Origin of the sequence: Clostridium beijerinckii HUN142, from assembly GCF_000621745.1 — a bacterium.
GTDB lineage: Bacteria > Bacillota > Clostridia > Clostridiales > Clostridiaceae > Clostridium > Clostridium beijerinckii_A.
In genome coordinates, this window is the sequence record NZ_JHXK01000025.1 from 1 (window position 1) to 96,207 (window position 96,207).

Sequence of the window (96,207 nt, forward strand, 5' to 3'; positions counted from 1 at the left end):
AAAAGGAGTTCTATATGGTAAAATAAAGCCGACAACAACATAGTTGGAGGGATAATAAGTGGAAGAGATGATACCATATAAATGCTTAAAATGTGGGATAACAGAAAATATACCTAGGGAGGTTGTAGAATACTTTGATGAGATGGATCAAAGTAATATAGATGAACCGCCTTGTTTTTCATGCGAAAAATGCGGTGGCACTATGAGACCTAAAGAATACAAAGGGGTATACGGAAAAAAATATAAGCTATAATAAGAAAACCATAGGGAAATTAATCTCTATGGTTTTTAACTTAAAATATAATAAATTTCTCCGAAGGAGCGTGGCGCAGCCACTTTGTTCTATATAAAGTATGTACAAGCTATACAAAAGGGGTGATTAAATGTTGAAGAGTTGTTACAGGTGTGGGAGAGTACACGAGCATAGTTTTAAATGTCAGGCTATGAAAGTGCAAAGGATCAAGCCCAACACCATAGCAAATAAGTTCAGAAATACACAGGCATGGAAGAAGAAAAGGAAGATAGTATTTGATAGGGATAAAGGATTATGTCAGTTATGTATTAGAAACTTGTATGATACATATGGACGTATATATAATAACTCTATTGAAGTACATCACATAGAGCCGATTAATGAAAATTACGATTTAAGGTTGGAAGATTCCAACCTCATTTCTTTATGTACATATCATCATAAAAGAGCAGATCGGGGAGAGATATCAAGGGAAGTATTAAAAGATATAATTAAAAATAGGATTTATAAATAATAGTCTTTAAAATTTACATATTAATTGACACAAGTCAATAGAATTGTCTTAAAACGTATATTTATAGGCGTAAAAAGAATTATGCGTATAATATTTGCGCTTAATACCTGATTTTATACGTTTGGAGTAATATGTATTTACTTTGCATACATATAATGGCAATATAAGTATGTAATTAACTTAGTAATTAATATGTAGTAAAAATGGTAGAAAAGAGGAAAAAATATGAAACTTAAAAAAATTACAACAATCATGGCAATCGCATTAACGATTGCTGCAACAAGCACTACTTTTGGACAAGCAGTATACGCAGCAGAAAATTCAAACATTTCAGCTAGTACAAGTGTCTCGAAAAGTAATAAAATTGATTCCAACACAGTAATTACAGAAGATAATATATATGATGTTCTTGCATATTTAGGTGTAGACTCAAACAAGCTTATAAAAAATGATGTACCAAAAGGAAACAGTAATACAACTGTAGGCGAGGTACAAAAGGTAATTGAAAAATCAAAAAAAATGCCACATACAATTACACTTAAACCTGTAACTCATAAATCAAACAATACTAAAACCACATCAAATAATGTTAAGTTAGCTCTTGATGATGACGACGATACTCCTGTTGATTCTGTATACGTACATCGTAACCATAATCTTGGTGATGGTTATTCTGTGACATATTCATGCTCTGGACAATATAGACATGGACAATGGTGTGGTGCAACTGATGGAGATGCTAGTATAACTTCAATTGCTCCCCTTATGTCATATTCAATAACTGATAAAGACCTTTCTCTAAGTTATGATTCAGATACAATAACAATGGTACATTCTGTTACTATACAGGGTTCTTATGGTGTTGGTAAATTTTCAATCCCAGTAATTAGCGGTCTAGTAGTTACAGGAACAGATAATTTTAAAATAGAGGATTTCGTTTAATATAAATAAAAATTTAAATATAAAAATCACACACATATAAGGGGGGAAACTCCCTTATTTTTATATAATAAAAGTAATATATACAATTATTTTTTAAATTTGTAAAGTTAAACAAGACCACTTATAATAAAATACATGAACACTTTTCGTTTATTTTTATTAGTAATTTATTTAGGAGGGAGGAGTAAGTATGAACGAAAAAAGACCTTATATGGTAACATTCATTGGAGATGGGTACATTATTAGTGCTTTTTTGCTAACATTATCACTTTTTACAGACTATGTTGAACCATTACCTAATTATTTAAGGGTTCCTTTATCAGATATGATATTAAATGCATTAATTATTATAATTCTTTTAATAGCATGTTATGGATACTTAAAGCTAAAAAGATGGGGTTATTGGTTAATAGTAAGTGTTGAATTATATTATTTATTAGGATGGATTATTTCTTATAAACAAGTACCTATAATCACTATTATAGGCTTAATATTCATTTTACCAACAATAAAGTATTTTGGTGAAAAAACGGTTAAGTCACATTGTTCTAAATAAATTTGTGATATGTTTATATCCCCCCTATTTTGGGGGATTTTTTATTAAGGAGGCTGACACCACTAGCCCTCATTTAAACGCAAATTTTTCCCTAAATGAAATTTTAAGATAAGGATATCATTTTGACATAAAGTAAATTAACTAAATTATATATATACTAATGCTTTAGAATGGGGGATGATATTGATGAAATTAAAACCAGTAACGATGATAATAAACAAACTTATATTTATTGCTGGCATAATTGGGGTTATAACTATACTTTTTAATGTGAGATTATCTGCAAAAATGGAAACAATACTTTTAATATTTTTAATTATTGGTAGTATGTCCGAGTTTATAGAGACTCGAAAATTTAAAAAGTTAATTTATCCGTTAATTATAATTTACTTTCTAATATAAAAACCTATTATAAATAATTTTATTTATAATAGGTTTTTATATATTGGAGTAGATGTACTAAGTATTATTAGTGCTTTGATGATTTTATGTGATGAAGTTATAAATACTATCAAAGAAAAAAATACTAAGCTAAATAATAAATGATAAATTTCAAACGAATTTTCAAGAAAGGAGGGCGGATCATTTGGCAAGATCAAGCAAAAGCGTTGTGGTTAAGAGTAAGAATCTTATAAAAGTAATTTCTAAAATTTCATTTTACAGATTTTTTGCATATAGTTGAGGGCTGTGTGGTGTAGCAATTTATTAAGGGTTTTAACATGAAATAGGGGGGCTTAAAATAATGACAGTACATTAAGTACACTAATAGTACAGAAAGAATTTTGTGTACTATTGCTTTGAAGTAGCTCTATATCTAGGTTTATCTATTATAGTACATTAAGTACACTAAAAATGAATATTTAAAAAAATAAGAAATAATATATTTATAAATAAAAAAGAAAATTTTATGCTGAAATAAGTTTTACACCGTTTTTTACACCGTATAGAAAGGGAAAAGATAAAAGGAAAAGTACTCAAATAAAAAGGAAATGACAGTATAAAAGGCTTTAACAACAATATAAAAACATACGGGTGTAATTCTCTTATTTCCAGAAGTCGTGAGTTTAAATCTCATAAAGTGATATTTGTAATAAGAGTCGTAATTAACTTACACTAGTACTTTATTGGTAGAATATGCTACAATAAGGAAATAGATGTAGAAGAAATGCTCAAAGTAAATTATTATTTAGATATTAATATATATTATTTTATTGAGGCAGGTGAAATAAATGGAGATGAATCCAGGTCATATAGTAAAGTTTATAAGACAAAAAGAGTACACATATCAAAGGAAAGTTGGACGAGGTGGCACTGGGAAAGCTATTCTAGTAAAAGATGAAATTACAGGAATGAATTTTGTATGTAAAAAATATTCTCCCTATAATGCTGACAGGCAAAATGAGTATTTTCCTAGATTTATAGATGAGATAAAAATAATGTATTTATTATCGCACAAAAATATTGTGAGGATATATAATTATTTTTTATATCCCGAACATACTACTGGATATATTCTTATGGAAAATATTGAAGGAGAAGCCATCAATAACTATCTACTTTTTCAAAGTAATGAAGTTTTTGAAAGTATATTTATTCAGTTAATCGAAGGGTTTGAATATCTAGAACAGAATAAAGTATTGCATAGAGATATTAGAAATGAAAATATACTTATAACCAATGATGGAGTTGTTAAAATAATAGATTTTGGATTTGGAAAAAAGATTGAAATTGAATCTGAGAAAGAAGCAAGTATATTACTTAATTGGCCAGTGAGCGATTTTCCAGAAGAAATACATGACAGAAAGTATAATCATCAAACCGAAATATATTTTCTTGGAAAGTTATTTAACAAGTTGTTAGAGGATTATGATGTCTCTGGTTTTAAATATCAACATATAATTGACAAAATGATACTATCTAATCCAAAGAAACGAATTGAATCATTTTATGAAATTATGCAATGTCTTTCTGAAGATACATTTGTAGAAATAGATTTTACTGATTATGAAAAAGCTATTTATATAACTTTTGTAGAACAACTAATTTCTCATATAAAACTTATAAAGAATGAACTTAGTACTGTAAATGAACCTAAAGAAATAATTAATTCGTTGGAATCGGTAATTAAAAATTCTTTACTGGAACAAGTACTTCAAAATAATAATGATTTAATATCCTGTTTCATTGATTGTGGTTATACATATAGTACTAAAAAAGATATTAAGATTGAAACAATTAGAGATTTTTATGCATTTTTTAAAAAGTTAAGCAATACTAGACAAAACATATTAATTAGTAATATAGCAACGAGATTGAAGACAATAAAAACAGAATATGAAGAAGATGATGATATGCCATTTTAAATGAATAAAGTTTTCTGCTTTTATGTTCTATAATAATAAATGTTATGATAATTTAAATTAAAAGATACTTTTAAAAGACCAAGATGCTTATTTAATTCTTGGTCTTTTAAAGTTATGATAAACAAGAGGAAAGATTGTTTATTTTAAAATATAATAAATAGTTTCCCTTATCTTTCCCTTATGACTACAAAATATATATAAATATGATAAGTTACAAACAAATATAAAAGTACTTTTAACATTAGTATTTTAAAAGCACGGAAGGTATTCTGAGATACACATAGATATTAAAAAATACGGGCATATCATAATACAGAACTCGGCTATCACAAACAGTAAAATTCAACAACTATGCTGATAATAATATTAATGAATTTGATATTATTATCAGTTTTTTTGTGTTGGCAAATAAATTCATAAAATTAATCTAGGTTAATAATTCTTAAGGAATGTAGTAAAAATGATGTGTTGATGCAAAAATTGAAAATAAAATCTCGTTGTTGCAAAACAATAAAAAGGTTGTACTATAAAGCATCTTAATTTAATAGTACAGCAATTCAAAAAAATAAGTGGTGCAATTGATTTGAAAAGAATATGTAGCTATGTTGATATTTACTGATATTTTAATTTTATTTATATATCAGTAAATGCGCAAAGATACATAATTTTATAATTATTTTGTTACTTAATGAGTAAAATATGTTGCGTATTAAGTAAAAAATAAGTATAATATATTTGATTTGTAGATGTTTTACAAATATAAAATCACTGATGATTGGATAAGCATACAGGGGGTATAAGAAGTTTATATAGTGGATCTATTGTTGTAGTATGAATAAATGATTTATTTAATTTATATTTGCTTTGAATTATAATAATGTAACGATTTAAATTTAATAAAAATTGAAGTGTTGATGGTGCTTTTGGTAGTTTTTATCATGAGTTTTAGAATATATTACTCAAATATATGAGAAAATATATATGCGTAGGATAAATTAAATAATTAATAATGTACCATAAAAGACAACCGTATTAATAAACATTTAAATATTTCATATTACAAGATTATTCTCTGTGCTGAGTTCAAAAATTTATATCCAGTGAATATGTAGAATTTATTTTGAGCAATAGGATATTATTGAGAATATTTAAAAGGGATGTGATTAATATGGCAGTAAAAACTAACTGTAATAAAAATGGTACTAACTATTTTAGAGTAAGTGCTGTTTTAGGAACAGATAGCAAGGGAAAAAGAATACTTAAAGAGTTTTATGGCAAAAGCAAATCTGAGGCTGAGGAGAAGAAGAGAGAGTATCTGGAAGGTATAAAAAATGGATTAAATATAGATACGAAGCGAGTTCTTCTAGGAGAGTTAATACACACTTGGCTATTTGAGACTATTAGGGTTTCAGATAGAATAAAGCCTACTACGTTTGAAAAGTATGAGGGGTTATACAGGAATTATGTAAAAGACAGTCCTTTATATTCAATTAAATTATCAGAATTAAAAGCACTTCAAGTTCAAAGATATTATAACGGTTTATCAGACCTTGGAAAAAGCAGAAACCTTATTGAAAACATAAATAAACTCTTGAAACAATTTTTTAATTATGCAGTAGATGAGGGGTATTTAAGCAAGAATCCGTGCCTTGGTAAAAAGATAGTTATTCCAGGAGAAAAAAAGCCAAGAAAAGAAGTTCAGCATTTTAGTGATGAAGAAATAGAGATTTTATTATCCAACTTAAAGGATAATAGGTATAGGGAGTTAATACTATTATCACTTGGAACAGGATTAAGACGTGGAGAGCTTCTGGCATTAACTTGGGAAGATATTGATTTGAAGAATAAAATCGTAAAGGTTAATAAATCTTTAGCTAAGGTGTATATAATAGCAGGTGATGGTTCAAAGGAAAGAAAGCAAATAATTCAAGTACCAAAAACTCGAGGGTCAATAAGAGAAGTATCTTTTCCAGATAATCTAACATCAATATTTAAGGATATAAAGATGAAACAAAGAAGAGATAGATTAAAATGTGGAGAATCATATGAGGTATCTGATTATGTCTTTACAACCTCTTCTGGAAGCTTAATAGATGTAACAAATCTATCTCATGCATGGGAACATTTATTAAAGAAATGTAAATTACCACATAAAAAGTTTCATGCATTAAGACATACTTTTGCAACAAAGTTATTTGAAAACGAAGTAGCTCTAAAAACTGTTTCAGAACTTCTGGGGCATAGCTCTATAGATATGACTGCAAATACTTATACTCATGTTATTCCAAAACAAAAAAGTGATGCAGTTGAAAAATTAAATTATATATTTAATTTATAAAATATTTGCAGGTAATTTAAAAAAATAATAGTAAAACATAATAAAAAACTTAGTCGGGAAAATAGAAAAAACACCAACAATTTAGAACTCTAAATGCTGATGTTTTCTATAATGGTGACCCATAGGAGAATCGAACTCCTGATTTCACCGTGAGAGGGTGGCGTCTTAACCGCTTGACCAATGGGCCTCACAACAAATATTATTCTACACCCATTTATTTATTATGTCAACAACTTTTTTTCAATATATCCGTAAAAGAGGAAAGACTTAGAGAAGAGTGCTTAAAAATGTAAAAATAATTTGTTGCATTTTATACAAATCATAATTTTCTAAATATTTAAAAAACATACTTGTTTTTCGGTGAAAATCTGTTAAACTATTATATAGTTAGTAATTTAAATAGAGGTGTATATTTAAAATATACTCATCGCTCCTCTTGTATGATTTATTGATCATACGAAATTACGACTCCTTTTTAATATTTTGTGGGATATCCATTGAGATTTTATTGTTTATAAACAGTTTAATTTTGATGGGTATTATTTTTTATGATAAATGACTATATTTTATAATAAATTTACATTTAAAGTTCCAGTAAACCCAATGCTTAATTAAGACTAGACTGCAGAAAATTAATTGCAATATATGTTAACTAATAAGTTTAAAAGTAAGAAGAGGATTGTCAAAATAAAATTTGATAATCCTCTTTTTTAATTCATACTACTTGTTTAAGTTGCATTCCTTGAAACTATTATTTTGAAAGCCAATCCAATACAGCAGGATTTGCGCATGCTGAAGTTTCAGCGTCAATCTTAGTTACAAAGATAATATCTCCTCCATTAGCAACAGCGCTTACTTCATCAAATATTTCTTGTGCAGATAATGTATCTGTTTTTACAAAGAATCCTTCAGGCATAAATTGAGCCCATGAACCTAAAGATTTTATTTTTCCAGATATATTAGCGCCGCTGTTTGCGTGTTCATGAGAATGATCTTCTCCGCATCCACAGCCATCACCATGTTCATGAGAATGATCTTCTCCACATCCACAGTCATCACCATGTTCGTGATGATGGCCATGAGTATCACTTAAAAAATATGTAATCATATATGCTGACATTATTATATCAATCCCTTCTAGCTTTTCTATTTATATTAGGTTAACACGTTACATTTAAATTATACAGTAATATTGATAGTTGTAAATTATTTCTTTGAAAATGTTAAATGTGGTGAGTATTTCAGTAAGTGGAATAGTTAACTTTTATTTAAATATAATTATTAGTGGGGTGCTTGCAAAAAACAGATATTAATTCTATTTTTATGGCAATTAGAGAAGTGAAAATTTGATGTCAATTTTATTAATATAGAAACAAAACTTAACATAACGCATATAACATAATAAAGCAGAATATTATATCATATTTAAAATTATTTTAAGTTAGAGAAATCTTGTAGTTAAAGGAGGGACAAGTATATGGATTTTGCACAGTATATAACACAAAATGCTCTGATTTTGATTCCTGCTCTATATATTGTTGGCATGGTAATAAAAAATACAGAGAAAATTAACGATAAATATATTCCTATGATATTATTATTTCTAGGAATATTAGGGGCCGTGGGAATCATGGGCCCTAGTGTAGAATCAGTAATTCAAGGCATACTGGTAACTGGTGCTACAGTATATACTAATCAACTAATAAAACAAAGCTGCAAGAAAGAATGAAAATTTTAATTTACTATTAAAGATTTAATTACTACAATTTTGTGGCTGCCATATTATATTAAAATTATTTTGAGGTTTACTGCTGACAAGTAAATACTGTCAACAATAAACCTCATTTTAGTTGAATAAAATACAATAGTCCTATATAATTTAAAATACAATAAGAAATGATTTTTAGGTTCATATAAGGTTAAGTGTATATGATTAAAAGGGAAAGTGGTTAAAATCCACTACAGCCCCCGCTACTGTGATGGAAGACTAATCTCTAATGTATATATAAAAGTGCTAATTAATTCAAAGTGCGTGCTTTTAAATTATATACTGAAAAATCCACTGAGAAACTTTCTTGGGAAGGAAGAGAATTAGGATGAGGCCAAAGTCAGGAGACCTGCCTAGGAGTTTATAAAAATGCTATTCTTCGGAGGGAAGAAAACTTGCAAATAGCGGGATGTAGTGCAGTAAATCCTACATTCTTAATTTGTTATGTATTTCCTCCTTATCTAGCGATAAAGAGGATTTTTATATATTCCAAATTATAAATCTTATGAAATATTTATAAATTTATTAAATTGAGGTCTTTTTTAAGACAATTTTAGGAGGCAAATACATGAGGAAAGCTATTTTAGTAGTTAGTTTCGGAACAAGCCATTTAGAGGCGCTTAAGAATTCAATTGAAAAGATTGAAAATAAAATCAAAGAGGAATTCAAAGATTATGAAGTTTTTAGAGCTTTTACAGCTCATTTTATAATAAAGAAATTAAAGGCAAAGGATAATTTGGATATATTAACACCAGAAGAAGCCTTAGAAGATTTGAAATCTAGAGGATTTGAAGAAGTTATAGTGCAGCCGCTTCATCTAATTCCAGGAGAAGAATTTGATTACATCAAAGGCGTCGTAGAGCAAAGAAAAAATGATTTTAAAGATCTTAAGCTTGGAAGACCGATATTCTTTTATCAAGGAATGAATGGATTGCCAGAAGATTATTCTTTATTTATTGAGAGTATTAAAGATGTTTTTAAAGATGAGGAAAGCATAATATTGTTTGGCCACGGTACAGAACATCCATCTAATGCAGTCTATGGAATGCTGCAAACTGTTTTAGTAGATGAAGATTATGAGAATGTTTTTGTGGCAACTGTAGAAGGATATCCAACAGTTGAAAATGTAATAAAGAAGTTAAAGAAAAAAGGAATAAATAAGACAAAACTTGTTCCTCTATTACTTGTGGCAGGTGATCATGTAAAGAATGATATGGCATCAGATGAAGATGATTCTTTAAAGACTAGGCTTCAAAAAGAAGGAATTGAAGTTAAGTTACATATGCACGGTCTTGGAGAGCTTGATAAATTTGATGGACTTTATATAAATAGAATTTATGACTCAATTGAGAATAAATATATAAACGCTGGAAGGACTAAAAAACTTAGATAATCTAATTTTTACAGTCGCAAAATTCTTTGCATGTTAGTTAGGCAGAGTTTAAAAGTTTTGCGAATACAGAAAGGAAAATAATATGAGGTCTATAATTATATCTTCGAATTGCAGCGGAGGCGGAAAAACTACTTTTACTCTTGGTCTTATGAAAGTACTTAAAAGTAGAAATTTTCATGTACAAGGTTATAAGGTAGGGCCGGATTATATAGATACAGCATTTCATAAAGCAGTCACAGGAATAGCTTCAAGAAATCTTGATACTTTCTTAATGGGTGAAGAAGGTGTGAAAAAAAGTTTTCAAAAAGGTTCTGGAAATATTGGTATAATAGAAGGTGTTATGGGATTATATGACGGAATTGGAGCAAGTGAAAAAGCTTCCACTTATCATGTTTCAAAACTTTTAGGAAATATGCCGATAGTGCTAGTGTTGTCTCCTAAGGGGCAAAGTGCAAGCATATGCGCTGAAATTAGTGGTTTTAAAAATTATAAGGATGCTAATATTGTTGGGGTCGTATTAAATTCTGTAAGTGAAAAATATTATAATTTATTAAAGTACGCAATAGAAAAGAATTGCAATATAAAAGTTTTTGGATATATTCCTAAAACGCCAGAAATAGCATTAAGCACCAGGCATTTAGGGCTTGTTCAGAGTATGGAAATTCTTGATCTTGAAGAAAAATTAAATATATGTGAAAATTTAATGGAAAAGTATGTAGATATAGATGGAATTATAAATGCAACTCAAGAGTATAAAATAAGTATAGATGGTGATCTTAATAATTCTTTTAAAGCAGATGATAAACAAAAAAGTTTTGAAAGTTTAAAAGAAGAATCTAAAAATAGAAATTTTAAAATAGGAGTGGCTTTAGATAAGGCGTTCAGTTTCTATTATAAAGATAATTTGGAAGCTTTAGAAAACTTGGGTGAGGTAGTTTATTTTAGTCCAATCAATGATAAAGAATTGCCACAAAACTTAGATTTTTTATATATAGGTGGAGGATATCCAGAAGTATTTAAAAAGCAATTGGAAAACAATTATTTTATGCGAAAAAGCATTAAAGAAGCCTTAGATAGCGGCTTGAGATGTTATGCAGAATGCGGTGGACTCATGTATCTTACAGAATCAATAGATGGATCAGAAATGGTTGGTTTTTTCCATGGCAATAGCACAATGACTAATAAGCTTCAGAATTTTGGTTACTGTAAGGTTAAGATAGATAACAAATGCTTTGATAATAGGAATTTAGAAGATAATGAATTTGAAGTTAATGCCCATGAATTTCATAAGTCAAAGGTAGAGTTAGATGAGGACAACGTATATGATGTAGAAAAAACTTTATATAATGGGGAAGTATTAAAGTGGCAATGCGGATACTTTAAAAATAATACATTAGGAGGATATGCCCATATAAACTTTCTTGGAAATGAAGAATTGTTAAAAGCGTTGGTTAACTTTCTATAGAAGATGTAATATAAATAAGAAAATATGGTAGATTTGTGGGGGGAGCGTAATGAAAAAACATAGTATACTTCTCAGTATAAGCATTATAATTATTATTGTTTTAGCTTTTGGTGGTTGTATTTATATGAATATAAATGGCTTGCCTTGGAAGATCAAGGAAACAGAAGTGTTTACACAGACGTATTTAAGCAAAAAGTACCCAGATTTAAAATGTAAAATTAATAGAGCTTACTATAATTCAAAATCTGGGAAGTATTTATGTAATGTTAGTACTGAAGAAGATACCCCAGTAACATTTCGAGTGACAATGCTTAATAAAGACAGTGGTGAAGATAATTATCTTGAAAGCAAGGTTAATCTTGAGGCGAAAAATATGGTTACAAGCTTAATTGAAGAAAATGAACCTAGCATAAAGATAAAACAAATTTCAGTATTAGAAGATGCTGGAGCCAATGCAGATAGTAAGAGTTATGATAAGTACACAAGTTTTATACCAGGAGATTCATATCCTCTAAAAATAGATATAAGATGGGAAAGCGATGAAGTTTCTTTAGAAGCTTTTGTAGATAAAGTATTGAGAATTAGAGAAAATTTAAAAAATAGAGATATAGCAGTATGCGGTCTTGATGTTATTGATGATACAAATAACTATGGTATTGATTTATCAGGAAGAGAAGTGAATGGGAAAAAAGAAGGCAACTATAATTTTACAAAGGATCAGATTATAGACGATAAAATAGCTTATGAAATGGAAAAGTAAATTATTAATGGATTTATTAAACTTGGAAAGAGGTGAGTTTGGTGAGGTGTTTGTTAAACCCCTCGCTAAAAATATATGGAATATTTAAAAAATCCTATGGGAATTGAAGAAAAAAGTTTTGAGATTATTGGTAACGAAATGGGATCACATTCATTTAGTGAAGAAGAACTGCTTATAGTTAAAAGAACTATTCACACTACTGCAGACTTTGAATATAAAGATTTGGTAGAAATAAGTGAAACAGCAATTGAAACTGCAAAAGGTATTTTTAAACAAGGTGCAAAGATCTATACGGATACTAATATGGCCTTAAACGGGATTAATAAAATGGCGCTAGCTAAAACTAATAGTGAAGTCATCTGCTATGTGAATGAAGAAATAGTTCATAAAGAAGCAAAGGAAAAAAATATTACTAGAAGCATGGCAGCGGTTGAAAAAGCTTGCATGGATAATGTGGATATATTCGTTTTTGGTAATGCACCAACAGCACTTTTTAGGCTTAAAGAGTTAATAAAAGAAGGAAAGGCAAAACCAAAGCTTATAATAGCGGCGCCAGTAGGGTTTGTTGGAGCTGCAGAAAGTAAGGAAAATATGGATGAGCTTAATATACCTTACATAAGAATTAGAGGAAGAAAAGGTGGAAGCACTGTTGCAGCAGCAATAGTGAATGCGCTTATGTACATGGTGGTTTCAAGATAATTTAATTTGTTAGATTAAAGATAGTTAAAAAGTTAATGATGTCAGGAGGTGATTTTTATGTTTGAAATGTACGTTGATGTAGATGGAAAAAGGTTAAGGTGTGGATATACGACAGGTTCTTGTAGTGCTGGGGCAGCAAAAGCAGCAACAATTATCTTATTTAATAAAGAGAAAAATCTTAATGAAATAGAGATTGCAACTCCTAAAGGAATTGATGTAACGATGCCTATAGAATCAATAGAAAAATTTGATGATTATGTTGAGTGTACTATTTTAAAAGATGGCGGAGATGATCCTGATAACACTCATGGAATAGAAATAAAGGCTAGGGTTAAAAAGATCAAGCCAATAGATAATAAAATATTTCAAGATGAAGACTTGCAAAAGTTTGATAGTGTTTTAGTTGAAGATAGCAGAGCAGAAAAAGAAGATGAGTTAGAAAGAGTAGTGCTTAAAGGCGGAACAGGAGTTGGAATTGTCACTAAGGATGGGCTTTTTATTCCTAAAGGACAAGCGGCTATTAACCCTGTTCCTAGAAAGATGATAAAAGAAGAAGTATTAAAAGTGTTACCGCCTGGAGAAAGAGTTGAAGTTATAATTTCAGTGCCTCAAGGAGAAAAAGTAGCAAAAAAGACTTTTAATCCTAGGCTTGGGATTGAAGGTGGGATTTCTATTCTTGGGACAACTGGAATTGTATATCCTATGTCAGAAGATGCACTTAAAGCTTCCATAAAGATAGAAATTACCCAAAAAGCAATAAATAATGAAAGATTAGTTTTAACTTTCGGAAATTTAGGCGATAATTATTGTAAGGAACTTGGGTTTAAACAGGAAGAAGTGGTAACATGTTCAAATTTTATAGGATTTGCATTAGAGACTTGTGTTTCATGTAAAGTTAAGTCTATTATAATAGTTGGACATATAGGAAAGATGAGTAAAATAGCTTATGGATGTTTCAATACTCATAGTAAGGTCAATGGAGTGAGGCTTGAAGTTATTGCATTAGAACTTGCGCTTCTTGGATATGATATGTCACTTGTAAAAAGAGTGCTTGAGGAAAAGACATGTGAAGGTGCAGTTAAAATGCTTGGAGATGGATATGACAAACTCTATGAAAATATTGGAAATAAAGTAGTTCAAAAAATTAAAGAGCATGTTTATGGAGAGCTAGAAGTTGACGCTGTAATGTATTATGGGGCATCAAATCCGATTTTATTATGGAAGTCCATTAAGGATAATTAGTAATAAAATTCAATATAAATTTTAGGATAATTCATTAGATTATGGATTGTGTAAAATATTTTAGGGATTAATATTAAAAAATTAATTAAGCTTTCATAGGGGGACACAAAAATGATTTATATTGTAGGGCTTGGTCCAGGACACAAGGATTACATTATGCCTAAGGCCTTGGAAATATTAAAAAAATCTAATATAATAATAGGCTTTAAAAGAGCATTGGATTCCTTAGAGTTTGTAGATAATAAAAAATTATATATAAATAAGCTAAGTGATATTAACGAATATATATGTGATGAGAAAAATAGAAGTATGATTATTTCAATTGTTGCATCTGGTGATCCAACTTTTTATGGGATAACAAATTATATAAAAAGTAAAGCAACTTTAGAATTTCAAGTAATACCAGGAATAAGTTCTTTTCAATATCTGACATGTAAATTAAATATGTCATGGAATAATGCGTACATAGGAAGTTTACATGGAAGGAAAGAAGACTTTTTGAATGTGGTTAATAATCATGACTTAAGTATTTGGCTTACAGATAAAGAGAATAATCCTGCTATGTTATGTGGAATTTTACATGAAGAAAAAGTTAGGTGCAAAGTTGTGATAGGGGAAAATTTATCCTATGAAGATGAAGTTATAACTAATGGAAAGCCAGAGGAATTTATGAATAAAGCATATGATTCATTAAGTGTTTTTATAGTAGATAAAGCCAATCAAAAGAATATATAGTAATTTTTGTGTACTGTTAAAGTTTGATTAATACCTGAAATAGAGGAGGAAATTTTCATGGTTTTTATAAAAGATGAAGAATTTATCAGAGGAAACTGCCCAATGACAAAAGAAGACATAAGAATACTTTCAATTGCAAAAATGAATTTAGAAGATAAGTCTTTAGTTTTAGATGTGGGAAGTGGTACAGGAAGTATTACAGTTCAAGCTGCTAAAATTGCAAAAGAAGGTAAGGTACTTGCAATAGAAAAAAATTATGAAGCATATGAAATCACAGAAACTAATGTGCAAAAGTTTGAATGTGATAATGTAAAGATTTTAAATAAAGAAGCAAGTAGAGTGTTGGATACTTTGATTTTTCAAGGTTTAAAATTTGATTCTATATTCATTGGAGGAAGCAGTGGGCATTTAGAAGAAATATTGCTTAAGGTAAATGCGATTGTAGTAAAAAAAGGAACAATAGTTATGAATTTTATTACCTTAGACAATGCATACAGAGCAATTGAGGTTATGAAGAAACTAGATTATAAAATAGAAATTTCACTAGTTAATATAAGTAAAAACCGTGAAGATACTTTAATGATGATAGCTAATAATCCAATATATATAATTCAATGTATAAGAAATTAATTAGAAATTAATTAGAAATAATTGAATATAAGTTTTAAAGATAAAATAATACATAATTGTTATAATGAAAATATGTAAATAAAGATAATATGATATTGGTAACTAGAATTAAAATAATAAGAAGATATACATATATGTAGTTACTTAGGAAGAGAGGAATTATAAAATGGCAACATTATACGGAATAGGGGTAGGACCTGGAGATACTGAGCTTTTAACTGTAAAGGCAGTAAGAACAATAGAGAGGTGTCAAGTTGTAGTTGCACCATCTGCTACTGAAGGAGGAGAAAGCATTGCACTTGAGACAGCTAAGGAATATATAAAACCAGGTACTGAAGTCATTGTGAAGCATTTTCCGATGGGAAAGAAAGACAGAGTAATAAAAGCATTGGAAGCTTATGAATTTATAGAAGCAAGGCTTAAGGAAGGAAAGGATGTTGCGTTTTTAACCATTGGAGATCCGTATATTTACAGTACATACAGTCATATGTTAAAGCACGTTAGAGATTGTGGATTTGATGTTCAAACAATTCCTGGAATAACATCTTTTTGTGCGGCTGCGAGCTTAGTTAATAGAACTTTAGTTGTAGGTGACGAGAAGCTAGTGGTTATGCCGGTTACTAAAGTCAAAGAAATAACAGATGAGAAGTTTATTGTAATAATGAAAGTATACAAGCACGAAGAGGAAGTTATAGATATATTAGAGGAAAAAGGCTTTGATTATGTTTACGCAAGTAGAGTTGGCAGAGAAGGGGAAACAGTTTTAACTGAGAGAGAAGAAATATTAAAACTTAGAGATTATATGTCTTTAATAATAGCAAGCAGGGAATAAATATAATAAAAAGTTAATTAACTTAATATTAAAAAAGGAGTGTTTTAAGTATGGTTTATTTTATAGGAGCAGGTCCTGGAGCAGCGGATTTAATAACTGTTAGAGGTCGTGATTTATTAGAGAGAGCAGATGTTGTAATATATGCAGGTTCTTTAGTTTCAAAAGAGCACTTAGAATATTGCAGACCAGATGTTCAAATTTATAATTCTGCTAATATGACTTTAGAGGATGTAATGGAAATAATGACGATGGAAGAACAAATGGGCAAGTTGGTTGTAAGGTTGCATACAGGTGATCCATCAATTTATGGAGCTATAAGAGAACAAATGGTTGAACTTGACAGGGTTAGTGTACCTTATGAAGTTGTTCCTGGTGTAAGTTCATTTACAGGCGCAGCAGCAGCTATAAATAGAGAATTTACATTACCAGGGGTATCACAAACTGTCATTTTAACAAGGATTGAGGGAAGAACTCCTGTTCCAGCAAATGAGGATCTTGAAACATTGGCATCTATTGGAGCATCAATGGCTATATTTTTATCTATTTCAATGATAGACAAAGTTGTTGAAAAACTTAGAAAAGGGTATAAAAAGAATGTTCCAATAGCTGTAGTCGAAAGAGCTACATGGCCTGATCAAAGAGTAATCATGGGAACTCTTGATGATATAGCAGAAAAAGTTAAGGAAAATAATATTACTAAATGTGCTCAAATATTAGTTGGAGATTTTATTGATAGCGATTTTGAAAAAAGCTTGTTATATGATAAGAGCTTTTCGCATATGTTCAGAGACGCTGAGGATACAAGTAATGAATCCAAATAATAAAGGTATATCTACAAAGTCTTCAAATGAGGAGATAAATTCATTTAGCAAAAATATAAGTATAATTTGTCCGTCTCCTAAAGGGAAAGAAATAGCTTTGAAGCTTCAAGAAAGCTTGAATGTAAGAATATATATAAAAGAAAATAATCCATCACACGATCATATTAATAGCGGAAAGTCAGAAATAAGCACTTTCATATATGGTGAAGACTTCAGTTTAAATACTATTACAAAAGAAGCTATGAATAATTCAGAAGGTATTATATTTATATCTTCAACAGGAATTGCAGTAAGAGCAATAGCTCCATTTCTTAAAGGTAAGGATAAAGATCCGGGAGTTGTAGTAGTTGATCTATCGTCTAAATATGCAATAAATATATTAAGCGGACATTTAGGTGGAGGCAATGAGCTTACTTTTAAAGTATCGGAAATTTTACATTCTATGCCGATTATAACTACAGCAAGTGATAATTTAGGATTGATTGCCCCAGATATTTTTGCTAAAGAAAATAATCTAATTATTGAAGATTTAAAAAAGGCCAAATATATTGCAGCGCTTTTAATTGATAAAAAAGTAATTGGAATTAAAGATGATTATAATACAATTGAAATTAGCAATGGATACGAAAAAATACAGTGCTTAAGAGAGGACTGTATTTGGATAACTCATTGCTTAAAAAACGGCAATAATGAAGAGGATGAAAAAATTGATTATTCTAGGATACTTAGACTTATAAAAAAAGATATAGTTTTAGGTATTGGTTGTAGAAAAGATACAACTTATGAAAAATTATATGACTTTGTAAATACAAATTTAATAAAATATAATTTAGATATAAGAGCGGTGTCAGGCATTGTTTCTGTAGATATTAAAGCTAATGAAGAAGGTATTATCAAATTAGCGGAAAAAATTAATTGTCCATTCAAAACTTTTAGTAAAGAAGAAATAAAAATCGTTCAAGATAAATATGATAAAAGTGAATTTGTATTTAAGACACTCGGAGTAACTGGAGTTTGTGAGCCTTGTGTTGATCTTGCCGGTGCAGAGGTTATTATAAGTAAAATAAAGCATGAAGGTATGACTCTGGCTATAGGAGTACTTAAAAACAGATTGGAATAAATTCTAAAATCCAGCCCTAAGGTTTATATATTGGAAAAGTATGCTATAATATAGCTGATAAAGCATTTATTTTAAAAAGTAGGGGAGAGAAAATATGACGATTTTGGACATGCTAAATAAAATGAATGAGAATAATAAATTAATGGCTAAATCATTAGAAATTATTAAAGATAACTATACAAGTTTAGTAAATGATAACTATGAATTGACTCTTGATGAAAATAGGGAATTAACTGTAAAGATTCCTAGCCTTGAAAGAAGAAATGAATATGTATATAAAAGCGTGGCTGAGTATTCTTATCCCTTAATTATGTGCATGAGAATCATAGAAAGTAGTAATGTTGAAAGATATAACTATATGTTGTCTAAATTCATGGATTTATATAGAGATAAATTGGATTTATTATTTAAGGATGTACATATCGTTGATACATTAAAGGCGAAAATAGTAAAAACCAAAGATAGGATAGATTATGTAACATATTATTCTATTGCTACAGGTGCTATTGGTGCAGTATTATTGATTATATTTAACTTTACTAATAATGTAAAGAATGTGATTACAATAGGAATTATAGTTTTTTTTATTCTTGCACTAGTTATGCAGATTACAAAAGAAAGCCAAGTGAAAAAAATAGTTGATGCATATATAAGTTTAATAAAAACAGAATGGTATCAAAAAGAATTAACTAAACAATATACATATCTTTGCAATTTTATAGAATAATATAAATTCATTTTCATTAACTAAATGTTGTATACTAAAAAACTTACTAAAAATTTATTTAGTAAGTTTTTTGCTTTAAGTTTTGATCCTAATTTATATTAATGATTCTAAGAAGAAAAAATATTACTCAGCATGATTAAACATTTTTTCTTAGAGATGATGATTCAACAAATACGAATTTATCTGGTCTATGACGAGATTCGGTATATTCAAAAAGTTTACCGGAATCAGTATAAGCATATGTTTTTACGACAGCAACACAATCATATGTACCTAAATCTAAAAATCTTTTATCTAATTCTGTTGCATGTTCAACAACAATAATTTTTTTTGAAGCAAGAATCTTTGTATTTAAATCTTTTTCAATATATTCATACACGGAATTTTGAGCAATTTCTATAGTTAAATCTTTTGCTACATCTGCACTAAAATAATTTACATCAAGGATAATAGGTTCATTATCATAAAATCTTATTCTATGAAGATGATATACTTCTGTATCTAATTTTAAAGCTGTTATTCTTGATAAGGATTCATCTATAGTTATTTTTGAGAAATGCACAACACTAGTAGTGAATTTCTTTCTTGTATGTAATTCCTGTAATCCAAGTAGATTTCCAATAGGAAGTTCTATTGATTCTCTGCTTTCTAATATGATTACGCCCTTACCTTTAACGCTTTTAACATATCCGTCTTTGCTCAATTCATTAATTGCTCTTCTAACAGTATTTCTACTACATTTAAACTTATCAACTAGTTCCATTTCAGTAGGAAGCATCATAGAACTATCATACTTACCATTATCTATATTACTTTTTAATATGTGATATATATCTTTAAATTTTACATTAGGCAAAGTTAACACTCCCTTAAGTTATCTTGAGGTATATATGTGACAGTCGAATTTCGACATTGATATAGGTTTCAATGAATATATTATACTTTATTTCTTTTAATAAGTTAACTAAATAATTGAAGTGGAGTAATGAATTACTTAGTGTAACTTAAAGATGTAGATAATGTTTATTTAATTTATATCAACATAATTTGGATTTTACATACATAAGACTACATAGAATTTATAAAATTGAACTTGATTTGATAAATTAGCAGAAGGATAAAAATTCTGAAATTTGAATAGGTTATTTGAACAAATTTAAAATGTGTTTAAACATATTTTAAATTTGATTTATATGATGTATTGGCTTAAATACTATGTATTAAACATTTTCAAAAAATTTGTTTAAACAAATTTTTAAAATATTATTGACTATATGTTTAAAATAGATTATGATGATATTGTAAACATTTAAATGTTAGGTTTAATATAAAATTTATTAATTAATTGTTCAATTGGACTAATACAAAACAAAATTGTATTAATATTCATGAACTTATTCTTTAAAGTAATAAAAATCAAATTGGAGGTTTTAATAATGGGGAAATTTCAAAATGATGCAAAAGAACTATTAAAGCTAGTTGGTGGAAAAGAAAACATCTCAGCAGTTACACATTGTGTTACTAGAATGAGATTTGTATTAAACGATCCAAGTAAAGCTGGCGTAAGTGAAATTGAGAAATTAAAAAGTGTAAAAGGAACATTTACACAAGCAGGACAGTTCCAAGTTATAATTGGTAATGAAGTATCAACATTTTATAATGACTTTATAGCAGTTTCAGGAATAGATGGAGTAAGTAAAGATGCAGTAAAAGATGTTGCTAAAAACAATATGACTTTTATACAAAAACTTATGGCAAATATAGCAGAAATATTTTCGCCACTTATTCCAGCAATCATCGTTGGAGGTTTGATTTTAGGATTTAGAAATGTTATAGGAGATATGAAATTATTAGAAGGCGGAACAAAATCTTTAGTTGAAGTATCTCAGTTCTGGGCTGGGACAAACAGTTTCTTATGGTTAATTGGAGAAGCTATATTCCACTTCCTACCAGTAGGTATTACATGGTCAATTACAAAGAAAATGGGGACAACCCAAATTCTTGGTATAGTTTTAGGTATTACATTAGTTTCACCACAACTTTTAAATGCATATGCAGTGGCAGGTACACCAGCTGATAAAATTCCATTCTGGGATTTTGGATTTGCACATGTAAACATGATTGGATATCAAGCACAAGTTATACCAGCTATACTTGCAGGTTTTGCATTAGTATTTCTTGAAAGAGGTGCAAGAAAGATAAGTCCAGCATCAATATCAATGATAGTTGTACCATTCTTTGCTTTAGTACCAGCTGTTTTAATAGCTCATATTGTTATAGGGCCTATAGGCTGGGCAATTGGTGCAGCTATTTCAAAAGTAGTATATGGTGGACTTACATCTTCATTTGGTATGATTTTTGCAGCGATCTTTGGATTCCTTTATGCACCACTTGTTATTACAGGACTTCACCACATGACAAATGCAATAGATCTTCAATTAATGGCACAATTTGGAGGAACATCACTTTGGCCAATGATAGCTTTATCTAATATCGCACAAGGTTCAGCAGTTTTAGCTATGATATATTTACAAAGAAAGAATCAAGAAGCTCAAGAAGTTAATGTACCAGCTTGTATTTCAGCTTACCTTGGAGTTACTGAACCAGCAATGTTTGGTGTTAACTTAAAGCATGGATTCCCATTCTTCTGTGGAATGGCAGGATCAGCAATAGCAGCAATAATTTCAGTTGGAAGTGGCGTAATGGCAAACTCAATCGGTGTTGGAGGACTTCCAGGTATATTATCAATAAAACCAGCGTTCATGATGATATTTGCATTAGCAATGCTTGTAGCAGTAGTAGTACCATTTGTTCTTACAGTAATTGTAGGGAAAAAGAAAGCAATAAGCTAGGATAGGAAGGAAGAAATTATGAAGGATTTTAAGAAAAGTACTATTTATCAAATATATCCTAAATCATTTTATGATACAAACGGCGATGGAATTGGAGATTTAAACGGAGTAATAGAAAAATTAGATTATTTGAAAAATTTGGGTATAGATTATATATGGCTTACTCCTTTTTATCCTTCTCCTCAAGTAGATAACGGATATGATATCTCTGATTACTATAATATTGACCCAAGCTTTGGGACATTAGAAGATTTTGAAACCTTAGTACAAGAAGCAGAAAAAAGGGATATATATGTAATGCTTGATATGGTACTTAATCATACATCAACAGAACATGAATGGTTCAAAAAAGCTATAAGCGGAGATAGAAAATATAAAGATTTCTATATATTTAAAGAATCGGAAAAAGATAAACCGCCTACAAATTGGGAATCTAAATTTGGTGGAAATGCATGGGAATATGTAGAAAAGTTTGATGAGTATTACCTACATCTTTTTGATAGAACTCAGGCAGATTTGAATTGGGATAATGAAGAAGTTAGAAATGAGATTTATGATGTTGTTAACTTTTGGCTTAAAAAAGGTGTCAAAGGATTAAGATTTGACGTTATAAATTTAATTTCAAAACCAGAAAAGTTTGAAAGCGATACAGAAGGGGATGGAAGAAGATTCTATACAGATGGTCCTAAGATTCATGACTATCTCCACGAGCTTAATGAAAATACCTATGGAAAATATGAAGATATTATAACTGTGGGAGAAATGTCATCAACTTCTCTTGAGAATTGTATAAGATATTCTAATCCAGAAGAAAAAGAATTATCAATGGTATTTAATTTTCACCATTTAAAAGTTGATTACTATAAAGGCGATAAATGGACTGTTATGGATTTTGACTTTATGAAGTTGAAGGCGTTATTTAAAACTTGGCAAGAAGAAATTCAAAATGGGTGGAATGCTCTGTTTTGGTGTAATCATGATCAGCCTAGAATAGTTTCTAGGTTTGGAAATGATAAAGAATATTTAAAAGAAAGTGCTAAAATGCTGGCAACCACAATTCACATGATTAGAGGGACCCCATATGTATATCAAGGTGAAGAGATTGGAATGACAAACCCATATTTCGATAGCATAGAGAAGTATAGAGATGTAGAATCTATAAATTATTATAATATTTTAAAAGAGCAAGGAAAATCTGAAGAAGAGATATTGAAGATTTTAAAGGTAAAGTCTCGTGACAATTCTAGAACTCCAGTACAATGGGATGATAGTGAAAATGCCGGATTTACTAAAGGTGAACCATGGATACCTGTTAGTAGTGAATATAAAAGAATAAATGTTGAACAAGCATTAAAGGATGAAGATTCGATTTTCTATCATTATCAAAAGCTAATAAGGTTGAGAAAAGATTATGAAGTGATTTCAAATGGAAGTATAAAGTTCATTCTTGAAGAAGATAATAAGGTACTTTCATATGTAAGAACTTTAGGTGACGCTACAGTACTTGTCATAAATAATTTTTATGGAGAAAGCACAAAAGTAGAGATTCCAGATGAATATGCAAATAAAAGTGCTAAGAGTAAAATATTAATATCAAATTATAAAGATAGTAGTGTATTAAATAAAGAGTTAAATTTAAGGCCATTTGAATCAATTGTATATCATATATAGATATCCCAATTTATAATTAGACTTATGTGATAACTTACCGAAATCATAAATATTTTGATTCCGAAAAGCTATGAAAATATCGCTGAAGGTTCTAAGCAGCAGGTTGTATCCACTTTAGCATGCTCCAACTTTCAGTTTGACAAGCTAAAATGGAACAATCTACGGCTAAAAACCTTTAACAGCTCATTTTCAAATGTTTTCTTCATATTATGACCCTTGTGGTTACAAATATATTTATGATTTCTAGTGAAGATATTAAATTAAAGTTTTAGGAACTTTGTGAATATGTTCATCTAATAAGTCTAATTCTTAAAATGTTCATCTATAGAAAATCAGGAACTTTAAAAGTATACGATATATAGAAATAACAGTAGCAACTGCTCAGCAAATGGGCGGTTGTTACTTTTTTGTACAGAAATTTATTGGAGCTTCCAGTGTTAATACGTGAGTTTATAATCTTTTATGTGCGTAGTTTATATATAGGTAGAGAAAATATGAAGTTAAAGTTAGTTATATTAATATTTAATGAAGAGGCTGGTGGTTTTAGAAGATAAGTCTTGTAAGAATAGGAATTAATATAAAAGCTATATTAATATATCTTATGAATTAGTATAATAATTAAATAAGATATATTATTAAGAAGGAAGGTGGATTAGCTCTGGGTATACTATTAAAGTTATTAAAGTATGCTGCAGACTAAAATGAAATTATGAATGAGAAGATTAGTACTATAATAAATGAAATGATAAAATACTATGCAAAAGATCCAAGAAGGGTTAATCACTTTTTAAAAGTGTTTTCTTTTGCAAAATCTATAGGGGAACTTGAAAATATAGATAAGAAGACTCAGGAAATTTTAGAAGTAGCTGCAGTAATGCATGATATAGGGATAAAAATTAGTGAAGAAAAATATAATTCTTCTGCTGGAAATTATCAGGAACTCGAAGGACCTCCGGTTGCAAAGGAAATGCTTTCAAAATTTAATTTTAGTGAAGAATTTATTGAAAGAGTATGCTATTTAATTGGGCATCATCATACATATAGCAAAATCGATGGTATTGATTATCAAATATTAATAGAAGCTGATTTTTTAGTTAACATTTATGAGGATGAAATAAAAACTCCCCAAATTGAAATTATTAAAGAAAAGTATTTTAAGACAAAAACGGGAAAGGATTTCTTAGTTAATTTGTATTTGTAATAATTGATAAGATAAGATCATTTAAGAAATATTTACAAAATATGATGCAATAAATGATTGACATATTCATATTATGTAGTAAATTTGTTAATAAAACAATTAAGGGAATGATAATTGTGAATCTTTGCTATATAATAAAAAGTTTTAGTCAAATAGATTTACTAAGAAAATTCGCAAAGAGTAATATTAATATAATTGGTATTAACTCTATTTCTGAGTTGAAAGATGATTATTTATTAGTAATATCTAATAAAGATAGTGAGTTTAATGAAGTGATGAAAAAGTCAACAAATGCTTTTGTGTGGGAAGAATTATATAATGATTTCTATAATTATTCTTTAGAGAGATATATGGCCAATTATGATTTTTATCACTTAAAGTATTCCTTAAAAAGAGCAATAAAACCTGATAATGAAGCGATTGTAGTAGGGTCATCATATGCCTTATTTGGAATTGAAGAGAGTGTATTAAATTTTCCGTGTGTTAACTTGGCATTAGCATCCCAAGACATTTATTACGCGTCTGTAATTGGAAAGTATGTGATTAGTCAAAATAATAATATAAAAAGGATATTTATTGGAACTGGTTATTATTCATTTTATAATGATTTATCACTTAGCCAAGGTGGCGAGTTGATGCGTTTAACGGACGTATATTATCCGATTTTTAAGGACAAGCATAATTGCAAGGAATTACCCAATAATAATGTGCAGAGTTTATTTAAATATGAAATTTTTGATGTGGAACAAGTATTAGACTTCTTTTCTAATAAATTTTTTGAAGAATCTAATGGTAAGTATTTTACAGAGACAAGAGATAGGTTCAAATCAAGAATAGTTTTTAGAGAAACAAAGGATGGTAAATGGTTTGAACTCAATGATAGTTTAAAGGAAAAATCAGCATATGAAAGAGCTGATTCGCACAATAAGGCTATTATGTATATGGATTCATATAAAGAGAATATTGATATTATGAATTCGTTTGTGTCTTTTTGCAATGAGAGAAACGTTAAAATCTATCTAATTGCATTTCCAGGTACGAAATTTTATGAAAAGTATCTTTTGAAAGAGTACAAGGAATCTTATGCATCAGCTTTAAGTTTAATTAATGGAGAAATAAGATTTATTGATTTTGACGAGTTTTGTGCATTTGATGATAAAGATTTTGTAGACATGGATCATTTAGACGAAGGCGGTGCAGTCAAAGTTTCATGGATTATAAATAATCTTACCTGACAGATAAAATATTAATTAGAGAATTTTAGGATCATATTCTGAAGAATAGATATTTAAATATTCTTCAGAATATTTATTGTAAAGAATATTAGAATATAGGATACTTAATCATATAATCTATTTATTCTCTAGAATCGTAACTAGCACATTTAGTTTCGGTATATAATTGGGCTCCATTACCGGCTACTTGTATAGAATCTAAGCTACAAAGTTTGTTATAGTTATGATTACATGTTTCAACGTTGCAAGTTAGAGCATCGCATCTTCCTTGAGAATTAGTATTATTAGTTAAATCGCTATAATGAGATTCTTCTAAAAATGAACCGCAGCAAGTTCCTCTTTCACTACTTGCAGACATTCCACCAATATCAACTCTATTTGAATAGCAAACTCCACTATTGTTATGTGAACAATTAGTTACTTCACAATTAATTTTTTCCACAAAAAACACACTCCTTTAGTTAAATCTTAATTTAGTTATAATATTATTTGCTAAAGTATCTATCAAGTAAGCCTTTGAATGCTTTACCATGTCTTGCTTCATCTTTGCACATTTCATGAACAGTATCATGTATAGCATCTAAATTGTGTTCTTTAGCTAAGGTTGCAAGTTTCTTTTTACCTTCGCAAGCACCATATTCAGCTTCAACTCTAGCGCTTAAATTAGATTTAGTATCAGGAACAACAACTTCCCCTAGAATTTCTGCAAATCTAGCAGCATGATCTGCTTCTTCATAAGCGATTCTTTTGTAAGCTTCACCTACTTCAGGATATCCTTCGCGGTCAGCTTGACGAGACATTGCTAAATACATTCCGACTTCAGTACATTCACCTATGAAATTAGCTCTTAAACCTTCTAATAATTCATCATTAAGACCACCTGCAATACCGATTCTATGTTCATCAGCAAAATTCAATGAGTCAGTCATTTCCTTGAATTTGTCAGCACCTGCTTTACAGATAGGACAAAAGTCTGGTGGTGTGTCACCTTCATGGATATAACCACAAATAGTACAAACAAATCTTTTCATTTAAAATTCCTCCATAAACTATTATTGTATTTTTTAGGCATTATACAACCTTAAAAATAGTATTACCAATTAAAACAAAATTATTAATATATAATTTTTATTAATTAAATTATTCAAGTGTCGTATAATTTTCTAAATATGTTATAATTTATTGGAATGATTTAAGAGTCAATAAACAAGGAGGAATTTTTACTTGAATAACAATTTTGAATATATATTATTTGATTTAGATGGAACACTTACTGATTCTGGCGAAGGAATAACCAAATCAGTTCAATATGCTTTAAAGTCTTTTGGAATTTTAGTTGATGATCTTAAAGAGCTAAACAAATTTATTGGACCACCTTTAAAGGATTCATTTAAAAAATATTATAACTTCGATGAGGAAAAAGCACAGCTTGGATTGGTAAGATATAGAGAATATTTTGCTGATAAAGGCATCTATGAAAATAAGCTATATGATGGAATAATAGAGCTTTTAGATGTGCTTAAGAAAAATAATAAAAAAATTGTACTTGCTACATCAAAACCAGAAGTATATGCAAGACAAATTTTACAATACTTTAAAATTGATAAATATTTTGATTTTGCAGCTGGAGCAGATTTTGAAGAAACAAGAGTAAATAAAGCGGATGTAATAAGATATGCTTTGGAAGAGGCTAATATTACAGACTTATCAAAGGTTATCATGGTAGGGGACAGAGAACATGATATTATCGGCGCAAAAGAAAATAACATAAAATCGGTGGGAGTTCTTTATGGTTTTGGAGATGTTGTTGAACTGACGCAAGCCAGAGCAGAATATATAGTTAAGAATACAGAAGAACTATTGAATATCCTTCTTTAAAAAATATAAATAAGCTATATAAGAATAATTATGTTGATGCCTTCAATACTTAATAAAGAAATATAAAAATTAATTTTATCGTAACATTAGTTACGGAATTAGTGTGGAATAAACATTATAATAAGATTAAAGATAAACAATAAAAAATTAAAAGATAATTTGTTAAGATATATGAGAGGAGAATGTCATTATGATAACTAAGGATTTAACAATAGGAGAAATAATTCGTATAAAGGAAAATGCACCACAAATTTTAATGAGCTTCGGAATGGGATGTGTTGGATGCCCATCTGCACAAGCTGAAACAATTGAAGATGCAGTTAAAGTTCACGGAATAAATTTAGAAGAATTATTAGAAGAATTAAATAAGTAATATACTTAATAGAAAGGCTGCTTAAAACTAGGCGGTCTTTTTTTGTGCAGAAAACTATAGCCATTTCTAATGATAAATACATTATTATATAAGGCGTTAAGCACGTTATTGTATGGACGTGTAGAAATATGGAATTGGAAAGATAAATTCAAGGGGGTCGTACCACAGCTACTTTATTCCTCTTTAAAAATTATATTTAAGTCAAATCTGTAAATGAAATTTGGAAGTTCCAGAAACGATAATCTGTGAAGTAGATTTTTTAGTATTTTATTAAATCGATAGTGTGAACGCTATTAGAATAATATTTATCTGTTAGATTATACTATTACCTATAATAAAAAAATCGAAGGAAACTGTGGTTAAGTTTCGTATTGTGGCTACGCACTTTTTCATATTTGCAGATTTTTTTGCGAATTTGCCTTTTCAAGCGAATGAGAGGAAAATTTACCAGGCAAATAGATTTGCTTTTTATTCTTTTTAAACCTAATTAAATAGCCTGTTATATAATTTACGACCTCAAGGAGTACTTAGTCCATAGATTTAACTGAGATATTAATTAAAATTTAAATAATTGAGAGGATTTTATATGGAAATTGGGGAAAAAGAGTTTGTTGTTATCGCAGAGGGAAAATCATCTGAAACATTTCTGCAAGAATTTAATAGAGCAGATATTAATTTGACTCAGCTAAGAAAAAATGTTGATACATTAAGAAACAGCTTAAAACCAGGAGTGAAATTTATGGCTGTTGTAAAAGGAGATGCATATGGACATGGATTAGTGCCTATAGCTCAGGAACTGGAAAGATGTAAATGCGATGCAATTGGAGTAGTAAGGCTGACTGAAGCAGTAGCTTTAAGAGAAGGAAAAATTAAAATTCCGGTAGTAATATTAGCACCTTTAATGCAATCTCAATGTCAATGGGTTGTAGAGCATAATATTAGCATAATGGTAGATAATGAGAAGATAGTTTCGGCATTAGATAAAGAAGCCGCCTTTAAAGATAGGGCAGTTGATGTACATATAAAAGTTAATACAGGGTTGAATCGGTATGGAATTGAAACAGATGAAGTCGTAAGGTTTATTCATATGGTCAATGAAAAATATCCTCATATAAATATAGAAGGTATATATACTCACTTCAAGGATCCAGAATATAATGAACAGTTTACGTACGATCAAATGATGAAATTTAATAAGGTTTTGAAGAAACTTGAAGAAGTGAACCTAAGACCTCCAATTGCACATGCAGCTGGATCAGCAGGAATACTTATGTATCCAGAATCTCATTATGATATGGTAAGATGTGGGTTGATATTATATGGACTTGAGCATAAGCCAGATGAAAAAATGCTGCCAGAAGGAGTGAGCCCTATTATGTCTGTAAAAAGTAGAATCATAAAATTGGATAAGGTGAAAGCATATGCATCTGGAGGATATGGTGATAACTTCATAGCTAAAAGAGATAGTGTTGTTGCTGTTGTTGGAATAGGTTATGGAGATGGCATATCTAGAGGCTGGAAAGAAGTTTTAATTGCTGGACATAGAGTTCCAGTAGTAAATTACTTTATGGATGGTATACTTGTTGATGTTACAGATATAAAGGAAGAAGTAAAAGAATTTGATGAAGTAGTTATAATAGGAAAGCAAAGAGATGAATCAATCAGTTGGGAAGATGCTTGCCAGAGTATGAATTCACATATGGATGAACAATTTCAAAGAATTACTGAAAGAGTACCAAAACATTATTTTTATGAATAGCACAAAATTTTTAAAATATTTTTCTATTAAAAATAGAAATTTGTAAGCTCTTACATAAAGGCAATTAAATATTTTTGCATACTATAATTGCCTTTATTCTAAATTTAAATCTTAATTGAGCAAGTTTTATTTATTAAAACTTTGAATGTAGATTTATTATTAGAGTATACATCCGTAAAAATTGCACTTTTAAATATAGTTTCAAAGGTTTTTGGAGACGTTAAAATTAAAAAATAGATTTAAATATATGGACAAACCAATTAGTTGGCTATAAGCTGTTTCAAATGTGCTAGTTCAAAGCTTGTTCTATGAGGCCAGCACTTTGGATGCAACTTATTGCTTAGAATCACCGGAAAAATTACCTAGAAGCTGGAACAAAAGTATGTTACTTATTTCGGCGAGTTATATGCACATTTTAAGCATCTATACTTATAATATTAGTTTTAATATTTATAAAGTATAACATCTAGATTATAATATGAAATAAAGGATTTTAGCTGAAAGGGGGAAAAACATTGACGTTGCAACAGTTAAAATATGCTCTTGAAATTGCAAGGTATGGGTCAATAAACGAGGCAGCTAAAAAATTATTTATATCTCAACCAAGCCTTTCTAATTCAATAAGAGAACTTGAAAGTGAATTAGGAATTGTAATATTTGAGAGGACAAATAGAGGAATTAGCATTTCTTCAGATGGAATTGAATTCCTTGGGTATGCCCGTCAAATAAGTGAACAAGCTGAATTTATTGAGGATCGCTATCATGGAAGAAAAGAAAAGATTATGCATTTTTCTGTGTCAACTCAGCATTATGCTTTTGTTGTGAATGCATTTACAAGTCTTTTAAAAGAAATTGAAACCACTCAGTATGAGTTCAATTTAAGGGAAACAAAAACCTATGAAATAATAGATGATGTAAGAACTCTTCGTAGTGATGTTGGAATCTTATATATTAACGAAGTGAACTCTAAGGTAATGAATAGAATTTTTAGTGATAGTAATTTGAAATTTACTCCACTTTTTAATGCAAACCCACATATAATCATTAGTAATAATCATCCTCTTTCTAATAAAGAGAGTGTGACTACTAATGAGATGTTAGAATTTACTTATATAACATTTGAACAAGGAATTAATAATTCATTTAATTTTTCAGAAGAAATGATGAATCTGCCTAATGTATCTAAAAGTATTAAAGTTATTGATAGAGCAACGCTTTCAAATTTATTAACTAGTACAGATAGTTATACAATTGGAACTGGATTTATAGACTCTGATTTTGACGAAAGTAAACTTAAAGCAATACCAATAGAATGTGATGAAATCTTTACAGTCGGATGGATAGCACATAAGGATATTAAGCTTAATAAAATAACAACACGCTATATTGATATTTTAAATGAGATTATTTCAACAAATTATTTAGATTTAAATTATTATCTGTTATAGCAGTTTAAATGGAGGAAAATATGAGTAATGAGATTATAGGCAGAAAAAGAAATGGCCCGCCTTTTCGATATGATATAGTTGGAAGTTTTCTTAGAACTGATGAAATTAAAATTGCACGAAAACAATATAATAGTGGAGAGATAAATGCTGAAGAGCTGAGAAATATTGAAGATATAGAAATAAGGAAGCTTATAGAAAAGGAAAAAGAAATAGGATTAATAGCTGTTACTGATGGAGAGTTTAGGAGATCTTGGTGGCATCTTGATTTTTTTGTTGGAATAGAAGGTACAAAGAAAATAACATTAAATCAAGGAGGTAGTGTTCAAGGATCTAGAACAAAGGCTGAAAGCTTTCAAATTGTTGATAAGATAAGATTTAATAAGCATCCAATGTTAGAGCATTTTAAGTATTTAAATAGCATTGTTAAAGATCAAAATATTGCTAAATTTACTATTCCATCACCATCTCTCTTTCATTTTGTTCAAAGTCACAACAAAAATAATGTATATAGTAGTGAGGAAGAGCTGATGGAAGACATTATAGCGGTTTATAAGTCTGCAATAAAGGAGTTTTACGATGCAGGCTGTCGTTATTTGCAGTTAGATGATACTGCATGGGGTACGCTATGTAGTGAAAGACATAGAAGTTATTTTAGGAGTCAGGGAATTGATCCAGATGATCTTTCGAAAAATTATGTAAGATTGATAAATGAGAGTATTAAAGAAAAACCAGAAGATATGATAATCACTCTACATGTTTGTCGTGGAAACTTGCATTCAATAGGATTTGCATCAGGTGGATATGAACCTATTGCAGAAGAATTATTTTCCAATGCTAATGTGGATGGATTTTTCCTTGAATATGACAGTGAAAGATGCGGAGATTTTAGGCCACTAAGATATATAAACGATCAGTTTGTTGTATTAGGACTTATCACAACAAAGCATGGAGGTCTTGAAAGTAAAGAGCAATTAAAAAATCGCATTGCAGAAGCTTCTGAATATGTAGATATTAATAAACTTTGTTTAAGTCCACAGTGTGGTTTTGCATCAACGGAGGAAGGAAATATAATTACTGAAGAAGAACAATGGGAGAAAATTAAACTTGTTATTGAAACAGCTAATGAAATTTGGAAGTTATAGATTATCATAAGGGTAACTCCGTATATTACTAAGATATCTTAGTAATATACGGAGTTGTTTTTTATTCTCTAGGAATTTATATTTAAGTTAAATCTGTGGGCATTGTGTGCACTTTGTCAGCATAAATTATGAGAAGGGCTAATTTAGAAGTTTGCCTTTTAAAAGAGCATTTGCTTGTTATAGGAAAATATTATAGCTAGTAATAGTTTTTTGAAGTTACCTTACCCGAAGTTAAACATGCTATACTGATTTCAAGAATAAAGCAAGGCAATTAAGGGGGATTAAAAATGAGTATAGAATTTAAAAATGCAAAGCAAAGAAGTGTCGCACCGTTTAGGGCAGATATTGTAGGAAGTTTTTTACGACCAGAGGTTATTAAAGAGGGGCGTACCAAATTTCAAAATAAGGAAATTTCAAGTGATGAATTAAGAAGAATAGAAGATGAAGAAATACTAAAATTAGTTGGAAAACAAAAAGAACTTGGAATTAAAGCAGTAACAGATGGAGAATTTAGGCGCTCATGGTGGCATCTTGATTTTATGTGGGGATTAGATGGGGTAGAGAAACGTGTACTAGAAACAGGCTATAAATTTAATGGGTTAGAAACTAGAGCAGAAACAGCCACATTAACAGGAAAAATAGATTTCAGTAATCATCCTATGGTTGAACATTATAAATTTTTAAAGAGCATTTCTGGAGATGATGTAATTGCCAGACAGACTATTCCAGCGCCTGCACAGTTTCTTGCAGAGCTTCAACGTGGTGAAAATAAGGAAATTACAGAATCTATTTATAAAAACATAGATGAATTAATTTTAGACATTGCTAATGCATATAAAAAAGCCATCAAAGCATTTTATGAGGAAGGCTGCCGAAATCTTCAACTTGACGATTGTACGTGGGGGATGTTTTGTGATAAAAAATATTGGGAAGCTAGGCAGCAAGAAGGTGTAAATACAAATGATATTGCTAAGCTATATGCAAAAGTAAACAACTTAGCAATTAAGGGTCATCCTGAAGATTTAGTTATTACAATGCATGTTTGTCGTGGAAATTATAATTCAACATGGGCAGGATCTGGTGGCTATGAACCAGTAGCGGAAATTCTTTTTGGAACTGTAAATGTAGATGGATTTTATCTTGAGTATGATACAGATCGTGCAGGAGATTTTGCACCATTAAGGTTTATTAAAAATCAACAAGTAGTTTTAGGATTAATAAGTTCTAAAACAGGAATACTAGAAAATAAAGAAGAAGTTAAAGAAAGAATTAGAGAAGCAACAAAATACTTAGATATCAATCAAATTTGCTTAAGTCCTCAATGCGGGTTTGCCTCTACTGAGGAGGGAAATATTCTAACGGAAGAAGAACAATGGAATAAGATAAGGTTAGTAAGAGAAATTTCAGAAGAAATTTGGAAATAAGAATATATGATTTCCTTCTTAAGTGAGTATAATATATAAGTTCTAATTGATTTGTTACACTAAATTAATAGACATTAGCTAATATTATATGTGGTTTATTTATTGGAATATATATATATAATTATACCTATGGGCTAATTTGAAAAACAAAAAGCAAATTGGAAGGAGGATTTAAATGAGAGTAATGACTTTTAACTTAAGACGCGATGTTCCTATAGATTTTAATGATAGATGGAATAGTAGAAGGAGTTTGATTTATAACGTAATAAATGAGTATAAATGCGATATAATAGGAGTCCAGGAAATCAAAGATAATATGCTTAATGATATTAAAGAAAATGTTGAAGGATATAATATTATTGGGGCACCAAGAGGAAAAAAAGTTTCTTCGGAAAGAAACAGTTTATTAATCTCTAGAAATTATTTAATTGAAGACTATAAGACTTTTTGGCTATCTGAAACTCCAGATAAGATAGGAAGTCGCGTATGGTACTCATATCTTCCAAGAATCTGCACAACAGCTATTTTACAAATGGATAATGGAAGAAGAATTAGGGTTTGTAATACTCATTTAGATAATCTTCTTCCAAAGGCAAGAATGTATGGCTTAAAAAAGATTCTGGAATTTATAGAAGATGAAAAACTTCCGGTCATACTAATGGGAGATTTTAATGATAGACCTAATAGTAACTTGATTAAAAGCCTTAAAGAGGGGAAAATATCAAGTAAAAAATTATTACCAGTACAAGATGTAAATATAAATTTATATAATGAATCTACAAGAGGAAATTTCAAAAGATCAGGAAAAGGGCTTCATATAGATTATATATTTGTATCAGAAGAGATAGATGTAGTTAATGCTGAAATCATAAAATATAATGCTAAGGGTAAGTATCCATCTGATCATTATCCTTTAATGGCAGATATATTAATAAAGTAGATTATCTAAATAATTATAGGAAAGTTGTATGTTTAGTATAGTTATATAAAAAATTCAACTAAAACATTAGTAAAAAAGCTTGGAATTCTAAGATATGAATCCAAGTTTTTTTTATTCTTTAGGAAATTATATTCCAATAAAATCTGTAGACGAGGTACTCCTTGAGGGTATAACTTAAAAAAGGTTAATTGACTAGTTTTTATATTTTAAAAAGAATAAAAAAGACTGATTCTGAAGGCTGAGTTTTTATAGATAATAAAAAATATATTAGACTGACAGATTTATCTACATACGTTTAAAAAAGAAGGTGTGTAAAAAATCCCAGTCCCACAGTCGCCTGGATTTTGTTCTTATATCATTTTTAGTAAATCAAGAAATTAGGGTTATATTTTATATTGATTTTACTGGATATAAATTCATAAAAAACCAATTGACTTTAAAATGAAGAAAAAATACTATATAATAGTACATATTGTAAATAAATTAAAAATAAAGTGAAAAAATATACTATTAATATTAAAGGAGAATCAATTTATTGTCGAAATTGGAGAAATGTGTGTGTGTAACATACATATGTTTAGCAATTGTCTTAGGCGGGCTTGCAGCTTATTACAAAGCAACATTTGGTGAAATAAATTGCAGTAGCTTAATAGCTAAAAGAGATAAAGATACATCTGATGTAAATGCAAATACAAAGAGCAATGAAAACATAGAAAAAGTATTAACTGCTGCACCTAAAGTGCCAATAAAAGCAGAATTGACAGCTTATTGTAATTGCACTATATGCTCAGAAGCATGGGGATCAGAAACTGCAATGCAGACTCATACTAGAGTTGGAACTATAGCTGTACCTAAAAATATTGCTTTAGGAAGTAAAATATATATCCCAGATTTAAAAGATTACAAAGAGGATGGTATTTTTGATGCAGAAGATAGGGGAGGTGCAGTTAAGGTTAAAAGTGATGGTACTTATATAATAGATGTATGGCTTCCAACTCATGAACAAGTTAAGGAATTTGGAAGAAAAAAGACTACGGTTTATTTAATAAAGTAATAGTGGCTTGAAGTTTTTCTGATATTCAATTAAAATTATGTTAGTATGAGGAAATAAAGCGAGAAAAAATAGAATTTTACATATAGTTTGTTAAGAAAAGTCTTTTTTTAGACTAAGGGGGACAATAGGCTTATGGGTCAATCAAAAGAAAATGATCGAATATTTTGGGACAGCAGAGAAAACATTATATCACCAGAATTAGTTGAAGAAAGAATAGAAGAGATGAATGAAACGTTACTTATTTATAGATCAGCGATAAAAGAAGTTAAGACTAAATTAGATATTTTAGATGATGAACTTAAGATAAAGAGAAAGAGGAATCCAATTGAATACATGAAATCTAGAGTTAAGACCCCAAGTAGTATTATGGAGAAACTTAAACGCAAAGGGTTCGAAATGAGCATTGAATCTGCTAAAAAGAATTTAAATGATATTGCAGGAATTAGAGTTATCTGTTCTTTTGTAGGTGATATATACGATATTGCTAATATGCTGATAAGACAAGATGACATTACACTAATTGAGGAAAAAGATTATATAAATAGACCTAAGCCTAATGGATATAGGAGTCTTCATTTAGTTATAGAGGTTCCAATATTTTTTTCAGACCATGTGGAACCGGTCAGAGTTGAAGTTCAAATTAGAACAATTGCTATGGACTTTTGGGCTAGTCTTGAGCATAAATTATATTATAAGACATCTGGAGATGGACCAGTGCATATTACGCAGGACTTAAAGGAATGCGCAGAGCTTATAGCATCTACAGATATGAGGATGCAAGATATACAAAGAGAAGTAGAAAAACTAAGATAGGTGGGTTGTTAGGATGGTAAAAGAGCTTGTATTGAAGAATAGGTCATATAGAAGGTTTTATCAAGATAAGAATATTGATATGAATACTTTAAGAGAATTGGTAGATTTAGCGAGGTTATCACCATCAGGAGCTAATAAACAAGTATTAAGATACATTTTATCAAACGAAAAAGAACAAAATGAAAAAATAAGTAAATGCATATTTTGGGCAGGTTATTATAAGGATTGGGATGGTCCTAAAGAAGGCGAAAAACCAAGTGCTTATATAGTAGTATTGAAAGATACAAGTCTTGGCCAAGGTGCATCACAAGATGATGGCATAGCAGTACAAAGTATGTTACTTGGTGCTGTTGAAAATAATTTGGGTGGATGCATTATAGGAAATATAGATAGGAAGAATTTAAGAGAAGAACTAAATTTAGATGAGAAATTTGAAATCGCTTTGGTAGTAGCGCTGGGATATACTAAGGAAGAAGTAGTTATAGAAAATATAAATGAATCTGGGGATATAAAGTATTGGAGAGACGACAAACAAGTACATCATGTCCCAAAAAGAACATTAGATGATTTAATTTTATAAGTAGATGCCTCAAATCTATGATTTGATGATGGCCGCTTACTCTGTGAGTCGAGTTTCCTTACAAAATATTAATATAATAGTGTGATTTTGAGCATACTATACTTGTTACTTTGTAGAAAAAGGAGAGTAGTATATATGGAAAGAACACACTATAATGTTGATGGACTAGCAAATGAAAATATGAAAACACAAGTTAAAAATGCACTGGAAAAAATAGAAGGTGTAGACAAAGTTTGTGTGGATCTTGCACGAGGAAGCGTTGAAGTAATATATAATGCTCCGGCAACAGAAGAAGAAATTAAAAGCTGTATAGAAAATACAGGACATGATGCTAGATAAAAAACTATATTTTTAGATTTATTGCTAAAGAGGAATGTTATTAAAATTTACATTCCTCTTTAGCTTTTATAAATTTCGATAAAAGGATTATTGAGATTAGAATAAAAACTTTTAAATTAAATATAAAGTTTAATTTAGATTAGCCTTCTAGTATTTTTACATAAAACAGTCTATCTCTTGGACCATCAAACTCGCAGAAATATACGTTTTGCCATCTTCCTAAAATTAGATTGCCTTTATTCAAGATGAGGGTTTGTGAAGCTCCTACTGTTGAAGATTTTAGATGGGAATGTGAATTCCCTTCAAAATGCTTATAATTAGAATCAGTTGTTGGATAAATTTTCTCAAAACCATATATTAAATCGCTAACTACATCTGGATCTGCATTTTCATTTATAGTTATTCCAGCTGTAGTGTGAGGACAATAAACTACTATGATTCCATTTTTAATATTGCTGTTTTTAATATCTTCTTTTATATAAGAAGTTATATCAACCATAGTTTGTCTAGGACTAATTTCGATGGAATGTTTAAATAAATTTGACATGATAAAGCCTCCTTAACATTATTTTTATATAATATTATAATATAACAGTTATGTAAATATATAAACAGTTTTATAGAGTTGATAGCAGCAATATATTGCAAGAATAAGATTAAGATACTAGCAAACTAGATGATTAATTTAGAGCAGAATATGGAGACTTAATTGCACATTTTTTTTATTTTAAAATCCTAAGTCTATTTTATAAATTATGTTAATAAAAATAATAGTAAATATAGATTTTTTGATTTAGAGAGGATAAGAAAATGATAAGAATTAGCAGCCTAAAATATATATTAATATCTGGAACTTTATTAGGAATAATATTTACATTTCAATTAATTAACGATATAAATGCAAATGCAGAATCCAATGGATGGGTATATGTTAATAATAGCTGGAGATATTATAGTGGTCCTGAGATGAATACTGGTTGGTATGAATACAAAAGTAATTGGTATTATTTAGATGAAAATGGTATGGCAAAAACTGGGTGGCTTAAAAGTGAAGGCAAGTGGTATTATCTGGATATAGTTACAGGGAAAATGCTGACTGGATGGATTCAGGATCGAGGGAATTGGTATTATTTAAATAATTCTGGAGAAATGATTACAGGCTGGCTTAGATATAATGGGAATTTATATTATTTAAATTCCTCTGGAGTAATGGTCAAGGACATCTATATTGGAGCGTACTATTTAGGACCAGATGGGGCATGGGAAGAAGGATAAAGATATAAAATAAATAATTTTATAAATGCAAAATAAAATTATTAACCTATAAGTATTGGAGAAGATTAAGTAATAAAAAATACTATTTCAAAATGTTATTAGTAAAGAAACATTGTGAAATAGTATCTTTTGTATAATAAAATTATATTTAAAAAGTAATAAAGGCTTGTCTTAGAAAATGTTAAGTTGTAAGTTTTATTTCCCTATCAGCTTATCATTTTCAAAGATATGTTCAATTAGCCAATCATTTAGAAGCTGCAATAAGGTAGAAATTGATTCGTTTTGATTTTCATCAATACTTCTAAAATCTACTTCATTGATTCTTTTAATAAAAGCTTCATGCTCTATCTTTTGAGTGAACATTCTTTTGTAGTTGATCTTATTCATATATTCTTCTTCTGCTTTAAAATGAAATGATGTATAAGCACGTAATTCATCTACCAACTCTAATATGCTATCATATTTATCAGTTGTAAAATCATTTTTTAATAGATTATAAGCTTTGTCTGCTATTTCGAAGAGAACTTTGTGCTGTTCGTCAATAAAATCAATTCCAGTTTTAAATTCTTCTTTAAATTCATACATTAATGTTACCTTCTTTCTTATAATTATATTATTATTGTATAATTACATATAAATCAATTATATATTATTTTTGTAAAATTTTCTATATAACAGATAAAGATAATTCTTATCAACAGAGGTAATCAACATTATCATATATAAGAAATTCTATAAATAATACTTAATTAATGATAAAGTAGTATTAGATAATTTTTCGATGATTATTAATATAAACGATATATTGCAATTAAGTTCTTACATTCAAGTCTTAATTGAGCGTTTAGCTTACTGGGGCTTTAAATGTAAGCTTATTATTGCCGCATATAACTACATAAGTTGCGTTAAAGATTTTAGAATATCCATCTGGAATTTAGGTCTATACAAATTGCTGTAATATAACTTTATCATCGCAACTTATATATAAAATAGATGAGAAAGGGAATTGTGATTTATGGAAATAATTCAGAATATAGATAATAATATTTTAGAATTTATACAAATATACATGAGGAATTCTGTTTTAGATAAACTAATGCCAGTAATAACTACTCTTGGCAGCAAATTGACTATATGGACGTTGATTGCTTTAATATTTATAATAGGAAAAAAATATAGAAAGTATGGTGTTATGATTATATGCTCTTTGATATTGTGTTTTATTGTAGGAAATTTAGGATTAAAACCTCTAGTGGCTAGAACCCGTCCTTTTAATGCTGAACCAATATTAAATATGCTTCTTATAAAGCTACCAACAGATTTTTCTTTTCCTTCAGGTCATACTATGTGTTCATTTGCACCAGCAATTATAATTAATTACATGAATAAAAGAGCTGGAATATTTGCATTGACTCTAAGCGCATTAATTGGATTTTCAAGACTATATTTGTATGTCCATTATCCATCAGATGTTTTTGTAGGAATGGTTATTGGAATTTTAATAGGTAATTTAGTTATTGTAGTATTTAATAATATTGAAACTATAAAGCTAAAATTACTTAATAGAGATTGATTAAAAAAATTTATGCGGTTTTACTCTATTTAATAATTTTTAAAATAATCTCTCATATTAATAAATTATTATTTTGAAAATTAGAGATATACATTATAATAATTATGTGGAAGATTATTATAAAATCCAATTAGTGAAAAGGATATTTTGGCTTATTACAAAGGGGGAAGAATGTGAGTTGGGATTGTGCGGTATGGCACTGCAATAGTGTTAAAAGCAAAGAGGATGCAGCAAATTTATATAAAAGATTATGCGAAGGAGATACTTCATTAATTGGCCCTACACAAAAAATACAAGATTTCTATGAAGAATTAACAGCTAATCATCCTGAAGTTGATGATATAAGTGAAGAAGAAATTGGCGATTTAGATTTATGTCCATGGAGTGTAACTTTTGATAAATCAGAAGGACATATTATCATGTCTTGTGTACTTGATAAGGCTGATTATGTAAGCGATTTAGTGAGAGAATTAGCTCAAAAGCATGAACTATCTTTTTATGAACCTCAAAATACAATTTTTATTTATAAATAAGAGTACATAAAATAATAATCTTTGCTGTTTGTGGTTAAATGTGGTAATATAGAAAGGTGGTTTTTAATTATATTTAAATTTCACATTTAAATATAATGGGAGATGAGAAAAATAAATAGGGGAGGACATTAAATATTATATGGTCAAGGTAAAATATTCTGCTGTATATACTGATAATTTTGGGTGCGAGCAGGCAGAACTATACTTTCTAAAAGGAGGACTTCAATTTAGAGTAAGAGATTGCGTCTTTTATGATGATCATTTTGATTTCGATTTTTATACTAAGAATCCTAATGAGTATGGAAGACTTTTTCATTTAAAGGATGATGAATTAATAGAATATGTTATGGATGTAAGAATTCCATTGATACTGACATATGATAATGAGGAATGTGTGAGAGAATCTATATTATGTATTAAGAGGCAGAGAAATTCTTATAATAATATGCTTTCACTTAATTTAGGCGGAAAATCTTATACGGTTGAAGGACTTAATTTACAAGAATTATTATATAAAATGAAGAGAAAATTGCCTAAAGAATATGCTATGGAATGTGATTTTTCATGTATGCTTGGGGCGTATTCTATTGAAAACAATAAAGAAAATGATTTTTATTATTTTAGAAATCTTGAAGAAAAAAGTGAAAGTGCTTCTAGCAAAGGGGTTTGCCTAGAATCATCTGATTTTAGAAATAAAGATGCTTTTGATGGACTTAAAAAGTATCCAATCACTTATATATTCAATGAATATTGCTTGAGTAAAATTTAATCATTTATATTTATATATAATAATATAAAAAAAGAGATGGCGCATACAAAATGTGCGATCTCTTTTTGGTTAATACCACGATTTATAAGATCATGTTCATTAATAGTATAATCAGAATTTAAAAAAATATTCCAAGAGTTAAAAATTTATATTGCTTGATTTATTTTCTCTTTTGACTCTAGCGTTATTGAGGAATTCAATTGTGTCATTAAATTTGGGTCTAGAATTTGTTCTAATTCTTCAGAAGTTAATATTCCTTTAGCAAGAACAAGTTCCTTTATAGAAATTCCGGATTTCAATGATTCTTTTGCAATATCAGCAGAATTTTGGTATCCAATGTAAGGGCAAAGAGCTGTTACAATTCCAACACTATTGTCTAAAAGTTCTTTGCATCTTATTTCATTAGCAGTAATACCTAAAATACAATTATCAACTAAAGTAGCAGTAGCATTTTGAAGAGTTTCTAGTGATTCGAATAGTTTATAGAATAGAACAGGTTCAAAAGCATTAAGTTCTAATTGACCGGCTTCGGCTGACATTGTTATTGTTAAATCATTACCTATAATGTTAAAGGCAACTTGTGAGACTACTTCTAAAATAACAGGGTTTACTTTGCCTGGCATTATAGAAGAACCATTCTGCATTGAAGGTAAGTTGATTTCGGCGAAACCTGTTTTGGGGCCACTTGATAGTAATCTTAAATCATTTGCCATTTTAGACAAATTTACCGCACATGTTTTTAAAAGTCCTGAGATACTTACAAAACAGTCGAGATTTTGAGTTGCATCAATTAAATCATTTGATTGAGCAACATTAAGACCACAAACTTTTCTTAAATTAGGAGTTATATTATGAAAATATTCAGGGCTTACATTTATTGAAGTACCAATAGCTGTGCCCCCTATATTTAGAGTAAGCATATCTTTTTCTGCTTCTTTTAAGCGATCTATATCACGTTTTATCATTGATGCAAAAGCATTAAATGATTGACCAAGTCTAATTGGAACTGCATCTTGAAGCTGAGTACGTCCCATCTTAATTATATTATTAAATTCCAGAGATTTTAATTTAAGAGTATTATATAAACGTTGGAGTTCTGCAATAGTTTTTGGAAGTATTTTTAGAATTGTGAGTTTTCCTGCTGTAGGAAATACATCATTAGTAGATTGAGCCATATTTACGTGATCATTTGGGTGTACAACATTATAGCTGCCTTTAATTTCTCCAAGTAATTCAATTGCGCGATTGGCTATAACTTCATTGGCGTTCATGTTAGCAGAAGTACCAGCACCGCCCTGAATTGGATCTACTATAAATTCTTCATGTAATTTTCCGCAGATAATTTCATCACAAGCATTTATTATAGCATTGGCAATAGTTGAAGTTAAGAAATTTGCATCTCTATTTGTAATAGCAGCAGCTTTTTTTATTTCAGCAAGACTTATTATAAATTCCTTATTTAATTTTCTTTGGGTGATAGGAAAATTGTTTTTTGCTCTTAATGATTGAATACCGTAATAAGCGCTGGCTGGTACCTCCATATTTCCTATTGAGTCAGATTCCATACGTGTTTTCATTTTAAAATTCCCCGCTTTCATAATTTAAATCATTTAAAATATTTAGACTAATACATTACTTAAAATAATTTCTAATAACAAAAGATAAATTTATAATTAAGATATATTTATCATTATTTTTTATTAATCTCTATGACTGAAGATTATCACGCTTTAAAATCAATGTAAATATTAGAAGCGAAATTGTGAATAAAAGCTAAAAATGAGTATAATATACTTAAATAAAATTATATGATATATAAAAATGCTTAATTTTATTAAGTTTGAAATTTTGAACAAAATACGAATATAAGTCTTGAATTATATATGAAAATTCGTAATGCTATCAAAGTTTGAGATAATATTTCACTTAATGATAAGAAATAATGTATAGAAACAATGAAATATTATAAAGGGTTAGTATAAATAAGGAAAAAATTGAAGTATATGAGTGAAGTGACAATCGATATTATAAGATAAAGTTAATTTTTTAAATCAAAAACTCAAAAAGTACTTGTAAATTTCTGATAACCACTTTAAAATATAAATAGAACAAATAGGCAATTTAAATAAGTATGCACTAAGGACAGAGTGTTGGAAATTTAATAAGAGAGCGCAAAGGGGCGTATCAATAATCGGAAATTATTAGGATTATTTGATATGTTTTTTTATTCTTTAAGAAATTATAATTAAGTTAAATCTGTGGACAGTTTATATAACAGGTTATTTAAGTAGGACTAAAAAGAATCGAAAGAATAAAAATAAATCTATTCGCCTGCCAAGTTTTTCTCACATTCGTTCGAAAAGGCAGATGCGTGAAAAAATCTCCGGCTCCACAGTCGCCTGAGATTTTGTTCTTCTCTAATTTTGCTATTATAATTAATTCATAAGGAGATAGAGGTATAATATATGGACAAGATTGATTTTAAAATTATTGAACTTTTACAAAAAAATGCAAGGTATCCACTAAAGCATTTAGCAGAGGAAGTATTTTTATCAACCCCAGCAGTATCAGCACGTATTGAAAAATTGGAACAAGCAGGTGTAATTACAGGATATTCTGCACATGTTGCCCCATTAAAGTTAGGATATAATATTAAGGCATTTATTAATTTGGAAATGACTCCTAAACAAAAAACTGAATTTTATCCTTTCATATCAAATTGCCCAAATGTACTTGAGTGTAATTGTGTAACGGGTAAGTATTCGATGTTAATAAAGGTTGCTTATCACACAACTTTAGAATTGGATGCTTTTATTGGAGAATTACAAAAGTTTGGAAATACAGAAACTCAAATAGTTTTCTCTACAGCAGTTGAACATAGGGGAATAGATGTAACATCAGAAATTGGTGATAAATAGACTTAAGAAGGCAAGAAAACTGTTCTAAATATAAACGCAATTTATATTTAGAACAGTTTTTATAATTACAACATAAAATATAGAATAATCTGGAGAGTTATATCATAGAAATATAATAGTATAAATATATGTCAAGGAAAGTTTCAATAAGAGATTAATTTGGAGTTATATATATGTATAGTTGGAGGGGAATATTGTGAGTGAATATGAAGAAAAGTTAAACGAAAATAAGAATATAATATTGAGAAACATTGAGCAAGGTAAAAAATCGGGTGTTAATAAAATCTCAGCCGTCTTTGCCATAAGTAAGCGAGATGAGCTGAGAAAAAACATGGTTACAGATTTGGCTACATGGCTGATTACTGATGGATATAAAGTTTCTCTTAAAGAAGGAGAGCTTGAGATATTAACTATTGAGTGGGAATAGAAACAAAAGTGCATACTAACCCTCCCAATAAGAGGGTTTACATATATGCTGTATGAAAAATATATTATAAACGCATTAACATAAATCATCAAGTCCATTCATAACAAATAAATTTAAAAGACACTAAGATATCAGCAATATTTTAAATATCTAGAACAGTAAAAAAATAAATTAATATGGTATTTTCCATTACTTAATATCAAGTAATTAAGCACCTAGAGGTTTAGGTGCTTTTTGTTATTCTCTAGGAAATTATAAAGATTTAATGCAAAAATATTGTTGTTTTATAGTCATATTTGTACGTTTAGAGTAAAAGGTATTTTTAAAGTTTGAATATTATGATAACATTTACAATATAAGGAATGAAATGTTTATAAAATTAAATACTTAATTTAAATTTTTTCTTTAGAATTTGCTACACAAATTTTAACAACTTAATTGTATTCTATAAAATATTAAAGGGGATGAGGTGCATGGGGAATATAATTAAAATAAACATATATTATGCAGAATTTACAAGAAAAAATAAGGACAAATTAAGATTAGAAACAGTGGAAAAGTCCATTTTAAAGTATGATAAATGGATAAAGGATACAAATAGAAAAGATAATATAGAAACTTATGAGGAATTTTTACGAGTTCAATAAGAATGCTAGAGGAGAGTAAGTTATATGAATAGTGCTTGCCATCCTCTAGCATTTTTGGTGTTAATTTGTTTATTATATTCAGTTAATACGCATAGAAAACAAAATAGAATTAGTTTTGTTATATAAAGTAACTAGTTGAGCTATAGAGACTATATTCATTACTAGTGCTTAGTTAATTGGACAATTTTCTACAGATGTAGATACTTTAAATATAAGAAAGATATCTAAAGTACGAAAAGAAAAATGAAAGTATTAGAATGGCAAATAAAAGATATAGACATAAGTATTAGAAATTTTCATAAATATATTAATGTGGATACATATAAACATAGGGTAGGATATCCGAAATAATTTACAAGTTCAATAATCATAGTCGTGTTGAAGTTGAGATGAAAAGATGGGTTATAAAACTAGAAAAAAGGAAATTTAATATAACCTTTATAAAATTAATAATCTAAAATAAGGGAGAGGTTTGAAATGGTTAAAGATGAGCTTAAAGATTTAGTAAAAGAGTATAATGATGAAAGTTGTTCATGGTGCAAGAACGAATCGAACTGTTTTTATAAGAGAAAGGCAATGGAAGCTACTAGAGAAGCCATAAAAGAAATTATGATCTGCACATCTGCTTATTGTAGTGGAAAAGTTAATTGTGATTATTATAAAAAGGACGATGAGAAATACAATCTGTATAATGTTGAAGGCTGTTAGAAATAACGGATAATTTGATGTAAGGTGCTACGTTTTATTGTAGTACCTTTTTAATTAAATAGAAGTAAAGCGATGGAGTTATTTGATGCCAATATTAAATAAATTAGAAGAAAATATATACTAGTTAGGAATATAATTAAATGTTGGTCATATACATTTATATTGTCTGATAATATTATAGGACTAATATATGGATGCGTTATGGAGGGCAATATGAAATTTGACTATAATTTACTAATTTTACTACTAATTAATTTCTTTTTGTTATTCATAGTTATAGGTGTAGCTCTTAAGGTAGTTAGAGGTTATAAAGCACATATAGACAGGAATAAAAAAATTGAACAGAAATTTGATGAAATATTGAATGAGTTTATAATAAAAACATTAAGTAATAAATGAAATATTAATAAGAATGTCGCTGTTTTAAGAAAAAATATATCAATGAATAACATATAAGTAAAGCTACTAAGAGACATGTACTAATATTAGCTAATACAAGCTATCAATACTACTTTTGTTAATATTTTTATAGATTATATTTTGTGCTATTGGTTAATATATTACTGCCAAACAAAATTAAAATAAAAGGAGGTAGATTCAAATGGCATCAAATAATAGTGGAAGAAACAGAACATTAGTACCTGAAGCAAAGCAAGGTTTAAACAGATTAAAAACTGAGGTTGCATCAGAAATTGGGCTACAAAACTACGAGAGCATCGATAAAGGGAACCTATCTTCAAGACAAAATGGTAGCGTTGGTGGAGAAATGGTAAAAAGAATGATAGAAAGCTACGAACAAGGGTTATAAAAAATAACTATATAAAAAGGCATTCATAGAAATATGAATGCCTTTTTTAATATAAAGTATATTTTCTGTTAACTCTTAAAAAATAATTTCCTCTTTTTTATATAACTGGTTATATATTTTGTTTGATTATATATATTTAATTATATATAGAGGAGGGAGATTTATGTTAGATGGTAAAAAAGAGATATTAACAATGTTTAAAAATAAAAATGATGGTTTGACGTTTGAAGAAATACACACTAATAAGAAATTTCAACCAGAGGTATATTTCAAAAATGGAAGCCTAACTAAAATAAATATTTTTTTAGTTGGAGCACTAAATCAAATGGTGAATAGCGGCATAATAGTTTGGAGACAAGGAAAGTATTACTTAAAAGAAAACGATATAGTTTAATTTTATAATGAAAAATAAGCGAAGAAAATTAGATAATATTACATTTTCTTTGCTTATTTACTGTTTATGATCAAGATCAAGCATCTTCTAAAACTTTATATAAAAATTTTATAATATCTTGAACATTTAATCCATCATGTCCTTTTTCTGGCTCATAGCGTAAAATTATTTTAATATTATTAAAGTCGCTAATATCCTTCATACGTTCCATTCTTTCTAACAGTGGTACAATTTGGGTTGAATTATCTGCATGAGAGCATAAATTAGCATGGATATATAATTTAGGCACATAATTGTTCCTTTCAAAGGCATCTACTACATTAAATCGCTCTTTGTATTTTATGAAAGGTTTATCATCATCAAAGCAAAGTGATACAACAGTTTCAAATGCTTCCTTAACAATCCAATTGGAAATGTCAAATTGTGAGTTATCGACAACTACTGATGATCCTCTAAGATATATTCCCATAATTACTGAAAGATAACCACCTGCTGATGTGCCATAAATAACTGTATTTTTGAGTTGAATCTTCATTTTTTCAATAAGTTGTTTTAATATTAAGCTGCTGTTTTCGAGATAATAATTTTTGTTTTTTCCAACGCCCCAAGCAACTTGTAAATATCCATTTACGTAAAGTGTGGGATCCATACAAAAGATGGAAGATGTTTTTAACATGTGTGACCAACTATGCCTTTGGAAAATTGGTACATCAACATTACCACCAGCGACAGCACCATTGTTAAAAACAATAAGTTTATCATTTCCGCTTTTTCTGTTTATTAGATATTCATAAGGAATGCCATTTTTGATAATTCTGAGTACATATATATAATCAGTTGGTATTTTAAGTTCATTTAGCTCAGAATAATCTATTGTGATCTCTGGATATGGAAGTTTTATATACTTTGTATTACTTGTTTTTTGTATGGTGTTATCGATTATTAATTCAGTTTTCTTAACTTCTGTCATAAGATCATACTCATCGCCAATATTAAAGACACCATTGTATCTGTAGGGATTGTCCAAATACCAAAATAAAATTCCAAATAGTTCTTTTTCATCAAAGTTAATTATATTACCACAGTTGTATTTTTCTATTAGTTCTTTTGCTACACCAACATCCGTTGAAATAATAGGAGTATTTAATAGTACGCTTTCAACTAAAGCAAGAGAAAAACCTTCACTAAGAGAAGTTAATATTGTTGCTGTTGAGTTTTTTATATAAGGATATGGATTTTCCACATATCCCAAAATTTTAACATTCGTTGTGAGTTCATTGTCTTCTATATATTTTTGGAGAACTGATTTGTAATTACCATCGCCCAAAAGATAAATCATAAAGTCATCGCGATACAGTTTAAGCTCTTTGGCAGCTTTTAGCAGCAACATTTGATTTTTGTTGAAGTCAAGTCTAGCAACAGATGTAAAGAGCATTTTATCAGGTATATTAATCTTTTCATTACTTAAAATCTGGATTTTTTCTTGATTAACAGAGTTTGAAATTTTGACAACATTTTCTGTTATTCCAAAAAGCTCAGACAAAGATTTCTCTACTACATCTGAAATTACTACTATAGAATCAAATCGCTTTAAAACTGAAGCTTGCATTTCATGCTCTTGTTTTATTTGTAAATATTCTTTTGAATCTTTGTTAAGCCAACTATAGTCAAGCTCACGCATATCACCTCTAATCCAAATTATTTTTGTTGTACAATTTAAATATGAGGCAAAGTAAGAGGGAGCACTGTGATTACAAGCAATGACACAATCATATTTTTCATTAATTAGTTTATTGAAAAGTAATGGAGACACAAGTAACTTATAATAGTAATCAAGGGACTCTTTTTCATTATAGCCCTCCTTTGTAGAATCAATAAGCGCATCTAGTATTTTAATATTACTATTGTAGACATGGACGTCGGAGGTTTTAAATAATGGTAAGATGCTTATATCATATTTATATTTATCTAATAGATTTAAAACATCTGCTAAAGATTTTTCTGTTCCGTAGCCAGAAGTTATATTCCAAGTTATAAACAATAATTTTTTCATTAGTTCACCTTCTTATTAGATTATATGTCAAGGCAACAGAATTTCACTTTCCTACTAATATATGAAAAGTAACATAGTTTTGTGAATTACGTAATTAAGTTAACTTATGGATTGAGTGGAGGAAAAATACTTAGGTGTAATACTAATTCCTTCTTTTGATTTTTTGAAGAAAATAAAGTATAATTAAATACATATAAAAAAGGAGGGCGAATTTTGTGGAATTATTTGAGGTAGGGAAACCATTTAAGAATGGTATAACAAGATATCCAGAGGGAATAAATTTTGATATAAACCAAAATGGATGTAATTTATTAATTTATACTACAAAATTTACAGAAGAATCTAGACAAGCTATTATAAAAGGTGATTTGAAATACGGATATTTCAAAGAAGATAATGTGATTATTATGCTATTTAAGTTCGGCAATCACCAATGGATAGAAGTTCCGTATTCTATACATATGTGTAAAAATTCTGTTCAATTGAAAGAAGTTACAGAAACTGAAGGATTTTCGCTTAATATATATATCATTGATTCGGGAACAGGCGTTTTAGAAGATGCTAGACAAGTTGAACTTGATATTAGATTATCTAAAATGTTAAGAGATGACGTTTTAGAGCAGAAGAGTATGCCATATAGTGGATTTAATATTAGAGTGAGTGAGTTTAATAGAAAGTATTCAACTAAAGCTTTAGTTAGTATGTCTAGAGCATTAGTTTAAAATCATTTTGGCTGCACAACTGATATTTTAAATTAAGATGTTTCATTGAGATTTTTAGAATATATATAAATATTAATTTATAGAATGTATAAGGGAGCATAATATTATTTTTATAAGCTAATTGTTATTTATAAGTTTAATCACTAGATTTTAGATATTGAAATAACGATTCTTAATTTATATAATTTTAGTAACAGAAAGGGGTGGAAGCTATGAAAGTTGAGTTTTGTCTTGTAGAAAGTGATGATATTGTATTTACAAAAGATTCTAATGATTTGAAAGATATAATAAATGTCATTACCAAAGTAGGAACAGAGATCAATTTGTTTTTTAGCAAAGATGATTTCATCCATGGTTATGTACAAAATGTAGCATATCAAGTTAACGCAGAAAGTAACGATGAGAGTTTAGTAATATATTTTTCAAATGACTATAAAAAATCTAAGAATACAGAACGAATATCAGCTGAACATTTAAGTACTACGAAATTAAATGCTAAAAATAATGACAAGTAAGAATTAAGGTGAGATAGTAAATTTTTATAATTATATTTACTGTTTCACCTTGATTTTTTGTTGTGTTATATAAAGAATTAAATATATGTCGCAATTGAATCTCTTCAGGTCATTCTCAAGTGAATGATCTGCTTACTAGAATATTAGGTGTAAATTTATTATTGCAACATATATTTTTAGATTACTATGGCTAGATTTAAATTATCAAATAATAATATATTTCAGGGTTTAATATATACATATTTTATAAATGTTGCCTTGTGTGTTATAATTTATATGAATTTTTATCGATGAATTGTAATTTCTGTGAGATATATTGAAAATATAGGGGGTTGCAAGTAGATAGTGGGTGAACTTTGTGATACATATAGGATAAATATGAAAAAAATTATATATATGAGTAAAATTAAATTTGTAACTATAAAAAATAAAGTTTAAGATAAATTTATGCTTTATACTATAAGGAGATATATTATGAAAGAAAAAAAGAATAGGAAAAGATTTAATAATAGCGGGAGAAGTAATTTTATAAAATTAGTTAAAATAGTATCACTTTTAGTGGTGATTGGGATAATTGCTTTTATTGGGATTAATAAAGGAATAAATTCTTTTGCTAATATGGCTACTAGTCAAAATAGTGATAAAAAAGATGTTATCGAAAACCCTTCAGAGGATGAGAAAAAAGAGTTTGGGGAAGTTCCGCTAATAAATGATAATAGAGGCGTGCCGGTAATTTGTTTTCATTCTATAAATGACGATCCTTCAGTAAAAAGCCCTATTATTATTTCAAAGGATAAATTTAGAGTACAACTTCAAGCTATTAAAGATAATGGATATACGACATTAACAATGACTCAGCTTAACGACTATCTTTCTAAGGGGAAGGCTATTCCGGAAAAAAGTGTTGTTCTAACCTTTGATGATGGATATAGAGATAATTATACTAATGTATTTCCAGTCTTAAAAGAGTTTAATATGAATGCAACAATTTTTGTTATACAAAGTTATTTAGATAGAGATGGATATTTAACTACTGACCAAGTTAAAGAGTTGAGTAGTAGTGGAATAATTGATATAGAATCTCACACAGTTTCTCATATTGATCTTCCGACTATGTCATATGAAGATCAATTAAAAGAACTAAAAAATTCTAAGGAAAAATTAGAAAGTTTAATTAATAAGCCTATAATTTCGATTGCTTATCCAGAAGGAAAATATAATGATGATACTAAGAAAGCTTTTAGTGAAGTTGGTTATTCAATGGGATTTACCACTGAAAGGGGATACGCTGACAGAGATGATAATTCTGCAGAGCTAAATAGAATATGTGTAGATTATACATATAAGCCTAAAGACATTCTAAAGGTATTAAAAAACTTGAAAAAGTAAGATGAGATTTTCTTTTGAATAAGATTAATTAAAATCCGAACGAAAAGAAAAAATATTTACAAAACGTTCTCTTAAAATTGACAAAATATAATATAAATTATAGAATAAAGAGAGCAATAAAGATGCTTATTAGATATTATCCAATTCGATTAGAATTGGATAATATTTTTAATAAGGATCTTAAAAATAACTTATGAATGGAGTAGATAAGCATGAAAGCAATATTAACAGTAATTGGGCAGGACAAAGTTGGTATTATAGCAGGGGTTAGTCAGAAAATGTTAGAATATAGTATCAATATATTAGATGTTAATCAAACTATAATGCAAGGTTTTTTTACTATGATAATGGTATTAGACTGCAAAGATATGAATGCGACTTTTGAGGAAGTTCGTGCAGGACTTACAGCAGAGGGTGAAAGACTTGGGGTAGAAGTAAAGATTCAAAGAGAAGAAATATTTAAGTCAATGCATTCACTATAATAGGAGGGGCTTATGAATACTAATAATATACTTGAAACGATAAAAATGATTGAGGAAGAAAAACTTGACGTTAGAACTATAACAATGGGAATATCCTTGCTTGATTGTATAGATCCAGATGGAGATAAAGCTAGAATTAAGATATATGATAAAATTACAAAATCTGCAGAGCATTTAGTAGAGGTTGGAAGGCAAATAGAAACAGAGTTTGGTATTCCAATAGTAAATAAAAGAGTTTCAATAACTCCTATGTCAATAATTGCTGGAGCTACTAATGAAACTAGCTATGTTGAATTTGCAAGAACTTTAGATAGAGCAGCAGAGACACTTGGAATAGATTTCTTAGGTGGATTTTCAGCATTAGTTCAAAAAGGCTGTACAAAAGGTGATAAGATTTTAATAAGTTCAATTCCAGAAGCTTTAGCAGTAACAAAAAAAGTTTGTGCGTCAGTTAATGTAGGATGTACAAAATCAGGAATAAACATGAACGCTGTAAGAGATATGGCAGATGTTATAAAGAGAACTGCAGAACTTACAAAAGATCAAAAAGGTTTTGGTTGCGCTAAGTTAGTTGTATTTGCAAATGCAGTAGAAGATAATCCTTTTATGGCAGGAGCTTTCCACGGAGTTGGAGAAGCTGAGAGAATTATAAATGTTGGTGTAAGCGGACCAGGAGTTGTTAAGAGAGCACTTGAGAAAGTAAGAGGAGCATCTTTTGATGTTGTTGCTGAAACAATTAAGCAAACTGCATTTAAAGTTACAAGGATGGGAGAACTAGTTGCTAACGAAGCGTCTAGAAGATTAGATGTACCTTTTGGTATAGTTGACTTATCTTTAGCACCAACACCAGCCGTTGGTGATTCGGTTGCAGAAATTCTAGAAGAAATAGGACTAGAACAAGTTGGAACTCATGGTACAATTGCAGCACTTGCTATGCTTAACGATGCAGTTAAAAAAGGTGGAGTTATGGCATGTAGCCATGTTGGAGGCCTAAGTGGAGCTTTTATTCCAGTATCTGAAGATGCGGGTATGATTGATGCAGTTATAAGTGGATCATTAAATTTAGAAAAATTAGAAGGAATGACATGTGTATGTTCAGTTGGTCTTGATATGATTGCAATTCCTGGAGATACTCCAGCATCTACTATTGCAGGAATGATAGCTGATGAAGCTGCAATTGGAGTGATAAATAATAAGACTACAGCTGTTAGAATTATACCAGCACCAGGATGTAAAGTAGGGGACATGGTAGAATTCGGTGGATTGTTAGGTAGGGCACCTGTAATGAGGGTAAATGGTAAATCATCAGAATTATTTGCTCAAAGAGGTGGAAGGATTCCAGCACCTATACATTCATTTAAAAATTAATAAACATAAAAATAAGACCTATAAGATAGTTAATATATCTTTAGGTCTTATTTCATATTCCATATTATTTCTAAAATAAGCAATTATAGAAATCTTTTCTTTTGTGATATCGAGGTGTAAAATAGCCTTACAGAATAAAATTAGTTAGTTGTTTTATAATAAGAATAATAGTGGCCATAATGCCCATGCATTATTAAAACCATATCCACCATATCCGCCATAACCACCGTATCCACAAAAGTTTCCGTAATTGTATCCACAGCAATTATTGCAACATCTGTTATAACAGCATCTGCTCATAGTTCATTTCTCCTTTGTTAATCTATATCATTTGTTATATTAATAATATATTAAACATAATTAAAAATTGTTACATATTAAAATTAAAAATAAAATTATCTATAAGAATATTACTTGTTATATTTTTGATATTAAAAATTTATGTAAATTAGATTTAGAAGGGTGTATATACTGGTTTGGGGCCATTTTAATAAAGTATTTTAATATTAGAATAATTAAAAATAATGTTAAAAGAGACATTAAATTAATAAATAACATAATACAGATTTAGAATTTGATATCTTTATGTTATAATAGGCAAAGAGAAAATAAGGTGTGTATGATTTTTTTTGATTTAAACTATAAGAAGAATAAGTAGGTGAAGATATGACAAATGAAAGGAAATTTTTGCCCATAAGCAAAAAAGATATGAGAGAAAGAGATTGGGAACAATTAGATTTTATAATTGTTACGGCTGATGCGTATATTGACCATCATAGTTTTGGTACTGCAATTATTTCAAGAGTACTTGAAGCAAATGGATATAAAGTTGGGATAATACCACAACCAGATTGGAACAATCTTTATGATTTTCAGAGATTTGGGAAGCCTAAATATGCTTTTCTGGTTAATGGTGGAAACATGGATCCTATGGTTAATCATTATACTGTAAGCAAAAGAATGAGAGAAAAAGATCTTTATTCTCCAGGTGGACAAATGGGACTTAGGCCTGATAGAGCAACAATTGTTTATTGTAATAAGATAAGAGAAGCTTATAAGGATATAAATATTGTAATAGGAGGAATAGAAGCAAGTCTTAGAAGATTTGCTCATTATGATTATTGGAGTGATAAAGTTAGAAAATCAATATTAATTGATAGCACAGCTGACTTGCTGATTTATGGTATGGGAGAAAAGCAAATAGCAGCAGTTGCAGAAAGTTTGAAGAATAATGTGCGAGCAAAAGATATAACTTATCTTAGAGGCACCTCTTATGCTACCGAAAGTCTAGAGGATATACAAGATTATATTGAAATTCCTTCATATAAAGAAGTATCTACAGATAGATATAAATATGCAGAAGCAAGCAAAGTAGAATATGAAGAACAAGATTCGGTCCGAGGTCATATTATTGTGCAAAAGCATGGAAGTAAATATGTAGTACAAAATGTTCCAGAAGCGCCTTTAACTAGACAGGAATTAGATGAAGTATATGGACTTCCATATATGAGAGAATATCATCCTGTTTATGAAGGAAAAGGCGGTATAGCTGCAATTGAAGAAGTTAAATTTAGTACAGTAAGTTCAAGAGGATGTTTTGGAGATTGCAAATTTTGTGCTATAACTTTTCATCAAGGAAGAGTTGTTCAAAGTAGAAGTAAAGAATCAATACTGCAAGAAGTTGAAGATATTACAAAACTTCCCGATTTCAAAGGATATATTCATGATGTAGGAGGGCCGACTGCAAACTTTAGAAAGCCAGCTTGTTCTAAGCAGTTAGCTTTTGGAGCGTGCAAAAGTAAAGAGTGCTTATCACCAGGTGTATGTAAGAATATGGATGTAGATCATACTGAATATTTAGACTTATTAAGATCTATAAGGAAAGTACCAAAGGTTAAAAAGGCATTTGTACGCTCGGGCCTTAGATATGATTATATTATGGCTGATAAAGATGATACTTTTTTCAAAGAATTAGTAGAGCATCATGTAAGTGGAAAATTGAAAGTTGCACCTGAACATGTTTCAAAAGATGTATTAAAATATATGGGTAAACCTGCCGGAGAAACTTATAATAAATTCGTAGATAAGTTTGAAAAAATAACAAAAAAGCTTGGTAAAAAACAATATATAATTCCATATTTAATGTCATCACACCCAGGAAGCACGTTGGCATCTGCAATTGAACTTGCTGAGTACCTAAGAGATATTAATTACCAACCAGAGCAAGTACAAGATTTTTATCCAACACCAGGTACATTAGCTACAACTATGTATTACACAGGTTTAGATCCTATGACAATGAAAGAAGTTTACGTGCCAAAAACTAAGCATGAAAAAGCTATGCAAAGGGCTTTGCTTCAATATAAGAATCCAAAGTACTATACATTGGTCTATGAAGCATTAACACAAGCAGGGAGAACGGATTTAATTGGAAATGGTCCAAAGTGCCTTATAAAAGACAAAAACAAAAGTGTAAAATCATATAATTCAAGCATTTATAGAGGTAATGAAAGCCAAGGAACTAATAAGAGAAAGACTTCAGATAGATTGAAGAGTAATAAAGTTTCTGATAGAAGGGAAAATGGTAAGAAAACAAAAGAAAAGAATTCGCTAAATGGCAAAAAGAAAACTACTAAGAAAAGATAAAATAGTAAATAGTTTTGTAAAATTGCTGCAATGAAAGAAGGACATATTTTTGCGAGATCTGATATTTAGTTCATGAGTTGTAGCAATTTGTTAATTTTATCGATAATATATATTAAAATTAAGGATATACTATTAATTTTTTTAGTATGTATTTACATATATACTAAAGTTGATTTTCTACATTTTGGTACTAATTCGGTAGTTAACGTATTAGAATGCTAGATGTAGATTTTTATTATCTAGCACAATTAAGAGAAAGGGGTAAAAATGGGGGATATTTTAATAAAAGCATTTAGCTTTATACTGATTATTGCAATAGGATATAGTTTTAAAAGGATAGGGGTTTTTGGACCTAAAGACTATAAAATTATAACCAAAATTATAATGAATATTACTTTACCGTGCGCACTTATTACTGGATTTGCAAATTTTAAAATGGATACATCAATGCTTTTTATTATTCTGCTTGGATTTTTAGGAAACATTATAATGTCTCTTATTGGCTTTGCTTTGGCAAGGAATAAGGATAATAAAGAAAAAGCTTTTAATATGTTAAATTTAGCTGGATACAATATAGGATGTTTTACCCTTCCATATGTGCAGAGCTTTATGGGACCATATGCTGTCGGGATAACAAGTCTCTTTGATATAGGTAATTCAATTATGTGTACAGGAGGTACATACGCACTTGCATCAGGCGTTGTTGGTGAAGGAAATGACCAAAGTATTAGAGCCTTTCTTAGAAAAATTTTCTCATCTGTACCTTTTGATACTTATATGCTTATGTTTATCGTGACAATTACAGGTATTAAGTTGCCGCAGATGATATATACAATAACATCAAATTTAAGTGCAGGAAATGCTTTTTTGTCCATGCTTATGATTGGAATGGTTTTTGAATGCAAATTTCGCAAAGAACAGTTGATTAAAGTTGCTTCAATTATAAGTATACGTTATTTGTTTGCATCAATATTTGCAGTTGTTATTTATTTTTTTGTGCCGTTTTCTATGGAAATTAAGCATGTACTAGTTATTTTGTATTTGGTCCGATTCCTGTTCTTGCACCAGTCTTTACGGCTAGGTGTAAATGTGATGAAGGGTTATCTGGTGTAGTAAATTCTTTATGTATACCCATAAGTATAGTTATAATAACTTTATTATTATTTATTATTAATTAGTATGATCAAAAAAGAGTATTTTTCTGATAAGAAAATTAAACCACTAAACTTTAAAAAGTGCGTGGTTTTTTTGTTATATAGTAATTTGTTCACTAACATAATGCACATGATCCAATAATAAATCCACATTTAAAACTCTATAGTCCCAAGTATTCAAATAAGTCTAATAGAATCTGGAAACATAATTGCAATATATATAGATAATATTTCTAAAATATTATATAATAATAATTATCATTTAAGAGTTTAAGGAGGAGATGGAATTGAAAAAACTAATCTCATGGAATGTAAATGGGTTAAGAGCCTGTGTAAAAAAAGGCTTTTTACAATATTTTGAGGAAATAGATGCTGATATATTTTGCATACAAGAAAGTAAACTTCAAGAAGGTCAAATAGATTTAGAATTAGATGGATATACAAGTTACTGGAATTATGCTGAAAAAAAAGGTTATTCAGGCACAGCTGTATTTACAAAAGAGGAGCCATTAACTGTAAAAAGAGGTATTGGAATAGAAGAACATGATAACGAGGGTAGAGTACTTACTTTAGAATATAATAATTTCTATTTAGTAAATGTTTATACTCCTAATTCTAAGCAGGCACTAGAAAGACTTGACTATAGAATGGTATGGGAAGATGTATTTAGAAGTTACTTAAAGGAACTTGAAAAAAATAAGCCTGTAATAATTTGCGGAGATTTAAATGTTGCTCATAAAGAGATAGATCTTAAAAATCCCAAATCTAACAGAAAAAATGCTGGATTTACAGATGAAGAAAGATCTAAGATTGCTGAACTATTAGACGCTGGATTTATAGATACATATAGATATTTTTATCCTGACAAAGAAGAGATGTATTCATGGTGGTCATATAGATTTAATGCTAGAGCTAATAATGCCGGATGGAGAATAGATTATTTTTTAGTTTCAGAAAGTTTAAAGGATAAATTAGAAAATGCAAAAATTCATATGGAAGTAATGGGATCGGACCATTGTCCTGTTGAACTGACAATTAATCTATAATAAATAAAAAACAAAGCATAATTACTATATTTGAGTAGGTGATTATGCTTTGTTTTTTATTATTGTACAATAAATCTTTTTATGCCTATCCAGGCAGTAAAACTAGAAATGAAAGATAACATTCCAAATGTCAATATTAAGAAAAGCGGAAATGATATAGGGAAAAAGAAAATATGAAGCCCTAATATTAGAACACAAGCTAGCTCGCAAAGCAAAGTGTTTTTTATACATACAATGCAGAGTAATATAGAATTTTTAAAAACATCTTTTAGAGTAAGAGAAATAGTAGTAAGCAATGGATAAATATACATAGATGCTAGTCCAAGTAAAATCGTAATAAAAAGGCATAGGTAGAAGATTAAATAAAAAATAGGTTTCTCTTGAGCTAATTTTAAATAAAAGAATAGCGAAATACCTAAAAATGAAAATGTGATTAATATTATTAATCCACCAACTAATGATTGTTTCCAATTGTTTTTAAAGGCTTCATGGAAATCTGAAAAAATATAAGTATGCTTTCTTTGAATTATGGCCATTAAAATTGAAGTCATAGCACCAAGAGCAGGACCAATCGTAATAATAGGAAGAGAATATAAAACGAAGATACAATTCAACTTAATTATATCCCAAAATCTCATGGTAAATAATTCGAAAAATAAGTGAATACCTTCTTTTTCAGGCTCGTCCTTTTCCACACTAGGGCCTTCTCTATCAAAATTTGGGGTTAATAGTTTCATAATAATCAATCTCCTTATATAAAGTTTTATCTTAAATATTATAGCTACATTTATTTTAGATAAGTTTAAAGATAGTATATCATTTGAAAATTTAAAGTTCAAGATTATAAAAACATTTACATAGTATTAAAAACTAGCTTATTATAATATGTGTTTAAAAAAATGTATAAAAAAGTCTATTTATAATTTAAATAATTCTAAAATAATTCAATGAAATATAATATAAAACTATTGACTTTGATATAGATAAGTATATAATAAATGTATAAGAATAAATAAAGATTTGAAATAATAGAAATGAAAAGGGTTACTCAAGTCGATTTTATCAAGTATTTAACAAAGAAAGAAAAAATAAATAATAAATATATATTTAGCAAGCATAAATGAATGTTTTTTGTTTTAATATTATTTAAAATAAAAATGCGAGATGTTATATATGAAATATATTTAAAGATATATTCATAAAAGAGGACGAGTATTTTGATCATTATTCTTTTTAGAAATATATTAAATTAACTAAAGAGAAATGATGTTCACTAAATATATTAACTTCATTTGGAAAAAATAGGAGGTAAAAAAATGAAAAGTGTAAAAATATTAAAGAAACTTGCAACAGTTGTAGTCACAACATCACTTGCAGCAACAATGTTAATTGGGTGTGGTGGAAATACTGCAAGTAGTAGTTCGAACGGAGGTGGAAATGAATCTGCATCTTCTGGTGATCAATTGGAAATGTGGACATTTGTTGATATGCATGCACAATTCTTTCAAAAAATGCTAGACAAATGGAATGAAAAGAATCCTGAAAAGAAACTTAATATTAAATTTACGGTTCTTCCTTACGACGATATGCATAACAAATTACAATCTGCTCTCTTGTCCGGACAAGGTGCTCCGGATGCGTGTGATATAGAATTAGGTAAATTCCCTAATTTCTTAAAAGGAGATCCACAATTAGAGCCACTTGACGATGTTTTTGCCCCTTATAAGGACAAAGTGGTTCAATCGCGTGTTGCACTTTATAGTAAAGATAATCATGTATATGGATTTGATTATCATGTTGGTGCAACTGTTGCATATTACAACACTGAGCTTTTAGAAAAAGCAGGTATTGATTATAAATCTATAGTAACTTGGGATGATTTCAAAAAAGCAGGGGAAAAATATTATGCTGCAACTGGTAAAAATTTTGGTACAGCTGATACAAGTGCTACTTGGCAAACAAGTCTTATGTTAGCAGAACAAAAATCTGATTATACTGATGAAAATGGAAAGCCACAATTAAACAGTCCTCAAATGGTTAAAGCTCTTACTACTTTGAGAGATATGCAAGATTCTCATGCTATAGCCACCATTCCTGGTGGACAACCTGACCAAACAGATGCTGAAGCTGCAATAAACAATGGAGACTATGCAGTTGTAGTTAAAGCTATGTGGTATATGTCAAGATTCTTACAATATATGCCTGACCAAGCAGGTAAATGGGCAATTGCTCCAGCTCCAGTATTTGAAAAAGGTCAACCACGTTCTGTAGGTCTAGGTGGTACAGGTACAGTTGTAACTAAAAATGCTAAAAACAAACAAAATCTTAAAGAATTCATAGCGTATGCTAAACTTTCTGAAGATGGAGAAAAGGCTATATGGGATGACTTGGGATTTGATCCAATAAACACAGATTTATGGAGCAATAAAGAACTTACTCAAAACAAAGATAACAAGTTTATAAAATACTTCAAAACTAATCCTTTTGATACATTAAATGAAATTAAGAATGAAATTTCATTAATTAAATCAAATGAAGCTATGCCTAACATAAACAATGTTTTATGTACAGTTACATTAAATAGCATATTTGAAGATAAAAAAGATATAAAACAATCGTTAGATGAAGCACAACAACAAGTAGAGAATGAATTAAAATAATTAGATAACTATACAGAGAGGCTATTTTGTGAAAATATGAAGCTAGAAAATGGCTTCTCTGTATTACTTAAGTGTGTAATAGGAGGAAGTTAAGCAATGTTTAAGGGATTTATATATAACAAAAAAGCAGCACCGTATGTATTTATATTGCCATTTATTCTTGTATTTTTAATATTTTTTGTTTCTCCAATGATAAATACAATTATAATGAGTTTTCAAAATGTATTACCTGGGTCAAGAAAATTTGTTGGATTAGATAATTATACGAAGTTACTAGGAGATAAGGTTTTTCTAGTTGCATTATGGAATAGTGTTAAGTATATGGTATGGACACTAATATTACTTATTCCAATTCCAATGATACTTGCATGTATAATAAATAGTAAATTAATGGTAGGTAGGGAGTTCTTTAAAGCGTCATTATATTTACCGGCTTTAACATCTGTTGCTGTTGCAGGTATAGTATTTAGATTTAGTTTTGGAGAACAAGCTACTTCTTTAATGAATCAGTTAGTTGCGGTATTCGGAATGGATCCATATAAATGGCTTAAAAACGGAACTACAGGCTTTATTGTATTGTTAGTTTTAGCATGTTGGAGATGGACAGGAGTTAACATGTTATATTTCTTATCAGGATTGAAAAATATTCCAGAAGAATTATATGAATCAGCAGATATTGATGGAGCAAGTACTTGGCAAAAGTTTAGATATGTTACAATACCTCAACTTAAACCAACAACTATTTATGTACTTACTATATCTATATACGCAGGTCTTGCAATGTTTATAGAAAGTTACATGGTGTTTAATGGAAATAATTCACCAAACAATATAGGCCTTACAATTGTTGGATACTTATATAGACAAGGTATTGAAAAGAATGCGATGGGTTATGCATCGGCTGTAGGTTTAGTATTATTTGTTATAGGAATGGCTATTAACATGGTGCAATTAAAGTTAAATGGGACATTTAAGAAGGAGGATTAGTATGCAAAGCAATATGAGTTTAAATAATAGAAAAAGTACTATAAAGAATACTCGAAATATAGCAGGACAAGGAAAAAATATACCCACAAGAATATCGATATTTATATTATTTGCTGTAATAGCAATAGTAATACTATTTCCTTTTTATACGCTTTTAATATCAACTTTTAAAGATGGTGCAGTAGTAGTTGCAAATGGTATGGACGCATCAATTGATATTGCAAAAATGTCTCTTAAAAACTATACAATTTTATTTACAGAAAAGAATAGTTTCTTTACTTGGTTTTTTAACAGTTTGTTTTTAACAATAGGGCAAGTAGCACTTCAATTATTTATCAGTGCATTTGTTGCATATGGATTTGCAATGTATGATTTTAAAGGCAAGAATTTCTTATTTGTTTGTGTATTGTTTGTTATGATGGTACCTTTTGAAATATTAATGTTACCTCTTTATAGTCAAGTAAGTGCTATGCATTTAACAAATAGCTATGCAGGTATTATTTTGCCTGATATAGCAAAGGCCGGAACAATATTTTTCTTCAGACAATACTTAACTGGAATACCTAAGGATCTTGTTGAAGCGGGAAGAATAGATGGAGCATCAGAGTATGGGATTTTCTTTAGATTAATATTACCAATCATGAAACCATCCTTTGCAGCAATGGCAATTTTAAATGCTATGGGTAGCTGGAACAACTTGTTGTGGCCAATGTTAGTGTTGAAGGATGCTTCAAAATTCACTTTACCGATAGGTTTAAATACACTATTGACTCCTTATGGAAATAACTTTAACTTATTATTCGTTGGTTCTTTCTTATCAATCTTACCAATATTCATATTATTTATGTGCTTCCAAAAATACTTTGTTGATGGTATGACAGCAGGAGCGGTAAAAGGGTAATGTTAGTTTTACAAAGGACTAAAAAAGTTCAACCTAAATATTTAAGGAGATGAGTTCTAATGGCAAAAAAAGCAAAAATGGTAGTAGATAAAGATTTTAAAATATCCGAAATAGATAAAAGAATTTATGGTTCTTTCATAGAACATTTAGGAAGAGCTGTGTATGGAGGGATTTATCAGCCGGATCATATGTCGGCTGATGAAAACGGATTCCGTAAAGATGTAATGGAGTTAGTAAAGGAATTAGATGTTCCAATTATAAGATATCCAGGTGGAAATTTTGTATCAAATTTCTTTTGGGAAGATAGCGTAGGGCCTATAGAAGATAGACCTAAAAGGTTGGAACTAGCTTGGAGAAGTCTAGAGACTAATGAAATAGGATTAAATGAATTTTCTAAATGGACTAATGCTGTTGGGTCAGAAGTAATGATGGCTGTTAACCTTGGAACAAGAGGAATTGCAGATGCATGTAACCTTTTAGAATATTGTAATCATACTAGCGGAACAAAATATAGTGATTTAAGAATAAAACATGGTGTTAAAGAACCACATAAGATTAAAACATGGTGTTTAGGAAACGAAATGGACGGACCATGGCAAATTGGTCATAAAACTCCTACTGAATATGGAAGATTAGCTTTAGAAACAGGTAAAGCTATGAAGTTAATTGATCCAGAAATTGAGTTGGTTTCATGTGGGAGTTCAAATACAGCAATGCCAACATTTCCAGAGTGGGAGGCAACAACTTTAGATCATACTTATGAAGTCGCAGATTTTGTATCTCTTCATCAATACTACGGAAATAGATTTAATGATACTTCCAACTTCTTAGCACAAAGTGTTGATATGGAACATTTTATTAAAACAGTTACTGCAACTTGCGATTATATAAAAGCTAAAAAGCGTAGTAAAAAAACTATGAATTTAAGCTTTGATGAGTGGAATGTATGGTTCCATTCTAATCAAGATGATGATGATATAATGAAAAATCATCCATGGCAAAAAGCACCTGCACTTTTAGAAGATATGTATAATTTTGAAGATGCTCTTTTAGTTGGATTGATGTTAATTGTCTTAATGAAACATTCTGATAGAGTTAAAATGGCATGTTTAGCACAGTTGGTTAATGTAATTGCACCAATTATGACGGAAGAAAATGGACCAGCATGGAAGCAAACTATCTATTATCCATATTTACATGCTTCAAAATACGGTAGAGGTGTTGCTCTACAACCAGTACTTTCTTCGCCAAAACATGATACTATAGATTTTACAGATGTAACTGATGTTGAATCGATAGCAGTGTACAATGAAGAAAAAGAGGAAGTTACCATATTTGCGGTTAATCGTAATCTAAAAGAAGATATTGAATTAACTTGCGATGTAAGAAGCTTTGGCGATTTTAAAATAATTGAACATATTGTACTAGAGCATGATAACATGAAAATAGTAAACTCAGCAAAAGGTGAGGCTGTGACTCCAAAAACTGTAGATAGAAGTGAGTTAGTGGATGGAATTGTAACTTCAGCTTTAGAAAAAGCATCTTGGAATGTAATTCGCTTAGGAAAGAACAAATAATTTATTATATTTAAATTCCATATAAATAACATTGCTTAAAGTATTATGTTATATAACCCAAATAGATTATATTTGTTGAATTCACTTGGTTTATAGAACTTAGGATTTAGTACATAATTTTAGTGTGCTAAATCCTATTTTATTATTAGAAATGGGAGTGAAAAGATGAAAAAGCATATTTTAGTTGTAACTGCATTATTGTCTGTAATTGGAATTATAGGATGTTCATCAAAGCAAAATAATGAAAACATCCTAGCAAAAATTAATTTTCCAGAGAACCCTAAAATAGAGGAATTAAGAGATTCGAGTATAGTTCTAGATAAAAGTAATTGGGGAACTTTAGGAGCTCATGATCCATCTATATATAAAGATAAAGATACATATTATGTATTTTCTACTGATGCAAGAGTAGGAGGACCGGCAACCCCAGGGATACAAGTCAGAAAATCTAAAGATTTGATCAATTGGGAATTTATTGGTCAAGCTTTAAAGGGGATACCCGAAGAAGCGAAAAAATGGAGCAATGCTCAAGGAATATGGGCTCCTGAGGTAACAAAGGTAGGAGATCAATATTATCTATATTACTGCACATCAAGTTTTGGGAAAAATAGATCTTATATTGGATTATTTAAGAGCAAATCAATAGAAGGTCCATGGGAGGATCAAGGTCTTGTGTTAAAAACTAATCAAGGGGAAGATAGAAATGCTTTAGACCCCAATATAGTGTATGATAAGGATGGCCAAATGTGGATGTCATATGGTTCTTTTTGGAGTGGCATATATGTTGTAAAGCTTGATAAAAATACAGGAAAGCCACTAAATCTAAATGATAAGGGAAAAAATATATCTAAAAGAGATGCAGCTGTAAGCGGTGCTGTTGAAGGGCCATATATTATTTATAATGAAGAACAAAAGAAATATTATTTATTTGTTTCATATGGGTCATTATCTTCAGATTACAATGTTAGAGTGGGCCGTGCCGATAATATAGAAGGACCTTATCTAGACAGTAACGGAAATGATATGACTGATATATCAAATTCAAAACCAGATGAAATTGGAAATAAAATTTTAGGGGGATATAAATTTGGTGATAGTGAAGGCTGGATGGCACCAGGACATAATTCTATATTAAACGATAATGGAAATTACTATATAGTTCACCATGTGAGAACAGAGAAAAATAAAGATTGGTTCTATTTGAATGTTAGGAAAATTCTTTGGTCGGAAGATGGATGGCCTATAGTATCACCAGAAAGGTATACTGGAGAAAAAGAACAGGCTATTGAAAAAAATGCTCTTATAGGAAATTGGCAAGTAATATTACAGGATAAAAATAATAATAAAATAATACCTTCAGAACAATATGAATTTGCGAGTAATGGAAAAATAAAGAACGAAAAACAATCAGGAAAATGGGAATTAGATGGTGATAATAATATTTATATTGAACTGACTAATAGTAACGGTGAAAAAATAGAGTATAGTGGGAAAGTAATACCATCATGGGATTGGGAAAATAAAAAGCAGACAATAGTATTCACAGCTATTGATAGTAATGGAATATCTCTATGGGGGAAACTTATGAGGTAATATAAGAAGACCTATACAGATTGTAAAGAAATTTTCAATAGAAAAAAACAACATGAATGAATAAGAAATAACTTTCTATTCATTCATGTTCTTTTTTATAAAAAATACATATGTTTTGGATAGATATACGGTTTATTACTAATCTTGTTGAGTTAATGTGTTATAAACAAGTCTCACGCTTATACCTTGATTGTAATTTCCAAAGTTTTTTCCAAAGATAGTTAATCCACCAACATGTTTTGTTTCTTCAGGAACAGCTAACTTTAAAAGAATATCACTTTTATAGTTTAATTCCAAATCTTCTAAGGTGACATCTGAAATTTTTATTCCATCAATAAATGTTCCAAAGGAGTTTATGCTTAAAAGTTTTAATAATCCGTATTGATTCCAATGGGGATTCCACCAAGATGGAGTTAAAATTCCTTTACTATCACCGAAATCTCCAGGACTGGTCCAACTTCCAACATTAATATTATTTAAATAGAAATGTATGTCGGATGGCCAAATGCTACATACTCCAGGAGCTTCTGAACTTATTTCCATAGATATTTGCAATTCAGAAAATACTTCATTTGGTTTTAGATAGTTGGGAATTCTATATTCTATACTTCCTTTAGTAAACCAAAGAATATCCGCATTAATTCTTTCGGGATCAGCAAAGTAATTTGGATTATCTACTTCGCCTATAATACTATCTTTAGTCGCTATTCCGCATGTAGGGGTAATATCATAATTAGAATAGTGACCGATACTTAAATCTATGTAATATGAATTTTCAACGTCCTGTTTACCAATATCAATTACAAATTTATCTTCATGAAGAGAGCAAATCTTTTGTAATCCATGTTTTCCAGTTAAATTAGTTGTTTTTATTAATCCACACTCTTCTAATTTCTTTATATGCATAGTAACTGCGCCATTAGTTAAATCAAGTTTTTCTGATAACTCATTCATATTTAATTGCTTATACTGTGATAAAATCTCTAATATATTCATTCTTACATCCGAACTTAAAGCTTTGAAAAGTGGCAAACTTTCCTTTAGATTTGTAATGTGAATCATAATAATCTCCTCTATGCTGTTAATATTCATTCAATTGAAATTAATGTTGAAATATTAATTTCAGAAAAATTGTACTTAAGTTATAGTTTGTTACAAAATTATCAAATAATAATGTACTATGTTAAGACTATTATACCCTTTAAACGATTAAATGTGAATAATCATTTTAAATATTTTTAAAATAAAATCACAATATGAGAGATTATTTTCTGTTCAAGTTTTTTCTAAAATACGCATTTTTATACTCAGTTGGTGTGACGTCTTCAAATTTTTTGAAAAGTTTCATAAAATGCTTATCGTCATTAAATCCAACCTGAAGAGCAATTTCTCTTATTGAGAAAGACGAGTTTAATAGAAGTTGTTTAGAAGCATAAATTCTTGTTTTGTTGATGTATTTTAAAAGTGACGTACCAGTATATTTTTTAAATGCCGAAGAAAGGTAATCTTGATTGTAGTTAAATGTTTCAGCAATTTCATGTGCAGTTAAATTTGAGTTATAATTTATATTTATCCAGTTTGCAATTTCATTTATTTTGCAATTAGCATTGGATAATTTTTCATTTTGGTGAATTATATTATCCATGAAATCTTGAGAAATTTCCATTGCCAATAGGCTTAATGCATAATTGGTTAAATATTCAGAATAACTTTTCTTGTTCGATAGATCAAGTAGTTGACGAAAAATAAGGCTGGTTCTTGCAGCAGAAGAAATTGAACCATATTCAGGTAAAATGTAAACATCTGAAGAAGCTTTTTTTAATTCATTGCCAAGATCAAATATATAATTTTTAATTTGCTCAGAGTTTAAAAGTTTATATTCAGCAGAAGTAATTCTAAAATGACACCAATAGTAAGAAAGATTCCCTTCAGATTTCTTATAACCATAGTGGGTATGAAAAGGAAATAATATAATGAACTTATTTGGAGTAAGTTCATATTTTTTATCATCTTGTGCAATGTATAGAGTTCCCTCGCAACCAATTAGAATAACAAAAGTATCGAGGTTTCTTTTAGAATGTATAAAATTTTCATTATTTATTAATTTTCCGCTAGAACAATGATTAAGGGGATATTTATTATCCGAAATAAAATAAAACATATAGGATTTCACCACCTATTCTAGTAAAATGAAAGTTGTTTCTATATAATAAATATACTATAGTTATATGTATAAAAGCTAGTCATATGCTTAAATAATAGCATTTGTATTTTAGAGGAATGAATAAAATAGTTTTTGATAATTATAATAAATTAACCACCCCAAAATAAATTTAGGAGGAATTAATAATGAACTCAAATACTTTTAGTAAACCTTTGCAAATAAATCATATAAATGTAAAAGATAATTTTTGGAAGAAGATGATGGAGTTAGCAAGAACTCATGTTATTCCTTATCAATGGGAAGCATTGAATGATAGAATAGAAGGTGCTGAACCAAGTTATTGTATGCAAAATTTTAAGATTGCAGCTGGGATGATGGAAGGTGAATTTAAAGGTTTTGTATTTCAAGATAGTGATTTTGCAAAATGGATAGAAGCGGTTGGATATTCTCTTATGTGGAATAAGGATGAAGGACTTGAAAGAATTGCAGATGGAGCAATTGATATTGTCTGTGCGGCACAGCAGCCAGATGGATACCTAGATACTTATTACATTATAAACGGATTAGATAAAAGATGGACAAACTTACGTGATAATCATGAATTGTATTGTTTAGGTCATTTAATTGAAGGGGCAGTAGCTTATTATGAGGCAACAGGAAAAGATAAGTTATTAAATGCAATCGTAAAATATGTAGACTATGTGGATACTATATTTGGGCCAGAAGATGGCAAATTGCATGGATATCCAGGTCATGAAGTAATTGAATTGGCTTTAATTAAACTCTATAAAATAAAAAAAGATAAAAAATATCTAAATTTAGCAAAATATTTTATAGATGAAAGAGGCAAGTCACCGTTATATTTTGAAGAAGAAGGGAAAAAGTATAATAATAAGTTCTGGTGGGAAGATAGTTACTTTAAATATCAATATTATCAAGCAGGTAAACCAGTAAAAGAGCAGGAAGTTGCAGAAGGACATGCTGTAAGAGCTGTATATTTATATTCAGGAATGGCTGATGTAGCTAGAGAAACAAATGATGATGAGCTTTTAGAAGCTTGCAAGTGCTTATGGAATAACATGACTAAAAAGCAAATGTATATAACAGGTGGAATTGGATCATCACAATATGGTGAAGCATTTACCTATGATTATGATTTACCTAATGATACTATTTATGCTGAAACTTGTGCATCCATTGGATTAGTTTTCTTTGCAAGGAGAATGCTTGAGATTGAACCTAAATCACAATATGCAGATACAATGGAAAAAGCCTTATATAACGGAATTATAAGTGGAATGTCAATTGATGGAACAAAGTTTTTCTATGTAAATCCTTTAGAGGTGGTTCCAGAGGCATCTGAAAAAGATCATTTACGAGCTCATGTAAAAGTTGAGCGTCAAAAATGGTTCGGATGCGCATGCTGCCCTCCTAATCTCGCAAGACTTTTGACGTCTATAGGAAGTTATGCATATACATTAAGAGAAGATGCAATATTTATGCATTTATACATGGGAGGAGAAATTTTAGCTGATTTATCTGGAAAGAATGTAGTATTTAATATTAAGACAAACTACCCATGGGATGAGAGTATAGATATTAATTTAAATATGAAGGAAGAAGCTGACTTTGAATTTGCATTAAGAATTCCTGAATGGTGCAGAAATTATGAAATAGAAGTTAACCGAGAAAAGATAAATTGCAGTATAGTCGATGGATATGCTTACATTAATAGGAAATGGAAAGATAATGATAAAATTAACATTTTATTTAAGATGCCTGTAGAAATAGTTAGAGCAAATATAAATGTAAGGGAAGACATGGGAAAAGTTGCTGTAATGAGGGGACCAGTTGTTTATTGCCTAGAGGAAGAAGACAATGGACCTAATCTTCACAGAGTTTATTTAAATAGTAATCCTAAATTTACTTATGAATATGACAAAGATTTCTTAGGTGGCGCAATAGTACTTGAAAGTGATGGACGACTTGCTAAAGAACAGGATTGTGATAAAGATAAGTTATATGTATATGATTCTAAAATTGAATTTAATGAAAAGAAGTTAAAATGGATTCCATATTATTTATGGGCTAACAGAGCACCAGGAGAAATGATAGTGTGGGTGAGAAAATGTATTTAGTTCAATAAAGTTTAAATTTAAATAACTTGTACGCTGTTTATGCAGCTGAAGATAGTATATAATTTTAAATGAGCCTAAAGCAAAAAGCATAAACGTAGGAGGGATTTAATTTTGAATGAAATTTTGACTAAAACAATAGAGGAAATGGCGGATATGGAGTTTGACTGCAGCTGTGGAAAAAAACATAGAATAGACATAAAACATATCTATGTTGGAGAAAATGTATATAATAGAATTCTAGATGTCGCAAAAGAAATTTTACCAAAAGAAATTTTATTAGTAAGTGATAAGAATACTTATAAAGCACTTGGCAAGTGTGTAGAAAATGAACTTACTGAATCAGGTTATAAGATAAATAATATTATATTAGTTAGTTATGGAGATTTAATTCCAGATGAAAAAGCAATTGGACGAGTATTGGTTGAAATAAATAATGAAACAGAGCTTATAGTTGCTGTGGGATCTGGAAGTATTAATGATATATGTAGAATAATAAGTGCAAAAACTCATATTCCTTATGTTATAATGGGAGCAGCTCCATCAATGGATGGATATGCATCAACAGTATCACCTCTAATTATTGATGGGGCAAAGGTAACATATCCTGGGACTAATCCATATGCTATTATAGCTGATTCAAATATTATGAAAGATGCTCCATTTGAGATGATATGCGCTGGATTTGGTGATATACTAGGAAAATATACAGCACTTTCTGATTGGAGATTATCTAATATAATTCATAACGAATATTTTTGTGATACAACAGAAAAGCTAGTAAGAAATGCTATGTATAAATGTTTTGAAAATATAGAAGGAGCTGTTAAGAGAGATGTTAAAGCAATAGAATATATAGCGGAAGCACTTATCCTATCAGGAATAGCAATGACTCTTTCTGGAAATTCAAGACCAGCATCAGGAGCAGAACACCATTTGTCTCATTATTGGGAAATTGATAAGCTTTCAAGAAAATTAGAACATCCTTTGCATGGTAATTCAGTTGGAGTTGGTACAGTAATATCAGCATGGTTGTATAAAAAACTTAATATTGAAGAAAGGTTTGGGATAGAGACTCCAGTGCCAGAAATAATAATAAATTTATTAAATTCTATTGGAGCTAAGTCCAATCCAGAGGCGTTAGGAATTGAGAAAGAATTATTTCATAGGAGTGTAATTCATGCTCTTGAAATCAGACCTAGATATACGATTTTGCAATATGCAAAAACTGAAAATATGTTAGAAGAATATGCAAATGAATTAACGAATTTATTTTACGGAGAATGATAATATGCTAAAAGATAAAAAATTATTTTTATTAGATATTGATGGTACAATAGCTTTAGATACCACATTAATCGATGGTACATTAGAATTTATGGATTATGTTTTAAGTATAGGTGGTAAATATATATTTATAACAAATAATTCAACAAAAAGTATAGAAGATTATATTATGAAGTTTGATGATTTTGGAATTAAAGTTGATAAAACAAGTTTTGTAACATCATCTTATGCAACCGCAATATATCTAAAAGAAGTATATAAAGATAAAAAAATATTTGTTCTTGGAACAAAATCATTTATTAAAGAACTAAGAAGATTTGAGTTGAATATTACAGAAGATAAAGATGAAGATATTGTTTGTGCAGTAGTAGGCTTTGACAATGAATTAAATTATAAAAAGATAGAGGATATATGTGAATTACTATCAACAAGAGATATTGATTATATAGCTACTAATCCAGATCTTGTTTGTCCGACTAGCTTTGGTTTTGTACCAGACTGTGGATCAATATGCGAAATGATTGAAAATGCAGTTAAAAGACAACCTTTATATATTGGAAAGCCTAATAAAACGATAGTGGAAATGTGTCTAGAACAAACTGGATTTACAAAGGAGCAAACTTTAGTTATAGGAGATAGATTGTATACAGACATTGCCTGCGGTATTAATGGTGGTGTTGATACAGCTGTAGTATTTACTGGAGAAGCAACAAAGGAAGATTTGAAAGATACAGAATTTAGACCAACATATAGCTTTAGTACAATCAAAGAGTTATATGAAAAGTTAGCTTTTTAATATACTTTTAGTCAAGTAAGAATTACGAGCTGTTAAGATTGAAATTCAAATTTTGTTTTTAGCAGCTTTTTTATAATGTTATGAGGCGTAATATCTGAGCTGAAATGGTAAATTTATAGTAAGTCACTTGATGAAAAATATATACCATATGAAAAAATGTATGCTAGATACAATAACATTCCATAGTAGTTTTGGACTTATTATTTATTTTATGTGCTTAATTAATTATATACAATTTGTTTATAATAATTATTAGAAGAATATAATTTTCATATCGCTAAGATAATGATTTTGATATAATATTTTTATAACATAACTAGATAGGAGGAGATTATAGGATATGAATTTAGAATATATTATGAATAAGTTAAAAGATCAGAAACCATATATTAATGGCTGGAAAAGAATGAGAAGGTCAGCTATAATTATTCCACTAGTTGAGATTGATAATGAGGTACATGTATTATTTGAAGTTAGGTCTAAAAAATTAAGGAGCCAGCCAGGAGATATATGCTTTCCAGGTGGGAAAATAGATGGAAATGAATCTCCTAAGGAAGCTGCACTTAGAGAAATATCTGAAGAACTTGGCGTAAAAAGCATTAATATAGTAAATGAATTAGATATTATAGTAAGGTATGATGGCATAATAATTCATCCGTATGTAGGAATTATTAAAGATCTTGATGAAATAAAGATAAGTGAAGATGAGGTTGATCATGTGTTTTATATACCGTTATCTTATCTTTTAGATCATAAGCCTCGTGTATATAATAATAAAATAAATATTGAAAGAGACAAAGAATTTCCATATGATTTAATTGTTAATCGAGAAAATTATAAATTTAGAGAAGCTAATTATAGATCTTTATTTTATAAATATGAAACTTATAATATATGGGGAATCACAGCTGAGATGCTGCAAGATTTTTTGGAGAATTTTGTAGCCCACAACTAAACTCCACCGATTCCCACTAAACACTGGCGATTCCAACCAAACTTTGACGAAACCGCCATTCTGGTCGGAATTCAACCCGATCAAAAATTCAAACAAAATCCAGAGCTGAGAGTAAAATCTCGGCTCTTTTTTCATGCAGAGAATTAGATTTAAGGGAGAAGTAAGAGAGGATTAAGGAGAGAGTTAACGTGAGATATAGCAAGGCTTTAGAATGATTTTTGAGAGACGGGAAGGGAGGCTTCGGCTACGCCATTGGCGGGCATATTCGGAGTTAAGGGAGAGCGATTGGGAGAAGGAAAAGGTGAAGTTCTTAATCCTATTTTCGTCAAAGTTTCGTGGTTTTCCGAATAAAGGTTGGCGAAGAAAGAGGTATTGAATACCATGATTTTTGGGTAGAAAATTCTAAGAAGTGTGACGGAAATTGACGGGAGAATGTGGGGGGAGATGGAGAAAAAACATCATGGTTTAAGGTTCGAGTACAAATTTGTCTTAACTCCTCAAACCACCCCAAATCTAATAAAGTTTGATTAAAAAGAAGGATTGAGGAAAAAACTTAGTCCTTTTTTTGCGAGAAAAATAAACGAGGAAAACGAGTAATATCAACGATTCTAAATTATTTATCCCTTGAACCTGAATAATGGTTTGTTCAAACTTTGATGGAATTCTGATTAAACTTTGATTAAAAAAGAAGTATTTAAAACCATTATTTTTGGTACAGGAGCGTGAGCAAACTTTTTTAGAATTAACGGGGGAATGCGGGATGAAGGGGGGAGTTTGAGAGAGAATTAAAGGGTGAGTACAGAATTTGTAACTAACTCTAAATAATAAAACATCTCTCTCAAACGCACAATAATTCCTATAAAGCCTAGTTTTTTACTCTAGACTTCTCTGGAATAGCATCTTGATTGGAAATATGGTTAAACAATAATTCACGAAAAAAATCCAGAGCTGAGAGTAAAATCTTGGCTTTTTTTCATACTAAAAAATAGATTTGATAGAGAAGTAAAGTTTTATTAAGTAGAAAGTTAAAATTAGTGCAAATAATTGTAAGTGGATGATATAATTTACATAAAGTAAAACAAAATTATAATTTGTATGATAGGTTAGATTAACAATTTGTTGGTAAATGAAATTCTCTGATACCATGACTTAAATGATAAGAATATATGTGTAATAATTAAGTCAAAAGAATTAAAGTTATTTTACATCAATATTTATGAATCATGAATATCAAAAAATGTGATTGGAAGAAATATTATATAAATGATATTCAAGAAAAAACAAATTTATACAGGTAGAGAATTTAAAGTAGGAATAGAATTATAAAATTTTTGGAGGTAAGTATGGATCAAAAAAGAGTTGCAGGAGAAAAATCAACAGAATATATAAAAGATGGGATGATATTAGGATTGGGAACAGGCTCGACAGCTTATTACATGATTAAAAAAGTTGGAGAATTGATTAAAAGTGGAATGAAGATAAAGGCTGTAGCAACATCAAAAAGTACTGAGAGTTTAGCAAGAGAACTTAAGATTCCTTTATTATTAATTGATGAAGTTGATAGGATTGATTTAGCAATTGATGGTGTAGATGAAATAGATAATGAATTTAATGCCATTAAAGGTGGTGGAGGAGCTTTATTTAGAGAAAAAATTGTGGCTAGTTTGGCCACTGAAGTTATATGGATTATGGATGAAAGTAAATTAGTTGATGGCATTGGAGAATTTCCTTTACCAGTTGAAATATTACCATATGGATACAAACATGTAATTAAAGAATTACAGGATTATTCCTTAAATCCTAAAATAAGAATGAAGGAAGAAGAGATTTTTGTAACTGATAATGGTAACTATATAGTTGATTTGCATATAGGAAAGCCAATGAACATCAATGATGTTTACAATAAAGTTAATAGAATAACTGGAGTGCTAGAAACAGGATTATTTATTAATATGTGTGATCGTATTATCATTGGGACAAATAGCGGCGCCAAGATTATTAATAATGTCAAGATCAAAAATGTAAAGATGGAGTAATCTAGGCAAATATTATTTCATTTTAGAATGTACAGAGGGGGATGATGATATGATAAGGGAAATAATAAATGAAGATTTCAATGGGCTAATGCAATTATATATGCAACTGCATAATGATTCTATGCCAGAGAAAACACCAGAAATAATGGAAGTATGGAATAGAATTTTGGAAGACAAAGAACATCATATTATTATTGCAGAGGAAGAAGGAAAGATAGTGTCTTCGTGTGTTTGCGTCATAATACCAAATTTGACACACAATCAACGACCATATGCTTTTATTGAAAATGTAGTGACTGATAAACATTATAGAAATAAAGGATTAGCAACAGCTTGTTTGAACTACGCAAAAGAAATAGCGATTAAAGAAAAGTGTTATAAATTAATGTTATTAACTGGTTCCCAAAAAGATAGTACGTTAAATTTCTATGAACAAGCAGGATATAATCAAAATGATAAAACAGCTTTCAGACAGTGGATATAATACAAATAGCAATTTATCTGATAATGTGTAATTTTTTTCTGCATAAGAGTATCACATTATAAAACTATAAATTTAAGGGATAAAGAGAATTTTGAAATTAAAGATTCGAGTTTTAGTCATGGTATAAATAAGCGCAAACAGTTTTTGTATAAGTAGAAAAGAGATGGTTTATTTAAATCACTTTATATAGTAAAAGAATAGAGGGATTAGAGTGAATAAGGAGTTTTTAGAATCTGAAAGATTATTTTTGAAGCCTTTATCTTTTAAGGAATTACAGTATATAAATAAAAATGAACTTGATAATATTGAAACTCAAATTGAATTAGAAGCACTATTAGATTCTGTTAAATTAGCAATATCAAAAAAACTAATTAAAATGAAAAACATTGATGAAAATATCCATGAATGGTATACATGCTGGCTAATTATTAATAAGGAAAATCAAAAAGGAATAGGATTTATTGGATTTAAAGGATTAGCTGATGTAAATGGGTATTTAGAAGTTGGATATAGCATTTCATCTAATTATAGAAGAAAGAGATTTATGACAGAGGCTTTAGAAACATTAATAGGATGGGCGGGTAAATTTAAAGGGGGTAAAGGTATAACAGCCAGAGCTTTAAAAACTAATTTTGGTTCTATTAAAGTATTAAATAATTGTAATTTTGAATTATTCAGCTCTACTGAGCAAGAGAATATTTATATTAATAAGCTTAGATAAATTAACTTAAATGTATTTAATAAGGTTTAAGCTCAAAATAATATAAAGACCAAAATTTCTGCATTGTCATAAAAATGACTATGGTAATATTGTTGCTAATATGTTTATGAGCATGATTCATTGCTTAGTTTTAGGAGAAATTAAAAATATAAGGAGAATTTAATTTATGAATAACGATGTCTATAAAGAGTGTCCAAAATATAAAAATAAATTAATTACATTAAGAAGAACAGGCAAGGAAGATTTAGAAGAATTGCTTAAATGCTATTCAGATGAAAAAGCAGTACCATTATTTAATTCTGATAATTGTCATGGAGATAATTTTAATTACAAAACAATTGAGAAAATGAGACAAGCAATTGATTTTTGGGAATATTCATATGAAAATAGGCAATTCGTAAGATGGACAGTAATTTTAAATGATACTAATGAAAAAATTGGGACTATAGAAATGTTTCACAGGTTAGCAGAAGATGAATTTAATCACTATGGTGTTTTAAGAATAGATCTGCAAAGTGAGTATGAGACTCAGCACATAATAAAAAATATATTAGATATCGCAAATGAATTCTTTTATGAGGCTTTTGATGTTAAGCGTATCTTAACGAAAGCAGTTCCAATAGCAAATGAACGTATAGATGCATTAATGGAGATGGGTTATAAACCAATTAATAAAAAATTTATTGTGTATGATGATTATTACTGTGGAGCAATTGAATATTAAAAACAATATAAAGTTTATTTTATTTTTTAAGAGCTTATGCATAATCAAAAAAATAAGAAGTCAATCTGCCAAGCCTATTTTCCGTCATGCTGAGTCAGTAAATTGCCCTAATAGACCTGTTATGAGACCAATTTAATTACTTGCGTGATGAAAAATAATCATAGCATTTTGGACTTGTTATTTTCTTTCATATGCCTAAAATTATAAAAATTCTAAGCTCTTAATTAATTATAAAATTAATTATTGAAAATCTCCTTTGCAACCGCTACAGCATTTAATACTTTTGGAAAGCCAACATAGGGAATACATTGTAAGAATACTTCTATTATTTCTTCTTTAGATATCCCAACGTTTAATGCTCCGTTAATATGAACTTTTAATTGGTTTTCGCACCCTCCTAGCGTAGTAAGAGCAGATAAAGTAACAAGCTCCCTTTGTTTTAAATCAAATGTTGGTCTTGTATAAATATCTCCAAAAGCAAATTCAATAATGTATTTTCCAAGGTCTGGAGCTATATCCTTAAGTGATTCTATTACAGCTGTTCCAGCGTTTCCATCCACCTCATTGAGTTTATTTATCCCTTTTTCATATCTATTTTCCATAATTGTAATACCTCCTATTCTTTGATAATATTATCTTATATGATGGAGTTAACTCCATGTCAAGAGGTAGGTGATTATTTTGAATTATTATATAGGAGAGTTTTCTGAAAAAATTGGTTTGAGCATTGATACACTAAGATATTATGAAAAGCTTGGTCTGATTTATCCTGAAAGAAATGAAGCTAATAAAAGAGTATATTCTGAAAAAGATATTGAGTGGCTAAAATTTATAATTCGATTAAAGGAAATAAATATGCCAATTAAGCAGATACAATACTATTCTAAATTGAGATATGAGGGCGATGATACAATAAAGGAAAGATTAGAATTACTTGAAGAACAAATGGATAGGTTAAATATTGAAAAGAGAAAAATCGAAGAAAATATAATGCACTTGGATAAAAAGATTGGTATTTATAAGAAAATGATAGGTGAAAATTAACTAATGACTGTTTAGATGATTTTTATTAAATAATATATGGGAGGATTGAAATGAGCAATATGCAAGCAATTATATGGTTTTTTCCTATATTATTTATTATCCATGATTTTGAAGAAATAATTTTTATACAATCATGGATAAGTAAAAATAGGTATTATTTATGTGAAAAGTTTCCAGCGTTATCAAAAAAATTATTGCCTCATTTCGATAATATTACAACGGCATCTTTTGCTTTTGGGGTAGCTGAAGAATTTATTACTTTATTGTTGAGGTAGATAAACTTAATCTGTAAGTACCATATTCCATAATTTTATCAAGTAATAAATTAATTTCATCCATATTAGAGCATATGACTTTAAGCAAATAGCAGCCATCTCCACTAATCCTATGGGCCTCAGTTATAATTGTATTTTCTTTAATAAATTTTGTTAATTTATCATGTTGTGTGGTTTTCATGAAAATAGTAATAAATGCAGTAATGTTTTTGCCCAGCAGAGAATTATTAATGCATACAGTATACTGTGTTATTATACCTAAATCCTGAAGTCGTATAATTCTATTGGATACTCCCTGAGGGGTTAAGTGTACATGATCACCAATTTCCTTAAGCGGTATTTTTGAATTAATCAATAGCATGTTTAAAATCTTCAAATCTATTTCATCAAACATATAGCCTAAAATCCTTTCATTTTTAAAGAGAAACTAATGAATATCTTTCACATTTCAACCTTAATTTAAGATACTATTAGTATAACAAATATAAGTAAATCAGCAAATATAAAGGTGGAATGAAAATGAAAAAAGCATTACTAGTAATTGATGTGCAAAATGAATATTTTACAGGTAAATTAAAAGTAACTTATCCTAATAATAGCTTTGATAATATATTGAAGGTAATGGATTATGCAAAAGAGAATAATATAATTGTTATATTTGTACAGCATACAGCACTTTCTGGAGACACATTTATTAAGAATTCAAATGGATGGGAACTACACTCAATGATTATTGAGAAATCGTACGACTATCTTATTGAGAAAACTAAGCCAAGCAGTTTTTATGAAACAAATTTAGAAGAAATATTAAAAAAAGAAAATATAACTGAGATAGTTATCTCAGGATATATGACTCAAATGTGCTGTGACACGACAGCGAGGGAAGCTTTCCATAGAGGCTACCACGTTGACTTCTTGTCAGATGCTACAGGTACTATAGATGTAAATAATGAAGTGGGTTCTATAAGTAGTAAAGATCTTCATAAAGCTACTTTAATTGCTCAAAGTTTAAAATTTAGTAATGTAATAAGTACTATGGAATGGATGAAATTATCTAAAATTTAATTTTGCATAGTACTCATATTATAAATAGAATATAGATTATATCTATAAATGATGCTAGGGTTAAAAGTAGCTTTCTTTGTTACTTTTAATCCTATTATTTTTATAACTAGAAAAATAAAGAAGTTTAGTTTTCAAAAAAATATATATATTTGAAAATTATAGAATGGTCAAAGTCCAGCAAATTAGGTATTCGTAGCTATTTTAATCTCTTTAGTTAAAGGATATTAAATTGTCTACACAAGATTACAAATATGAAAAGTGAGTAATAAAAGATTCGAAAATTTACTAAAGAATCTATTTTATAATTTTAATAAACGTTTATTTATGATATTGTTATTTTATCTCTTATGAAAAGCTATACAAAAATATATTGACTTAGAAAAAGAACAAATATAGAATAACATTATTAAAGGACATTTTAAAAGTGGTTTTATAATGTTATATATTTCATTAATTTTATTAAAAAGGAGATCTTAGTAATGAAATTCTTAAAGAGCGTTTTGGTCATTATACTTATTGCTCTTTTTTTAGGGAGTAATTTATATTTTATTAATTTATTAAGAGACAAGAAAGTAGAAAAGGAACCGATAAAACCTAAGATAGTGCTGATTTCTCATATAAAGACTAATCCATATTGGATTGATATAAAAGCAGGTGCAGAAAGAGCTGCTAAAGAAAGAGGTGCAGTGGTTGAATTTTTAGGACCTACAACTGCAAGTACTGAAGATGGGCTAAAACTTTTTGATATGGCTACATCAGCAAAGGTGAGTGGCATAATAACATATGTTCAAGAAGAAGGACAATATAAAAAGAAGATCAATAGCGCAATGGAAAAGGGTATTCCAGTAGTTACAATAGATTCAGATGAAGAAGATAGCAATAGAATAGCATATGTTGGCACAGATAATGTTTTAGCTGGACAAGTTGCCGGGAAGGAAATGGTCAAGCAAATAGGAACGTCTGGAAATGTAGCAATAGTAATGGGAGGAAAAAACGTAAAGAATCAGAAAGAAAGGGTAGAAGGTTTTACACAATATATAAAATCGAATTCTAACTTGAAAATTGTAGATACAGATTCATCGGATGCGATGCTTCTTGAGGCAGAAATTATAACAAGAAAAATATTAAATAGAAATGATAACATAAATGCTTTATTTTGTACCTCAGCTCTTGACGGAATAGGCGCTGCAAGAGCAGTAAAAGATTTAAATTATAAGGATAGGGTAAAAATTATATGTTTTGATGATTTGGATGATACTTTAAGCAATATTAGAAATGGACTAGTTTCAGCAACAATAGTGCAGAAAAGTAATGAAATGGGTTATAGGGCAGTTAATATTATTATGGACAAAATTGAAGGGAAATCAAATAAGTTTTCAAAATCACTAATCGATGTAAATGTAATTAATAAGAGCAATATAGATAGCTATAAGCGAGGAGATGATAAAGTTGAAAACTAAAAGCTTAAATAGTAAATTTATAATGTTTGTTATATGCTTAATTATTCCTATATGTATATGCAATATTATATCCTTGGCGATGAGCAAAAAAATTGAGGACGGGTATGTTAATATGCTTAACAATATGCTCATTACTAATGAAATTAAGCAGCATGTTGACAGCTCTTTAGATAATTTTAATCAATATATATTGAATGGAACTCCAAGTAAGAAAGAAAGCTATAATAATGAGGTGATTCTTGCAAAACAAAAAATTGGTAATCTTAAGAAAAATTCTGATGATGTAAATCAATATATTTTAAGAGATCTAGATAATACTTTAGATTCTTATATAGAAAGTTCTAAAAATACAATATCTGCTTATGAAAATAAGGAGGGATACGTTTTTTACTATGATGATTTTGTAGCGGCCAAGAATATTGCATCATATTGTGATGCATATGCATCGACTTTAATGCAAAATTTCCTAGAGGCTAATAGCATAGCATATAAAGAACTAAATAGAAATAGCAGCGTAATATATATAGGACTAGCTACATATCTTATATTAATTTTAGCTTTGTGTGTAGTTTATGCATTAACATTTATAAGACATATATCTGAGGGCTTAAAGGGTATGGTTGAAATATCAAACAAAGTATCAAAAGGTCAATTTGAATATTATGAAGGTAACAAAACTGACATTTATGAGTTAGATATTTTAACAAAAACATTTAATACTATGATTACAGATATAAAAAATCTTATTAGTTCGCTTAATGGGAAGATCGTATTAGAAAAAAAATTAAAAGAAGAGGAGATGAAAAATCTAAAATATGAGAATGCTTTAAAAGAATTTGATTTAAAGGTATTACAGTCTCAAATAAACCCACATTTCTTATTTAATACCCTAAATTGTATAAACGCGACAGCAATAATGGAAAATGCGATAACTACAAGTAAATTAATTAAATCAGTATCTAATATTTTAAGATATTCTTTAAGAAGTATGAGTACAAATGCACTATTGGAAGATGAAATAAAGATTGTAAAGGATTATATTTATATTCAGGAATGCAGGTTTGATGATAGGGTAAAATTTAATCTAAGTACAAATATGGATATGAAAAAAGTTAAAGTTCCCGGAATGACAATACAACCATTAGTAGAAAATGCATTTATACATGGGATTGAAGGGAAAGAAGATGGTGGATATATAAATATATATATTGATGAGGAAAATGGTGAGTGTAATGTTTTAATTGAAGATAATGGTGTTGGCATTTCTAAAGAAGTTTTGGATAAGATTAATAATTATAATTATGATGCAAAACATACAGGGCATACAACAGGCCTTGGAATAAATATAGTAGAAAAGAGGCTTAGATATTTATATAACAAGAAAAATATGTTTAAAGTAGAAAGTGAAGAAGGCAAAGGGACTAAAGTTTATTTGAAAATACCTATAATGGGGGATGAGAATAATGATGAAAATATTAATTGCTGATGATGAAAAGTATGATAGGGAAACGGTTAAACATATAATAAAGGAAAATTTTTTAGAAGAGTTAGAAATATACGAAGCCAAAAACGGGAGAGAAGCAATTGAACTATCTGAAAGCATCAGACCAGATATAGTTATTATTGATATAAAAATGCCTGGTATTGATGGAATACAGGCATTAAAGGAAATGACAGCAACTTTACCAAACTTATATAGCATAATTTTGACAGCATATGATTATTTTGATTTTGCATTGGAAGCCGTAAAAATAAATGTGAAAGAATATCTTCTAAAGCCATTTACCAAGGAAGAGATTATAGAAAAAATTGCTGTAGGGATTAAATGGGTGAAAAAAGAACAGGAGAAAAGAAAAAGTGAAATTAAAGATAAGGAAAAAATATATACTTTATTGCCTGTACTTGAAAATCAATTAAGTGACCTTATAATAAATGATAAGCTTAAAGGCGTTGATTATGGAATGTATTTACAATGCTTAGATATGGATTTTATGAATAGCTATGCAATGGTCATTTCAATAAAGGATAAATATGCTTATAAAGATATTAGTAGAAGTGAAAGGGATCAAGTTAAAATTAAGATAGGAGAATATATTAAAGAATATATTAATAGAAGATATAAATGTATAGGTAACTATGTATTTTATGAAGAATTAACGTATTTTATACAAATAGATAATGAGGAAACTCAAGATTTTAAAAGTTTAGAGATTGATCTTGCATTTAATTTAAGGAGAGAAATAAAGAAGAGGTTTAATGTTTCAATAAGGGCAGGTCTTGGAGAAATATTTGATTCAGTAGAGCAAATTGTGGAATCTTATAGACAAGCTATGAAATGTTTAGTATATAACTCAGACAATGTAAATATTATTTATATTGATGATATAGAAGGAAAATTGATGAATGATAGTTTTTTAGTCGGGATATCAGGGGATACAAAGTTAGGTAAAAATAAAAATTCAAATAAAATAAAGATGAAACTATTTGAAAGTGTAAAACAATTTATTAGAGAAAATATTGAAACAGAGTTAGAACTAGAGAAGGTAGCGAGCAATTTTGGATTAAGTGTCTATTATTTTAGCAGGACATTTAAAGAAGTAACCGGCATTAATTTTTCGGAATATGTAAATAAATGCAGAATAGATGTTGCAAAGGAATTACTTTCAACTGGAGAAATGAATGTGAAAGAGGTTTGCTACAAAGTAGGATACAATGATCCTAATTATTTCAGCAAAGTATTTAAGAAATATGAAGGTGTTAGTCCTGCAAATTTTAAAGGAAACATGGAAGAAAAGATTTTTTGAAATTAATTAGTGAAAGATATGTTATTTATTATTCGGGAATTTTTTGATTTATAAAAAGCAATATATTACTAACAACATATCACAACGATAAAAAAGTCCAGACTATTTCTTATATTTAGATATTAGTCTGGATTTTCTTTATGTTTTGAATTATTTACTAGTAAAAATTTGCTGTAAAAAGATAGCAATATAAGATTATAAATTAGCAAACCAGTCTATTTGAAACGTTTACTATAACGGATATAATTAAGACTGTAAAAGAGATCTATAATTAAAAAAAAAGGGGAGAAAAAGATGAAATCTAAAAAAATGATTAAATTATTAGGTTTGGCACTAAGTGGGGTACTAATATTTTCAGCATTGACAGGATGTGGAGCAAAAAAAGATGCACAAACATCTAGCAATGGAAATAAGAAAATAAAAATTGGTGTAAGTATGGACGACCTAAGACTTGAAAGATGGCAGCATGATAAGGAAATCTTTGAAGAAGAAGCTAAGAAACTTGGAGCAGATGTTGTTTTCCAATCTGCAAATGGGGATGATCCAACACAAATGTCACAAGCTGAGAATCTTATATCTCAAGGGGTAGATGTCTTAGTTGTAATACCACATAACGGTGAATCAATAGCACCAATTGTAGAAGAAGCTCACCAAAATAAAATAAAAGTATTGGCTTATGATAGATTGATTACCAATAGTGACTTAGATTACTATGTATCTTTTGATAATGTAAAGGTTGGAGAATTACAAGCTAAAGCTATCGTGGATAAAACTCCAAAAGGAAATTATTTCATGATGGGAGGATCTCCAACAGACAATAATGCAAAATTATTTAGACAAGGACAAATGAACATAATAAAACCTTATGTAGATAAGGGAGATATAAAACTAGTAGGGGATCAATGGGTAAAAGATTGGTCAGCAGAGGAAGCATTAAAGATAATGGAAAATGCTTTGACAGCAAATAATAACAAACTTGATGCTGTAGTTGCATCAAATGATAGTACAGCAGGTGGTGCTATTCAAGCATTACAAGCACAAAGCTTAGCAGGAAAAATTACAATCTCTGGACAAGATGCAGATTTAGCTGGTTGCCAAAGAGTTGTTGAAGGAACTCAAACAATGACAATATACAAACCTATAAAAGATATTGCTGCAAAAGCAGCTGAAATGGCTGTAAAGATGGCTAAAGGTGAAGATGTTGAAACAGGTGGTACTGTAACTAACAATGGTAAAAAAGATGTCCCTTCAGTACTACTTACTCCAATAGCAGTTACAGCAGATAACATGAAAGATACTGTAATTAAAGATGGTTTCCAAAAGTTTGATGATGTATATAAAAATGTACCAGAAGATAAAAGACCAAGCAAATAAATAAGAATATTGGAGTCTGAATATATTGTGTCAGACTCCAATATAGAAAGGAGATAAGCATTTCATGAGTGAGTATATTTTAGAAATGAAAGATATAGTCAAAGAATTCTTTGGAGTAAAGGCATTAGATGGAGTAACTTTAAAAGTTAAAAAAGGAGAAATCCATGCTCTTTGTGGTGAAAATGGAGCAGGAAAATCCACACTGATGAAAGTTTTGAGCGGAGAGCATCCTGCTGGGTCTTACTCGGGAAAAATAATTTTTGAAGGAAAAGAATTAAGCCAAACAAGTATAAAAGATTCTGAAAGCGTTGGTATTGCAATTATTCATCAGGAATTAGCACTTATAAAACAATTATCTATAGCAGAAAATATTTTTTTAGGAAATGAAATTGGCGCACGTGGACTAGTAAATTTTAGTGAACAGTTAAATAAGACAAATGAATTATTAAATAGGGTTAAGCTGAATGTTAATCCGCTTACTAGAGCGGGGGATCTTGGAATTGGACATCAGCAATTAGTTGAAATTGCAAAAGCTCTATCTAAAAATGCAAAACTATTGATTCTTGACGAACCTTCTGCTTCTTTAAGTGAAGGTGAAGTAGAAGTGTTGATGGGAATATTAGATGATTTAAGAAGAGATGGAGTAACATGTATTTATATTTCTCACAAACTTAATGAGGTTACAAGAATATGTGACAATGTTACTGTAATTAGAGATGGATCAACAATAGGACAAGTTCCTATTAGTGAGATAGATCAAGATAAGCTAGTACAAATGATGGTTGGAAGAGAAATGAAAAATCTATTCCCTAGAGAAGAACATAAAATAGGCGAAGAATTTTTTGAGATAAAGAATTTTAACGTTTTAGATCCATTTAATAAGAACATAGAAAGAGTAAAAAATGCGAGTTTTACCTTAAGACGTGGGGAGATACTTGGAATTTCAGGTTTAGTAGGCTCAGGCAGAACAGAAATGGTGGCAAGCATATATGGAAGTTTCCAAGGTGAAAAGAGCGGTGAAATATATTTTGAGGGTAAAAAAATTGACATAAAAAATCCAAATGATGCTTTAAGCAAAGGAATAGCTATGGTTCCAGAAGATAGAAAAAAAGATGGAATAATTGCGGGTATGAGTGTAGCTAAAAATATGACAATGAGCAATTTAGTGAAATATAAAAGGCCATTAAATGTAATAGATAAAGATAAGGAAATGATGGATGTTTTAAAATTTATTGATGAAATAAAAATAAAGACTGCATCAACTGAATTAGCAATAAAAAATCTAAGTGGTGGAAATCAACAAAAAGTAATACTAGCAAAAAATCTTCTTGCTGAACCTAAAATATTAATATTAGATGAACCTACTAGAGGAATTGATGTTGGAGCTAAGTATGAAATTTATAAGTTAATATTTAAGCTAGCTAAACAAGGGATATCTATAATAATGGTTTCATCAGAACTTCCAGAAGTACTTGGAATTAGTGATAGGGTTCTAGTAATGAATGAAGGGGAAATAAAGGCAAGTCTTGAGAATAATGGATTAACTCAGGAGATGATCATGAATTATTCTGTAGGAAAGAAAAATGAAGAAGTTAGTGAGAATTATAGCGAAGAAACTAAAACTTCTGTAGGAGGAATATAAGATGCAATTAAGTAAAAGTACAAGTTCAGAAAAAGAAAAGAAATTAGGTTTAGGCGTTGTATTTAAATCTAAGATGGCAGCAATATTAATAGCAACAGCAGCAATATGGGTTTTGTTCACGTTTTTAACAGATGGAAATTTTTTAACAACAAGAAATTTATCAAATTTATTTAGACAAATGTCAATTACTGGTGTACTTGCAATAGGTATGGTTTTTGTAATTATTTTAGGTGAGATTGATCTTTCGGCAGGATCAACTTTAGGTTTACTTGGAGGAATTGCAGCAATATTAAATGTTTGGTTTGGTTTTTCAGCTATCCCAACAGTGGTAATAACATTAATACTTGGAGTTATTATGGGAGCTTGGAATGGATATTGGATAGCATTTAGAAATGTTCCATCATTTATAGTTACTTTAGCAAGTATGCTTGTTTTTAGAGGTGTATTAATAGGAATTACAGGTGGTAATACTGTTGCACCATTAACAGCAGATTTCAAAGCTATAGGACAAGCGTATTTACCAACAGTTGTAGGTTATATATTAGTAGTAATAGCGATTGTAGGTTCAGCATATTTAATATTAGGAAATAGAAAGAATAAGATTAAATATAATATTGAAGTTAGACCAATGGCTTTAGATGTACTTACAATAGTAGGAATTGGAGTTATATCATTAGTTCTAGTGTTAATTCTTAATGACTATCAAGGATTTCCTATACCAGTTTTCATTATGTTACTTTTAGCTTTAATATTAGCATTTGTAGGAACAAAGACTATATTTGGTAGAAGAATATATGGAATTGGTGGAAATAGAGATGCAGCAAGATTATCTGGTATAAACGTAAAAAAACATATTATTGTTATATATTCAGTACTTGGATTACTTTGCGCAGTTGCTGGAATATTACTTACATCAAGACTAAATGCAGGATCAGTTTCAGCTGGTCAAAATGCAGAAATGGATGCAATTGCATCATGTGTTATTGGAGGAGCAAGTTTAGCAGGTGGTAGTGGTACAGTTGCTGGAGCATTAGTTGGTGCACTTGTAATGGCTAGTATAGATAACGGTATGAGTATGATGAATACTCCAACATTCTGGCAATACATCGTTAAAGGGTTAATATTACTAATAGCAGTATGGATGGATATATCATCTAAAAACAAGAAATAATTCTTTAAAAATGATTATACACTCTTAATTAAAACTTTATATAAATTAGTGACGACAAATCATTTGAATAACAGCAGGCTATAATTAATAGTGTCTGCTGTTATCTGTATATATGGTATATTAATTCTATATTTTGTTTAAAATAAAAAGGTATGAGATGGACATAATTATAATGAATTATTTTATTAAAAAATAACATAAAAATATACTCAGAAAACTATTGACTATATAAAAAAAAGAAAGTATTATAAGCTTACAAAACAACATTTAAAAAGTTATTTCAAAATATATTTTAAGTAGTGAATATCAAAAGAATAAGTACTTTGACTTACTTTAATAATTATTTTGATTAAAGCTTGTTATACAAAATAAAATTCAGAATATTCATTGAAATCAAACAACTTTGATTTATATATAAGGGCTAGTCATTACTAACGTTGGCTTTTATAAATAGATAGATAGATGGCTTAATAAGTTATTACGCTATTTACTAGAAATAATTTATATTCAATATAGAAAAATGAGGAGGGTATCATATGAGAGAATACTTTGAAAATGTTTCGAAAATAAATTACGAGGGGGCAAATTCTAAAAATCCATATTCATTTAAATATTATAATCCAGACGAAATTATTGGGGATAAAGCAATGAAAGAACATCTAAGATTTGCCTTATCTTATTGGCACACATTAACAGCTACAGGAGCAGATCCATTTGGTGCTGGGACTATGATTCGTCCATGGGATAGCGAAACAAATGAAATGGATTTAGCTAAAGTAAGAATGGAAGCAGCATTTGAATTAATGGATAAGCTAAACATAGAATATTTCTGCTTCCATGATAGAGATATAGCACCAGAAGGAAAAACATTACAAGAAACTAATAAAAATTTAGATGAGATAGTTGAGTTGTGTAAAAGTTTAATGAAGAAGTATAATAAAAAACTTTTATGGGGAACAGCTAACTGTTTTACTAATCCAAGGTATGTTCATGGTGCAGGTACTAGCTGTAATGCGGATGTATTTGCTTATGCAGCAGCACAAATTAAAAAAGCAATTGAAATAACAAAAGAGCTAGATGGAGAAAACTATGTTTTTTGGGGTGGACGTGAAGGATATGAAACTCTATTAAATACAGATATGGGATTAGAATTAGACAACTTTGCTAGATTACTTCAAATGGCCGTTGATTATGCAAAAGAAATAGGATTTACAGGCCAATTTCTAATAGAGCCAAAGCCAAAGGAACCAACAAAGCACCAATATGATTTTGATACAGCAACAGTTTTGGGATTCCTTAAAAATTATAACCTTGATAAGTATTTTAAAGTTAACATTGAAGCAAATCATGCTACTTTGGCACAACACACATTCCAACACGAACTTCATTTTGCAAGGATTAATAATTTCTTAGGTAGCATAGACGCTAATCAAGGAGATCCATTACTTGGATGGGATACAGATCAGTTCCCAACAAATATATATGATGCTACATTAGCTATGTATGAAATTCTTAAAAATGGAGGGCTTGCACCAGGTGGTGTTAACTTTGATTCTAAAGTTAGAAGAGCATCATTTGAAAAAGAAGATTTATTCTTAGCTTATATAGCAGGAATGGATACATTTGCTAAAGGATTGAGAGTGGCTCATAAGCTTTTAGCAAATGGTGATTTAGAAGAGTTTATAAAAGAAAAATATTCAAGCTTTACACAAGGAATCGGTAAAGAAATAGTTGAAGGAAAAGTTGGCTTTAAAGAATTAGAAGCATATGCGTTAAACAATAACCCTATAATAAATAAATCTGGAAGACAAGAGTTGTTAGAATCTATAGTTAATCAATATATATTTGAGGATCATAAATAAATAATATATAATCTAGATTTATTCATCTCACCAAAATAAGAAGCATGCTTTTATTCCAACTTGTACGGGATTTTGTGGATGATTCTAAGATTAGAAGTTGTATCCAAAGGCTAGCCTTAAAGGTAAGCTCTAAATAAATACATTTGAAAAAACTTCTAACTTGTAAATTTATAGTTAAAAGGACTTCTTGTAATATTTTTCAGTATTATTATTGCAAGAAGTTCCTTTTTATTTAGGACTCTATTTTGGTAGATATTTTATAATAAGTGCAACTTTCTAAATATAAAAAATACCTAGTAAAATAAAAAATGAAAATGTATTCAAAAAACTATTGACCGCAAAGAAAAAGGGAAGTATAATAAACTTATTAAAATACATTTAAAAAGTTATTTAAAAAATTAAGTAAAAAGTTTGTGATTATGTTAATTTAGAAAAGATATATAACTTAGGAGGTTTATTAATGAGATATTTATTAGGATTGGATATTGGAACATCAGGAACAAAGACAGCTCTTTTTGATGAAAATGGAACTACAATAAAAACTGCAACTTATGGATATGATTTATTCCAACCACAGGTAGGATGGGCAGAACAAGATCCAGAAGATTGGTGGCAGGCATGTGTAAAGGGAATAAAAGATGTTATTGGAAAAAGCGGTGTACAAGCTTCTGATATTAAAGGTATTGGATTAAGTGGCCAAATGCATGGGCTTGTTATGGTAGATAAAGATCTTAATGTAATTAGAAATTCTATAATCTGGTGTGATCAAAGAACAGAAAAAGAATGTGATTACATGACAGAAGTAATCGGAAAAGAAAGACTAATTAAGATCACTGGTAATCCTGCATTAACTGGATTTACTCTTTCAAAATTATTGTGGGTTAGAAATAATGAACCAGAAAACTATAATAAAATTTACAAAATACTTCTTCCAAAAGATTATATTAGACTTAAATTGACTAATGTTTTTGCAACAGAAGTTTCAGATGCTAGTGGTATGCAAATGTTAGATATAAATACTAGAAATTGGAGCGAAGAATTACTTAATGAGTTAAATATAGATAAAAACATATTAGCAGATGTTTATGAATCAGTAGTTGTTAGTGGAAAAGTTACAGAGGAAGTTGCAAAATTAACAAACTTAGCAGTAGATACACCAGTTGTTGGTGGTGCTGGAGACCAAGCAGCAGGAGCAATAGGAAATGGAATAGTAAGAGAAGGAATAATATCAACAACAATAGGTACTTCAGGAGTAGTATTTGCAGCAACTGATACACCTAGATTTGATAAAGAAGGAAGAGTTCATACTTTGTGTCATGCAGTACCAGGTAAATGGCATATAATGGGCGTTACTCAAGGAGCTGGTCTATCATTGAACTGGTTTAAAAGAACATTCTGCGCTAAAGAAGTTGAAGAAAGCGAGAAATTAGGAAGAGATATCTATGATTTATTAACTGAAAAAGCAGCAAAATCAAAACCTGGTTCTAATGGAATTGTTTACTTACCATATCTTATGGGAGAAAGAACACCTCATATAGACCCTAATGTAAAAGGTGCATTTTTAGGAGTATCACTAATAAATAACCATGATGATTTTGTACGTAGTATATTAGAAGGTGTTAGCTTTAGTTTGAAAAACTGTCTTGATTTAATCGAAGACATGAATGTAAACATTGATGAGATAAGAGTAAGTGGCGGTGGAGCAGAAAGTGCTGTATGGAGACAAATATTAGCTGATATTTTCCAATATTCATTAACTACAGTTAAAGCATCTGAAGGTGGTGCACTTGGAGTTGCAATACTAGCAGGGGTTGGAGCAGGAGTATATGATTCTGTAGAAGATGCTTGTGATAGAATTGTAAAAGGAAACAAGAAAGTTTCTCCGAATGAAGAATTAAAAGAAGTGTACTCAAAAGTATATGAAACATATAATTCAGCTTATCCAAGAATAAAAGATATTTAAATTATATTAAAGATAGAAATCCATCATCTTAGTTAAGTGATTATATAATTAATTAAGGGTGTGTAGTAGTATCGAATTTTAGCAAAAAAATTATATAGTTTTTTAAATACTTTAACAAAAATAATAATAGTGATATTATTTAAGAAAAAGCTACTATTACTGATAATAGTCGAGAGGAGTATTTTAAAGTTTGATAGAAGTAAATCACAGTAAAATAAAAGAAACTAACAGAAAAAAGATAATAGCATTATTATTAAAGAAAAATGAGATCACCAAATTAGATATATCTAGAATATTAGATATAAGCATAACAACAGTTTCTACAAATATTACAGAATTGAAAAGCGAGGGTATTGTAGAAGATGTAAGGTCTTTGGAATCTACAGGAGGAAGAAAAGCAATTGCTATTAAGTTGAATGAAAACTGTAGATATTCAATTGGAGTCGCACTAACACCGAATCATATAAAGATATCATTAGTAAATATAAAGAAAAACGTTATTGAAAGTATGCGAGTTAGACATAATAATGATGGAATAGAGAACATAATAAATTTACTTAATGAAAATATAGATTTGTTAATGAAGAAATATAATTTATGCTCTGCAAATTTATTAGGAGTAGGTATTTCATTACCTGGAACCGTAGATTTTAAAGAAGGAATAATAAAGTATTCATATTTGTTAGGCGCCAAAGATTTTAATTTAAAGGAAAAGTTCGAATACTTGGACATTCCAGTATATGTAGATAATGAAGCAAATTTATCAGCTTACTACGAGTTTCTAAATAAAAGAGATATACTAAGAAATCTATTATATGTATCAATAACAGAGGGGTTAGGCCTTGGTATAATAATAAATGGAAAAATTTATAGAGGTGACAATAATTCATCAGGAGAATTAGGTCATACTAAGATAGCAATTGATGGAAAAAAGTGTAAGTGTGGAGCTAGAGGCTGTTTAGAAGCATACACGTCTATGAATTCTCTTATTGATAATTATAATGAGGCTAATAGTTCAAATATTAGTGATATTGATGAATTTGAAGAGAGATATAATCAAAATGATAAAGATGCTCATGATGTCTTAAATGATTATTTAAAAACATTATCTTTAGGTCTATCAAATTTGGTTATGATATTTGATCCTAGCAGCATAGTAATAGGTGGAGATATAAATAACTTACTTAATGATAAGATAGATATGCTAAAAAAAGATGTCTATAAAGATAATTTATTTACAAATGAAAATAATTGCAGCATAAGTATTGCAAGTTTTAAAGAATCTTATCTACTAGGAGCCGCTATGATGCCTATAGAAGAATTCTTGGAAATTAAATAATGGAGTGGTGAAAGCTACTCTATTAATTTAAAAACTTATTAAATAAATTTTAAAAATATATTTTTAAAGTTATGTAAGCATAGCTATATTAAGGGGAGTCTTAATCTTTGATTGGAACTCCAGATTAAGACAAGCCTTTTATATAAAACTAAATATCTATTTATTTCATATTAGATTTATGTTCTTGATTTTTGATTGGAACTCCGAATTAAGAGCAAATTTCTTATGTGTTACTAAATAAATATTTACATAAAGGTAAGTCTTAAGTAAGAAATTAAAATTTCTTATTTGAGATAACCTTATATATTAAATGATTTTTAATTAAACAAAGAGGAGATGTTAATAAAATGAGATTTTTCTTAGACACAGCAAATGTAGAACACATTAAAGAAGCAAATGAAATGGGAGTAATATGTGGTGTAACAACAAATCCATCATTAATAGCAAAAGAAGGAAGAGACTTCAATGAAGTTATTAAAGAAATAACAGAAATAGTTGATGGACCAATAAGTGGAGAAGTTGTAAGTGAAGATGCTGAAGGAATGATAAAAGAAGGAAGAGAAATAGCAGCAATTCATAAGAATATGATAGTAAAGATTCCAATGACAGCTGAAGGATTAAAAGCAACTAAAGTATTAGCAAGTGAAGGAATTAAAACAAATGTAACATTAATATTCTCAGCAACACAAGCATTACTTGCAGCAAATGCAGGAGCAACATATGTAAGCCCATTCCTTGGAAGAGTAGATGACATATCAATGATAGGTATGGATTTAGTTAGAGATATAGCAGAAATATTTGCAGTTCATGGAATAGAAACAGAAATAATAGCAGCAAGCGTAAGAAATCCAATTCATGTAATAGAAGCAGCAAAAGCAGGAGCAGATATATCAACAATTCCTTATAGTTTAGTAATGCAAATGCTAAAACACCCATTAACAGATCAAGGATTAGAAAGATTCAAAGCAGACTGGGCAGCAGCATTTGGAAAATAGATTGCCGAAATAAGGAACATGCTTTTGTTCCGGTTTCTAAGAAATTTTAACGGGTGATTCTAAGATTATAAGTTGTACCCAAAATGCTAGTCTCAAAAACGAGTTTTGAACAAGCATTTTGGAACAACTTATAACCAAGAAGCACAACCGTCAAAATTTCTAATGAAACACTTCACAAAACATGTTCCTTATTTCTAGCACAGATATATTTCGAAAATAGAAAAGTAATTTAGAGATATAATGGCTAGATTCTGAAATTAGAAAAGTGTAAATGTATATGTATAAATATTTTGATATAATCCTTTCGCAAAAGTATGATTATCATTTATGATTTATTCATGTTCCAAATGACAGAGATAAAAATATATATTATTAAGAATGTAAGAAGTTAAGAATGAAAGAATATAGGAATTTAAGAATTTAAGAATTTATAAATGAAAATATAAAACAATTTAAAAAGAAACCAATAAAAAATGGTAACAATATAAAAAGGTGTAGTAAAATAGGCGCTTTTTGAAAAGAAATTGAAGGACAGTTAAGATTATTTCATGTTTGAAATGAATGCGAAGCGCAGCATGGGACTTAATTAGCACAAATAAGAACTTATAAAAAATATGTCTAGGAAATGAGGATAAAGATGAGTAGAGAATTAGATAAATTATCTATTAATGCAATAAGAGTATTATCAGCAGATGCTATTGAAAAATCAAAATCAGGACATCCAGGACTACCACTTGGATCAGCTACAATGGCTTATACATTATGGTCTAAGATGAATCATAACGGAAAAAATCCAGAATGGGATAACAGAGATAGATTTGTATTATCAGCAGGACATGGTTCAATGCTTGAATATTCATTGCTACATTTATTTGGATATGGACTTACAGTTGAAGATA

At 29.2% G+C, this 96,207-nt stretch carries 94 protein-coding genes, 1 tRNA gene, 1 pseudogene and 1 riboswitch; of the genes and pseudogenes, 81 read left to right on the forward strand and 15 right to left on the reverse strand.

Features of this window, described 5'->3' with window-relative positions:
* Window positions 1-67 precede the first annotated feature (67 nt).
* From T483_RS0112555 to T483_RS0112590, 7 genes are all read left to right on the forward strand, one after another.
* Window positions 68-253 carry a hypothetical protein gene (locus T483_RS0112555; protein ID WP_242841860.1) on the forward strand — a complete coding sequence of 62 codons (186 nt, stop codon included), beginning with the start codon at window positions 68-70 and terminating at the stop codon, window positions 251-253.
* 130 nt (window positions 254-383) lie between these two features.
* The gene (locus T483_RS0112560) at window positions 384-767 is read left to right on the forward strand and encodes an HNH endonuclease (RefSeq protein WP_026887169.1); all 384 of its coding nucleotides are present in this window, start codon (window positions 384-386) and stop codon (window positions 765-767) included.
* Between the two features lie 225 nt (window positions 768-992).
* Entirely contained in the window at window positions 993-1,709 is a 717-nt protein-coding gene (locus T483_RS0112565) for a hypothetical protein (RefSeq protein ID WP_026887170.1), read from the forward strand.
* Window positions 1,710-1,899: 190 nt separating this feature from the next.
* Complete coding sequence (locus T483_RS0112570; RefSeq protein ID WP_026887171.1) at window positions 1,900-2,265, forward strand: hypothetical protein; 366 nt, start codon at window positions 1,900-1,902, stop codon at window positions 2,263-2,265.
* Between the two features lie 186 nt (window positions 2,266-2,451).
* The gene (locus T483_RS30140) at window positions 2,452-2,667 is read left to right on the forward strand and encodes a hypothetical protein (protein ID WP_026887172.1); all 216 of its coding nucleotides are present in this window, start codon (window positions 2,452-2,454) and stop codon (window positions 2,665-2,667) included.
* A gap of 827 nt (window positions 2,668-3,494) precedes the next feature.
* Window positions 3,495-4,628 carry a protein kinase family protein gene (locus tag T483_RS0112585; RefSeq protein ID WP_026887173.1) on the forward strand — a complete coding sequence of 378 codons (1,134 nt, stop codon included), beginning with the start codon at window positions 3,495-3,497 and terminating at the stop codon, window positions 4,626-4,628.
* A gap of 1,168 nt (window positions 4,629-5,796) precedes the next feature.
* A complete protein-coding gene (locus T483_RS0112590) occupies window positions 5,797-6,966 on the forward strand; it encodes a tyrosine-type recombinase/integrase (protein ID WP_026887174.1) in 1,170 nt (389 codons plus the stop codon).
* A 112-nt stretch (window positions 6,967-7,078) separates the two neighbouring features.
* On the opposite strand, the gene T483_RS0112595 is transcribed toward T483_RS0112590, so the two are convergent.
* A tRNA-Glu gene (locus tag T483_RS0112595) sits at window positions 7,079-7,153 on the reverse strand.
* Between the two features lie 564 nt (window positions 7,154-7,717).
* Window positions 7,718-8,086, reverse strand: coding sequence for a hypothetical protein (locus tag T483_RS0112600; protein WP_026887175.1), 369 nt, complete (start codon window positions 8,084-8,086; stop codon window positions 7,718-7,720).
* Between the two features lie 357 nt (window positions 8,087-8,443).
* On the opposite strand from T483_RS0112600, the gene T483_RS0112605 reads away from it, so the two are divergent.
* From T483_RS0112605 to T483_RS0112665, 12 genes are all read left to right on the forward strand, one after another.
* Window positions 8,444-8,695, forward strand: a complete 252-nt coding sequence (locus tag T483_RS0112605; protein ID WP_012058524.1) for a phage holin family protein — start codon at window positions 8,444-8,446, stop codon at window positions 8,693-8,695.
* A 159-nt stretch (window positions 8,696-8,854) separates the two neighbouring features.
* Window positions 8,855-9,105, forward strand: a riboswitch (cobalamin riboswitch).
* A 197-nt stretch (window positions 9,106-9,302) separates the two neighbouring features.
* Window positions 9,303-10,127: a sirohydrochlorin cobaltochelatase gene (locus T483_RS0112610; RefSeq protein WP_026887176.1), complete on the forward strand. Its 825-nt coding sequence runs from the start codon at window positions 9,303-9,305 to the stop codon at window positions 10,125-10,127.
* Between the two features lie 82 nt (window positions 10,128-10,209).
* Window positions 10,210-11,592 carry a cobyrinate a,c-diamide synthase gene (locus T483_RS0112615; RefSeq protein WP_026887177.1) on the forward strand — a complete coding sequence of 461 codons (1,383 nt, stop codon included), beginning with the start codon at window positions 10,210-10,212 and terminating at the stop codon, window positions 11,590-11,592.
* A 49-nt stretch (window positions 11,593-11,641) separates the two neighbouring features.
* Window positions 11,642-12,352 carry a hypothetical protein gene (locus tag T483_RS0112620; protein WP_026887178.1) on the forward strand — a complete coding sequence of 237 codons (711 nt, stop codon included), beginning with the start codon at window positions 11,642-11,644 and terminating at the stop codon, window positions 12,350-12,352.
* A gap of 75 nt (window positions 12,353-12,427) precedes the next feature.
* Complete coding sequence (locus T483_RS0112630) at window positions 12,428-13,051, forward strand: precorrin-8X methylmutase (protein ID WP_026887179.1); 624 nt, start codon at window positions 12,428-12,430, stop codon at window positions 13,049-13,051.
* Window positions 13,052-13,108: 57 nt separating this feature from the next.
* Window positions 13,109-14,293: a cobalt-precorrin-5B (C(1))-methyltransferase CbiD gene (gene cbiD, locus T483_RS0112635; protein ID WP_026887180.1), complete on the forward strand. Its 1,185-nt coding sequence runs from the start codon at window positions 13,109-13,111 to the stop codon at window positions 14,291-14,293.
* A gap of 111 nt (window positions 14,294-14,404) precedes the next feature.
* Entirely contained in the window at window positions 14,405-15,028 is a 624-nt protein-coding gene (cbiE, locus tag T483_RS0112640) for a precorrin-6y C5,15-methyltransferase (decarboxylating) subunit CbiE (RefSeq protein WP_026887181.1), read from the forward strand.
* A 57-nt stretch (window positions 15,029-15,085) separates the two neighbouring features.
* Window positions 15,086-15,658, forward strand: coding sequence for a precorrin-6Y C5,15-methyltransferase (decarboxylating) subunit CbiT (gene cbiT / locus T483_RS0112645; protein ID WP_026887182.1), 573 nt, complete (start codon window positions 15,086-15,088; stop codon window positions 15,656-15,658).
* A gap of 166 nt (window positions 15,659-15,824) precedes the next feature.
* Complete coding sequence (locus T483_RS0112650) at window positions 15,825-16,490, forward strand: cobalt-factor II C(20)-methyltransferase (RefSeq protein WP_026887183.1); 666 nt, start codon at window positions 15,825-15,827, stop codon at window positions 16,488-16,490.
* A 50-nt stretch (window positions 16,491-16,540) separates the two neighbouring features.
* The gene (gene cobM, locus T483_RS0112655; RefSeq protein ID WP_026887184.1) at window positions 16,541-17,311 is read left to right on the forward strand and encodes a precorrin-4 C(11)-methyltransferase; all 771 of its coding nucleotides are present in this window, start codon (window positions 16,541-16,543) and stop codon (window positions 17,309-17,311) included.
* Window positions 17,298-18,431 (forward strand): cobalt-precorrin 5A hydrolase, encoded by a 1,134-nt coding sequence (gene cbiG, locus T483_RS0112660; RefSeq protein ID WP_035790156.1) that lies wholly within the window; start codon window positions 17,298-17,300, stop codon window positions 18,429-18,431. The genes cobM and cbiG overlap by 14 nt, the downstream gene beginning before the upstream one ends.
* A gap of 94 nt (window positions 18,432-18,525) precedes the next feature.
* Window positions 18,526-19,158 (forward strand): hypothetical protein, encoded by a 633-nt coding sequence (locus T483_RS0112665; RefSeq protein ID WP_026887186.1) that lies wholly within the window; start codon window positions 18,526-18,528, stop codon window positions 19,156-19,158.
* Between the two features lie 136 nt (window positions 19,159-19,294).
* Here T483_RS0112665 and T483_RS0112670 read toward each other — a convergent pair whose 3' ends face one another.
* A complete protein-coding gene (locus T483_RS0112670) occupies window positions 19,295-20,014 on the reverse strand; it encodes a UTRA domain-containing protein (RefSeq protein ID WP_026887187.1) in 720 nt (239 codons plus the stop codon).
* A 580-nt stretch (window positions 20,015-20,594) separates the two neighbouring features.
* On the opposite strand from T483_RS0112670, the gene treP reads away from it, so the two are divergent.
* The 5 genes from treP to T483_RS0112690 all read left to right on the forward strand — a co-directional run bounded on the left by treP (window position 20,595) and on the right by T483_RS0112690 (window position 26,117).
* Window positions 20,595-22,010, forward strand: coding sequence for a PTS system trehalose-specific EIIBC component (gene treP / locus T483_RS0112675; RefSeq protein WP_026887188.1), 1,416 nt, complete (start codon window positions 20,595-20,597; stop codon window positions 22,008-22,010).
* Window positions 22,011-22,028: 18 nt separating this feature from the next.
* The gene (treC, locus tag T483_RS0112680; RefSeq protein ID WP_026887189.1) at window positions 22,029-23,681 is read left to right on the forward strand and encodes an alpha,alpha-phosphotrehalase; all 1,653 of its coding nucleotides are present in this window, start codon (window positions 22,029-22,031) and stop codon (window positions 23,679-23,681) included.
* Between the two features lie 407 nt (window positions 23,682-24,088).
* On the forward strand, window positions 24,089-24,235 hold the full coding sequence (locus T483_RS31020; RefSeq protein WP_155268478.1) for a hypothetical protein: 147 nt from the start codon (window positions 24,089-24,091) through the stop codon (window positions 24,233-24,235).
* A 155-nt stretch (window positions 24,236-24,390) separates the two neighbouring features.
* Window positions 24,391-24,882 (forward strand): HD domain-containing protein, encoded by a 492-nt coding sequence (locus T483_RS0112685; RefSeq protein ID WP_026887190.1) that lies wholly within the window; start codon window positions 24,391-24,393, stop codon window positions 24,880-24,882.
* 53 nt (window positions 24,883-24,935) lie between these two features.
* The gene (locus T483_RS0112690) at window positions 24,936-26,117 is read left to right on the forward strand and encodes a hypothetical protein (protein WP_242841857.1); all 1,182 of its coding nucleotides are present in this window, start codon (window positions 24,936-24,938) and stop codon (window positions 26,115-26,117) included.
* Window positions 26,118-26,238: 121 nt separating this feature from the next.
* Here T483_RS0112690 and T483_RS0112695 read toward each other — a convergent pair whose 3' ends face one another.
* Both T483_RS0112695 and T483_RS0112700 read right to left on the reverse strand, forming a co-directional pair.
* Window positions 26,239-26,559 carry a DUF1540 domain-containing protein gene (locus tag T483_RS0112695; RefSeq protein WP_026887192.1) on the reverse strand — a complete coding sequence of 107 codons (321 nt, stop codon included), beginning with the start codon at window positions 26,557-26,559 and terminating at the stop codon, window positions 26,239-26,241.
* Between the two features lie 43 nt (window positions 26,560-26,602).
* Window positions 26,603-27,148, reverse strand: a complete 546-nt coding sequence (locus T483_RS0112700; protein WP_026887193.1) for an NADH peroxidase — start codon at window positions 27,146-27,148, stop codon at window positions 26,603-26,605.
* 193 nt (window positions 27,149-27,341) lie between these two features.
* Here T483_RS0112700 and T483_RS0112705 point away from each other — a divergent pair, with 193 nt between their 5' ends.
* The 11 genes from T483_RS0112705 to T483_RS0112755 all read left to right on the forward strand — a co-directional run bounded on the left by T483_RS0112705 (window position 27,342) and on the right by T483_RS0112755 (window position 37,867).
* A complete protein-coding gene (locus tag T483_RS0112705) occupies window positions 27,342-27,995 on the forward strand; it encodes an HAD family hydrolase (RefSeq protein ID WP_026887194.1) in 654 nt (217 codons plus the stop codon).
* Window positions 27,996-28,185: 190 nt separating this feature from the next.
* Entirely contained in the window at window positions 28,186-28,368 is a 183-nt protein-coding gene (locus tag T483_RS0112710; RefSeq protein ID WP_026887195.1) for a DUF1858 domain-containing protein, read from the forward strand.
* 586 nt (window positions 28,369-28,954) lie between these two features.
* The gene (gene alr / locus T483_RS0112715; protein ID WP_026887196.1) at window positions 28,955-30,127 is read left to right on the forward strand and encodes an alanine racemase; all 1,173 of its coding nucleotides are present in this window, start codon (window positions 28,955-28,957) and stop codon (window positions 30,125-30,127) included.
* Window positions 30,128-30,642: 515 nt separating this feature from the next.
* Window positions 30,643-31,575: a LysR family transcriptional regulator gene (locus T483_RS0112720; RefSeq protein ID WP_026887197.1), complete on the forward strand. Its 933-nt coding sequence runs from the start codon at window positions 30,643-30,645 to the stop codon at window positions 31,573-31,575.
* A gap of 20 nt (window positions 31,576-31,595) precedes the next feature.
* Complete coding sequence (locus T483_RS0112725; RefSeq protein ID WP_026887198.1) at window positions 31,596-32,717, forward strand: 5-methyltetrahydropteroyltriglutamate--homocysteine S-methyltransferase; 1,122 nt, start codon at window positions 31,596-31,598, stop codon at window positions 32,715-32,717.
* 287 nt (window positions 32,718-33,004) lie between these two features.
* A complete protein-coding gene (locus tag T483_RS0112730) occupies window positions 33,005-34,141 on the forward strand; it encodes a 5-methyltetrahydropteroyltriglutamate--homocysteine S-methyltransferase (protein ID WP_026887199.1) in 1,137 nt (378 codons plus the stop codon).
* 175 nt (window positions 34,142-34,316) lie between these two features.
* Window positions 34,317-35,081, forward strand: a complete 765-nt coding sequence (locus T483_RS0112735) for an endonuclease/exonuclease/phosphatase family protein (RefSeq protein ID WP_026887200.1) — start codon at window positions 34,317-34,319, stop codon at window positions 35,079-35,081.
* Between the two features lie 535 nt (window positions 35,082-35,616).
* Window positions 35,617-36,135, forward strand: coding sequence for a 3D domain-containing protein (locus T483_RS0112740; protein WP_026887201.1), 519 nt, complete (start codon window positions 35,617-35,619; stop codon window positions 36,133-36,135).
* 132 nt (window positions 36,136-36,267) lie between these two features.
* Window positions 36,268-36,948: a GTP pyrophosphokinase gene (locus tag T483_RS0112745; protein ID WP_026887202.1), complete on the forward strand. Its 681-nt coding sequence runs from the start codon at window positions 36,268-36,270 to the stop codon at window positions 36,946-36,948.
* Between the two features lie 13 nt (window positions 36,949-36,961).
* Window positions 36,962-37,528 carry a nitroreductase family protein gene (locus tag T483_RS0112750; RefSeq protein WP_026887203.1) on the forward strand — a complete coding sequence of 189 codons (567 nt, stop codon included), beginning with the start codon at window positions 36,962-36,964 and terminating at the stop codon, window positions 37,526-37,528.
* A gap of 135 nt (window positions 37,529-37,663) precedes the next feature.
* Window positions 37,664-37,867 carry a heavy-metal-associated domain-containing protein gene (locus T483_RS0112755; protein ID WP_026887204.1) on the forward strand — a complete coding sequence of 68 codons (204 nt, stop codon included), beginning with the start codon at window positions 37,664-37,666 and terminating at the stop codon, window positions 37,865-37,867.
* A 139-nt stretch (window positions 37,868-38,006) separates the two neighbouring features.
* On the opposite strand, the gene T483_RS0112760 is transcribed toward T483_RS0112755, so the two are convergent.
* Window positions 38,007-38,414 (reverse strand): secondary thiamine-phosphate synthase enzyme YjbQ, encoded by a 408-nt coding sequence (locus T483_RS0112760; protein ID WP_026887205.1) that lies wholly within the window; start codon window positions 38,412-38,414, stop codon window positions 38,007-38,009.
* Between the two features lie 263 nt (window positions 38,415-38,677).
* Here T483_RS0112760 and T483_RS0112765 point away from each other — a divergent pair, with 263 nt between their 5' ends.
* Window positions 38,678-39,142 carry an N-acetylmuramoyl-L-alanine amidase family protein gene (locus T483_RS0112765; protein ID WP_026887206.1) on the forward strand — a complete coding sequence of 155 codons (465 nt, stop codon included), beginning with the start codon at window positions 38,678-38,680 and terminating at the stop codon, window positions 39,140-39,142.
* 195 nt (window positions 39,143-39,337) lie between these two features.
* On the opposite strand, the gene T483_RS0112770 is transcribed toward T483_RS0112765, so the two are convergent.
* Complete coding sequence (locus T483_RS0112770) at window positions 39,338-39,727, reverse strand: bacteriohemerythrin (RefSeq protein ID WP_026887207.1); 390 nt, start codon at window positions 39,725-39,727, stop codon at window positions 39,338-39,340.
* Window positions 39,728-40,157: 430 nt separating this feature from the next.
* Between T483_RS0112770 and T483_RS0112775 the strand changes: the two genes are divergently transcribed.
* The 3 genes from T483_RS0112775 (at window position 40,158) to T483_RS0112785 (ending at window position 42,017) form a co-directional block, all read left to right on the forward strand.
* Window positions 40,158-40,715 (forward strand): phosphatase PAP2 family protein, encoded by a 558-nt coding sequence (locus tag T483_RS0112775; RefSeq protein WP_026887208.1) that lies wholly within the window; start codon window positions 40,158-40,160, stop codon window positions 40,713-40,715.
* A 173-nt stretch (window positions 40,716-40,888) separates the two neighbouring features.
* Complete coding sequence (locus T483_RS0112780) at window positions 40,889-41,248, forward strand: hypothetical protein (protein ID WP_026887209.1); 360 nt, start codon at window positions 40,889-40,891, stop codon at window positions 41,246-41,248.
* A gap of 139 nt (window positions 41,249-41,387) precedes the next feature.
* Window positions 41,388-42,017 (forward strand): DUF6304 family protein, encoded by a 630-nt coding sequence (locus tag T483_RS0112785; RefSeq protein WP_026887210.1) that lies wholly within the window; start codon window positions 41,388-41,390, stop codon window positions 42,015-42,017.
* Window positions 42,018-42,163: 146 nt separating this feature from the next.
* Here T483_RS0112785 and T483_RS0112790 read toward each other — a convergent pair whose 3' ends face one another.
* Window positions 42,164-43,594: an aspartate ammonia-lyase gene (locus T483_RS0112790; protein WP_026887211.1), complete on the reverse strand. Its 1,431-nt coding sequence runs from the start codon at window positions 43,592-43,594 to the stop codon at window positions 42,164-42,166.
* A gap of 888 nt (window positions 43,595-44,482) precedes the next feature.
* On the opposite strand from T483_RS0112790, the gene T483_RS0112795 reads away from it, so the two are divergent.
* The 7 genes from T483_RS0112795 to T483_RS0112825 all read left to right on the forward strand — a co-directional run bounded on the left by T483_RS0112795 (window position 44,483) and on the right by T483_RS0112825 (window position 47,919).
* Entirely contained in the window at window positions 44,483-44,935 is a 453-nt protein-coding gene (locus tag T483_RS0112795; RefSeq protein WP_026887212.1) for an Lrp/AsnC family transcriptional regulator, read from the forward strand.
* Between the two features lie 196 nt (window positions 44,936-45,131).
* Window positions 45,132-45,362 carry a hypothetical protein gene (locus tag T483_RS0112800; protein ID WP_026887213.1) on the forward strand — a complete coding sequence of 77 codons (231 nt, stop codon included), beginning with the start codon at window positions 45,132-45,134 and terminating at the stop codon, window positions 45,360-45,362.
* Window positions 45,363-45,835: 473 nt separating this feature from the next.
* Window positions 45,836-46,009 (forward strand): hypothetical protein, encoded by a 174-nt coding sequence (locus T483_RS31605; RefSeq protein WP_196244874.1) that lies wholly within the window; start codon window positions 45,836-45,838, stop codon window positions 46,007-46,009.
* 477 nt (window positions 46,010-46,486) lie between these two features.
* Window positions 46,487-46,717 (forward strand): hypothetical protein, encoded by a 231-nt coding sequence (locus T483_RS0112810; RefSeq protein WP_026887214.1) that lies wholly within the window; start codon window positions 46,487-46,489, stop codon window positions 46,715-46,717.
* Between the two features lie 213 nt (window positions 46,718-46,930).
* Complete coding sequence (locus tag T483_RS0112815) at window positions 46,931-47,116, forward strand: hypothetical protein (protein WP_026887215.1); 186 nt, start codon at window positions 46,931-46,933, stop codon at window positions 47,114-47,116.
* A 202-nt stretch (window positions 47,117-47,318) separates the two neighbouring features.
* Complete coding sequence (locus T483_RS0112820) at window positions 47,319-47,525, forward strand: alpha/beta-type small acid-soluble spore protein (RefSeq protein WP_026887216.1); 207 nt, start codon at window positions 47,319-47,321, stop codon at window positions 47,523-47,525.
* Between the two features lie 163 nt (window positions 47,526-47,688).
* Complete coding sequence (locus T483_RS0112825; RefSeq protein WP_026887217.1) at window positions 47,689-47,919, forward strand: hypothetical protein; 231 nt, start codon at window positions 47,689-47,691, stop codon at window positions 47,917-47,919.
* A 76-nt stretch (window positions 47,920-47,995) separates the two neighbouring features.
* On the opposite strand, the gene T483_RS0112830 is transcribed toward T483_RS0112825, so the two are convergent.
* Window positions 47,996-49,972 (reverse strand): glycosyltransferase, encoded by a 1,977-nt coding sequence (locus T483_RS0112830; protein ID WP_026887218.1) that lies wholly within the window; start codon window positions 49,970-49,972, stop codon window positions 47,996-47,998.
* Between the two features lie 215 nt (window positions 49,973-50,187).
* Between T483_RS0112830 and T483_RS0112835 the strand changes: the two genes are divergently transcribed.
* The 5 genes from T483_RS0112835 to T483_RS0112860 all read left to right on the forward strand — a co-directional run bounded on the left by T483_RS0112835 (window position 50,188) and on the right by T483_RS0112860 (window position 54,448).
* Window positions 50,188-50,694: a hypothetical protein gene (locus T483_RS0112835; protein WP_026887219.1), complete on the forward strand. Its 507-nt coding sequence runs from the start codon at window positions 50,188-50,190 to the stop codon at window positions 50,692-50,694.
* Between the two features lie 212 nt (window positions 50,695-50,906).
* Window positions 50,907-51,209 carry a hypothetical protein gene (locus T483_RS0112840; RefSeq protein WP_026887220.1) on the forward strand — a complete coding sequence of 101 codons (303 nt, stop codon included), beginning with the start codon at window positions 50,907-50,909 and terminating at the stop codon, window positions 51,207-51,209.
* Window positions 51,210-51,683: 474 nt separating this feature from the next.
* The gene (locus T483_RS0112850; RefSeq protein ID WP_026887221.1) at window positions 51,684-52,598 is read left to right on the forward strand and encodes a polysaccharide deacetylase family protein; all 915 of its coding nucleotides are present in this window, start codon (window positions 51,684-51,686) and stop codon (window positions 52,596-52,598) included.
* Window positions 52,599-52,810: 212 nt separating this feature from the next.
* Entirely contained in the window at window positions 52,811-53,080 is a 270-nt protein-coding gene (locus tag T483_RS0112855; protein WP_012058567.1) for an ACT domain-containing protein, read from the forward strand.
* Between the two features lie 12 nt (window positions 53,081-53,092).
* Window positions 53,093-54,448, forward strand: a complete 1,356-nt coding sequence (locus T483_RS0112860) for a PFL family protein (protein WP_026887222.1) — start codon at window positions 53,093-53,095, stop codon at window positions 54,446-54,448.
* A 153-nt stretch (window positions 54,449-54,601) separates the two neighbouring features.
* On the opposite strand, the gene T483_RS31610 is transcribed toward T483_RS0112860, so the two are convergent.
* Complete coding sequence (locus T483_RS31610) at window positions 54,602-54,748, reverse strand: hypothetical protein (protein ID WP_196244875.1); 147 nt, start codon at window positions 54,746-54,748, stop codon at window positions 54,602-54,604.
* A 366-nt stretch (window positions 54,749-55,114) separates the two neighbouring features.
* Here T483_RS31610 and T483_RS0112870 point away from each other — a divergent pair, with 366 nt between their 5' ends.
* The 3 genes from T483_RS0112870 to T483_RS0112880 all read left to right on the forward strand — a co-directional run bounded on the left by T483_RS0112870 (window position 55,115) and on the right by T483_RS0112880 (window position 59,294).
* Complete coding sequence (locus T483_RS0112870; RefSeq protein WP_026887223.1) at window positions 55,115-57,094, forward strand: YgiQ family radical SAM protein; 1,980 nt, start codon at window positions 55,115-55,117, stop codon at window positions 57,092-57,094.
* Window positions 57,095-57,361: 267 nt separating this feature from the next.
* Window positions 57,362-58,207, forward strand: coding sequence for an AEC family transporter (locus T483_RS29100; RefSeq protein WP_242841858.1), 846 nt, complete (start codon window positions 57,362-57,364; stop codon window positions 58,205-58,207).
* Window positions 58,208-58,529: 322 nt separating this feature from the next.
* On the forward strand, window positions 58,530-59,294 hold the full coding sequence (locus tag T483_RS0112880) for an exodeoxyribonuclease III (protein WP_026887224.1): 765 nt from the start codon (window positions 58,530-58,532) through the stop codon (window positions 59,292-59,294).
* Window positions 59,295-59,353: 59 nt separating this feature from the next.
* Here T483_RS0112880 and T483_RS0112885 read toward each other — a convergent pair whose 3' ends face one another.
* Window positions 59,354-60,031: a YesL family protein gene (locus T483_RS0112885; protein ID WP_026887225.1), complete on the reverse strand. Its 678-nt coding sequence runs from the start codon at window positions 60,029-60,031 to the stop codon at window positions 59,354-59,356.
* Window positions 60,032-60,610: 579 nt separating this feature from the next.
* Here T483_RS0112885 and T483_RS0112890 point away from each other — a divergent pair.
* The 5 genes from T483_RS0112890 (at window position 60,611) to T483_RS0112910 (ending at window position 67,012) form a co-directional block, all read left to right on the forward strand.
* Window positions 60,611-61,954 (forward strand): ABC transporter substrate-binding protein, encoded by a 1,344-nt coding sequence (locus T483_RS0112890; RefSeq protein ID WP_026887226.1) that lies wholly within the window; start codon window positions 60,611-60,613, stop codon window positions 61,952-61,954.
* Window positions 61,955-62,050: 96 nt separating this feature from the next.
* A complete protein-coding gene (locus tag T483_RS0112895; RefSeq protein ID WP_026887227.1) occupies window positions 62,051-62,941 on the forward strand; it encodes a carbohydrate ABC transporter permease in 891 nt (296 codons plus the stop codon).
* 1 nt (window position 62,942) lies between these two features.
* Window positions 62,943-63,842, forward strand: coding sequence for a carbohydrate ABC transporter permease (locus T483_RS0112900; protein WP_026887228.1), 900 nt, complete (start codon window positions 62,943-62,945; stop codon window positions 63,840-63,842).
* A 59-nt stretch (window positions 63,843-63,901) separates the two neighbouring features.
* On the forward strand, window positions 63,902-65,419 hold the full coding sequence (locus T483_RS0112905; RefSeq protein WP_026887229.1) for an alpha-N-arabinofuranosidase: 1,518 nt from the start codon (window positions 63,902-63,904) through the stop codon (window positions 65,417-65,419).
* 165 nt (window positions 65,420-65,584) lie between these two features.
* The gene (locus tag T483_RS0112910; protein ID WP_026887230.1) at window positions 65,585-67,012 is read left to right on the forward strand and encodes an arabinan endo-1,5-alpha-L-arabinosidase; all 1,428 of its coding nucleotides are present in this window, start codon (window positions 65,585-65,587) and stop codon (window positions 67,010-67,012) included.
* A 138-nt stretch (window positions 67,013-67,150) separates the two neighbouring features.
* Here T483_RS0112910 and T483_RS0112915 read toward each other — a convergent pair whose 3' ends face one another.
* Together T483_RS0112915 and T483_RS0112920 are read right to left on the reverse strand one after the other, a co-directional pair.
* Complete coding sequence (locus T483_RS0112915; RefSeq protein WP_026887231.1) at window positions 67,151-68,074, reverse strand: ArsR/SmtB family transcription factor; 924 nt, start codon at window positions 68,072-68,074, stop codon at window positions 67,151-67,153.
* A 202-nt stretch (window positions 68,075-68,276) separates the two neighbouring features.
* A complete protein-coding gene (locus T483_RS0112920) occupies window positions 68,277-69,173 on the reverse strand; it encodes an AraC family transcriptional regulator (RefSeq protein WP_026887232.1) in 897 nt (298 codons plus the stop codon).
* A gap of 188 nt (window positions 69,174-69,361) precedes the next feature.
* Between T483_RS0112920 and T483_RS0112925 the strand changes: the two genes are divergently transcribed.
* The 8 genes from T483_RS0112925 to T483_RS0112965 all read left to right on the forward strand — a co-directional run bounded on the left by T483_RS0112925 (window position 69,362) and on the right by T483_RS0112965 (window position 78,314).
* A complete protein-coding gene (locus tag T483_RS0112925; RefSeq protein WP_026887233.1) occupies window positions 69,362-71,314 on the forward strand; it encodes a glycoside hydrolase family 127 protein in 1,953 nt (650 codons plus the stop codon).
* A 111-nt stretch (window positions 71,315-71,425) separates the two neighbouring features.
* Window positions 71,426-72,598, forward strand: coding sequence for a sn-glycerol-1-phosphate dehydrogenase (locus tag T483_RS0112930; RefSeq protein WP_026887234.1), 1,173 nt, complete (start codon window positions 71,426-71,428; stop codon window positions 72,596-72,598).
* 4 nt (window positions 72,599-72,602) lie between these two features.
* On the forward strand, window positions 72,603-73,394 hold the full coding sequence (locus T483_RS0112935) for an HAD-IIA family hydrolase (protein WP_026887235.1): 792 nt from the start codon (window positions 72,603-72,605) through the stop codon (window positions 73,392-73,394).
* A 340-nt stretch (window positions 73,395-73,734) separates the two neighbouring features.
* Window positions 73,735-74,349 carry an NUDIX hydrolase gene (locus tag T483_RS0112940; RefSeq protein ID WP_026887236.1) on the forward strand — a complete coding sequence of 205 codons (615 nt, stop codon included), beginning with the start codon at window positions 73,735-73,737 and terminating at the stop codon, window positions 74,347-74,349.
* Between the two features lie 1,343 nt (window positions 74,350-75,692).
* Window positions 75,693-76,385, forward strand: coding sequence for a ribose-5-phosphate isomerase RpiA (rpiA, locus tag T483_RS0112950; RefSeq protein ID WP_026887237.1), 693 nt, complete (start codon window positions 75,693-75,695; stop codon window positions 76,383-76,385).
* 49 nt (window positions 76,386-76,434) lie between these two features.
* On the forward strand, window positions 76,435-76,869 hold the full coding sequence (locus T483_RS0112955; RefSeq protein ID WP_026887238.1) for a GNAT family N-acetyltransferase: 435 nt from the start codon (window positions 76,435-76,437) through the stop codon (window positions 76,867-76,869).
* Window positions 76,870-77,080: 211 nt separating this feature from the next.
* Window positions 77,081-77,590, forward strand: coding sequence for a GNAT family N-acetyltransferase (locus T483_RS0112960; RefSeq protein ID WP_026887239.1), 510 nt, complete (start codon window positions 77,081-77,083; stop codon window positions 77,588-77,590).
* 166 nt (window positions 77,591-77,756) lie between these two features.
* Window positions 77,757-78,314, forward strand: a complete 558-nt coding sequence (locus tag T483_RS0112965) for a GNAT family N-acetyltransferase (RefSeq protein ID WP_026887240.1) — start codon at window positions 77,757-77,759, stop codon at window positions 78,312-78,314.
* Window positions 78,315-78,550: 236 nt separating this feature from the next.
* Here the strand turns inward: T483_RS0112965 and T483_RS0112970 are convergent, their stop codons facing one another.
* Window positions 78,551-78,916 (reverse strand): carboxymuconolactone decarboxylase family protein, encoded by a 366-nt coding sequence (locus T483_RS0112970; protein ID WP_026887241.1) that lies wholly within the window; start codon window positions 78,914-78,916, stop codon window positions 78,551-78,553.
* A gap of 79 nt (window positions 78,917-78,995) precedes the next feature.
* On the opposite strand from T483_RS0112970, the gene T483_RS0112975 reads away from it, so the two are divergent.
* Window positions 78,996-79,358, forward strand: a complete 363-nt coding sequence (locus T483_RS0112975) for a MerR family transcriptional regulator (RefSeq protein WP_026887242.1) — start codon at window positions 78,996-78,998, stop codon at window positions 79,356-79,358.
* A gap of 50 nt (window positions 79,359-79,408) precedes the next feature.
* Window positions 79,409-79,633, forward strand: coding sequence for an HXXEE domain-containing protein (locus tag T483_RS0112980; RefSeq protein ID WP_026887243.1), 225 nt, complete (start codon window positions 79,409-79,411; stop codon window positions 79,631-79,633).
* On the opposite strand, the gene T483_RS0112985 is transcribed toward T483_RS0112980, so the two are convergent.
* Window positions 79,614-80,027 (reverse strand): Lrp/AsnC family transcriptional regulator, encoded by a 414-nt coding sequence (locus T483_RS0112985; RefSeq protein ID WP_026887244.1) that lies wholly within the window; start codon window positions 80,025-80,027, stop codon window positions 79,614-79,616. The two genes, T483_RS0112980 and T483_RS0112985, sit on opposite strands and share 20 nt — an antisense overlap.
* Window positions 80,028-80,152: 125 nt before the next feature.
* Here T483_RS0112985 and T483_RS0112990 point away from each other — a divergent pair, with 125 nt between their 5' ends.
* The 12 genes and pseudogenes from T483_RS0112990 to T483_RS29105 form a co-directional block, all read left to right on the forward strand.
* Window positions 80,153-80,698 carry a cysteine hydrolase family protein gene (locus tag T483_RS0112990; protein WP_026887245.1) on the forward strand — a complete coding sequence of 182 codons (546 nt, stop codon included), beginning with the start codon at window positions 80,153-80,155 and terminating at the stop codon, window positions 80,696-80,698.
* 479 nt (window positions 80,699-81,177) lie between these two features.
* Window positions 81,178-82,158 (forward strand): substrate-binding domain-containing protein, encoded by a 981-nt coding sequence (locus tag T483_RS0112995; protein ID WP_026887246.1) that lies wholly within the window; start codon window positions 81,178-81,180, stop codon window positions 82,156-82,158.
* Window positions 82,148-83,644, forward strand: a complete 1,497-nt coding sequence (locus T483_RS0113000) for a sensor histidine kinase (protein WP_026887247.1) — start codon at window positions 82,148-82,150, stop codon at window positions 83,642-83,644. The genes T483_RS0112995 and T483_RS0113000 overlap by 11 nt, the downstream gene beginning before the upstream one ends.
* Window positions 83,622-84,962 (forward strand): response regulator, encoded by a 1,341-nt coding sequence (locus tag T483_RS0113005; protein ID WP_026887248.1) that lies wholly within the window; start codon window positions 83,622-83,624, stop codon window positions 84,960-84,962. The genes T483_RS0113000 and T483_RS0113005 overlap by 23 nt, the downstream gene beginning before the upstream one ends.
* 294 nt (window positions 84,963-85,256) lie before the next feature.
* Window positions 85,257-86,336 (forward strand): D-xylose ABC transporter substrate-binding protein, encoded by a 1,080-nt coding sequence (gene xylF, locus T483_RS0113010; RefSeq protein WP_012058596.1) that lies wholly within the window; start codon window positions 85,257-85,259, stop codon window positions 86,334-86,336.
* Between the two features lie 64 nt (window positions 86,337-86,400).
* Entirely contained in the window at window positions 86,401-87,978 is a 1,578-nt protein-coding gene (locus tag T483_RS0113015) for a xylose ABC transporter ATP-binding protein (RefSeq protein WP_026887249.1), read from the forward strand.
* A 1-nt stretch (window position 87,979) separates the two neighbouring features.
* Window positions 87,980-89,149 carry a sugar ABC transporter permease gene (locus tag T483_RS0113020; RefSeq protein WP_026887250.1) on the forward strand — a complete coding sequence of 390 codons (1,170 nt, stop codon included), beginning with the start codon at window positions 87,980-87,982 and terminating at the stop codon, window positions 89,147-89,149.
* A gap of 536 nt (window positions 89,150-89,685) precedes the next feature.
* Window positions 89,686-91,011 carry a xylose isomerase gene (gene xylA, locus T483_RS0113025; protein ID WP_026887251.1) on the forward strand — a complete coding sequence of 442 codons (1,326 nt, stop codon included), beginning with the start codon at window positions 89,686-89,688 and terminating at the stop codon, window positions 91,009-91,011.
* Window positions 91,012-91,471: 460 nt separating this feature from the next.
* Entirely contained in the window at window positions 91,472-92,974 is a 1,503-nt protein-coding gene (gene xylB, locus T483_RS0113030) for a xylulokinase (protein ID WP_026887252.1), read from the forward strand.
* Window positions 92,975-93,164: 190 nt separating this feature from the next.
* Window positions 93,165-94,313: an ROK family transcriptional regulator gene (locus T483_RS0113035; protein ID WP_026887253.1), complete on the forward strand. Its 1,149-nt coding sequence runs from the start codon at window positions 93,165-93,167 to the stop codon at window positions 94,311-94,313.
* Between the two features lie 347 nt (window positions 94,314-94,660).
* Window positions 94,661-95,308: a fructose-6-phosphate aldolase gene (gene fsa / locus T483_RS0113040; protein ID WP_012060610.1), complete on the forward strand. Its 648-nt coding sequence runs from the start codon at window positions 94,661-94,663 to the stop codon at window positions 95,306-95,308.
* A gap of 637 nt (window positions 95,309-95,945) precedes the next feature.
* Window positions 95,946-96,207, forward strand: a pseudogene (locus T483_RS29105) (transketolase); the annotation flags it as partial.

Coding starts and splice junctions, on each gene's coding strand:
- T483_RS0112555 (WP_242841860.1), top strand. CDS start 68: ATGATACCATATAAATGCTTAAAATGTGGGATAACAGAAAATATACCT.
- T483_RS0112560 (WP_026887169.1), top strand. CDS start 384: ATGTTGAAGAGTTGTTACAGGTGTGGGAGAGTACACGAGCATAGTTTT.
- T483_RS0112565 (WP_026887170.1), top strand. CDS start 993: ATGAAACTTAAAAAAATTACAACAATCATGGCAATCGCATTAACGATT.
- T483_RS0112570 (WP_026887171.1), top strand. CDS start 1,900: ATGAACGAAAAAAGACCTTATATGGTAACATTCATTGGAGATGGGTAC.
- T483_RS30140 (WP_026887172.1), top strand. CDS start 2,452: ATGAAATTAAAACCAGTAACGATGATAATAAACAAACTTATATTTATT.
- T483_RS0112585 (WP_026887173.1), top strand. CDS start 3,495: ATGGAGATGAATCCAGGTCATATAGTAAAGTTTATAAGACAAAAAGAG.
- T483_RS0112590 (WP_026887174.1), top strand. CDS start 5,797: ATGGCAGTAAAAACTAACTGTAATAAAAATGGTACTAACTATTTTAGA.
- T483_RS0112600 (WP_026887175.1), bottom strand. CDS start 8,086: ATGTCAGCATATATGATTACATATTTTTTAAGTGATACTCATGGCCAT.
- T483_RS0112605 (WP_012058524.1), top strand. CDS start 8,444: ATGGATTTTGCACAGTATATAACACAAAATGCTCTGATTTTGATTCCT.
- T483_RS0112610 (WP_026887176.1), top strand. CDS start 9,303: ATGAGGAAAGCTATTTTAGTAGTTAGTTTCGGAACAAGCCATTTAGAG.
- T483_RS0112615 (WP_026887177.1), top strand. CDS start 10,210: ATGAGGTCTATAATTATATCTTCGAATTGCAGCGGAGGCGGAAAAACT.
- T483_RS0112620 (WP_026887178.1), top strand. CDS start 11,642: ATGAAAAAACATAGTATACTTCTCAGTATAAGCATTATAATTATTATT.
- T483_RS0112630 (WP_026887179.1), top strand. CDS start 12,428: ATGGAATATTTAAAAAATCCTATGGGAATTGAAGAAAAAAGTTTTGAG.
- cbiD (WP_026887180.1), top strand. CDS start 13,109: ATGTTTGAAATGTACGTTGATGTAGATGGAAAAAGGTTAAGGTGTGGA.
- cbiE (WP_026887181.1), top strand. CDS start 14,405: ATGATTTATATTGTAGGGCTTGGTCCAGGACACAAGGATTACATTATG.
- cbiT (WP_026887182.1), top strand. CDS start 15,086: ATGGTTTTTATAAAAGATGAAGAATTTATCAGAGGAAACTGCCCAATG.
- T483_RS0112650 (WP_026887183.1), top strand. CDS start 15,825: ATGGCAACATTATACGGAATAGGGGTAGGACCTGGAGATACTGAGCTT.
- cobM (WP_026887184.1), top strand. CDS start 16,541: ATGGTTTATTTTATAGGAGCAGGTCCTGGAGCAGCGGATTTAATAACT.
- cbiG (WP_035790156.1), top strand. CDS start 17,298: ATGAATCCAAATAATAAAGGTATATCTACAAAGTCTTCAAATGAGGAG.
- T483_RS0112665 (WP_026887186.1), top strand. CDS start 18,526: ATGACGATTTTGGACATGCTAAATAAAATGAATGAGAATAATAAATTA.
- treP (WP_026887188.1), top strand. CDS start 20,595: ATGGGGAAATTTCAAAATGATGCAAAAGAACTATTAAAGCTAGTTGGT.
- treC (WP_026887189.1), top strand. CDS start 22,029: ATGAAGGATTTTAAGAAAAGTACTATTTATCAAATATATCCTAAATCA.
- T483_RS0112685 (WP_026887190.1), top strand. CDS start 24,391: ATGAATGAGAAGATTAGTACTATAATAAATGAAATGATAAAATACTAT.
- T483_RS0112690 (WP_242841857.1), top strand. CDS start 24,936: ATGATTGACATATTCATATTATGTAGTAAATTTGTTAATAAAACAATT.
- T483_RS0112700 (WP_026887193.1), bottom strand. CDS start 27,148: ATGAAAAGATTTGTTTGTACTATTTGTGGTTATATCCATGAAGGTGAC.
- T483_RS0112710 (WP_026887195.1), top strand. CDS start 28,186: ATGATAACTAAGGATTTAACAATAGGAGAAATAATTCGTATAAAGGAA.
- alr (WP_026887196.1), top strand. CDS start 28,955: ATGGAAATTGGGGAAAAAGAGTTTGTTGTTATCGCAGAGGGAAAATCA.
- T483_RS0112725 (WP_026887198.1), top strand. CDS start 31,596: ATGAGTAATGAGATTATAGGCAGAAAAAGAAATGGCCCGCCTTTTCGA.
- T483_RS0112730 (WP_026887199.1), top strand. CDS start 33,005: ATGAGTATAGAATTTAAAAATGCAAAGCAAAGAAGTGTCGCACCGTTT.
- T483_RS0112735 (WP_026887200.1), top strand. CDS start 34,317: ATGAGAGTAATGACTTTTAACTTAAGACGCGATGTTCCTATAGATTTT.
- T483_RS0112745 (WP_026887202.1), top strand. CDS start 36,268: ATGGGTCAATCAAAAGAAAATGATCGAATATTTTGGGACAGCAGAGAA.
- T483_RS0112750 (WP_026887203.1), top strand. CDS start 36,962: ATGGTAAAAGAGCTTGTATTGAAGAATAGGTCATATAGAAGGTTTTAT.
- T483_RS0112755 (WP_026887204.1), top strand. CDS start 37,664: ATGGAAAGAACACACTATAATGTTGATGGACTAGCAAATGAAAATATG.
- T483_RS0112760 (WP_026887205.1), bottom strand. CDS start 38,414: ATGTCAAATTTATTTAAACATTCCATCGAAATTAGTCCTAGACAAACT.
- T483_RS0112765 (WP_026887206.1), top strand. CDS start 38,678: ATGATAAGAATTAGCAGCCTAAAATATATATTAATATCTGGAACTTTA.
- T483_RS0112770 (WP_026887207.1), bottom strand. CDS start 39,727: ATGTATGAATTTAAAGAAGAATTTAAAACTGGAATTGATTTTATTGAC.
- T483_RS0112775 (WP_026887208.1), top strand. CDS start 40,158: ATGGAAATAATTCAGAATATAGATAATAATATTTTAGAATTTATACAA.
- T483_RS0112785 (WP_026887210.1), top strand. CDS start 41,388: ATGGTCAAGGTAAAATATTCTGCTGTATATACTGATAATTTTGGGTGC.
- T483_RS0112790 (WP_026887211.1), bottom strand. CDS start 43,594: ATGAAAACACGTATGGAATCTGACTCAATAGGAAATATGGAGGTACCA.
- T483_RS0112795 (WP_026887212.1), top strand. CDS start 44,483: ATGGACAAGATTGATTTTAAAATTATTGAACTTTTACAAAAAAATGCA.
- T483_RS31605 (WP_196244874.1), top strand. CDS start 45,836: ATGGGGAATATAATTAAAATAAACATATATTATGCAGAATTTACAAGA.
- T483_RS0112810 (WP_026887214.1), top strand. CDS start 46,487: ATGGTTAAAGATGAGCTTAAAGATTTAGTAAAAGAGTATAATGATGAA.
- T483_RS0112815 (WP_026887215.1), top strand. CDS start 46,931: ATGAAATTTGACTATAATTTACTAATTTTACTACTAATTAATTTCTTT.
- T483_RS0112820 (WP_026887216.1), top strand. CDS start 47,319: ATGGCATCAAATAATAGTGGAAGAAACAGAACATTAGTACCTGAAGCA.
- T483_RS0112825 (WP_026887217.1), top strand. CDS start 47,689: ATGTTAGATGGTAAAAAAGAGATATTAACAATGTTTAAAAATAAAAAT.
- T483_RS0112830 (WP_026887218.1), bottom strand. CDS start 49,972: ATGAAAAAATTATTGTTTATAACTTGGAATATAACTTCTGGCTACGGA.
- T483_RS0112840 (WP_026887220.1), top strand. CDS start 50,907: ATGAAAGTTGAGTTTTGTCTTGTAGAAAGTGATGATATTGTATTTACA.
- T483_RS0112850 (WP_026887221.1), top strand. CDS start 51,684: ATGAAAGAAAAAAAGAATAGGAAAAGATTTAATAATAGCGGGAGAAGT.
- T483_RS0112855 (WP_012058567.1), top strand. CDS start 52,811: ATGAAAGCAATATTAACAGTAATTGGGCAGGACAAAGTTGGTATTATA.
- T483_RS0112860 (WP_026887222.1), top strand. CDS start 53,093: ATGAATACTAATAATATACTTGAAACGATAAAAATGATTGAGGAAGAA.
- T483_RS31610 (WP_196244875.1), bottom strand. CDS start 54,748: ATGAGCAGATGCTGTTATAACAGATGTTGCAATAATTGCTGTGGATAC.
- T483_RS0112870 (WP_026887223.1), top strand. CDS start 55,115: ATGACAAATGAAAGGAAATTTTTGCCCATAAGCAAAAAAGATATGAGA.
- T483_RS29100 (WP_242841858.1), top strand. CDS start 57,362: ATGGGGGATATTTTAATAAAAGCATTTAGCTTTATACTGATTATTGCA.
- T483_RS0112880 (WP_026887224.1), top strand. CDS start 58,530: ATGGAATTGAAAAAACTAATCTCATGGAATGTAAATGGGTTAAGAGCC.
- T483_RS0112885 (WP_026887225.1), bottom strand. CDS start 60,031: ATGAAACTATTAACCCCAAATTTTGATAGAGAAGGCCCTAGTGTGGAA.
- T483_RS0112890 (WP_026887226.1), top strand. CDS start 60,611: ATGAAAAGTGTAAAAATATTAAAGAAACTTGCAACAGTTGTAGTCACA.
- T483_RS0112895 (WP_026887227.1), top strand. CDS start 62,051: ATGTTTAAGGGATTTATATATAACAAAAAAGCAGCACCGTATGTATTT.
- T483_RS0112900 (WP_026887228.1), top strand. CDS start 62,943: ATGCAAAGCAATATGAGTTTAAATAATAGAAAAAGTACTATAAAGAAT.
- T483_RS0112905 (WP_026887229.1), top strand. CDS start 63,902: ATGGCAAAAAAAGCAAAAATGGTAGTAGATAAAGATTTTAAAATATCC.
- T483_RS0112910 (WP_026887230.1), top strand. CDS start 65,585: ATGAAAAAGCATATTTTAGTTGTAACTGCATTATTGTCTGTAATTGGA.
- T483_RS0112915 (WP_026887231.1), bottom strand. CDS start 68,074: ATGATTCACATTACAAATCTAAAGGAAAGTTTGCCACTTTTCAAAGCT.
- T483_RS0112920 (WP_026887232.1), bottom strand. CDS start 69,173: ATGTTTTATTTTATTTCGGATAATAAATATCCCCTTAATCATTGTTCT.
- T483_RS0112925 (WP_026887233.1), top strand. CDS start 69,362: ATGAACTCAAATACTTTTAGTAAACCTTTGCAAATAAATCATATAAAT.
- T483_RS0112935 (WP_026887235.1), top strand. CDS start 72,603: ATGCTAAAAGATAAAAAATTATTTTTATTAGATATTGATGGTACAATA.
- T483_RS0112940 (WP_026887236.1), top strand. CDS start 73,735: ATGAATTTAGAATATATTATGAATAAGTTAAAAGATCAGAAACCATAT.
- rpiA (WP_026887237.1), top strand. CDS start 75,693: ATGGATCAAAAAAGAGTTGCAGGAGAAAAATCAACAGAATATATAAAA.
- T483_RS0112955 (WP_026887238.1), top strand. CDS start 76,435: ATGATAAGGGAAATAATAAATGAAGATTTCAATGGGCTAATGCAATTA.
- T483_RS0112965 (WP_026887240.1), top strand. CDS start 77,757: ATGAATAACGATGTCTATAAAGAGTGTCCAAAATATAAAAATAAATTA.
- T483_RS0112970 (WP_026887241.1), bottom strand. CDS start 78,916: ATGGAAAATAGATATGAAAAAGGGATAAATAAACTCAATGAGGTGGAT.
- T483_RS0112980 (WP_026887243.1), top strand. CDS start 79,409: ATGAGCAATATGCAAGCAATTATATGGTTTTTTCCTATATTATTTATT.
- T483_RS0112985 (WP_026887244.1), bottom strand. CDS start 80,027: ATGTTTGATGAAATAGATTTGAAGATTTTAAACATGCTATTGATTAAT.
- T483_RS0112990 (WP_026887245.1), top strand. CDS start 80,153: ATGAAAAAAGCATTACTAGTAATTGATGTGCAAAATGAATATTTTACA.
- T483_RS0112995 (WP_026887246.1), top strand. CDS start 81,178: ATGAAATTCTTAAAGAGCGTTTTGGTCATTATACTTATTGCTCTTTTT.
- T483_RS0113005 (WP_026887248.1), top strand. CDS start 83,622: ATGATGAAAATATTAATTGCTGATGATGAAAAGTATGATAGGGAAACG.
- xylF (WP_012058596.1), top strand. CDS start 85,257: ATGAAATCTAAAAAAATGATTAAATTATTAGGTTTGGCACTAAGTGGG.
- T483_RS0113015 (WP_026887249.1), top strand. CDS start 86,401: ATGAGTGAGTATATTTTAGAAATGAAAGATATAGTCAAAGAATTCTTT.
- T483_RS0113020 (WP_026887250.1), top strand. CDS start 87,980: ATGCAATTAAGTAAAAGTACAAGTTCAGAAAAAGAAAAGAAATTAGGT.
- xylA (WP_026887251.1), top strand. CDS start 89,686: ATGAGAGAATACTTTGAAAATGTTTCGAAAATAAATTACGAGGGGGCA.
- xylB (WP_026887252.1), top strand. CDS start 91,472: ATGAGATATTTATTAGGATTGGATATTGGAACATCAGGAACAAAGACA.
- fsa (WP_012060610.1), top strand. CDS start 94,661: ATGAGATTTTTCTTAGACACAGCAAATGTAGAACACATTAAAGAAGCA.